Genomic DNA, 115,343 nt, shown 5'->3' with positions numbered 1-115,343 from the left:
CTTTTGCGATGCGAACCAGTCCGGTTCCAACACACGATGACGGTCCAAGCGGCGCAGCGATTCCGGACGGTGGATCCAGGCATCCGCCGTGGTCAACAGGATTTGCTCAAGGTGATAGAAGAAGTCGTAGCGCGTGCCGTACAAATCGAACAACAACTCGAACAAGTCCGCCCAGTGTTCGTTCAAACGGACTTCGAACTCGTGACGCAGCGTTTCATCAACTTGGGCATCTTCCCAATGTTGCTGCAAACGCGGCATCAAGCGTTTCAGGGATAATTCCGCCTCAAATCTGACCCCGTCCGACGCGCCGGCTCGTCCATTAGTCGTTGCTCGGTGCTGGATCGATCCGATCATTAGGAATCACGATGTTGTCTAGAAACTGATAGTACCGAATGCCTTCCAAGATGCCCGCCGCGTGGCATGCCTCGGCAAAGTAGACCCGCGGTCGCTTGCGCAGCCGTTCCAGCTCGCTACTGTAGTTACCTACGACGACGCCTAAAGTACGGCCCAACAGCATTCCCGCGTCGTTGCCGGAATCTCCCGCAACCAGCACGTTATCGGGTGAAAAACCCCACTTCCAAAGCAAGTGCCGCATGGACAGATCGCTGCCGCCCCGCACGGGGATGATGTCCAGGTACATCCCCAGCGACAAAACAACCTTAGCACGCACCCCGGATTCGCGAAGCAGCTTTTTGATTTCCGTGGTGCTCGGAGCGACTTTGGCGTCGATTTCGTAACTGATTTTGAACTGCGACTGGTGGCAATCTTCCTGCAGAAAGAATCCCGGCTGGTCATCCAGAACCCGATGAACCTCGTCCGGCTTCCACGCATAGCCGATCTGTTTTTGCCAACTGCGGTCCGGCGTCAACGACGTACCGTAGTGCAACTGTGTTCCGGAATCGGTGTCCAAAACGTCCGGTCGCGGCAATCCCAGTTGGTCAATCAGTTCCAACGCCGTGTCCAACCGGCGGCCGGTCGCGATCCCGAAACCGATATGGTCGTTGTCTCGGATCAGTTGCGCAAACTCCGCCAATGCCTCGTCGTCGCCGGTCAAAGTGTTATCCAGGTCCGTCACGATCAGCCGATCGAATTCCGGCAGTCGTTTCAACCGTGGTGCGGTCACCAACGTCGGGGCAGGGGAATCCTGCAGAATGTCATCCAGGTCACGAAGATAACGGTCCGCATGATTGGACCAGGAATAATGTTTGCGCGTCCCGTGAATGCCCGCTTTGGACCACGTTTCCCACTGGTCCGGTTCGGTCAATGCACGCAGCAACGCATGCTCGATCGCCTCATCGTCCATCGGATCGATCAACAAACCGTTGTCACAGTTGGCGATGATGTCGCGAGGCCCACCGTCGTTGGTCGCAACGATTGGAAGCCCCGTCGCACCGGCTTCCAACAAAGTCAAACCGAACGGTTCGGTCAGCGCGGGGTTGATGAAGACGCCTTTGGATCGTGTCGCCATCCGGTACAGATCGGGAACATCGTCCGGTTGATGCTGCTTCGGGTACGCCACACTGCCGTACAAGTCGTACTTGTCGATCAAGTACATGACGTCTTCCAACACGTGACGCTGGCCCTTGGGCAACGTCCGCATGTCATCGCGGGTGCCCATCACCATCACCAAGTTGGCCGCTTCGCGCAGCTGTTCGCTGTTGCCGTAAACCTCCACCAGCTTGGTCAAATTCTTACGTTCGTCCGGACGCGCCATCGCCAAAATCATGGGCTTCGACGGATCGGTCAGGAATCGATCAATCGACTTCAAGCCTTCGGGAACCGCGTAGTCAGAACCCGGCGGCGAAAACGAATCCAGATCCACCCCCGGCGGAATCACCTCCATCCGCGACGGCTGATAATGGTCATACAGCTCGTACTGATCTTGAACCTCTTGGTTCGTACTGGTCACCACCATCGCAGCGGTTTCCAGCGCAATCTCTTCCGCCTCGGTACGCAACACGAACTTGTACTTGCGTTCCAAAGTTTCTGGCGATGATTTGCCAAGCGATAGTCGTTGCTTCTTAACCCGTCCCAGCGAGTGCCCGGTGAAGATGTAGGGGACGTGAACCAGTCGAGCCAGTTGAGCACCGGCCAGGCCGGCATCGGCATAGTGCCCGTGAATGATGTCGGGCAAACCCGAACGTCGAAAGTGCGACAGCGTCTGATCGACGAACATTTCGATGTAAGGCCATAACGCCTCCTTTCGCAGATACCGCTTAGGACCAAACGGTATACGCACGATTTTGGCGTTCTCGCTGATCGGTTCCTCCAATTGGGCGTATTCGTCGTCGATGTTTGGATCGATGATTTGACGCGTCAGCAACTCGACTTCGCGAACACGCTCGTGGCGAGACAACTCTCGAGCCAGTTCCAGGACGTACTTGATTTGCCCGCCCGTATCGGCGTCTCGCCCCAACTCCGGATTCTTCGCACGAATCAGCCCGTGAAGGCTGATCAGGGTAATTTTCAGTGAACGTTCGGGATCCAAAAGGCTCATCGCCTGCATTCCTGCATGAGTTATTCCTGGCATCGGAACCGCGACCGGGGCATTCACCACGGATCGGCCGGCTCGATGCATCCATCGTCGACGTTCCGCTCCCGCCACCGCGATTCTGCTCACGGTTCGTCGTCAACGGCCTGTGGACTTGTTCTAGGCCAAGTGACCACGCATTCAAGGCGGGGAGTTGACAAACGCACAGGCATCGATCGTATCACAATGCTGCCGCGTCGTCGTTTGGTACGGTGTCTGCTGCGGAGTCGAATGCAAGCAACGTGCCATAACCGTCCGAAGATCCGGCAGAGCGGTGCACTGATCGAACTTCGACCAGAATGCGCGTAAAAAAACCGCCAAGCGGGGTGGGCTTGGCGGCTGAACAGTCAAACGGCCAGGCGAGCGACCGCGATGAAAATGCCGCTGCACGTGCACCGCGGCCTATGGCAAAGGTGTGCCCGTCATTGCTGCGGACACGTCCCATCCACGGCCCGCCACCGCAGCGACGGGCCTGGTGTCAACCATCGATCTATTCTTGGTCGGATTCGCCGCTGTCCTCCGCGGAATCGTTGCCTGAATCCTGGTCGGCATCGCCTTCGCCGTCCTCCGGTGCATCCATTCGTACCAGCATCCAAGGTTCGGACTTCTCCGTTCCATAGTGGACCAAGATCGGCACATCATCTTTGGTCAAGTTGTACAGCCCCGTTTCGACCACGATGTCTTCGCTCTCGCCGACACGGAAAGCCACACGCTGGGTTTCCTTGTCGACTTGGCCCTGAATCGTATCGGCCTGGTCGGTTTGGCTGTTGTACAACGTGCCGCTGATCACACCGTCCTTATTGACCGCCAATTGGACCACGCGACTGGGATCCACGTCATCGTCATCACTGCTGACGGCGAACGTCCCCAGCGGCATCCATTCGGCCTCTTCCGCCTGTTCTTCATCCTTGGGCGGTTCGACGGTGGCCAGCACGGCGGCGCTTTGAGCGTACTCGTCCGCGGTCGCCACTTGTTCGCCGTCGATGTAGACGTTGTTGTTCTGGTACGTGACGTTTCCGCCTTGACCATAGTCATAGTAAACCGGCTGGCTCCAGACCTGCGTCGGCGCGGACCAAGTGAACCAACTTGTGCACGCGGTAAAGGTCGGAACCGTCCACCAGTAATAGGTCGGGAAATATCGGAACCGATAGTGATAGTGCCATCCGCAGAAACCATGCGGGTGACGACGCCACCACGTCGGGCCAAAACAGTTCCGGAACCGGTGATAGTGCCAGTGACCACGCACGCCCACGCCCCATCGATTCCAGTAGGCAACACGATTGGGATGCCGACCATAGTAACCGTGCAGCCCACCGATCTGATTGCCCCAGCGGTTGTTGATCCGGTTGATCTGGTTGCGATCAATGTTGGCCCATGTCGGGCGGTTGTTGATCACGCTGTTACCGATATTGATGTCGCCAAAGTTGACGTCACCAAAGTTCGGTCGGTTGCCGATACCCGCACCGATTCCAGCGCCTATACCGGCGCCGATTCCTGCACCAACACCCGGCCGATTACCAATCCCGGGTCGGTCGCCAATGTTGGGTCTGTCACCGACATTGGGTCGATCAGCAAAGCCAGGCCGGTCGCCGATGTTCGGGCGGTCGCCGCCACCCGGTCGATCGGGCAAATTCGGACGTTCCGGGCGGTCACCGCCACCCGGACGATTCGGCAAATTGGGACGCTCCGGACGATCACCACCACCGGGTCGGTTCGGCAGACTGGGCAACGGTGCCGGCCGAATCGGCTTGTTGATCCCCAGAAAATCGCCAAGGTCCCCCGACGATGGACGGTCACCGACGCCAGGTCGACTGCCGCCGCCAGGTCGGCCGGGCAAATCAATGTTCGGCCGATCTCCGCCACCGGGCCGAGTCGATCCGCCGGGGCGATTCGGCAACGTGGGCCGGTCGGGTCGATTGCCCGATCCCGATCCGGGACGATTGGGCAGATCGATGTTGGGCCGATTGCCCGATCCAGGTCGGTTGCCGCTTCCACCGCCCAGGCTAGGCATGCTGGGCCGAGTCGACGGGCGCGATCCGGTCGACGGACGCGACGGCAAAGTCGTCGGGCGATCGATGGACGGTCGACTGGAAGGCAAATTCACGCCAGGGCGTGTCGACGGCCGGCTGACCGATGGACGACTGACCGACGGCATCCCGGTGGACGGACGATTGAACGACGGACGCGATCCCCCACCGCCCAAGCTGGGCATGCTGGGCCGCGAACTGGGCATGCTGGGGCGTGAGCTGGGCATGCTGGGACGCGACATTGGTCGTGACGCCGGCATGCTGGGCCGTGACATACCGCCACCGGCTCGCATTCCTCCGCCGCCCCGCATTCCTCCTCCTCCGCCGCCACCGCGGAATCCGCCACGTGCCATCACGTCATCGGCCTGCAACAACAAGGTCGCAGCAATCGCCAGTGCCACACGGGTCCAAGTCTGTTTTCGATTCATGTTCATTCTCCGGACATTACGTGGGGCGGGCGTCACTGATCCGATCCGTCATCAGCCGCGGAGGCTTCACCCGACTCGGCTTCCTCCGGTGCAGATCGGCGCAACGTCACCGAGACTCCGGCGGGCTGAGGTTCGCCCTCAATCTCGTGTCCGACCAACTCCATGGTCATCTCGTCGTCCGAAACAGCTTTCAAGACGAACGTGCCCGACGCCGCACGGCCATCGGCCAAGGTCTGTGTGGACTTGATCAACCACTTGCCATCAGCTTTCTGCCAGACGCTGTCACCGAAACTGCCGTCGGTGTTGAACGTCCATCCGCGAATCTCGCCGCTGCGAGGATCCCAGCCGATGACTTGCGTGCCACGACGAACCACGTTGCCTTCGCGAACAAAGTGGAACGTGCGGGTCACAAAATTGCCGCCGTCGGTGAATCGAAACTCGTTGATGATTTGACCACTATCGGATTCATCAACCCAACGTCCGATCAACTCGTTCAAATCGGCCAACGCTTCACCGGGCGACGCGGGAACCGCCGGTTGCGATTCTTCGATCGTGTCGATGACCCAATGCGTTTGTTGCTGGATCACCAAGGCGGAGAAATCCGTGACCTCTTCGGTCGGGTTGCCCGGGGCGCTGACACGCACCGATCCACTGACCCGAGCGATGTCGGGTTTGATGAAGCGGACACGATCAATCGATCCAAAGATCCGCGTGTTCGGATGCGTGCGAAACACTTGCCGCAGATCTTGAACGATCGCATCACGCCCGGTGATTCGTTCTCCCGTTGTTCGATCCACCAAAATGCCGTCGGCGGACCACAGTTCGGAAATTCGATCAATGTGATGATCGTTAAAGGCGGCCGCATAGTCGGCAATGACTTGCCGTACGGCCTGCTCGTCGGCGACCGAGAACGAAACGCACCCCAAATTCAGCACGACAAAGCTGGCAACTTTCAATAAGTTTCGCACGACGAAGCACTCCCAAGCGGCGAAGACGTGTTCCTCCGTCGGACGTGTGAAAACAACCAGCGTCGAATCGTGTCGCTGGATCGTTTTACGGCGCCCGCAAGCGGAACGACTGGCAATAGAACAGGGTTCAGTGGAAAAGCAGGTTAGGATTGGACGGCACCGTGAATCGTTCGATTCCCACGGCCCCCAGACGGCCGAGGCATCGCCCTGGTTGCCCCTGGCAGCCATGCGAAACACCCGTGGCATCCTTGCGGCAAGCTGACGGCATTGATCCGGTTCGTTTGGGTCCTACCCAGAATACGACTTGGCCGAAAACACACCCACGGGCGGAAGTGCCACGTCGCATCAGGATCGACTTTAGCAGGGCGACAAACGGTCGTCAGCGGATTCCGCCGACATCGAACGATTCTTCATCGGATTCTCCCCGGCGATTGTCGCACGATTCGACGTCGTCCGCGCGTCGGGGGATACCCCGAAAACGGTGCACGCCTGCTCACGGCGTCTCGTCCCGCACTCGGACGAACCGCAAAGACGGATCGATCCGCATCGGCCCCAAAAAAGCGGTCTCCGCCGGCCTGACAATGGGATGGTGGCCGATTGCCGCAGCGTGTATTATTCCCGCTCACACGCCACATCGGGGCGTAGCTCAGCCTGGCAGAGCGTCTGGTTTGGGACCAGAAGGTCGCACGTTCAAATCGTGTCGCCCCGACTTTCGCCACTTCGCGGAAAACATCGTAATTTCCCGGTCGGAACGCTCCTGTAAGCGTTACCAGCCTGACGGCTGAGCGACCCATTCCCGTGTCATTCTTGATATTTCGATATCAAGAACGTATTGGAAGGGTGACTCATGCCACGTCCAAAGGCCGACCAGCCCGGCTATCGGTATCACATCAGCGGGCAAGCCGTCGTTACGTTCTGCGGCAAGAACTTCTATCTGGGTGATCCGTTCTTGACGACCAACCGCCATCCTTGTTGGTCGGTGCGATGGGCATGATGGGCGATGAAGTCGCCGACTTCGGCATTGCTGGCTGACTGGAGCATGCGTCTGGCCCCCCTCACGAACGATTTCGTCCAGTGCACTTTCTGGTCGAACTGAGCCAGGAATGAGATAACCTCCGGATCAATCTGCTGGTCCACTAGAACGTTGACCTGCAACCGAAAAACTGAGCCACTGGAAGCGAGAAAATCGGGTCTAAATTTGGCCGTCATTTTGAAAGAGATGATGACCATGAAGAAATCCCGTTCTACGAACGAGCAGATCGCATTTGCGCTCAAACAGGCCGAGACTGGGACGCCGGTCGAAGAAGTGTGCCGCAAGCTGGGCGTGAGCCAACCGACGTTCTATCGATGGAAGAAGAAGTTCGATGGTTAGGTAGTGGAAGAACTCCGTCTCTTGAAGTCCTTGGAAGAGGAAAACAAGCGATTGAAGTCGTTGGTTGCTGACTTGAGTTTAGACAAGCAGATTTTGCAGGATGTCTTGTCAAAAAAGCTTTGAGTCCTGCTTGCCTTCGTGAATGCGTGGAAGGAGCCAAAGAGTGCTACCGAATCAGCGAGCGTCGCCCTTGCAGTTTGGTTGGCCTGGCTCGTTCGACTTGCCGCTACGAATCCACGAAGGACGATCAGGCCGCACTACGAATGCGCTTAAGGGAGCTGGCAGCGACTCGAGTTCATTACGGTTACCGTCGGTTGCATATCTTGCTTCGTCGTGAAGGTTGGAACTTCAATGCAAAACGCGTTTATCGCCTCTATCGCGAAGAGCAGCTGGGTTTGCGACGGAAGACACCGAAGCGTCGGGTCAGTTGCCGCACACGCGTCGATCGCCCCGAGACGACTTGCGTCAACGCTTGCTGGGCGATGGATTTCATGTCCGACGAGTTGTCTGACGGCCGCAAGATCCGTCGGTTGACGACAGTCGATCTTTTTACTCGTGAGAGTATCGCGATAGAGATGGGCCAGCGATTTCGTGGAAGCAATGTCGTGGCGGTTTTGAATCGCCTTGCGGCTGATCGCCCGCTTCCAAAAACGATTCGGGTCGACAACGGTCCCGAGTTTACTTCAAAGGCTCTGGACCATTGGGCGTACGACAACAAGGTGCCACTCGACTTCAGTCGTCCAGGAAAACCGACGGACAACGCTTTCATCGAGTCCTTCAATGGAAGCTTCCGAACTGAATGCCTCAACGAAAACTAGTTCTTGTCCTTTGAGGACGCACGGTAGAAAATCGAAGCTTGGCGAGTTGACTACAACGAACACCGACCACACAGCGCTCTGGGCAACCTGGCCCCCAGAGAATTCGCTTTATCTTGCCAGGCTAGCCTGGCAAGATGAAGACTCTGGTTTTCTCACCAAGGTTGGTACAGGTTTTGGTAGCAGGTCAGCGCCGATAACAGATCATCGCGCAACGGCCTAAAATCACGGCGCACGCAAATCATGGCAGCTTACTTGCTCGGTTTGCAACTGTGAGGAGTAACTATTCTTGCGCAATGAAGCTGCTTTTCCCTAAACGAATCTACCGACTCGAAAACGGAAAAAGTCGAGATTAGACGCTACGCTCGGCCTCTGCGGCCAACACTTTCCTGAGGAAATCATCACCGGTGTAAGTGTCGTATTCGTCGCAGAGCTTCTCGATTTGGCATCCGGAAAACTTAAAGTGCAGATTCACCCAGATCGGTGGGCTTTTCAGTCCTGCAGCGGTGACCACTTCTTCGTACCTGACGACGACGGAATCTTCTCCCGGAAATAGCTCGGGGTTTAGTTGATGGTCAGTGGCTCGAGTAAAAATTTGGAAAAAGCCGTTAAGCCACACTTGAAATCCATCGACGCCGTAGAACTCTCCCGCGACAGGGCTGCCCTTCGGCCCGTGGCAAATGAAAACAAAATCATTAGTAAAAAGGTCGCCACAGTGCTCGAGTACCCGATGGTGATGTTGCTCAAAAAGAAGCATGAAACGCTGAGTCACCATCAAGGGATTTTGAATGAATGCCTCTACACCGACGCTTGCCCCGTGTTCACTGAGGGTCTCGGCAAGCGTCTCGATCGTAGCCCCCGAGGCTCTTCCTTCCCGTTCGGCCTTTCGGATGACTCGTTCGCTATATCCTGCTTTGATCGCCAACTCGTACTGAGTCAAACCACAAATCAGTCGCGTTTCTCGTAAAAGATGGCGATTGATCGAGTAAGACTTTCCGGAGATCAGTTTCACTTTCATCACCAATTTGCATGGGTCAAGCAGCAGTTGCAGAGTATTCCGGTGGCCAAAGGCAATCGTGCCGGTGGTGTTCCTGTTGGAGCAAACGGCTAGATACTACGCTTACCGAATCCCCCATTGTAGCCATTGGCTGTCTCAGTGCGAACAGGACATTCAAAATTCCCGTGCTTGTGCTGGTTGTCGCAGCTTAATTCCTTGAAAAAGCATTCCCCCACAACGTTCACACCACCAAGATCTGAAAACCAAGCAATGGTCTCACTGGAGCAATGAAATTTCGACTCCAACAATTTTTTTGCCTCACGCATGCAATAATGCTGCTTTCTATCGGCTCGGCTTTTGCCGACCTCATCACGGTGATCGAGAACTCGAGCGACCTGAATTGCGCGGCCAAAACACTGCTCAGTCAAGCAGAACACGAAGCCTTCTTGGGAAATTGTCGTTTCAGCCGAGACTTCATTCAGTCCGTTCAAATTCAGCAGCGGAACCTTTATTCTTCAGTAGTCCTGATCTACCCGTGTTTGGTGGATCCACAGCCTGTCCCAGAATCGTTAACTCTTCTGGAATTGCTTGCGGTTGAGAACGAATGCTACTTAGATCGGAGGCTTGCTTTCGCACGATTTGCAGCGTGTCACAACCGAGGGCATGAGGCTTGGCTGCATGTTTCTGCATCCGAGTTGTTGTCGCCGCCTAATAAGTTGCATGAAGAGTTTGGCCAGCAAACACGTGCGAGAGTCATGAGTTTCAATGCGGCGATCGGGACACGTCGTTCAGATCGGGAGGCCGCGAAGCCGTTTTACGCCGAGTTATGGGCCAAAAAGCAAGAACTCGTTGATGAGCTAGCGCTAGCCAGATCTCTGTTTCATGCGGGCGACATGGAAGCGGTGGAGGAATGTGTGCGTAAAGCTTACCAGTCAGACGAAATCGTAGCGATCGGTGAATTGTTCCTTGCATCGCTTTGTGAGCAACCGGAAGACCTCGCTATGCGCGAAGAAAGGCTCCGCATCGGAATAGAGAAGAAAAGGGACAACAGCGTCAAAGTTTGTTTGGGGCTTGAACACTGGCCGATTCGCCATAACCACGCGGAGGAAGCATTATCCGTCATCGAGTTGGTCGAAGCTCCCGTCGACATAAACCCCGATCTCGACTTCGTCACGGGGCCGGCCTATCGAATAGCCAAACGCTTTGAAAAGGCCGAACCACTCCTAAAGCCGCATCAGAACACACCATCTACTTTGCGATCAGACGTCAGTTCGCACCAGTGCCGGTGGAAAGGTCCGATGAAGGACGGCTCGGTCGAGCTTTGCAGATCGCGACGTCGAACGCCCGGCGTTTTCCAAACATCGAAGACGCCCAGTCAACGTTGGGCTGGGTGCAGTACCTCATGGGTGATGTACGGGCCGCCGAATCAATCCTTAACGGCACGATGTCCAACGTTAGCAGTTCGCGTGACACGAAATGTTACCTTTCAAAATTCAGACAGGACCTCGGCGATATTGCTGAAGCCACTCCCCATTAGTAGCCAACTGCCGCAATCTACATATATCCAAACCATTCATCCACTTTCATTAATTACAAATACAACGGCCCGATGAGAACAAAACGAAGATCATCTCAAACGCTTGTCAATTGCGACGATCGAAGGAGACGCGACAGGACACTTCGCGTTGAATCTCTTGAGCAAAGGCAACTGTTAGCCGCTGAGATTCAAAACCCTGGCAATCCGTTGGATGTAAGCAATGACCTTAAGATCTCCGCTCTCGATGCATTGCAAATCATCAATCATCTCAATTCAGAGTCGAGTTCTAACGGCAGTGGAGCGGGTACCAGCGACCGATACCTCGATGTCTCCGGTGATCAAAAGGCTTCTGCATTGGATGCTTTGTTGGTCATCAATGCTTTAAACGCTCCTGTTCCGCAAGCCACGTTTCGCTTGCTCAATGACACTCAAACGGACGGTGATACGGATCGAGACCAACGCACGTTCGACCTCGGTTTCGAGGGACGGCTCAACTTCGCGACCGAAAGATCGCTGTATCTCGGCGTGCAAGGTCCCGCCGAGATGCAGTGGTTTGACGTATCGATTCACATAGACGAAACAGGGTACTTTCACCTGACAGATCGACAAATAAGAGAAATTCTCGGCGATGCTCTAAACCGAGGTGCTTTCCAAATTTTCTTCGGGGTCGATCAGGCAATGGCTCCGGGCGTTCGGGACATGGACCTCGAAGTGCTTCCTGCCCCCCCGGTGACGACCGTTCATGTTCGACAGTCGGCCGAAGATGAGCAGGTGGCAATCAACTTTTTGGACCTTGTGTACGACGGAGATAACGATCCGGATGATTTGATTGTCACGGTATTGGAAGATCCGGTCCATGGTTCATTAGACTTCATCCAAGGTGAGTACTTCTATACACCGGCACCCAATTTCTTCGGAACGGAGATCATTGCCTACGAGGTGCATGATGGCGAACAGTCCAGTGGTCGCAAAGAGTTGACGCTGAACTTGGCCCCGGTGAACGACGCACCGCAGATTGAAATCGAATCGGTTATTTCCGCATCAATTCTTGACGAGACCATTGTTCTTCCGTTCGAAGCGTTCGACGTTGAGGGCGACTCTGTCGAGCTTTTGGGCTTTGCCACGATGGCCAATCCGCTCAAAGCGATCGACGATGAGTACCGACTAAACTACGCCGGTTCTGATTATTTCAACATGATCGGACTGGACGAGAAATGGCTCTTTAGCGATTCCGGGAACGCATTTTTTGTCATGCCCAACGGGGACTTGGTGCAATGGCGTGATGACTACAAGACCACTGGTGAAATTCGCTCGCAGGTGGCAAGGTTGGACGAGACAATTTATGAGAACCCATACCTTCTCGCGTATGCCGAGGCGGAAATTCCCGCTCCAGTAACAGTCAATGTCGAGAGCGACCAAGTCGAGGTCGTTTTGGACGAGCCACTTCATGGAGAAATCTTTGTTTACCTGAGCGCATTTGATGAGTCTGACGATTCGCTGGCCAGAATTGCAATTGACATCGTGGACGACCGCGCTCCCGATGACGGGCGATTGGCTCTTGTTCAGCGATGGAAGCAGATGGCGTCTGATCTGCGCCATGATCAAATCCCAGGCTTGATCGACACAATGACGGCGCATCTTTCGTCGTTCGATGAAGCAACCCAGGCTGATCTGATCGATACCATCGGCCAGTTGCGACAGTCTTACAAACAAACCAACGACGAAATTGAATCGGCTTACAACTGGGAAAAAGAGACGCTTCGTGAGGCGTTCCATGACCGAGCTAAGTTTGAGTGGGTCCAGCGAGAACTAGCGCGACTGCGAAGCGAGTTCGAGCAGTACTGGGATGCATCCAAGAACGATTTCGCCAGTGATCAAGCGGACAGCAACCTTAGAAAGTTACCGCCAATCTGGGTGCATCAAACCGACTTTGATCAGCCCATTCAAGTGGTTCAGGGCGATACGTTACGCATTCCATTTCGTGCGATCCATCCGATCGGAGATAAAATTCCCCTTTATCATTTCCCAGACGATCTGTTTCCGGGAGATCAAGCGCCGGCTTTTCAGGGGAGAAGCATATCAGAATACCCTACTCTGAAGGTAAATCCCCAGACAGGATGGTTCGAATGGCGAACGACCGAATCCGACTCGGGTCAACACCAATTCGCGGTGGTTGCCGCCTCACCTGCAGATCCACCTGATCCCGGAGATAATGAGTATCCGCTCCCCGGCGAGGACACATATACCCTCACATCACGCATTGATTTCACAGTCGAGGTTATCCAAGTCAAACCGACGCTCGAACGCATCGAGATCAATGTCCCAGCGATTTCAGATAGCGGTGCGGATCCGATTCGCTTGCGGTCAGTCGGTGCGAGCCATCCCAGCGTTGTCGTCGAACAAATCGATTTCTTTCAAGACGCAAACGGGGACGGAGTTTTTGATGAGTCGGTCGATTACTCGCTTGGCCGCTCTACGAAAAACTCATTGACCTTTGGTTCGTTCTCAGGCGTGCCCCACGCCGTTCCGGGCGACTCGGAAGCGACGTTCTTTGCACGACCTGTCTATTTCGCTGACAACGCGATCTTGTATGGCGATGCCGTCGGCGTCACCGTTCCAGTCATCGCCACCGCCAAACTTCAGACTCAACTATTGAAATCGGCCGATCAAGAGACGTCACTTGGCTCCACGACTGATCTGTCGCTTCCGTTTGATGCCGAGAATTATGCTTATTATGGTGATCAGGCAGCGGTGGTTGAGGTTGAATTCGACAGTGGTCTGTACCTGAGTCGAATCTCCCAGGTCGACGCGAGTGGTCAAGGGAAGACGGTGGGAGAACGTGTTCATCTTGGTGATTACAGACCCTCGCGAGTTCACGCGGCGGCCGATGCTGACGGTAACGTGCTCATCTTGATGGCGTTTGACGGATCACACGAGAACCCGCCGGGCGGCGAGGAAGCTAACAGTCTCTACCTATTGCGTATCGGTCCGGATAATACCCCGTTGGATGAACATCCGACACGACTTGTCATTAGCGACACCGATGCTCTGGTGGCGACCCTTGCCCTCAACAATTCCGGAAAAGGTGTGATCGCTTGGCGACATGCGTTTGTGCCTAGCGAAGGTGTTCGGGTGCAGAGCATCTCCGATACCGGAGAGAGTCTGGGGACAGCCGTTCATCTTGACTTTCCATCGGGTTATCCCGGGCCGAATGCTTGGCACAGCATTGGTATCAATGAAGCCGGCGACTATCGAGTTGCTTGGTATCATGAAGAGCGAACCTACTTGGCGATGGGCAAAGTTGATGATGACGCTTCGGTATTTGTCAGACCGCTTGATGCCGTCATCGATGATGTGGCTCATATGGACATTAACGAAGCCGGATGGACCGTTGCTGGGTCCGTACGAAGTTTAGTCGTCATCGATCCGCTGGGGCGGGTGATGGGGACACCGGTTGAGTTGTCGCAAAGCAACGATCTGAGCTACGACACTCGTTCCGTCAAGTTCGTTGGCGAAACCGAAGTGCAAACTGTTGGATGGCGTCAACGTGATTCGGTCCGAACAGCCGTTGGCAATGGTGCGACGCTACAATTGCAACCCGGTCTGAAGATTGACGATTTTGAAATTGAGTCGGGTTTGGCGCTGGAGGCTGGCGGAGCCATCGACATTAAAGTGTCGGTCAGCAATGAAGGTGATCTACAAAGCGAACCGTTCACGACCGCGTTCTTCCTCAGCCACGAAGATGATATCTCGCTTGCCAGTCGGTTGCTGGGGACGGTCGATTTTGGCGAAGCATTGCAACCCGGTGAAGCAGCCGAACTCGGCATTCAGTTGTCGCTACCGACCGAGAATGACCCTTTTTGGAATCGAGGTACAACGCAACTGCGTCTGATCGCACAGGTAACGGCCGCAGGACAACAAGAACAAATCACCCTGCCGTTCGTCAAAACACCGGTTCCCAAATTGACGAACTTGCTTGGCGTACACGAATGGAAAGGTTCGACTGACGCTGATGGTCAGGGACAAGTCCATGACCTTCGCCTGGCCGAACCGGGATTGGTTATTTTCGAGCCGATGGGTATTGCCGAATCGATTCATGACGACCTTCGAGTTGAAATTCGCGATCACAATGGCCGTGCGATTCGGGAAGTCGAGATTTCGGAGTACGATCTTTACATGCAATCGGCCTATTTGCCTGCCGGTGAGTACACGATCACCGTCATCGCCGACAGCAATCAATCGGGTGACTACGGGATTCAGGTCATTGAAGCTTCGCAGGTTCCCACGATTGAACTTGATCGTCCGATCCAGGGTTTTCTACCCGATGACACTCAGTCCCGGATCTATCGCTTTGTCGCTCCCGATGACGGTTTGGTCCGTGGCGAAATCTTGCCTGACAGCGAAGAGGACGCTGTCGAAGAAATCCATCTCTTTGACGCTTACGGCAACTTTGCAGCGGACTTCAGTCATCCGAATGCTATACATACACTTGAGCCAGGTGCCGAATACTTGTTACGCATTCGCAGCGAACCCAAACCCGAACCGACTCGCGACAACGTCTACTTCAATGTTCAGCTTCATGCGGCCGTTCGTCACGATCCTGTCGCCATCTCAATTGGCGAAATAGTCGATGTTCCACTGGATCGCCAAACCGCAAGTCGTCACTTTGACTTTACCGTGGCTGACGGGCAACGGATCGTCGTCGATTTGCTCGACAACGTCGAACCCGTCGACAATTATCTACGCTTGGTCGGGCCTGATGGAATCATATTCGAAGGCCAAGCCTGGTATCTGCTTGACAACCACGCCAAATACTTGAGCCAGCCAGGCGACTATCAGATAATAGCGTACCGAGAATATAACAATGAAGGCCGGCTCTCATTTCGCGTAACTGACTTGGCAAACGCACCGTCTGTGGTCGTTGGCCAACCGGAACGCATTACTCTGCAACGCAGCAACGAACTACAGGCGTTTCAGTTCACTCCGAAGAGCGACTACCGCTATTCGGTGACGCATTTCGATGAAGAGGGCGATACCGTATCACTGCAGATCCGTGATCCACATGGTGACATCATCCATGAAGGAGACGGAGAATTTATCGCTCGAAGCAATCAAGGCCATTGGGTATGGATGGATGGGACCTCTGGGGAGGACACGATTCAATTCAGTCGCGTAACCATTGAATTGAACGAACTTGGTGCGGTCGATCCGATCGTCGGTGACCGCACTCTGTCTTTGAATACGCCGACGAATATCGAACTGGCACCGTTGTCATCGCCTCTTCGCTACGTGCTGGAACTTACAGAGCCGAAGCAGGTCATTTTTGCTATCAGTTCCGACTTTCATAATAGCATCTCGTCGCAACTAATTGATAGTTTCGGAAATCAACGCGGGAGCGTGAAGTCGGATGAGTTCGTGTGGCTCCCAGCGGGAAGGAACGTTATCGAGGTTTCTACCGATAACACCGACGCCTCACTTCTGCCGACACTTGAGATACGCGACATCGCGACAGCCTTCGAGGTGTCTCTTGGCGTGCCTGTTTTGACTGAATTTGACGACGCAGACTCACCAGAGAAGCTTTATAAAATTCGTCTTCAGCAGGGAGATCGTTTTGTCATCGACGGTGCTGGCACCAGTTCCGATTTGTATCGTTCGGATGGCTTCCGCTTCGACGACGATGAGGACGGCAGTTATGTTGATGAAGCCGTCACGGCAAGCAGTGACGGATACTTCTATGTCCGAATCCACAACTTCGGTGGCGATTCTGTGCATTGGACGCCAGGAATCATCGATCAGGACGCCCAAGAATTGCCACTGAATCAGTTCGTTCAAGGGCGGATCGAATTGGAATCGGATGTGCAGCGATATCAATTTACGATTGACGAACCATCACTGATATATTTCGACAAAGCTACCGAAGAATCATTCGGATACAGACTGTTTTACGAGTCAGGGGTGAGTTTTTCTGATGGGATCGTTACTGACTTTAACTGGTTGGGAGACAATGACCTACCCATTCGCTTGATGGCACCGGGAACATATACGTTAGAGCTTAGCGAATTCGGGCGACCTATTGATTTCGAGTTTGCGATTCGCCCGCTATCCGCAGCGAGCCACCTTCCCTACGGCGAGCCAGCCACGATCAATCTACCGAATGCGGGACAATCGGAGATTCGCCAATTTCACGTTAACGCAGGTGTGCCCATTCGCATCGACGGTTTGCGAAATTCCGAAACATCCCTCCATATCGTTGATCGGCTCGGAAGGGTTCTCGCCGATACGCGAGAAGTGCGCGAGTCCACTTCGATTGAACTAACGCCAGGAAATAACGAGGTGCTTTATGCCATCTTTGATACGCCAAGAAATGCCACGCCGATGAGCGATGCCGTCGAGCTAAAGCTAACGGTTGTCAACAACGCCAACGGCCCACGGTACATCCAGCCACATATTGTCACTCAACAGGTTGGCCGAGACCTGTTCGCCGGCGGGGCACTTGACTTTATTGGTGTGGTCGGTTGGCAATATCTCGACGCCCTGGAAACGATCGCTGCAGAAGCACCCACCGCTGACTTGGCCGACCAGATACTGGACTCGGGCGACAAGGTGCGCATTCAGATGGAACTTTACCTTTCGACCCTTGTCAAACAGGCCGAAGCCCAAGACCGCATCGATGAGGAAAAGGATAGGATTGCGCAGGAGGAGAAAGCGAAACTTGCTGCGGCGGAAATCGACCGCACCGAAATGAAGGAGGATGCAGATAGAGAAGAGAAGAATGTAACCGATCCACTGAAAGCTCACAAAGTCTATCTTGACGAGGTTTGGCGTCCTCGCCGACTTGAGCTTCGCAAAAAATTCCTAAGCGACCGAATCGAACAGTTTGAAGAGAAGGTCGCTTGGTGGGACGATTGGCGGAGCAAACAGGAAGCGAAGATCCTCAAAGAATTTAACAATGATATTCGAGAGCTTGATAATTGGGTCAGCGAGCAGTTGTTGCGGCCACTCGCTAAGGTTTCTGGTTTAGAGGAAGCGTACCAAAGCTACACCGACTGGAAGGATCGCCAGTTCGACATCATCGAAGAACGCTTTACAGAGTGGCATGGTTATTGGAATGAAAAGCTACAGGAAGCAAAGGAGCAATTGCAAACGGCTGACGATTACGTCGATGATTTGGTGACCAAAGCAAAAGAGCCCCTTGACAGAAAAATCGAGCAAGCCGAACAGGCCGCGATCAGGGTCAAGACTTGGGTTGATACCTATATCGACGAAAAGAAAAAAGCAATCACACAGACGGCCATCGACAAAGTGAATGCACTGCCGAAACCGGCGGGTTTCGATCCGAAGGTCAAGGAGAATCTCATCCCGGTCTTCAACGACATTGCTAGCGATATTGCGGCCGTGGAAACTTTAATCCAAGATCCCGGCCAGGCGGGGGCTGTCATTGAAGATCGCATCGATTCGGTGAAGGAGCGTAATCCTTATGGGACCGTCAAACAGATCCAGCAAGACGCCAAAGACGCTGGCCAGACCGCCAATGGAGTCTTGGATGTCGTTGAAGAAAAGACAAAGCCCTTCGTCGCCAAAGCCAAAGAGACTGGTGGTAAGTTCTCCGACGCTTCAAAAGACGCCGGTGGTAAGGTTTCCAATTGGGTAAAGGATGCTGGAAAGAAGATACGTGAGAAACGCGATGACGCGTTGGACCAGGAAATCATTGCTTACAAGATCGAAACTGGTTTTAAAACATCGCTTAATCTAAGCAACGGATCGCTGTATCTTGACGCTCAGCTTGGGCCGGGGCTCGGTTACGATTCTCGCAAACTTAATGACGCACTCGAAGACGACGCGTCGATTCCCGATCTGCAGCCTGTTGAATTCATCAAAGGCGTGTTTGGGGCCGATCTGGTGGTTACCGACGAGTACGACCAGACACGTAACGCTCTCTATCAAGAATTCGGTGCTCAGAATGTCTTCTTTGCGACACGAAGATTCGTTGAATATTTCGGTGGTGAAACCGCGGCTGAGGTTGCCGTCGAGATCTACTTGACCGGAGGCGAGGGAGTCGAGGACGCAATTCGCGACTTCGGCGAACACATGCGATTGGAAATGAACGATCTACTCGCCTGGATCGAACGCAAAGCGGAGGATCAAGTCGAGGCTCTCGGTCCGATGCTTTTGAAATCCTTGATCCTTCAGCAACCCGTCCAATCACCGCACATCGAGCTGCGTTGGATGCCGATCAATTACAACTACGAAATTAAGGAGAAGCCGCTGACTGGCGAGTTGATCAAAGGCATCACCGGTGGCAGCAAGGGGAGCTTGGCGGAGTTGGTCGGTCGTGACGGATTGGACCTGGATTCGCCTCACCTTGGTTTCGCCTTGATTTGGCAAATCCCCGACGGCGTCGAACCCGAAGAATTGGGCGAAGCGATTGATACGGATGTTGCCGAGTTTGATTTTGACTTCTCCGGCGACCCAGATAGTGAAGATATCTTCAGCGGAGCGTCTATCGAAGGCGCCGTGGTCGATGTCGTTTTGAAACAGCTCGAAGAAGAAGGCGCATCGGAGGAGGTCATCGACGGCTTGGATGCGCTAGCCGGAGTCATTTTTGGTTCGGGAACTTTCGAACAAGCGTTTGCTCAGGTGATGACCAAACTGATGGACGAAGCGATCCGCGAGATGCTTCCCGGTGAGGCGGATCCTTACGTCACATTCATTCAGAATGAACTGAAGAAGTCAGATGGAGACGAATTCGTACTGGACCTCACTAATACCCCAATCGGTCAAAAAGTTGTCACATTTTTAGACAAGATTTCGTTCGGAAACCAAGGCAAAGCGACGCTCACTAAGCTAACGCTGAACCTCTCCACATTTGTCCTTCAGATGGACGGCGAGTTGTGCCACAAGCATTCTTGGGGGTCGATCGGAGATCTGGCAGAAAACGTTTCGGATCTTTTCAATGGTTAGGTACACTCGGGAGTTCAGTGAGTCGGTCAATATTGTTCCAGGGTAGAGCATAGATGTAAGATGCCGAATTCTTCGAGCACATATTCGGACCCAAGCTGTGACGGGGAGATCAAAAGGGACCAGTGATGGGCGTTTGAAAGTCCCCCACCTTGTGAGGGGGTTAGTCGAACTACGGTTGCCCGTTTTGCATCGTGCGAAGCGGAGCACCGTAGGCCGTGGCCAATCATTTGAGCGTGACCAAGTCCAATGCCATCAAAAATTTACATCGTTATGATCTGTCCCAACGTGAGATCGCCGAGACGCTGAGTGTCGACCGCAAGACCGTCCGCAGGCATTTGGCCGGCGAATCCCAAAACCCGTTAGACCCGCAAACGAGTGGCCGGTTTTGCCCGAAAAATGACGTAAATGCTGGTCAATACGGCAGCGTGGATTCAGGCGGAAGCGGAACCTTGTTGGCTTTACGCCACTGTGACAGTTCCATTCGCATCGACTCAGCCAGTTCCCTATTCGATTCCGCAAGATTGTTTTGCTCTGCGGGATCTTCTTTCAGGTTGTAAAGTTCCAGACGCCCGTCCTTGAGAAACTGAATCAGCTTGTGGTCATTTTTGCGAATGACTGAACATGTGCCATGTTTGTATTGGCTCGCGATGTGCCAAAACAATGGCCGATCGGCGAGTGAGTCGTCCGTTCCCTGCAGCAAGGGTGCGAGCGAATTTCCGTCGAGTGTTCCTTCGTGGTTCGTGACGTGGGCGACGTCCAAGAACGTGGGAAACCAATCAAGCCCACAGATCGGAGTGTCCGTTCGCCCCGGCCGCACTTTCCCCGGGTGACTGACCAGAGTGGGAACTCGAATGCCGCCTTCGTAAATCTCACCCTTGGCGCCTCGCAATTGGTTGTTGGTGCTGTACATCGGATGCTGGCCATTGTCGGACGTAAAAACGATCATCGTGTTGTCGCGAATCCCGGCGTCATCGAGAAACTGGACCAGCCGCCCCACGTTTTGATCCATCGACTCGACCACCGTGGCATACTTCGCCATCGCTTCGCGCTTCTTTCTAAGTCCCTGGCCGGTGTTTGGATCACCGTCCTTATTCATGTACTTGGCGAACAGCGCTTCGCTGCGGATTCGGATGGGACGGTGAACTGCGTAGAAGTGCAGATTGACGAAGAACGGTCCATCCTGGTGTCGCTTCATGAACGCGATGGCGTCATCAGTCAGCCGATCGGTCAGCCAGCGATCGTCCTTCCGATGTTCGATAAACGGATTACTGAACGGTGCCCAATAGCCGCCGGCCTCGCTCTTGTATCCGCCCTCCTCAAATGCCGGATCACCACGAAACGTGCCGCCGACGTTCTTCAGAAAGCCGCGGCCTTCTGGATAGAACTTCTTGATCGCAGGCTGTTTGTGATCCTCGACCCAACTGAAGTCACCTGGATTGGGCTGCGTCAGTTTGCGGTCCAGCGGAAACTTCATGGCCAGTTCTCGCCTGGGGTACGGGCCAACGATGTGCCATTTGCCAAGATGGATGGACTTGTACCCCGCCTTCGCAAGAGGCTCGGCGTAAACCGGATGGTCATGAGTGACCGTCCAACGGGAGAAGATATTTTCGTCGGCCGTGCCCTTCTCCAGAACGGGAACGGTGTAGACACCTGTGCGGAATGACTGTCTGCCAGTGAACAGTGCTGTTCGCGACGGAGAACACGTCGGATACATGTACGCGTATTCAAAAACCAGACTGTCCTTCGACAGTGCATCCAGGGCGGGAGTTTCAAACCATCTGCAACCGTTAAACCCGACGTCTGCATACCCCAGATCGTCCGCCATAATGAACACAATGTTCGGCGGTGTGGCAATGTCGTTCGCTGCCGCGAAAGGCGCAGAGAACGGTACAGACAGCATGACGACCAGCAACTGTATGAATTCGATGTTGGACGGTCGGTGGAAAGGCATGTGCAAACCTGATTCGGGATATCCTGAAAAACGGGTGGATGCGCTCTGAACGTCGGACGACAACGGCGAGTCTCAAAACCATGTGATCGCTTCATTCAAGCCGGCCGCCTGAGGTGTCTCCATCGCCAGGCGACTCGTGCAAATTCTTACACAAAATGATTCAGAATGCCGTGACAAACAGCAGAAATGTGAGGCCTGCCCCCGGGAAGCCCTCCCCAACAAACTGGCGTCGTTGGTTTCTGCGGCCTTCAAGCCGGCGACCGGCACGACGTTAATCGCCATTATGGAAAGGCACCATGGGCACCATTTGCGCAAACGATTTTTTAGGAAATCGCCAACATAGATTAGATACTCGAACGGCAAGTCATCAGCGTCAATCTCACGAAGCGCATCACCGACGGTGCTGTAGATGACGTTTTGTTCGTTCTGTACCCCCGCTTGCTCGACAACGGCCAAGGGCGTGTCCGGTGCGTAGTTGATCGCAAGCCTTTCGACAAAATCCCTAAACTCCGCACGCATCGTAAACAGCACCATCGTGTTGCGATGAACGGATAGTTTTTCGATCGTGTCGTCGGTCTTGATCCAGTCACCGGCGGTCAAAGTGACACTCTTGGTACGCCCACCGGACGTGATCCCGGCACCAATCGCAGCGTTGGCGGCATTGAACGAACTCAGGCCAGGGATCACTTGCGGCTTCAAGTCTTCAAACTCTTTGAGCATCCATGTGCGTGGGCCATAGATCATGGGCTCCCCGCTATCGAGCACTGCGACAGTTTTTCCCGCCGCAACGGCATCCCGCACCAAGCGGACAAGCTTCACCCGTTTGGCTTGGTAGGCTTCTGCCCGTTGACGATCTTCTCCTTCATACAGAAACGGATCTCGACTGAAAAACGGTATCATGTCGGAAAACTCACTATGAACTTCTTTGCCTTTTAGAGACTCACGGAGCATTTCAGCGTGATGCTTTCGACAAAGGATCAGGTCGGATTTTTTGATGGTGTCGACGGCGCGCAACGTCATCAAATCTGCGTCACCCGGGCCCAGTCCAACGAGATAAAACTGGGTTGGCTGAGCTTCGTTCCCATGGCACTGAGACCCATCCAAAGTTTGGACCATTGCAATGGCTAGCAGTGTGAGCAGCACGCTCACCGAAACAGTCGTTCTAGACTTTTTCCGGAATAACCCTTTCGAATCTCAAAGTAACTCGAGCGGCCCCCATGGGGCAGCCCGAACGGCACGGACTCACGAAGGACCATGAGTACCGCCCACTTGCACCAAGTCTTTATCATTCAAGAGCGCAAAAAAACTTCACCGATTAACAACAGGCACTGTACACACGCATTCACCGGTGCGGTGGCCGAGGTGGGCAACAGCAAAGCTCAAACCATCAAACGCCGAATCAGCGGCGTTGGCAATTTCGACAACGACAAGAATGTAATCGATTTGTCCACTGTGTCGGACTCGATCTTTACCCCCACCGGACTGTGTTTGAATCTATCCCGCCCGGTTAACTTTCGACAATAACACATTGTCTTCACCACTGCGGAAGGGTAAGGGCGGATCCGACAAAGGGTCGTGCTGGGCAAGCAAGCCAACGCGATCGAGCTACGCTATGGAAACAATCGAACCGGATCAGCAATTTGACTTCGATTGGTGATTGCCAACATTCTTGACGAAGCGGAAGTGCCAAAGTGACCGGCTTCCGATCCTTTTCCTGCCCGGCGTTCGCCGTCAGGGCCCCTGGGCGGCGAGGTTTTGACTTCGAGCCAAGATGATCACGGCGCTGTGAAGACTTGCGATTGCCGGTTCGGCGAATGAACTATCGCGCCGACTCGTGCAATTTTGCCGCTTGATGGTTGACCTGCTGAAGAACCTCCGTCCATTGTTTGTGCGGCTGTTCAAAGGGGTCGAGGAAACCATTTTCATTGCGTGGAGAGTCGCCGCGTTCGGCGGCATCCCACTGTTCCAGATAGCCACAGTGATGCCAGCCGACGTAGTACGGGGTGGACATCATGCCACGCAGCATGTCTTCGTAGAGCGAGGCAACTTCTTCCACAGATGTCGCCCCCGTGCGGAAACCTTTCACACCCCACAGTTGCTGGTTCGAACCCGCGTAGCCGAAACAACCGTCGCCGTTGAAGATTGGCTTTCCCGTAGCCTGGTAAATCATGTCCGTCAGCTGTTTGTCCCTTTCCCAAGGCCCATAAGCTTGCACACAGACGACGTCGACGTGCTCTCTGATCGCCGGCAAAACAAAGTCGTGGTGCCACATCACCATGTTTTTGTCGCCAAGAATCAGATGATTCGGGTCGTGCCTGCGAATGATCTCTTCGTGCATGGCGTACCACTGCTTGGCGATGATCGGCATGAATGACGCCATATCCTTCTTGGCGGATGCCACATCGTTCGGATGGGTCCAGTCCACCTGACGAGCCAGTTCGTCCCATGAGATCCCGTACGTGGGACTGATCGGCATCCCCCATGCTTTCGCAGCCGCTTCTGCGTCCGGGTAACGGGAAGCCAGGTGTTCCAGCCACTTTCGTTTCCCCGGCGACGATTCGCCGAGCGGAAGGATCGCATTGATCCACGGATAGATCATGGTCGTATCGTTCTTTTCCGCCTGCTCGGCACGCCCCATGACCCAACTGGGCACGTCGGTGTACAGATAGCCGATCAAGTTGCGTTGGTCCTGATGGAGCGTGGTGACCTGCTCGACGCGTCTTTCGACGAACGCGCGGAAGTCGGCCGAGAACACATCAGGTCGCGGGCCACGTCCGAGACGTTGTTGCCAACCGGCCAGCGGGGCCGTATCGAGCGACGCGATGTAGTAAATCTGCTGTTGGTACAGCCGAGGATCGATGGCCGGATGCGTATGTTTACCAAAGGTATTGAAGCCAAGACTTTGCGACACTTCGACCTGAGCGTTGATCCACTTTTTGGCCGCGTCACCATGGGTGTTGAAATGGCCATCGGCATCGACCATATCGGCCCCATACTTTCTCAGGGTGGCTGACTTGTTATAGGGAGCCAGCCACAGGTGCGGTTCAATGTGATTGACGCCGATACTGACAAACTTCTCCCCCTCGGCGTTCACAAACCACCAAACACCATCGATCTGTTCAACATGGATGTAGCCCGTTGCTCGCTGAGCGAAACACGGAACGCACAGAAAAGTGGCAAGCAAAAAGGGCAGAACGTTCTTCATGAATTTGATTCCCAAATGGCCTGGCGGATGGGGGTCAAAGCAATACGTTGCTTTCTCGATCCCAAAGATGGGACGGTCAGTCACGGACCAACGCTTCACTACCGCCCCTTTCTGACACTGTGTTCCTTCCACTTGTCGAACAAGAATTCATGAAGTTGATTCAGTTCATCCGGCGAGGCGGGGTTCCTGACGTGCTCGTAGACTGAATGATTCATCTTCGTGACGGTCTCAATCAACGTCTGTCTGGGCTCGCCACGGAGTGAGTAAAATCCGTTCTGATTGTTCTTGGCCAACGTGTTTCCGCCCTGGTCGTACATGCAAGCACAATAGGTCACGCCCAAGACCTGCGGATCTTTGAAGTGCCGCATCAGGTTCGCGGCATACACTTCGGCACGTGCATCGTGTGACACCAATCCGGCGTGCAAACTGCCCTTTCCACCTGGATAGTGGAAGCCAAAATACTCATCGGAAAAGATGATCGGCAAACCGGTCGCTTTGCCAATTTCGTTGACCGAAATGAACTCGTTGACGTGTTGCGGGGCGATCATGTCCACGTACGGTGCGGCCCTTTTCCAAGAATCCATCGACAAAGCCCATTCTTTGATGAACGAGCCAAGGATCAAGTGATTGGTATCGAATCGCCGAATCGCAGAGTGCCCCAGTTTGTATAGTGAAACGCACATGTGAGAGACGATTGCTTCAAAATCCGCCAGCTTTCGTTCATCCAAGGACTTGCCGACAATCGGGAAATTGCGGCGTTCGTACTGTTTATCGTACGTCAGACAATAAGTCGACTTCAGCTCCGCCATGTCTTTCAGTGACGTGCCGTAGACCTCGTTGAACTTCTCGGCATCGCCCTGGTATCGCTGGATCAACAGATCGCAAAGCACCTCGCGGCCAGGGCTTCCCGGCGGCAGCGAGAAGTGATGATTGACCCATTCGTCGGATTTGTTAAACGCCCCGAAACCGTAGTAATACCCCATGCACAATGGATCGTCTTTGTAACGTGTACACACTTGTGCTGCGCGAGAGCGAATCAGTTGCTCGTAGTCTGGATCAAAGATGTCCGGAAGCGTTTCGCCGTCAACAAACTCCCAGGGGTGCTTCAACAAGATCACACCCACGGAAAAGGGAAAGTTGGCTTCCCGGAAAAGCGTCTCTGCTTTCTCGACGTCGACGAACCCGTTCAAATTCCGTTCCGGGCTGGTCGCACTTCCCAAAGCACAGTTGAATCCCATCTCGCGCGCCTTTGCAAACGAACCTTTCAGCCAAGCATCAGCGTCGCCATCGTAGATATTCCGGCAGGCGAGATCGCTTTCCCCGGATAGCATGTGGCTGAGTGCGACCGCAAAAAACCCGTTGCCATCAGGGGTGATGAACCAATTGCGTCCGTCAATCTGTTCGATATGAAAGAATCCTGTGGCCTTCCCTTTGATGGCAGTCGTGCCGCCGTACTGGTCCAGCCCGCTCGTGACAGGTTCCGTGGCAGCGGCATGATTCGCAAACGCCACAGCTATCAATAACAACAAAACTCGGGGCATTGGAATTCCTCGGCAGAGGTCGTCGTGGTCGAAAGGGAGAGACAATCAGCGGTGTGTTGCGAGCCAAACACGGACCGCCACTATTGGCCGGAATCAAACTTGATTCGAGTGATTGAATAGGGTGGCAACACGATGGACTGATTTGGCGGTGCGATCCAAGTAGTGGATTCACAACGCTCAAGGTTCTGTGCGGATACTGCCAGTGGTTGGCCATCGACATGGCTCAACTGCAAAACGTCTTTCAATCGCACGGCATTGTTGCCGGCCATGACGACGGGCTGCTCAATCTTGTAGGCGTTGTCAAGGCGATTGGCGATGATCAAGTATCCGGCGGAATCTTTCATCATCACCGTGGCATCGACGTCATCTTCTGCCCCGTCAACAGTTACGGCGTGGACGGAATCGGATTGGCGAATCGCATCCTTGAACAAGCTAAAATGCGTATAGGGCAGGTGTGGGTGCTCACCGATCCCCTGTATGCCACCTGTAAAATCAAAGAAGTGCTGGAACGAGTGCCAATGTGCGACCGTCACCGACGGATGGTTGATGAACCGCATCAGCATGACGTCAGCATGAAGTGCTCCCAGATGCGAGTCACGCAGCTTGTACTGCTTGAGTGTGCCGCCGAAACCTCCGACGCCATATTCGGTCATCCAAAGTTTCTTTTTCGGAAACAGCCGATTCAGATGTGCCAGCGTCTTATTAAATCGCAGCGTCAGGTATTCGTCGCACTGATGGTAACCTTCCAGATAGGGAATAAAATCCTCCGGTTCTGTTTGACCGCTCATTTCGGTCAGCGAATACATATGCATAACAACGGCGTCAAAAAACTCTTTTCCCTTTAGTTCTTTGATCCAGCCGTAGGGGTGATCGGCTCTGGCAGATCGCTTTTCCGTCAGAAAATCAAGATCCTGGTACAAGTGAGTTGGAACCAGAACTCCGATTTCTGTATCCGGCAGTTCTTTGCGAATCACGGCGGTGATTCTTTGAGCGCGCTGCACGTACTGAGTCGCAGATGGGAACGCCCAGTTGTAACTGTCGTAGAAGACTTCGTTTCCGATTTCGATTCGAGCGACTTGGTGGCCTTCGCGTCCAAGACTTTCGATCCAAGCTCGGTTCTGTTCAAACGTTTGGGTGCACACATTCAATACAAGACTGTATGCCACGTCGTTCTGTTTCACCCACTTCAGGTACTGATCGGGAACGCGGCCCGCACCATCGGTGAACTTGTGAATTCGCGCATTGTGGCCGGAGTAATCACGCGTGGACGGGGAATCGTCGTCAAAATAGCCCGTGGACGGGTTATAGAAATTTGATCCGGTCCCGCCTGGGAACCGAAAAAACGGTTTGCCCGCTTCGTTGTATCGAGCGGCATAGGCGGGATGGTCGAACCAAACGGGACGAAAGATGCACTCGTTATTCGCGCCGTAGAGATCCTGCGACAACGCGTGTTGGCGATTGGGATTGATCGAGAGCTGAATCGTCGCGGGGTCGACTTGGTCTGCGTAAACTCCGTAAATGAACTGGGTGAACGAGGCCAGAACCACAAGACTGTTAACAAAGTGATTTCGTTGCATTGATAAACACGAGGGTAGATCGATCGGGATTGCGTCGGCATGGGGCCCAGAATTTTTCCGGTGGTGCCAGCTTCGGACCAACGACAAACGGATGCATGAACGAATGAGTGGTCCCGCTACTCAAATTTCATGAGATGCTTTTCCAACTTTTCTTGTTTCAGACGCATCTTCTGTTTTTCGCGGCCAGTCAATCGTCGTGATGGATCTTCGTGAAACGAATGCGGACCGCCGACGTCGGTGCGGGCAAATCGTTTCAAGACCTCATCGATCATCGCTTTTTCCGCTTGCTGCGGTGGTGAGAGAGCGTCGAGGTTTTCGATGGGCGGAAAGGAATCCAGGTCGTGTGGAAGGTCACTGCAGTCCCACCAGTCGCCTTTTCCATCGCGTAGCAAGAGGTGGCCGCGGACCATCTGGCGGTTTCCCTTGTAGGCGTAGATCCAATCGCGATGATCGGGTGTTTGTTTCGTCAGATACGGCCACAGGCTGGTGCCGTTCAACTCATATTCATCGAATGACGGCAAGTCCGCCCCCATGATTTCGGCCAGTGTTGGCAGCAGGTCGGACAGATCGGAAAGAATGTCCTGCTTGCCTTGAACGAACTGCGGCTGTCCGGGAGCGTAAATGATGAGAGGGACGTGCAGACTACGTTGCTTTTCGACCGAGGCCTTCCAGCCTTTGGTACCGTTGTCTGAAGTAAAAATGACGACGGTGTTTTCCAACTCGCCAATCTGCTTGAGCTTCTCAAGGTACTGCCACAATTGGAAATCCAGATATTCGATCTGAAACTTCAGCTCGTCCGGTGTGATGTTCTCTTTTTCATAGGTCGTACTTAGCTTGTCAGTCGGGCCATTGGCCGTGATCTTCGGTCGGTGACGCGTATACGTTCTCGTATCGGCGTTCCAGGTCAATCGGGGTGTCCCGGGCCAAGTCATGTTGTGTCGTGGGCTGGCCATATCGACGGCCTGATGGCCCAAGTGTGAGGTGTGGTAGACGAAAAACGGTTTGCCCTGCTGTTTGGATCGCTCCATGAATTCCAGGATGTGATCCATTTCAATGTCAGGTCCGTAATCGCTGATTGCGGTTTCCTGCCACGTGAACGACGTGCCGGGATGGTCGGGGTGATTCGCGACTTGCACCTCCGGCCACCACAGAAATGAATCTGAATTCCAGAATTCTTTGTTCTTCAGGTTTCGAAAGTGATCGAACGGGCTCGTGCCGCGAACCTCAGGTTCACCCGGCGTGAAAACTCCTTCATCAAAACCGAATCGCGTGTAACTTGAACCGGTCGTGACGTGCGTTTTGCCGACCCAAATCGATCGGTAACCGGCTTTCTTGGCCAATTGCCCGATCGTCAACGGCGAGCTATCAGCGATCGGATAGATCCCACCGCGTTTGGATTTCCCAAATTCGCCATTGTCCCACCATTTCGTCAAATGTGCGTATCGACCGCTCATCACCATTGCACGGGTGGGCATGCAAACGGTCGATGACCAAGCAGTGTTGATGTAGCAGCCTTCGGTTGCCAAGCGATCGATGACCGGAGTGACAGCAGGCTGGCCATAGCATGTGGTCGAACCGTAGATCGGAAAGTCGCGAGCACTGATGTCGTCCGCCATCACCACGATGACGTTAGGGCGCTGGTCCGCCGCGTCCAGCGCGGTCATCGCAGCAAGAATGCAGAAGAATTGGATCATGGCAGTCTGAACGTTCCTGGTCGTCGCGAGTCGTGTCGTCGATGGATAATGTCGTGAAGCGGAACTTTGTTAACCTGCAAAGCGATCGAAAAAACCAACAACGGACGTCAACAGTACAGGACCAGCACGAAATTGGGTTCCGGCGACTGACTGACGAATCGTCGCATGGCCGGTGCCAAGATTCGGGCGAACGAACCAGGCAATCGCAATTGTGGTGCCGTAGCGAAGCGATCGTTTGCCGATCGGAGGTGGGAATTCGAAACCTCTTTCTGAACTTGCCGGCCCAGCAGATCCGGAACGGGCCAGTCAGGATTCCGATGGGCGGCGGATGCGAACATCATGGGACGTTTCCAAAGGCTCCAAGATTGGCTTGGACACGCGATAGGACCGATCACCTGGTTTACAAATCGCAGGTTGACGACATTTCCAGCTTGAAACCAGAACTTTACCCGACGCTCCTTGCCCATCATGAATCGACGCCCATCATGAATCGACGTTGCCTCGCGACTTTTGTGGCCTTTGCTGCCCACTTTCTTGCAGTGACCTGCCAGGCGCATGTGCCGCATGACATCATCTATTCGCTAGACGTCAGCCCCACGTTCCAAAACGACGGGTTGGTTTTCGCCTCATCGACGCAATTCGGTGAAGCACATTTGATGTCGTCCAATTTTGGCGAAACGTTTTCAGAATCCCACGCGGGGATGCAGCAGACGCTGGTCACTGGCCACACGTTCTCGCCAAATTTCTCGACGGATGGCATCGTCTACATGGTGACTCACCAAGGCTACTACAAGTCCGTCGATCGCGGTCGAAACTGGGAAAAACAGAAAGACTTCGCTGACGAACAAGTCTTGTCGATCTGCTTTGCAAACGACGAAACCAGCATCTACGTGCTGACACGAAACGGGTTGCACCGAATCGGGCCGGACGGCTTGCAGTCGGTGGACGGTTATCCGCACCAAAACGACGTTTCCCCATCAGACGTCACCTTTGGAAAACTGCAGCGTGTCGGAGATCGATTGTTCGTCCACCAGGTGTTCTACGAGACACCCAAACGAAAGAACGGGATGGATCTGGTCGACTACCGGACGGGAACGGTCCACGTGTTGGACACGGATCGAGGCGAATGGGATTCAGTGGGGGATCTTTTCGCGTCGAAAGTGATCACCGATTTTGATGTGTCCGCAGACGGTCATACCGCGCTGATTGCGTTGAAGGACGGAACGGTCCACAGCTCGGTCGACCAATGCCAGACGTGGACCCAAGTCTTTTCGCGCAAAGACGATTTCGTCTGCAAGCTGAAAATGTCGCCTGATTTTTCCGACGACCAAACCATCGCGTGTGGAACGGCGAAAGGATTCGTCTTCCTTTCACAGAACGGTGGCGACGAATGGACGGTGCGTTCCAACGGGCTGAGTCGTTGGGTTCATCATGTGAACATCCTGATCAATCAGATCGCTTTTTCGCCAAACTACCGAAATGACAAGACGATCTTTCTGGGCAAGACGACTGGGGTGTACAAGACGACGGACAGCGGAAAGTTTTGGCGGCACATCAACGTTTGGAACCCGAAGTGGGGATACTTCGTCTATCCCGCACCGGGGGAACCGTCACGTGACGTCTTTGCTGCGACGTACAACGGCGGGATCTATCGCTCGCACGACAACGGAATGACATGGAGCAGCGCCAATATCGGCATCACATCCGCTTTCGCCAACGGCATGGAACTGTCGCCGAACTACGAAGTCGACAAGACGATCTTTGTCCTGGACATCGCCACCGGGCTCTATCGGTCCGCGGATGCTGGCCGGTCATGGTCGCACGTCGTGCAGGCCGATACGGCCAAAGTGATTGGCAAGCCGGTGCTGTATCGCAAAATGGGCGTTTCACCCGATTTTGCCGACGATGGGCTGATCTTTCTTTTCTCAGTACCGCGACGGATTCTAGGTGTACCGGAAAAGCACGTTTGGAGATTCAACGACAAGACCAAAAAACTTTCGCAGCTTTCGATCGGGAAAAGCAATAATTACATCAATCGATTTGCGTTCACACCGCGGGGATCAAAACAAAAGCTGGTTTTCGCTGCCACGGCACAGGGCATCTTTCGATCCCAAGACGCCGGCGAATCGTGGACACAGGTTTCACCAATCGGATCACAGAAACTGTTCGTCTCGCCCGACTTTGATGAAGACGGATTGGTCTATTCCATGGACGCCGGCGGACGGTTACACCGATCGGTCGACGAGGGGCAAACGTTCGAGCCGACCAAACTGGGACTTGACGGCAAGTACATCGACAACCTGACCTTCTCGCCGCGCTATGCCGACGACCAAACTCTGTTCGCATCCACCTTTGGCGAAGGCGTATTCCGATCCCAAGACGCCGGCAGAACGTGGAGCCACTTTGGTCTGAGAGGGAAATGGCTGTATAGCGGTCCGGCGTTCTCGAGCGGTGACGGCGACGATTCTGTGTTCTTCGCCCCGACTGTCGATGGCATCTATCGTTCGACCGATGATGGTCGATCCTGGAGCAATGTCTTGCGAACGATTCAGCGACTGCCGAAAGTGCCGTTGCTGATGCTGCGCGATCCGAACGGGAAAGAGATCCCGCTGACGTTTGGTACGCCGGAAGAGATGAAACGCTACGACGCGTACGACGCGGAAGTGGGCGACGTGATCTTTGCAAGAACGCCAAACCTTTTCCAGAAGATCAAGAGTCCGCATGCATATCTGGCGTCGTACTACAAGTTCCGCGCCACCCCCGGTTACGCCATCGAGATCCATTTTTACGGCACGGGGGTCGAGTACAAATGCGTGCAGAGTGCTGACTTGGGAATCGTTGACATCGAACTGGATGGCAAACCGCAGGGACAGTTTGACCTTTACAGCGAACGTGATCGGTTCGACGTTACAGGTTACGAACGACAAGACCTGAAGCAGGACTATCACGTGCTTCGGATCGTCGCGACCGGAGAAAAGAACCAGGAATCAAGCGGAACGGCGATGACGTTTAACGCGGCCAACATCACAAACGATTAAGTACGTCTACTCACTCGGACGCATTTGACACGCAACCGCAGGCATTGTGGTCTTACGCCGGCCAGAGCCAGGGAATCACAGCACTACCAGCGTCTGACGTCGATCGTTACCGAAAGTCTGGCACTGCCCTATCAGGATCCCTGGCACACCACGGAATGCTTCGGACAGTGAAATCGGAAGAATCGAAAAGTCCAAAGAACGATGAACTCAGAAAGCGATGACGAAACGGTCCAAGTGTTCTCTCGCCTGTTGGTTGCCAACCAGCGGCGCATCTATGGATTCATTCTTACGCTGGTCCACGACCGTGCTGCTGCCGAAGACATTCTTCAGGATGTCAGCGCATTGCTGTGGCAAAAGTTTGACAAATTTGAACGCGGCACCGATTTCGCCGCGTGGGGAATGGCCGTTTCTCGATTGACAATATTGAACTGGAGACGAAAACAAAAGTCTGTGCCACTTCCGCTGGACGATCAGCAATTCTCGTTGCTGGCCGACGAAGCGGTCGCGGTCAGCTGTGAGGCCGATGCAAGACACGATGCGATGCAGCGTTGCCTGCAAAAGGTCGATCCGTCGGGACGCGAGTTGCTGACCGCGAGATTTGAGATGGCGCAAAGCGTTACATCCATTGCCGATCAACTTGGACGTAGCCGAGTCGCGATCTACAAGAGGCTGAATCGAATTCAATCGATGCTACTTGATTGCATCAATGAAACACTTCGAACCGAGGGCGTGCAATGAGTCAGTCCACTGGTGATTGGAATCGATTCGATGAACTTGTCGGATCGCTCCGCGAAGACGATCTATCGAATGATCAGTCCGCTGAATTGCAGCACTTGTTGGATTCCAAACCCGGGGCGCGTCGACGATTCGCGGAGCTGATGCAATTGACCGCGATGCTTAGCGATGACGCTCCGTCCGGCAGTTCGGCTGCAATACCTTTCGCTTCGCCTAAACTTGCCCAGAAACCAACCAATCCATGGAATCGGCCAGCTGTTGCGATGGCGCTGGCGGTTTGTGCCACAATTCTGTTGATCGTGTTTTGGCCCGGCGATCCGGACAGGCCAGCCGAGTCGCTTGCCACTGAACTGCTGGACGAAGGCGTTGCCGTCGTCACGCAAAGTTACGACGCGCGTTGGTCCGGTCAAATCCAACTGGCCATGGGATCCAGTGTTTCGCCCGGCAGGGTCACGTTGGAATCAGGGCTCATTCAACTTGAATTCTATCGCGGAGCGGTGCTGGTGGTGGAAGGCCCGGCGGAGTTGGAATTTATCAGTGCCGACCGTCTAATTTGTCATCGTGGACGACTGCGGGCTCGTGTTCCACCGCAAGCGGAGGGATTCACCGTGCTTTCGCCCAAAGTGGAGCTTGTGGATCTGGGCACGGAGTTTGGAATGGATGTGGCCAGCGATGGCAGTGCATCGGTTCATGTATTCGACGGCAAGGTTGAACTGTACAAGTCGGGCACGCATCGTGCTTTGGCAACGCGATTGGAATTTGGCGAAAACGAGAGCGCTGTCATTGAGGCCGACGGCGAGATTGTTCAGTCGCAGGATGCTGCGGTCGACTTTGTTTCCACCTCAAAGCTTTCCGAACTATCAGGCATGCGAGACGCCGCTCGACTGAGGCAATGGCAGGTTGGCCAATCGCAGAAGTCGAATGACCCAAGAGTGATCCTGCATTATGGCTTTGCCAAAGAAGAGCCATCGGGGCGCATGTTGCAAAGCCATCTTGCCCAACGTGGAAAGCGTGATGGTGCAATCATCGGTTGCCGCTGGACCGAAGGTCGCTGGCCCGGCAAGGACGCATTGGAATTCAAGCACCCCGGTGACCGAATTCGTTTGCAGATTCCTGGCCAATACGATTCCCTGACTTACTCGGCATGGGTCCGAATCGACGGCCTCGACCGTCCTTTCATCGCCTTGATGCTGACCAACGGCTATGAAGTTGGTGAAGCGCACTGGCAAATGCGTAACGATGGACGGCTGCTGTTGGGTGTCAAAACTCCCGATGGCCACGTCGCCTACGACTCGAAACCGATTCTTAACATCAAGCACCTGGGACGCTGGACGCACTTGGCCACGGTGTACGACAGTCGGGCTCGGAAGGTGAGCCACTTTATCAACGGAAGCCGTGTCGGATCATCGCCGATCCAAACGGAGAACTTCAAGCTGCGTTTCGGGGAAACCGAGATCGGAAACTGGGGTACGCCGATGGAGTACAGCCCTCAAAAGATCCGCAACTTCAACGGCAAAATCGACGAGTTGACCCTGTTCGACGCTGCGTTATCGCAGGCAGAAATTCAATCGCTTTACCAGAGCGGACGTCCCTGACGTAGCGATTGAGCCGTTTCGAATACTGCGTTGTGTCGGCGTGCTGCGTTGCGTCCGTCTTTGCATTCGAGCTTCGAGGGCCAATCGGTCCTGATCATTGGCAAGCGATCTTGAAACGCCCCGCCTGTGCTGGCACCCTCAGTCAGCGTTTCTTTCGGACGCTTTTCGGGGGAGAGTGGATGTACCGCTACCGGAATTGGGTGCTGTTCTGCTTAGGTAGAAGAAGTTGAAAGAAACTTCGAAACGATAGACACGACAATGATCCGACCGGACGATACCGATCTTTCCCAGCGAAACGCCGCGACCGATTCAAAATGCCCGGCGACTCCCGCGACGTACCCCGACGATCTTCACGCATCACCGAGTGGCTGCTGCGGGTCAGATGCAAACAAACCCGAACAGCCAAAACCACTCTCCGTCTTGCCGACGACATCATGTTGTAGTGATTCGACCAGCCGCGGCGTCGCAAGTCCCAGTGTTTGCAAACCCGAAGTTCACAAACCCGACCCCGAGTTGTCGAAACCACTTTGCAATGTCAATCAATCACTTCCGATCGTTGTGATCGGTGCCGGGCCGGTGGGACTTGCCGCGGCCGCCAATTTGGTGCAGTACCAGCAAGATTTTCTTGTGCTGGAAGCCGGCCCACGAGTGGCAGCCAGCATGTCAGGTTGGCGGCATGTCCGACTGTTCACTCCCTGGTCCTATTTGATTGCCCCCGCAGGCCGCCGACTGTTGGAACGACAAGGCGATTGGTCCGAGCCGGATGCCGACCGCGTCCCCTTTGCCGGGGAATTGATTGACGGCTATTTGGATCCGCTTTCCAAGGTCCCGGACATCGCGGCGAAGATCAAGCTGAATCACAAAGTCATCTCGGTCTCACGTGAAGGCCACGATCTGATGAAAGACGGCCGACGCGACGAGGCACCGTTCTTGATCGTGGTCGACAGTCCCGACGGTCCCAAACGTTTTCGTGCTCGAGCGGTGGTCGATGCGTCGGGGACATGGACGAACCCGAATCCGCTGGGTTCCGGCGGCATTCCGGCCGACGGCGAACAGCAGGCACAAGACCGCATTCAATATGGAATGCCCGATATCTTGGGTGGAGATCGCGATCGGTATGCCGGCAAACGGGTGCTTGTCGTCGGTTCCGGACACTCCGCGACCGGCAATGTTTTGCATCTGTTGAAACTGGCTGATGATTTCCCGGCGACACAGATTGCTTGGGGCATTCGTCGTCGAAATCCGGCCAAGTTGTGGGGCGGCGGATCGGACGACGAAATCGCTGCACGTGGTCAGTTGGGAACGCTTGCCAAAGAAGCCGTGGACCAAGGAAATGTGACTTTGTTGACCGGCCTGTCCGTCGTGGCATTGCATCGCCGCGAAAGTGGCCTGGAAATCATCGACGTCGATGGTCGATCGCGAATCGAAGTGGATGAGATCATCGTGGCGTCCGGTGCGCGCCCCGACTTGGCGATGCTTCGCGAACTGCGTCTGGAATTCGATCCGGCCACCGAAGCCACCAAAACGCTGGGCCCCCTGATCGATCCCAATCACCATCACTGTGGATCGGTGCCGCCGCACGGTGCCGCCGAACTGCGACATCCCGAGTCGGGTTTTTATTTGGCGGGAATGAAAAGTTATGGGCGGGCGCCGACTTTCTTGCTGGTGACCGGCTATGAACAGGTCCGATCGATCGTCGCCGAACTTTCCGGTGACCGCGAAGCGGCCCGAAACGTCGAACTGGTTCTGCCGGCCACCGGTGTCTGTTCTCTCGATTTATGCGAGCAAGAAGACGACTGTGGGCCGGCGGAATCATGCAGGCAACGCTAAGCATTCACATCGACCACGACCCGTCCTTTGACTTGTCCGTCAAGAATGTCTTCGCCCAACTGGGGAACATCCGCCAAAGTTGCCAGCCGGATAGTCGTTTCCACCTTGTCCATGGGTAGGTCTGTTGCGATCCGTTGCCAAGCACGAACGCGAGCATCAAATGGTTGCATCACACTGTCGATTCCCAACAAGTTGACACCGCGAAGCAAGAACGGAATCACGCTGGCAGGCAGCTTCGCGCCACCGGCTAGCCCGACCGCGGCGACTGACGCGCCGTATTTCATCTGCCCCAAGATGCGGGCCAACATTTCACCACCGACCGCGTCGACACAACCGGCCCAAGTTTCGGATTCCAACGGTCGCTTGGTCACGTGGTCCAATTCGCTGCGTTCGACGATACGTTTTGCCCCCAGTGACTTCAGATAGTCGGCGGTTTCCGGTCGGCCCGTCACCGCGGCAACTCCGTATCCCAGATGGCCCAAAATCGTTGTCGCAATGGACCCAACGCCGCCGGCGGCACCGGTGACCAAGACATCGCCCTGATCCGGCTTCAGACCGTGGTCTTCCAAGGCGATCACGGCCAGCATGGCCGCCATGCCGGCGGTGCCCACGGCCATGGCTTGCTTGGTCGACAAACCATCGGGCAAGGGCACCAGCCAATCCGCATTGACGCGAGCCTTTTGCGAAAATCCCCCCCAGTGGATTTCACCGACGCGCCACCCCGTTAGGACCACTTGATCGCCGGGTTTGTATCGCGAATCGCTGGACGCCTCGACGGTTCCGGCAAAGTCCACACCCGGCACGTGCGGGTATTGACGCACCAAGCCGTTTTTCGGTCGCAAACAGAGTCCGTCTTTATAGTTCACCGTCGTGTATTGGACCGCGACCGTCACGTCGCCTTCGGGTAACTGATCTTCGGTCAGATCTTGCACGGACACGTCGACGCTTTCGTCACCTGATTTTTCAACGACCACTGCTTTGAATGTCATACGTTTGGCTCAAGTGCTGGGATAAGAGGCGATGGGTTGGGATAGGACGGTGAAGGATGGTTTGTCGTCGGATTCGGTTTTGGGGACGGCAATCACTGGTTTGCAAGCGTTGTTGTTTTGCAAGCGCTGTGCCAGAATCCCCCCATGCCAATCCATGCGTTGATCCGGGCCGGATCGTGCTGGCGCTGGGCGTCGCGGGCGAACCGATTGCCCAGCGGCGAACAGGTGGCGAAACAGGAATGTCAGTATGTGCACAGAAGACGTCCACCGCGCGCGGCACTCGATCGGGCACGATTCGCCCGGGCGTGCCCACCATGCCGCCTCCACCCAACGGTCCCTCTGGATCCTGGGATCGTCTCGAGGCGCCGTATGTTTTCAAGTATGCTGCGCCGCCGCTTGGCGAATCGGGTTGTTCCGCGATTGTTAACGGCGGTGGATGAATCGCCGATTTGCCCCCCGGCGTTCAGGCCTTTTCCCTTTCGCGACAAGTTCGTTTCGGAATGGGGCGGAGCGACAAGCGAATCCGAAGACGTGACCCCGAATTAAACTTAGGATGGACTTTCGGTGCCACAGCACTTTGACATCATCGGTGACATCCATGGGCACGCCGATGCGTTGCGGATGTTGTTGCTGGATCTCGGGTATCATCCTCACGGTCATGGTTTTCGTCATCCGGATCGGCAAGCGTTGTTCGTCGGCGATTTGATTGATCGTGGACCCGAAATTGCCAATGCGATTCGAATCGTTCGCACGATGGTCGATGCCGGTGATGCGGTCGTGGTGATGGGCAATCACGAATTCAATGCCGTCGCATTTCACACGGCCGTTCCTGGCACCAAGGATCGGTGGTTCCGTGAACATTCGAGAAAGAATCAGAAGCAACACCAAGCCACATTGGACCAATTGTCCAACAGTGAATTGGCCGACGCGGTCGCATGGTTCCGGACGCTGCCCGTCGCCATCGAACAGAACGGGGTCCGAGTGGTGCATGCAGCTTGGCAAGATGACCAGATCGACGAAATTCGGCGGTCGTTGCAAACACGCGGAAGATTCACCGCGGAATTTTTCTTCGATGCCATGCAAACCGGCAGTGATCGACACGCCGCTATCGAAGACGTGTTGAAGGGACCAGAAATCAGAATGCCACCTGGACAACAGATCCGGGACAAGTCCGGGCATCCGCGAGACACGGTCCGAGTGAAATGGTACGAAGCCGCCAACGGCCGAACCTATCGTGGCTATCATCTAGGATCGGACGACGTTCCAGACATCGCCATCGCCCCGGGCGTCCTCAAAAATCAAGATGGATACCGGCCCGATGCACCGCCTGTCTTCGTGGGGCATTACTGGTTGACCGGCACGCCGACGCCGTTGGCGTCAAACGTGGTTTGCACAGATTACAGCGTGGCCAAAGGTGGAAAACTCGTGGCCTATCGATGGGACGGTGAATCCGTCTTGTCGGCAAAGAAGTTTCACTGGGTCCATTGATCCTCGGGCGTCAATGCCCGGGCGTCTGCGGCCGCTGAGTGACCTATTACGATCGAATGCTTTTCCAAACTACGATTCCCAACGCGATGCGGAAGACCCGCGGAAAATTCCCGGAAAGGAAAGTGATGCTTGATTGGATCAAGGTGGCCGGAAAACTGGCCTACGACCGCCCGACACGTGAGCGGTTGTTGGGTTATCGCCCCGTGGTCATCTGCCTGATCCAGTCGCTTCAGCGGGATGTTTTTCTTATGGTCAAGCCCGCGGCCGGACGAGGCGCATGGATGCCACCGCAAGAGGGTATTCCGCCAAACGTGTCCGTCGAGCAGGCAACAGCGCAGTGCATGGACGTGGAACTAGGCATTGGCAAACGACAGTTGCATTTCCGCCGATCGGTCTGGCTGGGTCGCAAGGCCATTCCCGAACGTGAAGGCAGTCGCGATGTCGAATTTTCCGTCCGTCCAATGCAAGGCAAAGCCTATTACGGGGCGCTAATCAAGGTGTCCGAAGATACGCCAATCGTTTGCAATCCGGCGGAGGTTGCCGATCATCGTTGGATGACCGTTGACGAAGTCCGGCAACAGTTGCCGAGCAACTCGATACGAAAACAACAGTTGCTTCATGTGCTGTTTGCAAAGCTGCTGCAGACGGAATTGTAGTTGCGACAGCCCAAGTGCTGCGGTGATTTGTCGGTTTTCGTGCGATGGTCAGCGTGAAGGTCCCATCACGACATACGGCCAGCTAGAATCGTCGCCGACGATCAAATCATCATCCATCGGTCGCGTCCTGGGTGATCTATCACGACTTGATCATTCGTACATCCAGCCGGGCGGATTGCTTTCGCAGAAGCCAACCGCAGACTTTTGACGCCTGTTCAGACGCCAGATCAATGACTCGTTGCCTACCCATCTTTTTCGCAATCACTTGCTTCACTTTGACAGCGAGTCCCTGGTCACATGCGGAATTCCAACACCCTGGAATCAGCCACACGGCTGATGACATTGCTTTCGTCAAAGCAAAACTGGCTTCCGGCCATCAGCCTTGGGCAGACGCGTGGAAAGACGTGCGGTCGTCGCGGTATGCCGATTTGAATTGGAACCCCACACCACATGCCCATGTCGAACGTGGGCCGTATAACCGACCGAACATCGGTTCATCCGATTTCAGTAATGACGCAAGTGCCGCCTATCGCCACGCCGTCCTGTGGGTATTGACCGACAATCGGGGCCATGCCGAAAAGTCCGCGGAAATTTTGAATGCGTGGTCCAGCACGCTGCGATCCGTGTCCAACCATGACGCGCGTTTGCTGATCGGGATGGAGGGCTATGAGTTTTGCAATGCGGCGGAATTGCTGAAGCACACCTGGGACGATTGGTCACCATCCGACCAAGATCGCTTTGCCCGCATGCTGCGTGAAGTGTTTTACCCAATCATCAAAGACTTCTATCCCTCAGCCAACGGCAATTGGGACGCATCCATGATGCAAACCATGTTGGCGATGGGCGTGTATCTGGATGATCAAGCCATGTTTGATCGTGGGGTAAACTATTTTCTGTCCGGCGACGGCAACGGCGCGATTGGAAACTACTTCAAACCCTCGGGCCAGTGCCAGGAAAGCGGGCGTGACCAAGCGCACACCCAGATGGGCTTGGACTTCCTTGCCTGCACCGCAGAAATCGCTTGGAATCAAGACATCGACTTGTATGCGGCGTTAGACCATCGATTGTTGGCCGGATTTGAATACACGGCAAAGTACAACCTGGGTTTTGATGTCCCGTACGAACCCTACCGAAGCTTCGAGGGTCGTTATCACTACAAGTCCATCTCCGATGACAGTCGTGGACGATTGAGACCGATGTACGAAAAGGTCCTGAATCACTACGAGGGCCGTTTGGGTCTGAATGCACCGTACACGCGGATGGCCGCAATCAAGCTTCGACAAGACTTCCTGACACAGTCCCGTCCGGATAGCCGCGCGGGCGTCGACCGTGATCGCGAAGAATCGCCGCAACGACGCGAACGTAGGCGTCGACGTCATCAGTCGTCCGCCATGGAGACGTTGATGTTTTCCGGGCAAGCGGCGAACCCAGGGGATGATTCGATCGTTGTGATGTCGCCATCGCAAAACCACGCGATCCACTTTTCTTTGATTTCGGGAACGCCACAGTACCAAGTCACCTACAAAGGCCAAACCGTCTTGTCGAACTCACAGCTGGGGCTTGAGATCGGCGGCGGACATCTCCGACCACCCTACATCGTTGAAGGTACCGAAACCAAAAGCCAACAATCCAGTTGGGAACCTGTGGTTGGATCCAAGAGTCATTACCCCGATGCCTTCAATGAGTGCATCGTTCACTTGCGATCATCCCAGTCAGATGACTCAGACCAGGACTATAACAGCCAAATTCCACGGCGTTTGACACTTCTCTTTCGTGCTTATGACGAAGGCGTCGCGTTTCGTTATGTGATTCCGGATCATGATGGCAAGACGGAACTGAAGATCGAATCGGAAAACACAGAGTTTCAGTTCACTGAAGATCACTTTGTCTATTGGGACGATTATCCCCAAGCGGAATACAGCAAAGTCCGTCTATCGGAAATGGGCGACCATGGCATCCGTCCTTTGTTGGTCGAAACCGACGCGCACTTTGTGGCCATCGCTGAAGCAGGCGATCTGGAAAACTACGCCCCGCTGTCGTTGGATCGAAATGGGCCGAACCGTCTGATCAGCCGTTTCCGCCACGGAACGGTTTCCGCATCATTGCCTTTGTCGACACCATGGCGGGTCGTGATGGTTTCCGAACAACCGGGGACGTTGGTCGAAAATCACTACCTGCTGCAAAATCTGTCGCCGCCGTGCGCGTTGGAGGATACTTCATGGATCAAGCCCGGCAAGGTCTGGCGCAGCAGCCTGACGACTGCCGGCGCCAAAGCAATTGTCGATTACGCCGCCGCGAACAATTACCAGTACGTTCACTTTGACGCCGGATGGTACGGTCCGGAACGTGACGCCAAATCGAATCCCGTGACGGTCATTGATGAAATCGATATGCCGGAAGCGATCCGATACGCCGACGAGCACGGAATCGGCGTTATCTGTTACATCAACAAGATCGCGATGGCCAGATATGACTTGGACAATACGTTCCGGACTTACCGGCAATGGGGTCTATCCGGAGTCAAAATGGGATTCGTCGATTGGCGCAGCCAATCAGACATGCGTTTTCTGTTTGCCTGTATTAGAAAGGCGGCGGAATATGAATTGGTCGTGGACATTCACGACAATTTTCGTCTGACGGGCATCGAACGCACCTACCCGCATTTGCTGACCGTCGAAGGCATTTTGGGAAACGAAGAACGAGCGAGTCGTCGCAATCCGCCACAAAACGTCTTGACCACATCCTTTGCTCGGATGATCGCCGGTGCCGGCGATTACACGCCGTGCTACTTGGACAATCGCGTGGTCAGCCGTTCGTTCCAACTGGCGCTGGGCGTGGTCTTTTACAGTCCGCTTCAATACCTGCACTGGTACGACCAGGCCGATCGTTATGCGGGTCGGTCGTTTCCGGAGCTGGAATTTTGGAAAGCGATGCCGACCACTTGGGATGATTCCAAAGTCATCCATGGCGTGGTGGGCGAATCCATGACGGTCGCCCGCCGCAGTGGTGATCAATGGTTCGTGGGAACGATCGTGGACGAAGCGACACAACAGGAAATTCCTTTGGACTTTTTGGATACCGGCGACTACACCGCGAAGATTTTCGCCGAAGATCCACGCGACAAGCTGAAGGTGTCGATTCATACACGAAATGTCACCGCCGACGACGTGATCAACGCGACCATCAGCCAGGGCAGCGGTCATGCGGTCTGGATTTTCCCGACCAACCGGCCGTAGGAGGCCGACAACAGTCGAGGGATTGGCTACCGCGTCAGAGTCTGTGAGGCCATCGATCCACTGCCTCACTCCACGATGCTGCCTGCATCAAGTTGACGCATCGCTGAACGAGCAGGACCGGAGGTACGATGCCTGGTGACCGAAGTGCATGGGTTCACACACCACTGCGGTGCCATCGTCCAGCATCAAAGGAATCCCCAACATGCGTCCCAGATTCGTTTCGTGTTTTGCATTGTTGTCGTTGGTGGCTTTCATTCGATTTGGCGCAGTGGCTCAGGCTGAATCGGGCCCGGGCGAAGTCATCCTGCGCGAGACCTTCGAAGATCCGACGTTGCCCGCATGGCAGGGCGTACGCAATGACAAAGCACATGTCACCAGCGTGACGGGTCCCAACGGCAATCCGGCGATCAGCATGACGATCGATGCCGGAGTCACCCGCACTTTTACGCGTCGGTTGCCAATCGATCGGGTCGCCGGAAAGGCTGTTCTGATCGACGTTTGGCGAAAAGCTGACAAAGTGGTCACCGGGCGAGAACACTACTACAACGCCAAAGCCATGCTGAGTTGGAAGGCCAAGGGTGCCAACAAACCGGAATACTCCGGAACCGAGTTCAGCGACTTCTTCGGCACCTTCGATTGGCAACGGCATCGCTACGTCGTCAACATGCCAGAGGATTTGGAATGGGCCGCGGTATCCATTGGAATGCAAGCCTGTTCCGGCAAAGCATCGTGGGCGGATCTTACAATTCGTGTGGATCCGCGTTTTCGCGATCAAGCATCACTGGAGCGGTTTTTGGCCGAGCAGCAACGCCGCGCCTTCGAATCGCTGACGGCAGATTCATTGACAGTGAAACGTCTGCCCGGTGGAACCGTTCAACTGATGAAGGACGATCTTTATGTCCCCAAACAGTATTGGAACGCGGACGCAAGACAGGTTCTGTTGGCAGGAGCATCCGAGTCGTCTGGGCCGAGTCCCCCCGGTCTCGATGACTTCGCTTCCAATTTGGCCACCGCGTTTGACACCCGTGCCGATCAATTGCACACCGGCCTGTCCCGCCTTTCGGACCAAGCGTTGAACGACCGTGTGTTGGAGATCGCTTGTTTGCGGGAACGGACATCGCAGATCATCAACGGCGCCGATGTTTCATCCCAGGTGACGTTGACTGCAGATGCGTCAAAGACATTCGCGGTCGCACCCTTGGTATTCGGCAACAACGTCAACACACAGAACTTCAACGAGATTTACGATTCGCGACAGGGGAACTTTCGCCAGCCTTTCCTGGATCTTTTTCGGCCGATGGGAATCACGTTTCTGCGGTATCCAGGCGGATGCAACGCCGACATTTTCAATTGGAAAGACACGGTCGGCCCGTTGGAAACACGCGGGGAAATTCTGAACTATCACGACGGCACCGGGCGAGGAATCGCACGATTTGGTGTCGACGAGTTCCTGCAATTTTGTCAGCGGGAATCCATCACGCCGATCATCACCACGGCCTTCTGCAAAGATCATCCGCAACGGATTGACCCGAACGAACATCCCAAAGGTGTCCGCCATCCTTACGTGTTTTCCTACCTGAAGACAGCGCCGGATCGTGTCCAATTGGCGGCGGATTGGGTTGAGTACTGCAACGGGTCCGTGGACACATCGTTTGGCCGCCTGAGAGCCCAGAACGGGCATCCCGAGCCGTACGGCGTGAAGTACTGGGAGGTCGGGAACGAATCGTATGGTCCCGATCCGACGGGGTCCTGCACGGCCGATGAATATGCCAAAGCCTTTCCGAAGTACGTTCGAGCGATGAAGGAACGCGATCCGTCCATCACGGTTGTGATGAATGGATACAGCCAACCTGAGTGGAACGCCACCGTTTTGGCACAGGCCGGACGTTACGCCGACGCCTTTCAATTTCACATTTATCATTCTCCGCGATTTCAGCTTGCCAAGAGCGCGATGGAGGCTCGACCGGACCAGTTCAGTCCAGCCACTCGAAGCGCCGATAGGATCCCCGCGCTGCTGTACGATGTCGAACGCATCATGCAGGAGCAGTTGGGACACACGTTGCCGACGATCATCAGCGAATTCGGAATGGGCAACACAAAGGACCGAGAATTCATGACCTCGGTGACGTCACCCGTTTTGGTTGCCGACATGTGGCGTACGCTGATCGAATCACCTTTGGTGGTGGGTGCCAACAAATGGTGTCTGTACAACGGATACTGGTTCTCCCAGATCGTGGGACCGACCACAGCCGATCCTGATGCTGCGTTTTACGGTCGGCCGGAACATGCGATGCATTGCATTTACGCATGGTGCCGGGGCGAGTCACGTTTGGCCGTGAACAACGAGCAAAGTGACGGCGTGAAGGCGGTTGTCTTTCAGCGTCCAGACAGTTATGGCGTGGTTTTGATCAGCCGCGAATCGGCATCATGGCAGTCGCTTCAATTGGGCTTGCCGGGCATCGCGAATCGCCGAGCGGAATGCCTGATGATGACCGCGGGCCATCCGCTGATCGGCAACGAGCATGACCCGACCTTGATCCAGCCGTATCGTTTCGACTTTCACTACGCCCCGGATCAACCGATCCTGGTGCCGGCCAACTCGGTAATCGGACTCGTCATTCCAAGATGACCAAGCGTGTCTTCACGGTAAATTGGCCTCGTCGCCAAGAACAATATTTTCATTGCCTGAACGAACCCATGGCCTTTCCGTTTTCGTCGACTATCGCGGCAAATTTTTCCAGTCGATGTCGGGTTGAAGGTGGGCCGTGGACTGCCGCTGGAACCTTTGATCTAGTTCGACGGCATCCGAAAAGAAGCCACCGTTTTTTAGATAGAAGACTTCGCCGTCACTGCCGCCGGCGAAATCTAATCGGTGTCGTCCACGTGCCGTGTTGTCTCCGGTGAACTTCGCGGCGGTGACTTCGTGCCAGTTGCCTTGGGTATCACAGACCCATTGATTGCCGTATTGGGCTGATCGCTGAACATGGCCGAGCGCCGGCGAGAAGTTTTCTAGGAACGAATGGAATCCCGAAAGGTGCTTGTCGGTCTTCGGCCGTTGGAAACTTGCGATCAGTTTCCATTCCTTCGTGTCCTTGTCGCCGAACCACGACGTGTATCGCGTATTGCCGGAACCGTCGGGCATCACTTCGGTCAAGAATTGATACGTTCGACCGGCTTTCCATTCGTAGCGTAGAAAGCTTTGGCCACCCGATCCTTCGTTCCCGAAGTCCCTCGCAATCACACCGGTTCCCTTGGAAAGCGTCACCACGCGATCTTCCTTCGGGATTTCGCTGGGATCATCGGTACGAAAGGGACTCCAGACCGAAAACAAGACTCGTCGTTCAGATTCGCTGTTCACCTGGATGCCGAAGTAGCCTTCGCCGAATCCATTGGTCATGAAATACGAGCCGATGGGATCTTGGCCAACCGGAACCGTGATTTCGCTGTAGGCGTACTTCAGGTCAACGTTTCGCGGAATCCGATACGCAAGGTGAACCGACGGACCACGGCGTCCCCAGTAAAACATGTTGCCGTCGTTGTTCTTGACAAAGTCCAATTGCAAATCATCGCTGGCGGCTTCGACAATCAATTGCTCGATCTGGGCCGGATCCGAACCATCGGTCAATTGCAAATCGACACGCAGGTAACCCGACGGTGCCCGAACCGTTCCAATGGCCGCCGACGATTTGGGACTTGCCACCAAATCACAGTCCAGCATACGGTCACCGATCGTCACCCCAATCGTGCTGTTGTCGCCAAGCGTACGCCCATCGATCGACAGCTTCAGTTGGACTTCGGAACTGACGTGAAAAAATACCGAATAGGTTTCGCCGGGATCACGCATGATCAAACGCCCATCACGTCGCAATGACCGGTCATGAGTGTTCGGATTGGCGAGAAACGCGTTCCCCGCCACGGGAACCTGCCACTGTTTTGCATGAACGATCGATACTCCGATCGCGTTGGTGGCAATCATCGGCAGAAGCAAGGAAGCGATGAATCGAAAATGCATAGCAGTCTTTTTCGTTTGATCGGAAGGACAGGACAGCCGTTCAAAATCGACGAAAATCCGGCGTTTGAACAGACAACGGGCCGTCGCCCCCCAAGAAAAAGTCGATGGGACACAACCGGCCGCCGCACGTCAGTTCGCTGGCCGCGCCGCCGATGGGGTTTTCTTCGGCCACATATCCGGACACGATGGGCAACCAATTGGACCGACAAAATCATTGTTGTGTTGTCCATTGACGCCCCAAACCCCCATCAAAGCGAGACCACCATGGCAACCGCCAGCGCACGTCACATCCTGGTTGAAACCGAAGACGCATGTCAGGACTTGAAGGAACAGATCGAAGGCGGGAAAGACTTCGGCGCCATCGCCGCAGAATTCTCGGCTTGCCCGTCCGGAAAGTCCGGCGGCGAACTGGGGACCTTCAGCCGCGGTCAAATGGTGAAGGAATTTGACGACGTCGTGTTCACCGGCGAGCTGAACAAGATTCACGGCCCCGTGAAGACACAGTTCGGGTACCACCTGATCGAAATCACCAAGCGAGTCGATTGATTCGACATCGATCAATCGCCCGCGGCGTGCTCTGATCGCCGCCACGTGACGGGGTAGGGCACCGACCGGCAAGCCGATACCGTCAAGTTTAGGTCGATCGGACTTATTTCAAATCGCCCCGCAATTCCGCAGCGACCGTCAGGTAATAATTCCGGGCTGTCGCATTGACCATGTCTTGGGCTAATTGCGTCAACGCTTGGGCTTTGATTTGCTTGGCTTCCCGATCGTTGGGTTCGATCGCTAACAAATGATCGGCCAACTGCGCGGCCCACTGGGCATCGCCTGACGCAACGGCCTCGTGCGCCTTGGCGGTCAATTGGTCCGGTCCGCCGGCCAGATCGGCGACCCGCTGAGCTTCCGACTTCGGTGACAACGGAAACAAATGGGTCGCATTACCGTCAAACCACCCCACATATCCGTTGAACACACTGCGGATTCCCCATTCGGGATGTCCATAAAACGGTTGCAGGTAGTCTTTTCCGGCCAAGTCCTCGGGCAGCTGAACGTATTCGACCAGCTGATCCGGTGTCATTCCCCGGTTCATCCCTTCGACGGTCTTGTCATGAATGAACCGCAACGCGTTGTGATAGTCCGACAGCACCTCTTAAACCTTTTGTGCACCAAGCACCGGGTTGGTATGACCACCGACAAGAGCTTGGGCCTGATGATCCGCCAACTTTTGTAAGCTGTCGGCCCATAGACGCACACTGCGATTGGGAGCCCCACGAATGGCATACAGGTTGGGGAACGAGCGATAGAAATTGTCACCAGCGAACAGTGCTTTTGCGGCCGGATACCAGACGAATAACTGGTCATTCGTTTCACCGGGCGACGAGACCAATTCAAGTTGGATCCCAGCGATGTTCAATGATTGTTGATCCCCTCGCAGAAAATGCGTCGGGCTGGTCTTGTCATCGGACGAGAACACCGCACCGCCACGCTTGGGGTATCGCACCGGTGCCACGCCGTTATTGATTCGTTGATCCGGTGGCAGCCGAAAGCCGGCCTGCCGAGCACCTCGCATCTTTTGCACCGTCAAGTCGCCACTGAGCCAACCGCGTGCCTCACTGCCGAAATTCTCGTGAGCCCAAATCTGAGGTCGCGATTCCCCAAGAAATGCGGCTGCACCGCCGGTATGATCGCCGTGCGCGTAGGTGAAGATGATCGCTTTGACGGGCAGGTCCGTGATCTTTCGGAATTCCTCGGCGATACGACCGGCATCATCCAGAGTCATGCCCGTATCAATGATCACCACCCCGTCGTCACCGACAATCATCGACACGTTCGAAACGCTGTAGCCGACTGCCGTGTAAGCGTTATCGGCGATCTTGAAAATACGCTCTTCGAATTGCTTGCCTTGCGCAGTCAATCGCGCTGCGGCATCACCGGCGCCAAGAACGATGATCGGCTGCAATGCTGCCAGGAAGACGATGGTTGCCAATAACAGAGGTTGTCCTGGTGAGTAATAGGGGAAAGCGAAGGTGAAAGGAGTCGTGCGACGGTCGGTCAAGTACGGCTTTTCTTTGAAACCATCGAACAGCCGGACTTCGTGCAAAGTAGGGGCGGTTGATTTCCCCCATTGATTCGATGCACCTTTCGGTCATCGTCGCTCTCCTGCGCAGCCATCGCGAGATCAAGCTTGGGATACTTTCCCGGATTGTGTTGGCGGGATCAGGTGACCGCGTGGGTTTTCAGTTGGTCAAAGTAGGTCTGCCAAGTCTGGTGTTCGCGACCGGCAGCCGCCAGGAAATCGCTGGGATTGTCGACCGCTCCATTGCGGATGCCTTCATAGATCCCCGCGATGATGTTCCCTAAGAATTCCCCCAGTTCGTCGACACGGTCCTTGCGATACTCATCCACGGACATCGCTCGGTAGCTCAGGTTCGTTCCAAAGGCAGCGTTCAGATAGTCGGCCAACTGTTGCTGGGTGATCGCTTGGCCGTGCAGGTTATAAGTTTGGCCGTCGTGTTTGGATTCCGTAAGCATCCGAGCATCGATTTAGAACGACACGACCATGTGCCACAGGAAGGCGTAAGCCCAAGCGTCGATCCCTTGCCAAGACGACCGGACAACGGATTCGTCACCGGTCATTTCCGGCCAATCTTGTCGAACGGCTGCCCATGGTTGGACAACGCCGGCGGGACGATCGGACTCGTCACCCACGTATCGCCCGTTGGCAGGCTTTGCGATGCTCGATTCGACCGGCATGCTGCCCGAGGACTGTGAATAGGTCCCGAAATCACGGAAGGTCTCGGTCATGACCCTCAGATTCTCGATACTCGTGTCGTTCTGCATGATCGCACCCGCGTCGGCAATGTAGCCACCATCGACGGCGACCTCGGCGATCACTTTTTTACAAAACCGGCGGACGTCGTCGGCGTCCGCAAAGCTGAGCAACCGATTGGGGATCCCGCCGCTAATGGCGAACTTATGTCCCAGTTTTTTCTTGGCTTCAAACACATCGTCTTGATCACAGTGGACGATGATGCTGCCGGCGGGCAATTCTAAAAACGCATCCCAATGGTGATGCCATTTGCCTTCGGCATAGAACAGGGTTTGATGCCCATCGGCCCACAGTTCTTCAATGATCGGCTTCAGTGTCGGCCAATAGAATCGATCAAACTGGTCTTGGTTGATCAGTGGCACGCAACCGCGGTGCATCCAGATCGTGACGGGCAACACACGATCGGGGTCCGCCGACGCCTTCGCCACTTCCAGCATATGCGGCATCAACGCTTCAACAGCCGCCATGACTTCGGCCGGGCGTTCGAACAAATCGTATGTCATCCCCAGATAACCACGAAACTTGTCGGCAATGATGTCAAAGGGACTCTTCAAGATCCCGCAAATCGCAGCAGGTGTTTGACACTCGACGCGCAGTTGCTGAACCGCTTGTCCCAGCGCGTTGAAGTATTGCATGACCGCCATTCCGCCCTTCAACCAAGCCAGATTATTCTCCGTGGTATTGGACTGACCCGGCCCGCAGACGCGAGACTGTGTCCGAGGCATCCACGTTTCCAGCAGAAAGCCGGTCGGGTCGGCAGCTAATGCCTGGTATTCGTCGCTCCGCATCCACGCCTGATCTTCCGGCGGTTCTTTGTACTGAAAACAGTTGTTCGCATCCAAACCGACACCCGGAATGGCCAAGTATCGTGTTCCCATCAACTGGGGAATCAGCCCCCAGACGTAGACCATGTTTGGAACGACCGCGTCCCACCCAAATTTCTTTGCCGCGACACGAACCGCTTCGAAAGCCTTTTCATAATCTTGCGTCACGTCTTGGCACGTCATGCCGGCAATCGTTGCCGTCGCCTCGGCGACGAACGGCCGGATCGGGATGCGGTCCGGCGTGCCGTTGGCCATCGCGACGCGATAACGCTGCAGTCTTTCTGCATAAGTGTCATCGTTCATGGTGCTACCAGTGCGCCCCCATGCGAATCTCGGTCCCCGTCTCCCAACGATCAGCGATCAAGCCCCCGACGATCAGCGATCGAGTGGGTAGGTCAACCAACCGTTGCGTCTATTGTCGCGGCGCATGATTGCTTCGGTGGCCGCCCAAGACAGATTCGCGAGAGTTTTGACCGGATCAGGACGACATGTCGCACCAAGCCATCCACCGATGAATCGCCCCGGCCAAATTCCTCTTTCGGCAACGCCCCCCAAGTCTTTGTCCAGTGTATTGAACACCAGATGGTTTGCCGGTCGCCTTGTGGATCGTGAAGTTGGCTCGATGGTGAAGCGAGACCGAGCCTCGGCGGTTCTCGGTCGCATTCTTGTGAATAGGATTCGGCGACAGCGACGTATGGATATTGTGTTGCTGGACTCTGCAATCCGATTTCCTGCCCGCCGAAGCTTTCGACCGACGAATTTTCAATGAACCCCGCAAAGCTGTTGTTGCCAGTTTTGGCCACCGCACTGTTGTTGCATCCCGTTTGCGTTGCACAGCAGGGAAATACCAAACCCGACAATTCAATCCGCAAGAGATCAGCGAACAAGAAACGGCAGCGGCCAACAGAAGAAATCCTGAAAGAATTTCCGCCGGTCGATGGTCGCTGGACCGTCGGGCGGGCCAACGCATGGTATGCGAAACAACCTTGGTTGGTCGGATGCAACTATTATCCCGCGACGGCGATCAATCAAATCGACATGTGGCAGTCGTCGACGTTTGATCCGGAACAGATCGACAAAGAACTCGGTTGGGCCGAAGACATCGGCATGAATACCCTGCGGGTCTACCTACATGACTTGGTCTGGGCCGATGACGAAGATGGCTTCTACGGACGCATGGACCAGTTCTTGGACATCTGCGCAAAGCACCAAATTCGGCCATTCTTCGTCTTCTTTGACGACTGTCACTTTCCGAATCCCGAACTGGGACCGCAGCCGTTGCCAGTTAGGCGTTACCACAATTCGGGTTGGCGAAACTGTCCGGCGCGTGATCTGGCGGTCAGGTTTGCTGAGGGCAATGCAACCGTCGATGAAGACGCACGTCTGCGTGGTTACGTCCAAGGCACAATGCGACGCTTTGCCAATGACGACCGCGTGTTGTTCTGGGAACTGTACAACGAACCGGGTCGCGGCAAAGGCGAATCGGGAGACATGGCCAAACAAAAGGGCTCGAAAACCAGCATGGGAGATCGATCCAAACGCTTGGTCCACCAGTCTTGGGTGTGGGCACGCGAAGTCAATCCATCGCAACCGATCACCAGCAATTCGGCCGGCAGCGTCGGAGCGGGGAATATCGCAATCAATCGTGCCAATGCTGACATCCATTCCATCCACAGTTACAGCCCTCCGGTGGAACTGGAGGAATTGATTCTGGACTACAAGCAAGACGGGCGTCCTGTGATCATCACCGAGTGGCTAGCACGGACTCGTGGAAGCACGGTCCAAGACTGCTTGCCGGTTCTGAAGAAGCACCATGTCGGCGCGGTCAATTGGGGATTCGTCTCCGGCAAATCAGGAACGATTTGGCCTTGGGAAAGCCGCAAAGGCAAAGACTTGGTTGCCGAACGACGCAGCGGCAACGTGGTGGCCCCCGGCGAAGCCTTTCCGGAACCGGAGTTGTGGTTCCACGATTTGTTGCGTGCTGATGGAACGCCGTTTGACGCCCAAGAGATTCAGATTTTCAAGAAACTGACCGGCCCGAGATTGCAAACCGATTGATCGGCGTGCGTTTGCCCCATTGTATCAACGAAAACGCCAAATCCTTATTGCGTCGGCGGGTCATTCATTCCCGATCAAAACCGTCGCCCGAATTGTATGGCCCGTGGGTGCCGGTTTTCGGCGACACGCATCACAAGGATTGGGACAAGTATCGTTTGCCCGAAGGATCACGACACGGATGCATGTTGCCGATTTCCATGTCGCAGCATCGGGCACTTCGCCAGGTCTTTCCCGTCGACCGGGACGAACCGAATTGATGCGGTTCGCCGGATCGATCTTGGTCAACCGATTTCGGGCAATTCCCAACCGTTTCGACGAGGACGATCCAGCAACGCGTTGGCTTCGTCATCGTTGGGAAATGTTTCCGTTTCGGGGTCCCATTGCAAACGCCGTCCCAGCATGCGAGTGATGACGATCAGGTGGCTGATCGAGGCCGTGCGGTGTCCGATTTCCACATCCGCATTGGGCTTTTCACGTGAACGGATACAATCAAACCAGTTGTCGACATGGCCGCGTGCGATCAAGTCGTCGCCTTCCCATTTCGCCGCTAGTTCCGGATCCGGCGGATCGGACACGAAATCTGGTGGGTTGGTGGTGTACTTGTTGCGATTGATTTCCATCTTGCATTTCGAACCGGTGAACACGGCACCCAACTGAGGCCCACGTCGTGGTTCTTTGTCTGGAAAGCTCAGTCGCACATGAACTCCGTTGGCATAACGAAAATCCACGCGTGCTTGCGGGCCTTCATCCACCGGCCAGAATTCGACAGGACCGGTTTGATCGGTTCCCAAAGCGTACTGCACCATGTCATAGGCATGGGCGCCCATGCCGGTGACCTGCGAATTGGCATAGTCACGCCAGTTGCCCCACCAGCGTCCATTCTTGACGGTCCAGTGCTGAAACAATTCGTGATGAAATGGATGCACCGGAGCTTGTCCCTGCCATAGATCCCAGTTGACGCCTTGGGGAATCGGTTCGGCGGGCAACCCTTTGGCGGGATAAGGATTGGGGCCTCGAAAGTTGACGCATTCAACGGCTCGGATGTCACCGATCCCACCGTCACGGACAAACTCGCACGCGAACTGGTTCATTTCCATCGTTCGCTGTTGGGTACCCGTCTGAACAACTCGATCGTATTGACGTGCCGCATCAACCAAGGCACGGCCTTCGCGCAGATACAACGACAGGGGCTTTTCGCAATAGACGTCTTTTCCGGCTTGGCATGCAAGGATGCTGGCCAACACGTGATGGTGATCGACGGTCGCCACCATCACCGCGTCGATGTCTTTCTGGTCAATCAGTTTGCGATAGTCTTGATAGACCCGCCAATCGGCTTGATTCCTCTTTGTCACTTCCTCGGTTTTGCGAAGATCCGCGTCACAAATCGCCACGACACGTCCGGAATTCGGAATGTTGCGGGTCAATTGATCGCCCCGCATGCCCATGCCAATGATGCCCACATTGATTCGATCATTGGCACCGGGTGATGAATCCGATGCCAACACGTGCCGCGGAATGATGGTGGGAACGGCGAAAGCCGCTGATGCCGTCGTGGCCGCCCGCTTGATGAAACTTCGTCGGCTACGACCGTGGTTGCATTTGGCGGTCATCCGAAAACCTTTTCTTAAATGCGGATGGGCCAAAACTTGCGGGCGGCACGACCGGCAGGCAAGAGTCAGCCCCAGTGTTGTTGGGTCGTCAGGCCACCTGTACCGCCGCGGCGCGCCGGTCAGCTTTCGTCACCTGACAATAGGTAGGCGATCAAATCACGGATCTCGTGGGCGGTCATTGTGTCCAAAAGGCCGCTGGGCATGATGGACGACATCAATTCACGACGTTCTTCAATGTCATTTTTGTCGACGTAGAAGATGACGCCATCGTTTCCAACATAGGCTTGTTTCTGGCCTTCGCGGCCGACGACCAACCCGGTCAATATTTCACCGTCCAGCGTCAACAATTGTTGCGGGCGATAATACGGTGCCATTTCCGCGTTGGGATTGACGATGTGTTTCAACAGCCAATCCCGATCAATATCGCTTTGACGATGAATGGTTGAAAGGTCCGGACCGATTTGATTGCCGCGGCCATTCATCGCATGGCACTTGTAGCACCCGCCCAAAGACGGGTGGAAAAACAAACGGCGTCCTACGGCGATGTTCCCTTGACCAGCAGCGGTATCGACCAAGGCTTGCCACCCGGACAAGTCGTCAACGCTCGGCTTGGGATCAAGTTTGCGCTCTGCCAGACCTTTGGCGACCAATGTCCGTTTCGCTTCGGCCGATACCGCGGCATCCGCATCCTTGGTCAATCGTTGCAACAGTTTGTCGAAGCCCGCCGCATCCACCAGCCCGGCAATCGCATCAGCTCGGGTGACCGAATCGATGGAATCGTCTGCGGCAACGTCCGCAAGCACTTTCGCGCGATCCGGTTTCGGATGCAGTGCCAGCGAACGAACTGCTTCACGTTGGACTGCGGTCACATCCGATTGAACAAGCGTTGCCAAGACCTTCACAGTCATCCCGGGATGATCCGCGCGGATGTTTCGCAGGGCTAGGGATCGTAGCGAAGCTGGCTTTTGCGGATCGACGGCTAAATCCAACAACGTTTGATCCGGTGAAAACTCTTTCCCGTCGCCTTCGCTAATCGCGGCCAACGCCGCCACGATCGATCGCAGATCACGAGGCCGCAGATCGCCGCGTTGAAGCGTGCGTTGCAAATCCGACCGGTACTGGTCCAGGCCTTCGTCGGCGATCCATTTGATGCCGATAAATCGGACCTCCGAATCCGGGTCGTTCAAAAGTGATGGTATCGCTTCGATGAAGCGTCCCTGACGTCCCCGGCCGTTGTCGATCCGCTTCAGGGCCACCGCATAGTTCGCCTTGGCGGTTGCACTTTCGAAATGCTGCCACCCCATCGGATCAAGCAAATCGGGCGTCGACACCAACGATGCAATCGCTCGGGTTTGAGCATACGGATCGTCGCTGCCCAGCCGTCCCATCGCTTCATCGAACGAAAGTCTGGAACCGTCGTCGCGTGGGCGTGCATCCAAATCCACGGGTTGCTTCAACTTCACACGCCAAATTCGACCATGTCCGTGAACGGGATACGAGATCTTGACCCAGTCGGTGAAATACAACTCCGTCCGGTCCGGCGAATAGGCAAAATGCACCGGCCGAAAATCATCTGGACCGCTTAGAAATGGTTCGCGTGAGGCGACGAAAGATTCCCCCTTGGTCGTCAAACCATGCAGATCGACGCGATTATCGGTCCACGAGGCACTGAGCAATTGTCCCGGACCAAAAGAAATCAGTCCACAAGCAGCTTCCCCCAATGCCCCGATCATGCCCAGCGTTCCGGGGTTCTCGCCGTACCAACAAACCAGTGGATGTCGCCCGGAACGACCATACCGGTATTCGTAACCAAAGTCGGCACCGGGAATGACATGCAACAAGCGATTGGGCGGAGTCGCATTGGGATCGTTGTCGGTTGAAAACAGATTGCCTTTCAAGTCGTACGCCATGCCAAAGGCGTTCCAATGCCCGGTCGACAAGCGTGTCAGTTGGCTGCCATCGGTCCGACATCGGTAAGTCGATCCGCCCTCGGCACCCCCGGAAAGCTCCGTCCCATCCGAACCGACGAATCGGTAATCGGCGCCCAAGTTTTCGCCGAATCCGAACGCCAACCAATCGGGCTTGGCCGGATCGATCGCCAGCCCGCCGACGCCGTTGTGCGGGTAATTGCCATCAGTTTCGCAGACGACCAACTTCTCCGGTTCCCCGTCGGCTGTTGCTTTGCTGGCTGCGTTGGGGAAGCGGCCGATGAACCATCGCGTGCTGACATACAAGTGGCCGTCGGGACCGAACAGCAAATCGGTGCTGAAAGTGTGGCCTTCATAGAAAACCGAACGCTTATCGGCGATACCGTCCGAATCGGTGTCTTCGAACACCAAAATCCGATCCTTGTCGGGCCCCTTGTACTTTGTTTCGCGTTTGTGCGTATGGTTCTCTTGAACAAAAACACGACCGTCGGGCGCAACAGCGATTCCCACCGGTGTGACAATCTGTGGATGCGAAGCGAACAGAGTCACTTCATCAATGCTGGGGTGATGAATCTTCAGATCAAAACGGGTCGGTTCGTCCGAACCCCAGATCGCGTTTTCTTCCGCCGCCAGGTCGCTGACCAGAAACGTGACCGTCAATACGACGACGCTGCCACGCACGGCGGCACCAAAGAATCGGTTCCAATTCATCAAGCAAACCGTGGGGTGAAAGGATGAAAAGCGGATCGGTGGCCACGGACGAAGGAGGGTCACACAGCGATACGTGGATGCCTTGGGCAACGGCGATGGACCGCTATTTCAATTCTTTGCGAAGCGGTTCGTCGACAATCATCGCTTCGGGAAAATCAGCTGACTTGACGCCACCGCGTTTACGAAGCCGCTTGTTTTGCTGGCGACCACGCGGCGGGTTCAGCGGAATTTCCATGCCACCCAGATCGTCCATCATGTCGTACAAGCGTGTTTGCATCTGCTGCTTGACGTCCGCGTACTGGGGATCATAGATCAAGTTGTTTTGCTCCATCGGATCCGCTTGGATGTCAAACAATTCATCGGTGTCCCAAAGACCGTAGTAGGTCGTGTACTTGTATTGGTCGCCGCGCAACGAAAAGTGGGTCGGCGTTTGCGGATAGTTTTGTTCCCAGTAGTAGACGTACAGAAAGTAGTCTCGCCAGGGAACGTCCTGGCCCAACGCCAAAGGCAGAAAGCTCTGGCCGTCCATGTAGGAAGGTTTCTCCAGGCCCATCGCCTGCATCACCGTCGGCGCGATGTCGATGTTGGCGACCACTTCGTCGACCACCGTGCCGGCGGGCAGAATTTCCGGACACTGCATCAGCATGGGAACGCGGCTGGACGTTTCATAGGCGACGCGTTTGTCGATCAACCCGTGTTCGCCAAACATGTAACCGTTGTCGCCCATGTAAATGACCAGGGTTTCGTCATGGATGCCCAGGTCTTTCAGCTGCTGCATCACCGCACCGATGCTGTCGTCGACCGACCGCAGTGCTTCACAATAACTTTTGTAAAACGCCTCCACCGGACTGCCGGTGTGCAGTGGAAAATCCATCCCGTGCCAGCTGTTGCGTTGGTCCAATAACCAACGTGGGCGGTTTCGCAAGTTGTCCGACAGCAACGCGGACGACGATGGCAAAGTGAACGGCAATTCCGCCAAGCTGCTCTTGTATTTCGGTTCGGGCGTGAATGGACCGTGCACCGCCTTATGCGACAAGTACAGAAAGAACGGCTGATCTGCGTCGGCGTTGTCTTTAATAAAGTTCACCGCCTTGTCGGTCAGAACGGTGGTGATGTAACCGTCCTGGGGAACACGTTTGCCGTTTTCGTTGATCGTATAGTTCGGTCCTGGTGGATAGTACTGACCCTGTCCTTTGAAGCTGAACCAATAATCGAAACCGGGGCGTGGGTCATCGTTGGCACTTCCCATGTGCCACTTGCCGATGAAACCGGTTTGATATCCGGCTTTCTGTAGATACTGCGGAAAGAACACGGTGCCATCGGGAACGGCACGCTGGTTGTCGATCACGCGGTGCCGAAACGTGTACAACCCGGTCAGAATCGACGCACGGCTTGGCGAACACAGCGAAGTGGTCACGAACGCGTTCTTCAGATGCACGCCGTTCTTTGCCATCGCATCCATGTGTGGGGTTTTCGCCAACGGATGCCCCATAAAGCTCATCGCATCGTATCGATGATCATCGGAAAGGATGAACACGACGTTACGCGGCGTTACGTCTTCCATCCGCTTGGGAACGATCGTCTTGGGAACCGGCGCCACGTCGGCAGCCACCCGATTCGGTGCCACGGAAGACGACGCAACGGCAACACCGATGAAAAGCAACGAAAAACAAAGTCGGTTCATATCGTTTCCGAAGGGGTCCGGAATGAGGGATCGCGGGAAAGAAGGGATGCAGCACCCAGAATGTTAATCGCTGCATTGGACGTCGTGTTCGCGGAGGCACGACGCGACGAGGCATGTCGGATCGCAGAAATCCGGTCGGGAATGAACGATAAAGCCACGAGTCCTTCGAATTCGCATGCCAACGGGCGAATGAACCCAACCTTTGGACATTCCATGAACTTGAGAACGTCCGGAATGCCATCCGGTCCGGCTCGCGACGGTGGGCACCCTTGCTTGAAAAATCTTCAATCCGGTTTGAGCTGCGATATGAAAACGAATTTGACTCGGTGGAGGTCTTTGATCGCCGCGGTCGCTTTGATTCCCTGCCTGTACGCTTGGTCCACCTGGGCTGAATCGCCAAAGCAGACGGAAATTCCGGAGCATTCCATGCCGCAGGGTCCGTTGGGCGACGTCATCCGGTTGGGGCAAAAAATCGTCAACGAAACAGACACGCACCCGTTGTCCAAACCTTTCGTCGGAAACGCTTTGGCGTGCCGATCGTGTCACTTGGACGGCGGAACACATCCCAAGGCGGCCTCATTTTTGAACGTCGCGACGGCCTATCCGGCGTGGTCTCCGCGAGAACAGCGTGTGATCACTTTGGAAGATCGTGCATTGAACTGCTTCATGCGCAGCATGAATGGGACTCGGCCGCCCAACGGCAGCGAGGTGTCGGTCGCCATCACGACCTACATCACTTGGCTGTCAAAAGGTGAAACGATGGCGATGAATCCATCGCGACCGCTGGGGCCGAATCATGTCCAGCCACTAACGATTGATCCGTCGGCCGCGGATCGGGAACGTGGTGAAACACTGTACGCCGATCATTGCGCGTACTGTCACGGCGAGGCGGGCGAAGGCGGCGACGACGGTCCGCCGGTTTGGGGCGACGAATCGTACAACGACGGCGCGGGTCTGGCACGGAACGCGAAACTGGCATCGTGGTTGAAGGTGGCGATGCCTTTGGATGATCCCTATTTAACCGAACAGCAATCGCTGGACGTCGCGGCGTATATCAATTCGCATTCGCGACCGAAGTTCATCTTAGAAGAACACTTGCCCAGCCCCGATCGCATGGGCGAATACAACGGGCAAGAACCGCCGAAATGACCCAAACTGTTTCGGCGCTGTGATTCGCTAGCCAAGTGCCTTCTTGGAAACCGCGATGCGTTTGCGATCCAAATCCACCTCCAACACTTTGACTCTGACAACATCGCCGACCGAAACCACGTCGGATGGATCATCGACGAACTGATTGGCCAATTGAGAAATGTGAATCAAGCCGTCCTGATGCACACCAAGATCGATGAAAGCGCCGAAGTGGGTGACATTCGTGATGACGCCTTCCAGCACCATGCCTTCGCGCAGGTCATCCATCGATTGCACCGCATCATCGAATCGTGCAACCTTGAACTCACTACGCGGATCGCGTCCGGGTTTGCCCAACTCCGCGATGATGTCACGAATGGTGGGAATACCAAAGCGATCATCGACAAATGACTCGGGTTGCAATTTTTGGCTCAGCGTCGCGTTGCCGACCAGACTGTTCAGATCAGCCTTCAACTCACGCGCCATACGTCCGACGACCGGATAGCTTTCCGGGTGCACGGCAGAATTATCCAGCGGTTCATCGCCACCACGGATGCGCAGGAACCCGGCGGCTTGCTGGAACGCCTTTTTGCCCAACTTCGGGACCTGAACCAGTTCTTTGCGGTTAGAAAATCGCCCGTTGTCGTTTCGATACTGAACGATGTTCTCGGCCAACTTGGGACCGATGCCCGCGACACGTGACAACAACGGAACACTGGCCATGTTCAAGTCCACGCCGACGCGATTCACACAGCTTTCGACCGTACGGTCCAAACACTTTCGCAATTGCGTTTGGTTGACATCGTGTTGGTACTGGCCGACCCCGATCGATTTGGGATCCGTCTTGACCAGTTCAGCCAGCGGGTCTTGCAGACGTCGGGCAATGCTGATCGCACCGCGGACGGTGACATCCAAATCGGGAAACTCTTTGCCCGCCAATTCGCTGGCCGAATAGATCGACGCGCCCGATTCACTGACCATGACTTTGGTCACCGACAGTTTGTGATCGCGAATCAGTTGTCCGACGAACGCATCGGTTTCGCGTGAGGCGGTGCCGTTGCCGATCGCGATCAGTTCGACACTGTGTTTCCGGATCAATCCCAGAAGTTTCGCTTCCGCGCCCGCGGTGTCCGACTTCGGCGGTGTCGGATAGATCGTCGTGTTTTCCAGGAACTTTCCGGTCCCATCGACCACCGCAACTTTACAACCGGTGCGGAACCCCGGATCGATACCGATGGTCACACGCGGGCCGGCGGGTGGCGCCATCAGCAGTTCGTTCAGGTTTTTGCCGAAGACTTCGATCGCTTCCTGGTCGGCTTTTTCCTTCAGCATTTGCAAGACAGTGGACTGAGTCGCAGGCTGCAACAACCGCACAAAACAATCTTCGGCGGCATCGGCCAACTCGGCCGCAAACTCGAACGAACGGTTCCGCAGGAATGTCGACCGGAGGTGCGCAATCGCACGATCGTCCTCCATCTGCAAACCGATCCGCAGCACGCCTTCGGCTTCGCCACGCAACATCGCCAGCAATCGGTGCCCCGGGATTCGGGCAGCTGATTCCGATCGATCCAAATACGCTTCGTACTTTTCGGCCTCGTCCTTCTTGCCGCGTTTCACTGCCGAAGTGATCTGTCCGTACTTGGTCCCCTTTTCCACCATCCATTGGCGGACCGACGCATCTTCGCTCCACTGTTCGGCGACGATGTCCAGCGCGCCTGCCAACGCTGCATCGGCATCGGGCACATCGCGTTGGGCGTCAACGAAGTCTTGCAGGACTTGCGATTTCGACTTGGGCAACCGCGTTTGCTTCAACAGCAAATCGGCCAGCGGTTGCAGACCTTTTTCCCGAGCAATCGTCGCGCGTGTACGCCGTTTGGGTTTGTAAGGCAGATACAACGCTTCGAGCGCACGCATGTCGGTGCACTGTTCGATTTGTTTTCTGAGTTCAGCGGTCAGTGCGCCCTGTTCATCGATCGTCTTCAGCACCGTCGCCTTGCGAGCCTGCAGGGCGTTGTGTCGTTCCAAGGCGTCTTCGATCGCACGCAAAGCGATTTCGTCCAGACCGCCGGTGGCTTCTTTGCGATACCTGGCGATAAAAGGAATCGTGTTGCCTTCTTCCAACAACTCGATCACCGCAACGACCTGGTGTTCGGGAAGATTCAATTCACGGGCAATCGATTGCATGGGGCGACCGGTGATACAAGTGGACGACGAACATCACAGTGAAATCCAGCCAATGGGATAGCGACCGAACCGATGCGGTGCCAATCGCAAATTCCGGTTTCAAAGCAGCGGGCTGGCCAGGCGAAGCGAATTTTCCAAGAAACGTTCTTTGAAACTACGTTGTGCAAATTGTTCCGGATCCAAACGATCGGAATCATCCAGATAGGTTTGCTGTAGCTGACGGATTTCCGCCGCGAAATTCGAATCGTAAATGTACAACGCGACTTCGTAATTCAACCAGAAACTGCGCATGTCCAGATTCACCGTTCCGAACATCGCGTGTTGGCCATCCACGGTGATCGCTTTGGTGTGCAGCAAGCCATCACGATACAGATAGACTTCGATGTCGTGGTCCAACAAGTCTTGGAAATAAGACCGGCTGGCGTAACGCGTCAAAAACGAGTCGACTTTTTCCGGCACGATCAATCGCACCGTCACACCGCGGGCCGAAGCCCCGTTCATCGCCCGCAACAGCGATTCGTCGGGAACCAAGTACGGCGTCGTCAGCACGATTTCTTCTCGTGCGGTATTCAACAGCGTCAAGATCATTTGCAACTGGGCATCGCCCGATTGGCCGGGCCCCGACGGGATCACTTGCAGATCCGAAGGCCCGTCCGGTTCGATCAATCGCAATTTGGCACGTTCGACAAGTTCGGCCAATGGCGTCCCGGATTCCAAATTCCAATCGCCGATGAACACCGCGGCCAACAGGGCGACGGCGGAACCTTCCAAGCGGGCCATCGAATCCACCCACTGACCGACGCCGGCGTCTTGCTTGAAGAAACGCGGGTCGACAAGGTTCATGCTGCCGGTCCAGGCGATATGACCGTCAACCACCACAATTTTGCGATGCAGTCGCAAATCGGTACGGCCGACGAAGGTTCGAAACAGTCCGACGGGCAGGGCGGCATGCAACTGAACGCCGGCGTCACGCAAACGCTGGGGCTGGTCCGTTTTCCACCAAGGCCGAGCCCCCAAGGCGTCGATCAACACGCAACAGTGGACGCCACGACCGGCCGCGCGGATCAGAGCTTCCAGGACTTCGTCGGCCAAACCGCCAGGATGCCAGATGTAGAACTCCATCAGCACGCTGAATTCCGCTTGATCGACATCGCGAGCGATCGCTAGCAGGATTTCATCCGTCTTGCTGAACAGGCGATGACGGCTGCCCCGCACGGTCGGGAATCCGACCAGCCGACGACCGATCTGGTCCATCCCACGCAGCCCCGGCGTGTGATCGTCCCAACGGATGTTCGTCAGGCCTTCCACGGCAGCGGTTTCCGCGACGCGACGATAGTTTTCCCGCAAGCCTTGAAATCCGGCACGACGCCGACGTCCGATGCGTCGTTCACCGACCATGAGGTACAACGCCGAACCGAACACGGGCGTGGCCAAGATCAACAGAATCCAAGACAACGCCACGCCGGTCGCGGGCCGATTCATGATCACGCGAACCGACAAAGCGGCCACCACGGTCACGTGTGTGACGACGGCCCACGTCGAAGCATGCAAAAGAAAGTCGCTCAACCGAGTGTTCCTTTACCGAGATCGGCATCAATGGTGAACGAAGATCGCCAGATCGATGGAAGCGAACCGTGTCAGCGCGGCGCGAAACGAATGGCGGCGACCACCGGCAAGTGGTCCGATGGGAAACGGCCACCGACTTGGTCGCCAAACGTGACGTGACGACGGACTTGAACATCGGACGTGACGAAAACGAAATCGATTCGTCGTCCATCTTCCACCTTACGAAAACCCGACCATGTCGAATCGGGCCCTTGGTGCGGCGTTTGAGTGATGGTCCGTGCATCGGCCAATCGTGTTGCGTCATCTTCATCGGTGATGATCTTGTACGGCTGACTGTCGGGCTGACAGTTGAAATCGCCGGTGACGACGACCGGGTAATCTGCGGCGAACTGCTGTGCGGTCGTGCGAATGATTTTCGCGCTTTGGATACGCGACTGCGGTCCACGATGATCAAAGTGGGTGTTGATCATCCAAAACACGCCGCCCGATTTTTGATCGCGAAACTTGACCATGGTCATCAGTCGCGTGATCGCCGCATCCCAACTTTTGCTGCCGGGGACATCCGGGGTATCCGACAACCAAGCGACTTTCGTTTCCAACAATTTCAACCGATCGGCACGATAAAAGATCGGACAAAACTCGCCACCCTGCTTACCGTCGTCGCGGCCGACACCGAACCATTGGTATTCGTCCAGACGCCCGGCAAGGTCTTGAATCTGTTCCTGGCGAGCTTCCTGCAGACCGACCACATCGGAGGACTGGCGAATTCGATCGGCCACCATGTCGATACGCTTGGGCCACGCATCGGCGCCGTCTTTGGGGTTGTTGTAGCGAATGTTGAACGTCATCACCCGCAGATCGCTCGGGTCGTCGCCGGTGGCGGACTGCCGGGTTTCTTCGGCGATGGCGGCACAGGAAAATAGTGCAAGCGCCAACGAGAAAAAGACCAAACACAACGCGGGGAATCGAAGAGATTTCGTCATGGGATCAATCGGTAAGGTGGGGCTGTATCGGGGAATCCTTCGACGGACCCACCAATCATAAGTGATCCGTTCCCGTCGACACGACCAGGACAGATGAACACGCGGACACGCAGCGCCGCCTGATCCGCATACATATTCTTGCACCGGAGATCCAGCGACTGACACCTAAGGTTTGCGGAAACCTAGGCGTAGACGACTTTGCCGGTACCGTCTTGGATACGGCCGATCGTGTGGGTTTCGAATCCCGTTTCGTTCAAGCGGTTGGCGATGCTGGACGCATAGAAATCGCTGACCACCAATGCCATTCCGATGCCCATGTTAAAGACGCGACGCATTTCGGACGTGTCCACTTTGCCGGTTTGCTGCAGCCATTGGAACACCGGTGGTACCGGCCAGGCTTTGGCATCGATCACGGCGTCGACGTTGGACGGCAAGACGCGGTCCAAGTTTTCTTCGATCCCGCCGCCGGTGATGTGGGCGATCGCATGCAGAACTTGCTTGACCCGATACTGGGACTGGATCGCACGAATGGCGGGCGTATAGATACGTGTCGGCGTCAAACAGGCATCGGCCAGCGTCTGGCCATCCAAGCCGCCGGGGCTGGCGTCCCAATCCAGGCCCGCGTCTTTGATGACTTTGCGGACCAGCGAAAAACCGTTGCTGTGCAGCCCGGACGATGCGACCCCCAAGACCACGTCGCCCGCAGTGACGGTGTGGCCATCGATCAATCGTTTCCGTTCGACCACGCCAACCGCAAAACCGGCCAAGTCGTAGTCGTCGTCGCCGTACATGTCGGGCATGATCGCGGTTTCACCGCCCAGCAGTGCCATGTCGCCGGCGACACATCCGTCGCTGATGCCTTGGACGATCTGTTCCAGCCGTGCGGGGTCGTCGCGTCCCATCGCGACGTAGTCCAGAAAGAACAGAGGTTCCGCACCAGTGCACAACAGATCATTGACGCACATGCCGACCAGATCGATGCCGACGGTATCGTGGCGGCCGGTCGTTTGAGCGATTTTCAGCTTGGTGCCCACGCCATCGGTGCCGCTGACCAAAACGGGATCCGAATAATTGCGTGCGAACAATCGTCCGGCAAAGTCCAGACGGAACAGACCGGCGAATCCGCCGTCGCTGGGGATGACTCGGGGCGAAAACGTGCGGTGCATCAGCCGCGGTAATCGGCTCATCGATTCGGCGTAGACATCCAGGTCGACGCCGGCGTCTTTATAGGTGGCGGCCATGGGACGGATTCGGATTCTTTGACGTGACTGACACAAAGGGGGCCCTGACGGCGGCCACAAAACTGGGGCAACAGCGATCGGGTGGATTGGGCGGCGGCCGCAGCAATCATGACGGAACGCGGCATCGCGCCGGAGCGACATCGGTTTGGACCGGAAAAATTCGGCCGGAGGACCGAAAATTTGGTGGATCCAAAATTTCTGATTGCGCCGCATCTTTCCGCTGGCGGCCGCATACTTTGCACCGAAGGCCTGGCCGCTGGCAACAGCATGGCGTGTGCAGGGCGGCAATAACAGGTGGTGCACGTCAGTTGGGGCGGATCCAGCGACCTTGCCCCTGGATCGGGCAGTACCGCTGGCGTGGGCCGGGGACTTTTGACGATTCTGACCATGGTGAGGGACCCGTGACGGAGCGGAACGGCCGGGTCTTCGGGGGTGAATCCACGGTTGCTATGCTGCGATGCAGGGCATCGACCTGTCACCGCGTGCCATCCAGGCGTGCAGTATCCAATGTTCCGCTTTGCGTCAGCCGCTGATGGCTCTGTCGCCGGTGGGCTTGGAATGGTCTGTGCTTCCCGGGCCGGCGCCTGGCGACACCGCAATGCCCGACCGCTTTGTCTTTCCGTCCAATCTCGAGGGAGGTTTCTTCGCTCACCCGCACCAACCATCGATTGACCGAAACCACCGTTGACCACTGAAGTTCATGATGCGAAAGCGACACCGTCGCATCGATCGGCAAAGTCGACCTGTTCGAAGATCTTTTGCCGACCGACGACGTTTTCGCATTCGATTTGCGCTTCATGGGCCACCGACAAAAAGCCTGCGGCCGGCCGCCCATTTTCGCCCGGTCCATTAGGCAGTGGTAGGTTTCGATTGACCACTGAAACAGCACGTCGCCGTCGGCCCGGGGAATGATTCCCGATGCGTCGGGGCGTGCGGATTGCGATATGTATCGGAGAAACCGCAACATGCTCATGCGACAGCCTTGTCCCGACCTGCAGTTCACCTACCAAGCACCTTATGGGGCTCACCTGACGGAAAAGGGAGTCAAGTTTTCGGTGTTCAGCCGATCGGCGACCGAGATGCGGTTGCTGCTGTACAACAAGGTCAACGACCGCGAACCGGCTGAAATCATCGACTTCGACCGCGATACCGATCGTTGGGGTGACATTTGGAGTCTGAACGTTCCGGGTCTGGAAGCTGGACAGCTTTACCACCTTCAAGCCAGCGGCCCGTTTGATCCGGCCAACGGTCAACGATTCGACGCTTCGGCACGTTTGATCGACCCGTTTGCCGGTGCGTTGGCGGGGACCTTTCAAAAGTCCAAGGACGGCGTGATCCGTCCGCCCAAGTGTGTCGTCGTCGACGAACGCTTTGACTGGGAAGGCGACCGGCACTTGCGTCACGAGATGTCCGAAACGGTCATCTATGAAATGCACGTCCGCGGATTCACCCGCAGCCGCACCGCCAAGGTCAAATGCCCCGGCACTTACTTGGGCGTGATTGAAAAGATCCCGTACCTGAAATCACTGGGCATCACGGCCGTCGAACTGATGCCGGTCCATGAGTTCCCGATTCGTGACATTTGGGGCAACAAGCTGAAGCGGCCCAACTACTGGGGCTATGACCCGATGGCCTTCTTCGCACCGCACCGTGGTTACGCCCACGATGGAACCCCGGGTGCCCAAGTCAATGAATTCAAGCAGATGGTCAAAGCCCTGCACGAAGCCGGGATCGAAGTCATCTTGGACGTGGTGTTCAACCACACCTGCGAAGGCAACGAAAACGGCCCCGTGTTGTCGTTCAAGGGCTTGGAAAACCAAGTCTATTACATCCTGAGCGAAGGCCAGCATTACTGTAACTACAGCGGATGCGGCAACACGGTCAACGGAAACCACCCGGTCGTTCGCGAGATGATCTTTCACTGCTTGCGTCACTGGGTGCACAACTACCACGTCGACGGATTCCGTTTCGACTTGGCCAGCATCTTGTCGCGTGACCGGCACGGCAACTTGATCCCCAATCCGCCGATGGTCGAACTGATCGCCGAAGATCCGATGCTGGCGGACACGAAGATCATTGCCGAAGCTTGGGATGCCGCCGGGGCTTATCAGGTCGGCAGTTTCGGCAACCACCGCTGGGCCGAATGGAATGGTCGTTTCCGTGACGACGTTCGTGGTTTCTGGCGTGGCGATGGTGGTACGCTGGGCGCCTTGGCGACGCGATTGGCCGGCAGCAGCGACTTGTACCAACATGCCGGTCGGCCGCCGTTCTGCAGCATCAACTTGGTGACCAGTCACGACGGGTTCACCATGAATGACTTGGTGACCTACAAGGACAAGCACAACGACGCCAACGGCGAAGACAACCGGGACGGTGACAACCACAACATCAGCGACAACTATGGCATCGAAGGCCCGACGCGTCGCAAAGGTGTCGTGACGATTCGTGCACGCCAGATTCGCAACATGCTGACCACGCTGTTGTTAAGCCAGGGCGTGCCGATGTTGGTCAGCGGCGACGAAATCCGACGGACTCAAAAGGGCAACAACAATGCGTATTGCCAAGACAATGATGTCAGTTGGTTCGATTGGCGGTTGGTCGAACGAAATGACGACTTGTTGCGTTTCGTCAGCGGTCTGATTCAGTTCCGCCGCGAACAACCGACCGTGCGTCGTCGCGATTTCTTGACCGGACATCCGGTCGACGGCCGCAGCATCCCGGACGTGTCTTGGTACAACGGCAAGGGCAACCCGTTGGATTGGGGGCAACATGAACTAGCGATGATGGCGTACGTCAGTGCTCCGTCTCGAATCGCGGACCCCGAGGGGATCGGTCGCGACCTGATCATGATGTTCAACAGCACCGGTGACGATCGCGAATTCCACTTGCCGGAGATCAGCCGCGGCGTGCAGTGGAACCTGTTCGTCGACACCGCAGCGGATTCGCCTGGCGATATCTTCCCGAACGTTGACGGACCGATCGCGCCGACCAATCGCATGATCCCGATGCCCTGTCACTCGCTGAAGGTCTACGTCAGCCATACGGCACAGCTGTCATAAAGGCGGACGCGGCCGGACGGGCCGGCTTCTTTTCACCCTCCCTCCGGGAGGGTCGAGCCCAAGTGTGGGGAGAACCCAACGCTACTCTCGCAGAGCGAAAGGCGACGTTTTGCGACTCGCAGCCCGCAAGTCCGGCACCGGCTGCAAACGCCGGCAACTCTTCACCCTCCCTCCGGGAGGGTCGAGCCTAGGCGAGGGGAGGGCGCGGCAACACATTGGTGTCTGCCGCTGACGCCTGCGGCTATCGCTCTTGCCCAGGTTTTTGACCGGTCGCTGCCCAACGATGGCCCACCGCCGGCCACCTCGTCGCCGTTGTCTCGGCCGCTGCCATGCTGACATGGCAGAAAGGCCGCCGCTTCGCCGCCGGCCGAACCATTTTTTTTAAGATGTTTCTCGGCAACGACTTACGGCCACAAAAAAGTTCTCGGCACGGGGTTTGCTTTCCGGGAAGCGAAACTGTGTACGCTGCCACCGGCGGCGTGACCGGTCCGATCGAACCATCCTTTCACACGTCGGCCCACCACATTCCGGGTCGGGCGTGTCCCATCACAGACGATACTTCGACAGGAGAAACACGTCGTGGCAAAGCAAATCGTTTTCGACGACGACGCACGCGGGCCGTTGCTGGCCGGCGTCAGTAAATTGGCACGAGCCGTCCGCAGCACCCTCGGCCCGCGGGGACGCAACGCGGTGTTGGACAAAGGTTGGGGATCGCCCAAGGTCACCAAAGACGGTGTGACCGTAGCGGAGGACATCGAACTGGATGACCCCTACGAAAACCTGGGCGCGCAACTGGTCAAAGAGGCTGCCAGCAAGACCAACGATGTTGCCGGCGACGGCACCACCACGGCGACCGTGCTGAGCGAAGAGATCTTTCGCGAAGGCCTGAAAATGGTCGCCACCGGCGCCGACCCCATGGCGCTGACTCGCGGCATCAACCAAGCCGTCGCCACGGTCGCCGACGCGATCAAGGACTTGGCCAAGCCGATCAAGGAAGACAGCAAGAGCGACATCAAACAAGTCGCCACCATTGCCGGCAACAACGATCCGGAAATCGGTGCCGTCTTGGCCGACGCCTTCACCAAGGTCGGCAAGAACGGTGTGATCACCGTGGAAGAAGGCCGCAGCAACGAGACCTACGTCGACGTTGTCGAAGGCATGCAATTCGACCGCGGATTCTTGTCGCCCCACTTCGTGACCAATCAAGACGACGTCGCCGTTGAATTGGACGACTGTCACATCTTGCTGTTCGAAGAAAAGATCAGCAACAACAAGAAGATGATTCCGTTGTTGGAAGCGATCAGCAAGGCGAAGAAGCCGCTGTTGATCATCGCCGAAGACGTCGAAGGCGAAGCCTTGGCCACGCTGGTCGTCAACAAGATGCGTGGCATTCTGTCGGCTTGTGCCGTCAAAGCCCCGGGCTACGGCGATCGCCGCAAAGCCATCTTGGGTGACATCGCCGTGCTGACCGGCGGCAAGGCCGTCTTCAAAGATCTGGGCATCGACCTGGAAAGCGTGAAGATGTCTGACCTGGGTCGTGCCAAGAAGGTTCGCATCACCAGCGACGCGACGACGATCGTCGGCGGTGCCGGAACCAAGGCCGACATCGAAGGCCGTGTCGCTCAAATTCGTCGTGAAATGGAAGCGACCGACAGCGATTACGATCGCGAAAAGCTGCAAGAACGCTTGGCCAAACTGGCCGGTGGCGTCGCCCAAATCAACGTCGGTGCGGCGACCGAAACGGAAATGAAGGAACGCAAAGCGTTGATCGATGACGCACGTGCGGCCACCCAAGCGGCTTTGGAAGAAGGCATCGTTCCCGGCGGCGGTGTCGCGCTGCTTCGTTGCCGACCGGCCGTCGAAAAGCTTGAAAAGTCCAGCGAAGGCGACATCCAGTTGGGCGTCCGCATCATCCGCAACATCTTGGACATCCCGTTGCGTTCGATCGCCAACAACGCCGGCGTCCGCGGTGCCGTCGTCGTTAACCGCGTGTCGCAAATGAGCGGTAACGAAGGCTACGACGCCAATAGCGACAGTTACACCGACTTGGTCAAAGCCGGCATTGTTGATCCGGCCAAGGTCGTTCGTACTTCGCTGACCAACGCCGCCAGCGTCGCGGCTTTGCTGCTGACCACCGAATCGCTGGTTTGTGACATCCCGGAAGAAGAACCCGAGGGTGCCGGCGATCACCATGACCACGGCATGGGCGGCATGGACCCGATGGGTGGCATGGGCGGAATGGGAGGCATGGGCGGAATGGGTGGCATGGGCGGCATGATGTAAGCCGTCGGTGATCACTTCGGTGATCCGCCCTGAACCCACCTTTGATCCCGCGGCGAAATCGATCGCCGCGGGCCCCACGGAAAACCAGACAACCAATCAATCCAAACTTACAAATCAATCGATAGGAATTTCCCGATGGCAACCAGCACCAAAATCAACCTGCGTCCCTTGGATGACCGCGTCGTTGTCGAGCCCAGCGAAGCGGAAGAAACCACCGCCGGCGGCATCGTTCTGCCCGATTCGGCCAAAGAAAAGCCGCAACGTGGCACCGTCGTCGCGGTCGGCCCCGGCAAGTTGTTGGACAGCGGCGCCCGTGGCGAAGTCAGCGTGGCCGTTGGCGACACCGTGATTTACGGCAAGTACGGCGGCAGTGACATCGAAGTCGACGGTCGCGAAATGAAGATCCTTCGCGAAAACGACATCTTGGCCAAGGTTCTGTGATCCGGCCGGATCGGCCTCGCAATCGTCATTAGGCCGCCGGGCATCGGCGGCCGTCGACCGGGCGATCCAACCTTTCAATTTCCATCGCAATCCAAACACTTCACCAAGGAACCTCAATCGTGGCAAAACAACTTTTGTTCGACGATCACGCACGGGCCCGAATGCTGGCCGGCGTCGACAAACTTGCCAAAGCCGTCGCGACGACCATGGGCCCGACCGGCCGTAACGTGATCGTTGACAAATCGTTCGGCGGTCCGACCGTCACCAAGGACGGCGTCACCGTGGCCAAGGAAATCGAACTGGAAGACCGGTTCGAAAACATGGGTGCCAAACTGGTCATCGAAGTCGCGCAAAAGACCAGCGACTTGGCCGGCGACGGCACGACGACCGCAACCGTGTTGGCTCGCGCGATCTTCAAGGAAGGTCTGCGAAACATCGTGGCCGGCAGCAACCCGACCGCCATCCGTCGCGGTATCGATCGTGGCGTCCAAGCCGCTTGCGATCAACTGCACGAGTTGGGTCGACCGGTCAGCGGCAAAGAAGAAGTCGCTCACGTCGGTGCGATTTCCGCCAACAACGATCCGGAAATCGGCAACCTGCTGGCCGATGCCCTGGAACGCGTCGGCAAGGACGGCGTGATCACCGTCGAAGAAGGCAAGTCGCGCACCACCGAAGTCGATTACGTCGACGGGATGCAGTTCGACAAGGGCTACATTTCGCCCTACTTCATCACCGACCCGGGCACGATGGAAGCCGGTTTGGAAAATGCGTTGGTGCTGCTGTACGAAAAGAAGATCAGCAACATCCGCGACTTGGTACCGCTGTTGGAAAAGACCGCACAGTCGGGCCAACCGCTGTTGATCATCGCCGAAGACGTCGACGCCGAAGCACTGACGTTGTTGGTCGTCAACAAGCTGCGTGGAACTTTGAACGTCTGTGCCGTCAAGGCACCAGGATTCGGCGACCGTCGCAAGGCCATGCTGGGCGACATCGCGACGTTGACCGGTGGAACGCTGATCAGCGAAGACCTGGGCATCCAACTGGAAAACGTCACGTTGGATCAACTGGGTCGCGCCAAGAAAGTCACCGTCGACAAGGGTCACACGACCATCGTCGAAGGTGCCGGCAAGCGTGAAGACATCGACAAGCGTGTCGCACAGATCCGCGCACAGATCGAACAGACCGACAGCGATTACGACAAGGAAAAGTTCCAAGAGCGTTTGGCCAAGCTTTCCGGTGGCGTTGCTGTGATCAGCGTCGGTGCGGAAACCGAAGCCGAAATGAAGCAAACCAAGGCTCGCTTGGAAGACGCACTGCACGCAACCCGTGCGGCGATCGAAGAAGGCATTCTGCCCGGTGGCGGTGTCGCCCTGGTGCGTTGCCGCGAAGCGGTCGAAGCGGCCAAGAAGAAGGCTCGCGGCGACGAAAAAATCGGCGTCGACATTGTCTTGAACGCGTTGGACGCGCCGATGCGTCAAATCGCCGACAACGGCGGAATCGACGGCAGCGTCGTGGTCGACGAAGTCAGCCAAAAGGACGTCAACACCGGCTTCAACGCTTACACCGGTGAGTACACCGACATGGTCAAGGCCGGCGTGATCGACCCGGTCAAGGTTGTGCGGACCGCGTTGACCAACGCCGGCAGCATCGCCGGATTGTTGCTGACGACCGAAGCTTTGGTCACCGATTACGACCAAGAAGACAAGGACAAGGTCCCGGTCGAAGGCGTTGTGTCCTAAGTCAGGTCACGCCAATCGCCCCTTGTTGGGACCGTAACACCGCGCGGTCGACACGTCGACCGCCGGTGAACAACGGATGAACCATCTTTCATGGGCCGTGAACCCGCACCGGTTCGCGGCCCTGTTTGCGAAATAAGCAGCAGTATCTCATGGCCGAAAAGACCTGCTATTACGAAGTGCTTCGGGTCGAGCGGACCGCGACCAAGCAGGAGATTGATCGCGCGTACCGAAAACTTGCGATCAAATACCACCCTGACAGCAACCGTGACAGCGAAGACGCGGTCGAGAAATTCAAAGAAGCGACCGAGGCCTATGAGGTCTTGAGCGACGCGGACAAACGCGCCCGCTACGACCAGTATGGTCACGCGGGCGTTGAGGGTGCCGCCCATCAGTTCACCGACGTCGAAGACATCTTCGAAGCCTTTGGCGACATGTTCGGTGGCGGCATGTTCGGCGATTTGTTTGGCAACCGCGGGCGCGGCGGCGGACGACGACGCCGACGCGGCGCCGACATCCGCTGTGACGTCACGCTGACGTTGGAAGAAGCCGCCCGCGGCGTCAAGAAGAATGTCTCCTTTCGCCGCCGAGTGCCCTGCAAAACATGCGGCGGCGACGGCGCCGCTCCCGGCAGCCAACCGGTCACCTGCAACACCTGTGGCGGTCGCGGACAAGTCATCCAGTCCGCGGGCATCCTGCGGGTCCAAACGACCTGCCCGACCTGTCAGGGCCGCGGTCAACAAATCAGCGAACCGTGCAAAGATTGCCGGGGCAGCGGCCAGCAAAACGAACGCGCCGAATTGGCCGTGGAGATTCCGCCCGGTGTCGACGACGGCATGCGGGTGCGATTGTCCAACGAAGGCGAAGCCAGCCCGGACGGCGGCCCCAACGGTGATTGCTATTGTTTCATCACCGTCCAGCCACACGATTTGTTTCAACGCGAAGGCAACCACCTGGTCCTGCAGATGCCGATCAGCTACAGCCAAGCGGCGCTGGGGGCAAACATCGAGGTCCCGACGTTGGACGGACCGCACCAGTTGACCGTGCCGGCGGGCACCCAAAACGGCGAAGTCTTTACCGTCAAAGGCGAAGGCGTCGCCGATCCACGGGGCGGACGCCCCGGCGACCTGTTGGTCCAAGTCTTTGTGGAAGTCCCCAAGAAACTTTCATCCGAACAACAAACGCTGCTTCGCCAACTTGCCGATCTGGATCACGAATCGGTGCTGCCCCAGCGGACCAGTTTTCTGGACAAGCTGAAGCAGTTTTTTGATCCTGATGCTGAAACAGCCGCGAGCAAATCCGGCTAAGCGAACCAACCACGCCGGCTCCGGTGCAAATGCCTGTCACAAACCGGCGGCAATCCACCGTGGCCGATCGACCAGTGTATCGTCGATACCAAAACCGTTCCTGTTGAACCATCCTTTGTCCATCCGACCTTGATGCCGGATCGAACCATGACCAGTGATATCGAATCCAGTGACACCGCCGATCGCCAACCCGTCGAAGACGAATTGGATTTGAACGCCGAAACCGACGCCGCACACGCATCTGACGACGCCACCAGCGCCCCCCAGCCCGAAACACGGGACGAGGAAATGGAACGCTTGCGCGGCGAGGTGGAAGAAGCCAATCGCAAGGCGTTGCAGGCACAGGCCGAAGCGGAAAACTTTCGCAAACGGATGCGCAAGTCGTTCGAAGACGATTTGAAGTACGCCGGTGTTCCAATGGTGACCGACTTGTTGCAAGTCCGCGACAACTTGATGCGTGCCATCGAAGCGGCCGAGGGTACCGAGTCGGTCCAGGGCCTGCGCGATGGCGTTCAAATGGTTGCCAAGCAACTGGACGACACGTTTGCCAAGTACGCGATCAAAGAAATCCCGGCCGACGGCGAAGCGTTTGATCCAAACTATCACGAAGCCATTTCGCAAATGCCCAGCGACGACGTTGAAAGCGGCATGGTCATGCACGTGGCGGTCAGCGGATGGCAAATGCACGACCGTGTGCTGCGTCCGGCACAGGTGATCGTCAGCAGCGGATCAGCTCAGTAGCACGTCAAAATCCAATCCACTTTCATTTGTCAAAACATTCTTTGAGGTTACGGCCATGCCCACCTATGACTATGAGTGCGATGCCTGTGGTCACGAAATGGAGTTGTTCCAGGGCATCAATGATCCGGTGAAGAAGAAGTGCCCCGAATGTGGCAAGTCAAAGCTGCGTCGACTGTTCGGCAGCGGTGCGGCAATCATGTTCAAGGGCAGCGGGTTCTACGAAACCGACTATCGAAGCGACAGCTATAAAAAAGGTGCCGCAGCGGACAAGAAGTCGTCGGACAGCAAGTCTGATTCGAAGTCGAAAACCAAGTCGAAGACTTCGGCCAAGTCCAAAAAGTCGGACTGAGGCTTCGCAGCCGGTGCCGTGCGAGGCTAGCCGCGGGTCGACGTATTTCGCCACAACACTGGTTAACGAAGACTGAATCGTCTTCCGTTCTTCACCCTCCCGCCGGGAGGGTCGAGGCAAAGCGAAGGGAGCGGCAGTTGCGCTACTTTCGCGGAGCGAAAGGCGACGTTGTGGCGGCGGGCATCTGTCTATCTGTTGGCCTTCGAACGAGACGTCCATCTTCATGCTGGCCGACGAAGTCTGAATCGCCGTCTTCCTTTCACCCTCCCGCCGGGAGGGTCGAGCCTTAGCGAGGGGAGGGCAGTTGCGCTACTTTCGCGGAGCGAAAGGCGACGTTGTGGCGGCGGGCATCTGTCGATCTATTGGCCTTCGAACGAGACGTCCATCTTCACGCTGGTCAACGAAGTTTGGATCGCCGTCTTCCTTTCACCCTCCCGCCGGGAGGGTCGAGCCTTAGCGAGGGGAGGGCAGTCGCGCCTCTTTCGCGGAGCGAAAGGCGACGTTGTGGCGGCGGGCATCTGTCTATCTGTTGGCCTTCGAACGAGACGTCCATCTTCACGCTGGTCAACGAAGTTTGGATCGCCGTCTTCCTTTCACCCTCCCGCCGGGAGGGTCGAGCCTTAGCGAGGGGAGGGCAGTTGCGCCTCTTTCGCGGAGCGAAAGGCGACGTTGATTCACCAGCCATCTCCGGTGCCATGACCTGTTTTGTGTTTGTTGAGCAACATGCTGGAAAGTGGATCGCCACACAGGTACCAAAGGCTTCTGCGTCCGGCGCGGGCAACTGACATGGCGGGAACTGCTTCGAAGCAGTCATTGAGTGTTTGTCACTGAAGCAAGCACCCGTTTTCCACTGTTCGGTTCGACCATCGATGACTCTTCGCGTTTCGCTTTGCGCTGTTTTATTTTCAACCGTTATAGGATCTTCCGCCATGGTTTCTCACGTTTCTGCCGACGATCCCACCGCGTTGTCCGTGCAGTTGCAAAAAACGGCAGACGACGCATCGAAACGATTTCCGGCCGAAGTCCTTGAATCCTTTCAAGCGGGAATTGAAAGCGTTCGCGCGACTGGCATCGAACAGTCGGCAAAACAGGTAGGTGACAGCGCAGCCGATGCGACGTTGAAAGGCTGGGACGATCAGTCGGTCACGCTAAGCGAGGTTTGGCAAAACCATCCGGTCATTTTGATGTGGTATCGCGGCGGATGGTGCCCCTATTGCAACCTGCAATTGCGAGCGATGCAGAAGCAACTGAGTGCCATCGAAGGTGCTGGTGCGAAGCTTGTGGTGCTAACGCCGGAGTTGCCAGAGAAAGCCAAAGAAACCGCGGAAGCCAACGATCTGGACATGCTCGTCTTGCACGATGCCAACAACGAATTAGCCAAAAAGTTCGGGATCCTTTTTCAGCTGCCCGACGTGATCGTACCGATTTATCGGGACAAGCTGGAACTTGCGAAGTACAACGGCAACGACGCGATGGAATTGCCATTGTCCGCCACCTACGTCATCGATACCGACGGCAAGATCACCTACGCGTTTCTGGATGCTGATTACAAGAAGCGAGCGGAACCTGCCGAAGTGGTCGCCGCGGTGAAGCAGTTGCAGTAAACGCCGTAGGTTTTTGGCGGTTGCTTCCTGTTGAAAAGGTCTGTGCTTTGATGGCCTGTCTGGACAAGTCTTACGGTTGATCTGATTGGCGTGAGACTTGTCATCCGTTCAGACAAAATCCGGCTGCACACGGTGGTTTGCCCCGCTTTCTCGTCGCGAAATGCGGCTCTGTGGCGGCAGGCATCTGGCGCCAAAACACGGATTAACGAAGCAATAGGATTGCCGTCTTCTTTTCACCCTCCCGCCGGGAGGGCAGTTGCGCTACTTTCGGCGGAGCGAAAGGCGACTTTGTGGCGGCAGGCAACTGGCGCCAGAACACGGATCAACGAAGCAATAGGATTGCCGTCTTCTTTTCACCCTCCCGCCGGGAGGGTCGAGCCTTAGCGAGGGGAGGGCGCGCGCCGGTGACCGAGGCTGCGCTAATTTCGCGGAGCGAAAGGCGACGATGTGGCGGCTTTGGGGGCCGGCAGGGCTTCTGGCCGCCCCGCAGTGACCGTGATCACACTAATTCTTCCACTGGCCTAGCGAATTCTCTTCACATTCGGTGCAATACGCATCATTGGTGATGTGTCGGGGGCGACCTGACACCTCTCAGCCGCTGCGAATCCTGTCGGTTGCCGTCGGGATCGGATTTCGGTTGAGAGATTGTTTGATCGTTCAGGTACCTGCGGACGGCCCAGATTGCGTCCGCTTCAACGACTGATGCCGGATCCAAAGCCCGTGGACGCTGCCCCTGTCACTCTGCACAACGTGAATGGTTCCGACGTTGCCCATGCGGGAGCCGCCGGTAACGGTGACGCTCGCTTGAAACAACTGTTGGGTCAGGTTTACCGCCCGATTCGCCAGCCGATGCAGCAAGTCGAAGACCTGCTGACGCGTCAGTTGCAAAGCCCCTACGAATCAATGAACCCGCTGTTGTGCCACGGTACGCAGTTGGGTGGCAAACGATTGCGGCCGGCGATGTTGCTGTTGTCGGGTCTGAATTTCGGCCCGCTGACCGACGCCCATCTGCGGATGGCGGTCGTGATCGAGATGATTCATACGGCGACGCTGATCCACGACGACGTGTTGGATGAGGCCACTGTCCGGCGGCGTGTTCCCACCGTGAACGCCCGCTGGAACGACCACGTCAGCATCCTGTTCGGTGATTATCTGTTTTCGCAAAGTTTCCGATTGGCCGCGGAAATCGGATCGATCGAAGCCTGTCAGTGGATCGGCGAGGCGTCACGGTTGGTGTGCGAAGGCGAATTGCGTCAAGTTTTGGGCCGCGACTGGCTGCAGATTGATGAAGATGCCTATTTTGACATGATCCAGGGCAAGACCGCGGAGCTTTGCCGGGTCGCGACACAACTGGGCGCTCGCCTTTCGGGTGCCGATGACGATGCGGTCGACGCGATGGCCCGGTACGGCGAAGCGGTCGGGATGGCGTTTCAGATCGCCGACGACTATTTGGACCTGTGGGGCGATGATGCGACGGTCGGCAAGACCTTGGGGACGGATCTGCAGCAAGGCAAACTGACGCTGCCGGTCATCCGCATGCTGCAACAAGCCGAACCGGTGGATCGAGAACGATTGCAGGCCGTACTTTCCGGTCCGCCAGAGCAACGATTCGACGGGATTCGCGACGATCTCATGTCCGGTGATGCCGCCGAATACACGCGTCAGGTCGCCAGTCGATTCCGTGACCAGGCGATCGAAGCGGTTCACAGTGTGCAGGCGTCCTCCGTTTCGGATTCGCTGGTGCAGATCGCCCGATTTGCGGTCCAACGCCGGTTCTGAGTCGGCCGGTTCTGAGTCGGCTGGGCGACGCGGGCGGGTGCTGCGCAAGCTGGTGCGGCGAAACCTTCGCCGGGCGAAAGGCGACACTGGGCCCCGTTTTCGGCACGCGGGTCGCATCTTCTATCACGCCGCCGGCCGAATCGGCGGATCGGCGGCTGGTTGCTGCAGCGAAATGCGGCAAGTGTTGCATCTTGCAACACCTACAACCGGCCCCACCCACTCGATCTCGACCGGATTGGCCCGGATTTCCTTGGAGAAAGAATCGGGCCGCAAATAAAATCGACGGTGAAACCCTGAATTGTCAGCCCCAGTGCGGAAGATCCGATGGCTTCGGCGATCGTTTTTTCGCCCGCTCGGGTTCGCAATTCCACCTGGCTACTCCCCACCCCTCAACGTTCGTGACGCGGCGGCGTCTCTTTTCAACACGCGGAGCAATTGAAGATGGCATTCACGTTGAAATCACTCTTGGGCGGATCGTTCGCCGGGGCACTGGCCCTGACGATTCTCCTGGGCGTGTCCCGACCGGCGGCGGCCGGCGACGACGTTTCCTTTGTCGGTGACGCGGAATTCCGGATCGTCCGGTACGCCGATGACGCGGGCGAAGGCTACTTTGCCGCTTCGATCCTGCCCGACGCCAGCGACGAACTGTTGGCCGCGGCGACCAAATCGGCTGCCGACGTGGTCGTGTTGGTCGACACATCGGCCAGCCAAGTCGGCGGATTCCGCTCCGACACGATGCAAGCGGTCGACCAAATTCTGGCCAAGCTTCGCGGCAGCGATCAAGTCAAGGTTTACGCGACCGACGTCAACACCGTGGATCTCAGCGATCACTTCGCCACCGCGGCCGATGACGATACCCAAGCGGCGTTGGATCGGTTGAACGAACGATTGCCGATGGGCAACACCAACCTGGTCGCCGCGTTGGACAAGGCACGTGCCGCGTTGGCGGGCCGTGACGCGTCGTCCACCCGCAGCATCATCTATGTCGGTGACGGAGCTTCGATGGATTCGACCTACAACGCACAACGGTTCGGCCGGCTGGTCGACGCGCTGCGTGGCGATCACATCAGCGTTCACAGCGTGGTCATCGGCCCCACGGTCAATGTCGAAACACTGGCCATCCTGGCCAACCACACCGGTGGCGTTTTGGGCGTCGTTTCCGAACAACACCCCGCCGATTCGATCGGTGCCGCCGTCGCATCGTCGGCCATCCAATCGCCGATTTGGATCAGCGACGCGGAATTGCTTTCCGGTATGAGCACGATTCACGGTGACCGCTTGCCGCCGCTGCGGTTGGACCGTGATGCGATCCTGTTGGGCCGTTCGCAAACCGCAGCCGCCGACGGCCGCGTGCAATTGACCGGCGAAACGACCAACGCCAAAGTGCGAATCGAATTTGACGCCACCACCGAATCGGACCACCCCGATTTCGCGTTCTTGCCCGGATTGGTTCAGATGGCCGAAAAGGACGGCGGTCTGCTGTTGCCAACGTCGGGATCGATGATGTTGCGTCAGGCGGCCAAGTCCATGAGCGCTCGCGCCGAAGCATTGGCCAAAGCCGGATCGATGGCTCTGCAAAAGGGCGATCAACGTGGCGCCCGCGTGGTTGCCGAAAAGGCTCTGCAGGTCGACCCGAACAACAGCAAAGCCAAAGCGATCGAGAAGGTCACCGCGACGGGCAACCGGCTGATTGTCCAGAACGAAGGTTCCGGTTTCGATGACCTATTCGGATCCCCCGAAGGCGGCGACGATCTGTTCGGCGCTCCCGATGCGGGTGCCGAAGACCTTTTCGGCGAACCCACCGACGCACCGGCACAACCCGAACCCGCCGCTGCACCGGTCCAGCCCGAACCAGCGGCTGCCGCCCCGGCCCCCGCTCCTGCGGCCCCCGCACCGGCACCACCGGTCGCCGCTCCTGCTCCTGCGGCACCGGCACCGGCACCGGCACCACCTGCTGCCTCACCCGCGCCGGTCATCGGTGACCAATTCTTTGACAACCCGGTCGGCGACGACGAAATCGTCGAATCCGGCGGCGATCTGCTCAGCCGATTTGACGCGATGCAAACGGCCAACGAAGGCCGTCTGCGTGCAGAGGTCAACGCGCAACTTGCCGAGGCCCGTCGTCGTTTGATCGAAAACCCGATCGGCGTCGCGGGTTCGCTGAAGAGTCTGCTGGCTCGCGTGGAATCCACACCGGACGTTGCACCGGAGCTGCGTCAGGAATTGGTGGGCAAGGTTCGTACGGCGATTCGTTTGGCCAGCGGACGCGAAGCCGAGTACGCCGAACAACAGGCATCGATCGAAGCCCGTTTGGCCGCATCGGCCGCCACGACGTCGATGTTGCAACAAACCTATCGCGAAGAAGCGAAGCTGAAGGCGTTGGCACGTCAACTGAACGACTTGATCGACGAAGGTCGGTACCAAGAAGCCGACGGCGAAGTCAGCTTGGCGTTCGCCGAACTGGCCGGCGACACGATCACGCGTGACAGCGTGGCCGGGCGTCATTTCACCGACCTGCCGTTGATGTTGCAGGTGTATGACCGCGACCGCCGGATCAACGAACTGCGTCAACGAAACTACGTCGACGTGTTCTCCGCCGTGTTGGAAGCCAACATTCCGTTCACCGGCGAACCGCCCGTCTTGTACCCCGATGCGGAAACTTGGAAACGCATGTCGCGTCGACGTCTGGACCGTTACAGCAGCGTTGAACTGGTCAGCGACAGCGATGCGGAACGTCGCATCGAACAGAAATTGGACGAACAGTCCAGCTTCGATTTCATCGAAACCCCGCTGGACCAAGTCCGCGAAGAAATTTCTCGTCAACACGACATTCCCGTCGTGATCGACCGACGTGCGTTGGAGGAACTGGGGCTGTCCAGCGACACCCCGATCAGCTTCCAAATCGACAACGTCAGCCTGCGTTCGGCATTGCGTTTGATGCTTTCCGAAGAAGACCTGGCATACACCATCAAGGACGAAGTCCTGAAGATCACCACCGTCGACGCCGACGAAGACATCCAAAAGGTCTATCCGATGGGTGACCTTGTCGTGCCGATCATGAACATGGGCGGCGGCATGATGGGCGGCGGCATGATGGGCGGCGGCATGGGTGGCGGCATGATGGGCGGCGGCATGGGCGGCGGCATGATGGGTGGCGGCATGGGCGGCGGCATGATGGGCGGCGGCATGATGGGCGGCGGCATGGGCGGCATGATGGCCGTTCCAGACAACGCCGGCCTGGGCCAAAAGTCCACCACCGCGGCGCCCAAATCCGAGACTAAGACTCGCAAGATCGATCTGGGCCCGATCCGATTGAAAGTCGCCGAAGGCCAAAGCCGATCCGACGCGTGGAACGCTTTGTTCGCACGATTCGAAGAAGCTTCGCCCGAGTTGATTCGCCAACTGGACGCTCGCGTTCAAGCCAGCGTGGGCGAACTGAGTGTCAAAGCCGGTTCGGCCGTCAAGCGAGGCGACGATTCGTTGGCCATGCAGCACTTCGGCGAAGTCCGCGTGATCATTTCCGCGGCGATCCGATCCGGTCACGTCCAACCATGGATGTACCAGGCCTACGCGATCGCCTTGGAAGCCACCGGGGCCGCCAAGTCGGACATTGAACGTGCTTATTTGTCGGCGGTCGACTTCGCCGAATCTCCCGAAGACGTCTTGCACGTCGCGGCCCGATTGGAAGCCGCCGATTGTCACGAAGCCGCGTTGCAACTTTGCCAAAAGGTTTCCGACGTCGACCGCTATCGTCGCGAGCCGTACGTGATGGGGCTGCGATTGGCCAAACACCTGAATTCGCAAGACGGTATCGCTTGGGCGTGCGAAGGTATCCTGTCCCAGGCTTGGCCGAAGAAGTACGAATCGATCGTCGAAGAAGCCCGACTGCTGGCTCGTGCGACGTACAACGAACTGATCGAGAATGGCCAGAAGGACGACGCCGACAAGTTCAACGAATCGTTGCAACTGGCATCGTCCCACGACGTCATCGTCCGCGTTTCGTGGACGGGTGACGCCGATGTCGACATCGCCGTGGAAGAACCCGCCGGAACGATCTGCTCGCTGGAAACGCCCGCGACTGCCGCCGGCGGAACCTTGCTGGGTGATTCGTTCGCCGGACATGGCGAAGATTCCGAAGGCTCCGTTTCGGAAACTTACATTTGTCCGGAAGGCTTCAGCGGTAAGTATCGCTTGTTACTGCGTCGGGTCTGGGGCAACGTTTCCACCGGTCACGTGAACGTGGAAGTCCTGACCGATGTCGGACGTCCGGAACAAAACCTGATTCAGAAAGCGATTCCGCTGACCGAAAAGGATGCCCTGATCACGTTTGAACTGAAGAATGGCAAACGTCAGGAAGAAATCGCCGATGCCCAATTGGCCCACCTGAACGATGTCCAACGCGATATCCGCAACGACGTCCTGGGGCAGTTTGCCGGCGGCATCGACCAGAACGCTTTGCAACAGTTCCTCAGCGATGCCGCACTGTTGGGCGGCACGGGTGGCAACTTTGTCGACCCGCGTTTGGGCTTTGGTAATCGTGGCGCCGTCGGTTTCCGTCCGGAAATCACGACGCTACCCACCGGTGCGATGATGTTTGCAACCGCGGTGGTTTCGGCCGATCGACGTTACGTTCGTGTCACCCCGTCACCGTTCTTCACGCAGATCGGCGAAGTCAACACGTTCAACTTCGTCACCGGCGAAGACGGGGCCACCGGTGGTGGCAACACGGGCGGCGGCGCAGCCGGCGGCTTTGGTGGTGCGGGCGGTGCCGGCGGCGGTTTGCTGTAACGTTCACCGCTGAAACATCCAGCCGACTCTTATTCAACGCCGATCAGCACAACGCTGGTCGGCGTTTTTTCGTGCGCCGGTGGGTCGCAATGACCGCCACCATGGACATCACGTGTGGGCATAGAATGCGCTGACGCGGATGCCAACCGATCAAACGTTGGCACCGTCCCCGCCCCAATCCCCCTCCCCTTCGACTCCCAACGCTCCCATCATGCGACGACTTGATGACCGGCGCCGACAATCCATTTCGGTATGCATCGGCTGGCTTCTGTTTTACTTCCCGGCTCTCGCATTAGCGGATCAACCCGATTTGTCGAAGCTTCCCGTCGAAGCGTTGCAGCAAACGGAAAACCTGATTGCGAATCCCAGCTTTGAAAACGGCTGGGACCAGTGGACGCCACCCAAAGTTTCCCACCAAGTGGCAAAAAACCAATGGGAATTCGAACCGTACGAAGACTATCAATGGATCCGACAAGATTCGTTGGACGGCCAGCAACACGTGCAGATCCGAAGCGATCAGTCGCAAACGATTTCCTTCAGCCCACGCCGCAGCATCAAGGTCTATCGCGGTTGCACTTACCGTTTCCAAATCAGCTATCGCCGCCAATTGGTTGCGATGGAACCCAGCCGTACGACGCCCTCACTGCGTGTCATCTTTCACGACGTCGACGGCAACGCGACGGTGAATGATCCGGACGGAAAGTACTACGTCTATCACGACACGCGTGACAAATCGACCAACACGGACGCTTGGACATCGGCGACCTACACCTTCACGGTGAACCCCAACAGCAACGTGGATCGCGTCAATCTGTCGGTCTTTTTGTACGACCAGGGAACGATCGCTTTTGATGGCGCCGCGTTTTACAACGACACCGCACGGGGTCAAAGCGAACCCACCGAACCGACCACCCAATGGGTCGCCCTGTCATCACCGACGGTCGACAAAGCACGACCACAAATCGGCATCCGCCCGAAAAGCGGTCCACTGACGATCGACGGCCGATCCGATGACGCCGGTTGGCAGTCCGTCCGTCCCCTGTCGCTGGTTCGAAGCATCGACGGCGGCAAATCATCTCCGACGACGACTTTCCAAGTCACCCGCGATGCCGATGCGATCTACTTCTTTGCCCGCGCGGTCGAAACGGGTCAAGAATCGCACCGTCATGGATCGGACCGGCGAAACGATCTGTCGATCCACAACCATGATTGCATCGACCTGTTCCTGCAGCCTGATCCCGCATCCGGCACGTACTTTCAGATCACCATGAATCCCAAGGGTGGGCTGGTCACACGGAAATGGAACGGGCGTGACAACGAAGTCCCGTGGGTTCCCAGCGACGTCGAAATCGCCGGACACATCGACTTTGATTACTGGACCGTCGAAGCGGCAATCCCATTGGATGCTTTGGGCGCGGCAAAGCCACTGCAAAGTTCGACTTGGGCCGCCAACGTGTGCCGCGCCGAAGTCCCCGGAACCCGCAACTGGAACGCTTGGTCGTACACCGGTGGTGATTTCCATCACCCCGATCGATTCGGTTGGTTTCGCTTCGTCGATCCGTCATCAGCCGCCGCTGACATGCTATCGACGGTCAAAGGAACGGTTCTGGACACGACCGGAAAACCGCTGGCGGGCATTCCGATCAATGCCATGGGACGGATCGAACGCACCAACGCCGACGGCGTTTTTCGTTTCGAAGACGTGGCGATCGGGACGCACCGGTTCGCCGTCCTATCGCCGTTGCACGAACCATTGCAGGGCGACGTTTCGGTGAAACGTGATTTTGAAAACATCGCGCCGATTCAAATCGAGCGCCGCGATCCGTTCCGCGTTGCGTTCGACATGCCGCAGCCGCATCAAGCCCGGGCTGCACAATGGTTGTCGGCAAGCCTGACCGAACCGCCCGCCATGGATCAGCCTTCGCCGCAGATCACTTCGATGGAATTGATCGCGGCCAGGGGCGAAACCAAAGCGTTCGCGGTATCCGCGCTTGTTCATCAAGAGTTGGCATCGCCGTCGGTCCAGCTTTCCGAATTGAAATCCAACGATTCGGTGATCGGTCCAGCCGACGTCTCCGTGCGGTGGGTCCAGCGGATGCTTCAGCCCGTGCATTACCAGGGTCCCAAAGACGACGCCGTGTTTGTGTGGCGTTTCCTGTGGGACGAACCACCGGCGACGCTGTCGTCTGGACAACTTCGTTTGTTGGTGGGCACGATCGATCTTCCTGCCGACGCACCGGCGGGAACATACACCGGCCAATTGACGCTTCGTTCCGCCGATCAATCGGTCGCGACGTTGCCCGTTTCGCTGCGTGTCGGTGATTTTGAACTGCGATCGCCTGATAAACGCGCCGGCGCTTTTCTGAACATCTCCAAGGGATCGCTTTTCCAAGCGGGGCCGCAATGGGAATCGGTCGTCATGCAGGACATGGCCGATCACCAAGCGACCACCATGCACTACTGGGCCGGGATTTCATTTGGTTCCGATGGCAATCCGGTAACCAGGGCGGCCGAACAGTCGCTGCGACTGCAGCAGCAATACGGAATGAAGCCGCCTTATTCGATCAAGTTCTCGGTGGAACAATTGGCTCAGGTTCTGGGCGTGGAATTCCTGGACCGTCACGCCATCGATATCGAATCGTTGAAAGCCAAAGAAACGGAGTTTCGCGAAGCGGTTCAGCGGGGCGTCGCCGCGGTTGCGGACTTGGAAAAGCAATTCGGTTTGCCCGCAAACAGTTTGGTGCTGTTCTGGAGCGACGAAGTCTTCATCGGCCAGCGTCTGGAACCTTGGATTTACACGGCCAAGATCGTGCGGCAATACACGGACAATCCGATCGGCCTGACCTTTGATCCGCGAGACGTTGAAAAGTGGGATCGCGTCGAACCGTTGGTTGATGTCCCGTTTTTTCATGGACGCAATTTGGATCTGTGGTCATCCGAAGAAAACCATTCCTACGATCAGCTTCACCAACGCATCGACGCAAGCGGGGATGTGCCGTTCGCTTATTACAACATCATCCGCACCAGCATCACGCCGGAATACGCGCGGCTGGTCAACGGATACTGGCTGTGGCAAACCCCGGTGCACTCGCAAATGCACTGGACGTATTACTGGGGTGACCAGGATGCGATGGTCGGCGTCCGCGAAGGCGATCGCATCGCTCCATTTTTTGCCCTGGCGGCCCCGCATCCCAGTCGCCCTCAGATGCTGAGCACTCTGGACTGGGAAAACCTTCGTGAAGGCGTTACCGACCATCGCTATGTCGTCACGCTGGAACATGCCATCGAACGAGCCGGACCGGACAAGAAGGCCACGGTCGATCGGGCCAAACGATTTCTGAAATCGCTTCGTCAAACCGGACCGGTGGTCGACGACGCCGCCCGGCAACTGGACGCCGCCGACTACACCAAACGCCGAACAGAAATGCACCGACTGATCAGCGAATTGATGTCCCAGTAGGTCACGCTGTCCGCGAATCCCCCGTGATACGTGGAACGTCGACGGGCGATCGAACGATCCGGCGTGTGGCTTGCGAATCCGCTGCGTCCGACGTCCAATGAAACGCGAGATTCTTGATGGTGGGCCGCCGGATCCATTCGGGTTCGGTGTCGCCCCGCACCGTCCGTGCCCAATGACCGATCGTGTTGACCGTGCCCATGCGTTTGATTGCTTGTCTGCTGTTCGTTTGCACCTCGTTTCTGACGGCTCCGGCGACGGAGGTAACGCTCGGCACCAGTGACGGCGGCACGCGCACGGGAACCTTGCTGTCGATCGGCGTGGTGGAAGTGAACTTGGATCCGGGTGGTGCCGTCGCGGTGGATGACGTGGAATCGCTGGTCCCGGTGCAAACCGAATCGCGAACCGGGCCGACCATCCGAGTCACGCTTCGCAACGGGTCGGAGATCGCAGCACAACAGGTCAGCACCGACGACGATCAGTTGGTGATTCAGCCGCGACGCCAGGATGACGTTCGGATCCCGCTGACCGATGTCCGATCCATCCGCTTTCGCCGTGCATCGCCGGGAACGGATCCGAAATGGTTGGGGCTGTTTGAAAGCGAAGGTCGCGGTGACCTTATCGCCGTACGTCGTGAAGGCGACCAGATCGATTCGATCCGCGGCATCGTTTTGTCGATCAGTCCGGCGGCGGTGAAAATTGATCTGGACGGATCCGAAGTCGACGCGCCGGTCGAAAAGCTGGAAGGCATCATTCTGGGCGGATCCGCCGAACCGGAACCGACGTCGGCACCGATTCGCGTTGTCGACGCCTATGGTTCAACTTGGCTGGTTCGTTCGGTTCGACTGGACGACGGCGACGATCAACTATCGTTGGATTTAGGGTCCGGCACCAGCCATCGTTTTCCCATCGACCAACTGAAACGCATCGATTGGGCCGGCGGCAGCACGTTATTGGCGACTTTGGAACCGGCCCAGCGTCGTTTCGGTTCCAGCTTGCCAGAATCGTCATCAGCGGACGTGACCGCAGCGTTGGACGCTTGGTTGGGTCCGGCGGTTGACCAGGACCAAGACCTGTTGATCCCTGCCCAGTCGTCGCTGGAATACCGCGTCGATCCGGATGTCAGCCGATTGGTGGGAACCGTGCGACGTCACCAGCAAGTTCTTCGCGGCGGACGTGTGAAAGCAAAGATCCTGTGTGACGGCCAGCCCGTCTGGGAACAAGAGCTGACCGATTCATCGGCGGTCGGATTCGACGTGCCGACCGCCGACGTGTCTCGGGTGCAGTTACTTGTCGACGACATGGGAGACGGCGACGCGGGCGATCTGCTGCGTTGGGTTCGCCCGCGTTTGGTGAAATAGACACTGCCGCGACGCATGCTAGCGATCGGCGTACACCATCGTGCTTTCTTCCTTGGTGACCGGCACGCTGGATTGGTCGCTAACCACGATCGCTTTGATCAAGTGACGCCCGGCTTGCAGCCCACGCACTTTGACGCGGTAAACCTGTTCCTGACCGGCGTCCAGACGCGGGATTTTGTTGAAGAAAACGTTCCCGTTGTTGTCGCTTTGCGCGTCGCCCTCGGCGGCGATCAACTGCATGCCGCGTGGGATTTGTAACTGGACTTGAACGTTGGCGTCGTCGCGTGATCCCGTGTTGGTGACGCGGATTTCATAGGTGGTTTCACCCGCCTGTTCGATCGGATCGGCGGTATCGGCGATTTGGAAGGTCAGTTCGGCCAGCGACTGGACCGACACGACCGACTGTTCCACGACGGCTTCGGAAAGGTCACTGGCGGCTTCCAACCGTAACGCTTGTTCGCCTTCTTCGATCGGCAACAGCGTCAATTCGATTTCGCCTTCTTCGCCGGCGGGCAACTGGGCCAATGACCAGATCACCGCGTGGCGGTTGGGGTCGTATTGTCCCTGGTTGATCGTGCTGACGAACTGGAACCCGCGATCCAACTGGGCGACCAGTTGGACGTTATGCGCGTCGGCGGTTCCCGCGTTGGCCAAACGAATGTTGTAGGTCGCTTGGCGTTCCAGGAACCGCAATTTTGGACCGTTCAACGCGACTTGCAATTGCGGGGCAATGACTTGCAGATCGACCGCATGCTGGGCCTCCAACCCGTTGTCCCCCCGGACACGAACCAGGTTGCGAACCATGCCGGGTTTGACGGCGGTCATTCGCAACAATTCGCGACGAGTTTCGCCGGGCTGCAGCACGCCAATTCGGTTGTCCAACTGGCGACCGTTTCGGTGCTGAAGTTGTTCGGGAACGTCTTCTTGGATGATGATGTTCTCGGCGGCACCGGATCCCGGGTTGCTGACCTCCAGTTCGATTTCGACTTGTTGGCCGATCAAGACCTGTTGGGGCGCCCGTTGGACGATTTCCAATTGCGGACGTGTGCTGCGAGTGCGTACCGATGCGGCGGCTTCGAAAGTGACGCGGGCCACGCTGCCCAGTTCGCCTTCTTGTCGCGGCATCAATTGCAGGGTGATCGTTTGCTCGCCGCCCGGTTCCAGGCTGCCCAATTGCCACAACAGCCGACCGTCGCCGGACATCGTGGGGCCGGGCATCGCGTCGACCAGTTCCATCCCTTGTGGGACTTGATCGTGAACGCGAACGTCCAAGGCTTCGACCGAACCGACGTTTCGCACGGTGATGGAAAACGATGCCGGCTGGCCGACGCGGACTTCGGCGGGTGCCCGTTTATGGATCACAACGCTGGGCGTCTGCACGCCATCAAAGCGGCGGTCGCCCGGTGTGCCGGCGGCAACTTGCGCGGAATCGGTCGGCAGCGACGACGCGTTGAATCCGCCAGCGGTCGGCGGGTTTTGGTTCCGCATTTGTGCCGATGCGGGCATGCCGTAACCGTTTCCGGGATTCTGCGTCGGCGGTGCCGACATGTTCGGTGATTGGGTCGGCAAGTCATAGGATGTCGGCGCCGCATTGTTGGCACCAAATCCCACGGCCGCGCCACCGGCGTTTGCCGCGTAGGAATCGGACTGGCTTGCCGCAGTCGCCGCGTCATAGGCGGCGGCAGCCGACGAAGGTTGGGCAGGCGTTTGCTGGGCAGGCGTTTGCTGGGCAAAGGTCGGTGGTTCAGACTGCATCAGCCCATTGCCCGCTGGCGACGGAGCCGACGGTTCCGGTGAAGCCGTCGCCGAAGCATCCGCAAACGATCCCGCCGCGGCGTCGGCGAATGCTTGGGGTTGTGCGGCGAAAGCCTGCGGCCCGGGTGCGGCTTCTTGAGGAGCGGCATCCGGGGATGTGGCGGCCATGGCGGGCGGAGGTTGCAGCTGGCTGGCGTCGGCGGCGGCTTCGCGAAGACCGTTGGACGGAGGCACTGATTGCGGGTCAGCAAAATCACCGGCGGGTGCGAACGAACCGTACGCGGACGCATCGGCCGCGATGTCGCCTGCCGGGGCCGGATCGGCCGTCGGGGGTGCCGCCATTTCTAAGGGTTCGGGAACGGGCGTGGCATCGCCAGCGGCCATCGACGCGGCGGCAGGTTCGGGCATCAAATCGCCCGGTGATTCGGCGACCTCGGCCGGCTGGAAATCACCAAGGGTCGGCATTTGCAAACCGCTGCCGGCGGCAGGTTCGGGAAATCCGCCGGCCGGTGGCTCGGGGAAATCTTCAGCCGCGGGCTGGCTGAATGCTTCGGCGGCCGATGGCGTCGCTTCGGCGGCCAAGTCGGACGCGGCAGATGCCTGGGGATCGGTATCGGCATCGGCAAAGGTCGGCGGGCTGACCGAGAACATCGACGCGGCACCTTGGGCCAGCGACCGAGCGGCGTCCTGGACATCCGCCGCCGGGGTTTCGGCAATTTCCGCACCCGCGGGATCAAACGAAACGTCGAAGCCCGCCGGAGATGCGTTACCGCCGTCTTGCGGCGCGGGGTCGACCGGTTCGTTATGCGCGACTTGCATGACGTTGCCACCGGACCATGGTGACGGTCCCGCGGCACCGGTATCCGACGCGGCATCCGTCTTGGCCGGTCCATCGATCGGCTGCAAATCGGCCATCGCGATCGCGGTGGTCGGCGCCCGCATTTCCGTTTGTTCGGGAACATCCCAATCGGATTCGTTGGTTCCGCTGGAATCTTTCTGGGCCTGAGCAGCGGCGAGCGCCCCCAGAAGAATCGTGGTGGCACCGGCAGCAATCTGAACGCCAAAGCGTTTCATCGTTCGCATTCCTTTGCGAGGGTTCGTGGTCCTGCGGAGTTTCCCGTACCAAATTCAGGACTTGAGCGAAAAGGTCAAAAGATCGACAAGTTTCTTGTCGCCCGCCGCCGTTCGCTCGGCTCGCTTCAGATTGGCCAGGGTTTTCCAGGCCGGATGGTTGCTGGTCGGACGGTGCTCGTGCGCCAAATCCAAGATTTGGGCGATCGGAATTTTTTCCGCCGGCTTGGCCAACGTCAGCGCCATGTCTTCGCCCGCGCCGCCGCTGACGTGTCGCAGCATGCCGCCTTCGACCAGCCACTGTTCCATCTCGCGGACCACACGACTGGACAAGCCCAGCCGATCCGCCAGCTCCTGCCGCCCGACGACACGCCCGTCCTGAAACGCCGCGGCGACCTCGGTCATGATCGGCAGCATCCAATCCGGATCACCGGCGGGCAGTTCGTCTCGCTCGCGATCATCACGACTGAGAGGACGACCGTTCAGCATCTGTAGCGTGTAAGTCAGGATCAGCCCGAACAAGACGATCAACCACGTGACATAGATCCAAAACAGGAACAATGGAATCAGCCCCAACGATCCGTACAGGGCCGAATAGGGAACCGCTTTGGCGACATAGACACGAAAGCCGAACTTGGCCGCTTCCCACATCAACGCGCTGACCGCCGCCCCGGCCGCTGCCGCCCGGACCGATACGTGCGTATTGGGCATCAGTGCGTACAGCAAGAACATCAACACCCAACTGGCCAGCATCGACAACAGGTGATTCAACACCACCGCGGCCAGCCCCGCACTGCCGCCGACCCAATCGACGTTGCCCACCCACGCGATCAATTGGCCTGATAGATACAGGCTCATCGCCAACAGCCCGCTGCCCAAAGTGATGATCGACCAATGGATCGCAACGCGGATATGGATCGGGCGTTTGCTGGGTGCGTCATAGATGCGATTGAACAAGTGTTCGACCGAGTCAGCCAACGCGATGGCCGCATAAACAAACAACAACAAACCGAACACGCCGACCGAAGCGAAATCAACCGTCGCAATCTTGCTGGTCACCTCGTGAAGCGTCTTGCGAATGCTGGCACGTGTCCGCAACGCTGTTTCACGCTCGGCGGTTTCGTCCGCCGGATCCGCGTTGCCGTCCACCGATTCGTCGTCTGCGGTGGAATCGTTGGTCAGATCCGATTCGGTTACCACGCGGTCCGTGGAATCCGCAATCCGGGCGCCATCACCCGACTTTGGCCTGGCTTCATCATCGGACTGGGCCACCGGCGGATCGTCGGGGTCATCCTTTTCGCCAAGTGTCTTTTCCGAATCTGATTCGTCGACATCGCCATTGGCGGCGGAATCGCCATCGATCAGGTCGGTCTTGGGAGGCAACTGGACGTCATCGGCAACCGTGGCCGCTGGATCGATCGGATCGTCCGTCGGATCGACGTCGACCAATTCCTCGCCGGGCAGCAACGTGGCGTCAACGGTTTCCTGATCGGCGGCTTCCTGATTGTCGACTTTGGTGCGATCCGATTCTTGGTCGCCAATGTCGGGATCCGTGTCGCCGACCGGTCGCTGGATATAGTCTTCCGGAATTTCGGGGACGCCGAAAAACGAGTACAGCTGATTCTCGACGCGGTTCTGCACGTCTTCCAATCCGCCAAAGACGCGGAACATGACCAGCCCCAGCACGACGACCGGGATCAACGAAAAGATCGTGCGGTACGTCAACTCCGCCGCCATGCCCTCGGCGCGGTGCCGGTTCAATTGCCGGCCGCAATGGACCGCCAGATCCCACGCATAGCGGACCTGGTGCTGGCCACGAGTCAGCTGTTCGCGGGGCCGTCGCACCGCATCAAGCAGATAGTTCCAGTATTCAGACAATTCGCTGGGCCAGGATCGGGAAGGGTACGGGCCGATACCGAAACACACACGACGGATCAGTCGCTGGGAAGTTTCGGGTGCATCGATGGCACGTTTGCGGCGCCGTAAAGATAGATTACCCCGCCCGTTTCGTCGCCGAGTCGTTTCGTGCGAACCCCGACTGAAAACCCGTTCAGGCAGCGCGACGTTCCGAATGATCGTCCTGGACCGACTGGTCGGATTGATCCGGCGTCTTGGCCTGGCCGGCATCCGCCGAATCAGTCTGGACCGATTCTGTCGACGGCATCGACAGCACCTTCAGTCGCGTGGACTGGTCGGGCGTCGCTTCGAACTGCGCGGCCCAGTGATCGACATCTTCCGGCGTCCAGGTTTCCAAATGCATTGCCGTATCGGCCGAGGTGATTTTCACCTGGTCTTCTTCCATGAACCAGATCGCGACCCAATCAGCAAAAGCCAAGCGTCGCCCACAAAAGAATCCTTCACGAATCACCATCGATTCGGCGAACCGAATCATGTCGCCTCTCGGCCCGTTCGCGGGTGGGTCACCCGATGTTGAGCTTTCATCAGGCAGAGGATCCGATCCTGGCGCGTCAGGCTGTTGACGGATCCACGCCGAAAGCGCGTTGCGGATCATTGCCAGTCGTTGTGAATTGGTCATGCGATTGATCGCGAAAGTTGGCCAAAATGGTTCGTCGGCGAACGGACGACGGCACGAACGGCGGTGGCCGGCCGTTGGAAGGCGGCGGGCCGTATCGAGTTTCGGCGGGCCGTGCCGAGATCGGGCGTGCGATGCCAATTCCCGGGAGGTGCCGAACTCCTTCGCCAAGTGCTAAATTCGGATCCCGGCGGGCCGCATGTCCGGTTCATCTGGCAGGACAGTCACGTTGTCTCCAGATTGCCCAAAATGCCAATCGGACGGCGATGCGATGCTCACGGTGTTTTCCCTGCGAAACCGAGTCGCGGTCACCGACGCCAATTCACTCATTCGACGAAGCTCTCTTTTCCCCACCGAAGGCCTTTGGCAATGCGCATCTTGTTGGACGAAGACCAGCTGAAGCAGGGCGTGGAAGACTTGGCATCACGGATCGACCGTGACTATGGCCGTTCGGCGTTGACGGTCGTCGCGGTGATGACCGGATCCCTGGTCTTGTTCGCTGATCTGATTCGGCGACTGTCGATGCCCCAGCGGGTCGGCGTGATCCAGGCGTCCAGTTATCGCGGCGGCACCCAGTCGGGCGACTTGCACGTCGATTCGGGCATGCTGATTGATGTGGCCGACCGCGACGTGTTGTTGGTCGATGACATTTTCGATACCGGCAAAACGTTGGACCGCCTGTGCGGCGTGATGCGAGAAATGGGGGCCCGCTCGGTCCGCACGGCGGTTCTGCTGCACAAGCAGCGCGAACACATCACGTCGCTGCGTCCAGATTATGTGGCGTTTCAAATCCCCGACGAATTCGTCGTCGGGTACGGGCTGGATTATTTGGACATGTACCGCAACCTTCCGTACCTGGCGGTCTTGGAACCGGAGGAGATTGAAGCGACTGCGGCGGAAGCGAAATCGTGAACCGACCGCTCCGGATCCTATTGATGGGCCGGCATTTTTGGCCCCATGGGTCACACGACAGCGCGATGGCGCTGTTGCGTTTGGCGTCAGGCCTGGCGCGACAAGGGATCCACGTGGAAGTCGTCACGCCCAAGCACTCGACGTCTTGGACTCCGCGATGCCGCTGGGATCGTTTTTCGGTTCATCGCCCCGTGACCTTACCGCGTCGCGACTGGGGATACGCCCGATACGCCCGCCAATTGTCATCGTGGATCATCCAGCACGGCAGCCACTTTGACGCCATCCTGGTCGATTCGATGCGTGAAGAAGCCAGCGCCGGTGTGGACGCAGCATCCGCACTGCAAATCCCCTGCATCGTCACCGATGCGGGATCCGATTGGAACGCCGACCATCAGTGGGCCACCCGTTCGCGATGGAATCAAAAAGTCTATCGCTCGGCGATGCAAGCCGATCGCATCCTGGCCCCCACGGCCGATTCGCATCGTCGGCTGATCGTCGACGGTTGCCCCGCCGATGCCATCGTCCGTCGTGCCGCCGGCTTCACATCGTTGTGTCCGGCCAACGCGGTTCGCCGCCGCGAAGCCCGCGCATCGCTGGGATTGGCCAACCTGGACATGGCCGCCGATTCCGACGTACCGGTCGCTTTGTGCATCGGATCGATGACCCATCACAGCGGAATGCTGTTGGCCGTGGAAAACGCATTCTGGATGATCGGTCGCTATCCCCGTATGCGTTTATGGCTGATCGGCGATGGTCCGGCTCGTGACTTGATGCACCAAGACTTGAAAGCCAACGGTGTCCGGCATGCGGTCGCCATGCCCGGATCGTTCGCCTGTTTGGATGACGTGTTCGCGGCCGCTGATTTGTACCTGCAACTGGACTCACAAGGCTGCGAGTACTTTTTGCCAACGGCCGTTTCTCATGCGATGCCGATGGTCGTCTGCGATTCGCCCGACAATCGCCAGCGACTGGGCGTTGCACCGGAGACTCATGCGATGACCGCGGCGGGGATTCCCGACGATGCGAATCAAGAATCGATTGCCTGGTTTGCACGTACCGAGTCGCAAAAGCCGTTTCGCCAAGCCTTCAAACAACAGATGAATCGAATCGTCGCATCGCTTTCACCCGACAACGACTCGGCCGTCTCAGATCGCCGAAACAATACGATCGGCCATATTTCCGATGGTCGCGATTGGTATCGACAAGTCATCCGCCGGTACCCTTACCAAGCGGTCGTTGATCAGATCGCTAATTTGGCTCGTCAATTGTCTGCCGATCGCACCGGCAGGTCGCTGGCGTCCGCGCCGACGCCGCAACCACGTTCGTCAGACGCCGACGCGGATTCACGTCGCGACGGGCCCAACGGCAACTCCGGCGGCACGGTCACATCGGGATCGGGAGACTTCACCCGATGAACGCCAGCAAAAACGAAGACCGTCGAATACGCGTCGCCCTGATCATTCCCACGATGGACCGCGGCGGCGCTGAAAAGCAACTGTGCTTACTGGCATCCGGTCTGGATCGTGATGCTTTTGATGTGCATGTGTTTTTGCTGACACGCGGTGGTCCACGATTGGCCGATCTGCAGTACGCGGGGATCCCCGTGACACTGATCGGCAAACGATTCAAAGCGGACCCGACGGCTCTTTGGCGACTGAAAAAGACGCTGCAAGAATTTCGGCCCGACGTGGCCCACACATGGATCTTTGCCGCCAACAGCTTCGGTCGCGCCGCGGCCATCCTGGCCGGCGTCCCGTCGGTGGTGGCCAGCGAACGTTGCGTCGATCCGTGGAAAGGTTGGCGTCACTTGGCGATCGATCGCGCGCTTGCCAAGCGATCGGATGCGATCACCACCAACAGCCAAGGCGTCGTGGATTTTTACGCTGGCCACGGCATCGATGCGAACAAGTTTGTCGTCATTCCCAACGGCATCCCGCCTCGCCACGTCGACGACATCGACCGCGACGAAGCATTGAATCGACTGGGCATCGATCCCAACCGCCGCATCATTTTGGCCGTCGGACGTCTGTGGCCGCAAAAGCGTTACCGTGATTTGATCTGGGCCGCCGAACTGGTCGCCACCGTCCGCGAAGACACCACGCTGGTGATCATCGGTGACGGTCCGCAACGTGGGGAATTGTTACGGCATCGCGACGCCGTCACGCGCCCCGATCGCGTCTGGTTTGCCGGTCAACGCGACGACGTCGCCCAGTTGCTGCCGCACGCCGATGTGTTTTGGATTGCCAGCGAATACGAAGGCCAAAGCAACGCGGTGATCGAAGCGATGCAAGCGGGCGTACCCGTGGTGGCATCCAACATCCCGGGCAACGTCGACTTGGTGGTGCACGGTGAAACCGGTTGGCTGGTCAAGCTGGGCGACACCGCCGACTTTGCACGACAAACACTGGCCTTGCTGGACGATTCCCAGGAAGCCGAACGTTTGGGCGCCGCCGGCCGGCAACGGATTGAACAGGAATTTACGGTTGAATCGATGGTCCGGCGTCACGCTGATTTGTACCGCCGACTGTGCGTCGGGAAAGCCGGTCCGCCGGAACACACCTAGCCATGGCAAGGCGATCGCGAAAAAGCGTCGTCCGCAAAGTTTCACTCAATCGCCCAAAGCCCAGACGACACTGATAAACAGTTCGGCTTGTAACAATCGGGGCAGGATCGGGCCCCTGATTTTTCGTCTCCGTGCCCACTTTGGCTCAAAAGACGATTGAGAAAGGCCGGCGAACGGATAGCTTGGTTAGCGGTCGCCAGGGGGTCAAAGGACGCGGCGGCCGGGCGTAATACCAGTGACCAGACCGGTCAACGCCCCGACGAGTATTCCGTCCCGATGCTGCCAAGAAAGCCGAATCGGGATCCAGACCTGGGCCATTGCACTGATGGATATGAGCGAAACCAGCCGATCGAGCCTCGACGAAGTCGATCTGCTTATGGACAACGCCCGATTGCGTGACGAGCTTGAGCCGTACCGCGACGATTCGATCGACGACCCGACGACTCGGCGGATGCCGCTGGTCAAGGAAAACGAGTACTTGGCGTCGATGCTGGCATGGGAACGAGCCCCCGCAATGCCGATCGCCCAGTGGTTTCACCCGCCATTGGAATTGCCACCGGCCGAATCGCTGGACGATGACCGCCTGTCGCAAAAATTGACCGAAACGATCCGACGTCTTTATTCACAACACATCGTTCTTCGATACACCGACCACCTTAGTGACCGTGATCTTTATCGCGTTATTCGCCACGACATTCTTCCGTGCTGCGAGAAGAAGGTCGACCTGCCCGGCAAATATCTAGAGTGGCGGTGTATCGAAGACAACGAAACATGGCTGCGGTTCTATGCGACCGCGGTCGAACGTCGCCGGTTCCAAGAAGAACACGATTCAGACCTGCCCAGCGCCGAAACCCCGCGTTATCGCCGCGATCTGCCCGGCACCTGACGCCCGGCACCTGACGCCCGGCACCTGACGCCCGGCACCTGACGCCTCGGCCCTGACGCCTGGGCCCTGAACCCGAACCTGAGAACGAGATCTCCAGGTCAACCTTCCGCCAGACGTGTCGCGCCGACACACGCCGGCGAAACGGATCGCCCCGCAACCACCGCCGATTGCGGCTCCGAATTTCCTTCGCCCTCCCTCCGAAAGGGTCGAGCCACAGCGAGGAGGAAGCGCGTCGTTTCACCTTCGGGGACCTCACGAAAACCGAAAAAAAGCGGCCCAAGACGATCTGGCGTTGATGTTTCGCCCCATCCCGGTATACTCTGCCGCTTCAATTTAGAACCTTTCTAAAAGACGCCCGAGGCCACACGATGAAAGTTGTCAGCAGCATCGGCGCCCTGAAATACCGCCACCCGGATTGCCAGGTGGTCAAGCGACGCGGGCGCATCTACGTGATTTGCAAAAGCAATCCGAAATTCAAAGTCCGCCAAGGCGGCGCAAAGATCAAGAAGGCTCGCCGCTAACACGGCTTGACCTGACGCAAAAAGAACACAACGTGGCCGCGCGACTGGATCGCTGCGGCCCGTTTTTTATGCGCCCCACGCGACGGCATCTTGCCGCCGCGACGCGTCGCCTAGCGGCTCGCGGCCTCGGTCGCCGTCAACGTCTTCGCTTCACCGGACGACACAAAGTCTCGGCCCAGGTCATAGATGACGACCTTCTCCGCCGCCCGGTTTGCCGCCGGATACTGGCGACGTGCGACGGGAATCGCCACCTCCGCCGCGTTGTCGTCCGGCTTGTAACGCTCGTGCAGAATGCGATGCCGGTCGGCCAGTTCGGTCTGTCCCGTCGCCGCATAGATCTCCGCCAAGTTGGCATGGGCGGTGACGTTTTCCGCGTCGATGTCGATTACCTGATGGAAATGCCCTTCGGCCTGGGCGTACCACTTCTGGGCCTGATCTTCGTCGCCCATGATTTCCGATCGCTGAGCCAAATCGATCAGCGCCAGTCCCAATTCATTGCGAACCACGTAGTCTTTGGAAAAATCGAATCCGCGGCTGGGCACCCGAGTGTTCAAGACGCTTTCCAGACTTTCCGCCGCCTGTTCCAGGTTGCCTTGTTGCCGATTCACCATCCCGCTTAACCAAGCGTGCGTCCAAGCCGGCGGCGGCGGATCCATCGTCGCCGCAACCGCCAGGGATTCGGTCGCCCCGGTCAAATCGCCTTCGGTGAATTGCACGCGTGCCAAATTCAGTGGACCGTCGTACCGGCCCATTCGCTGCACGGCCGCGAAAGCTTCAGCCGCCTGTTTCAATTCGGCTTTGCCCTTCAGCAACAATCCGATGCCGTAATCGTTGAACCGCTGCCACGTGGGAATGAACTGCTTCGACGCGACCGCCGTTCCGTCGCCGCCGGCGATCGCCAACGTGATTTCATCACGAGCGATTTCGATGATGGGCAAATCATTCGGATCACCCACCTGGCCCAAATCCAGAGGATCGCGATCCGGGTCACGGTCGGCACGGATGTAATCCAGATACTCCGTATCAAACTTGCGGTACAGCAACCGCGCCGAGATCCGAAGGGTATCGCCGACGTCTTCCGGTACATCCAACCGATAATGAATCGTTTGACCGGCACCGGGCGGAATTTGATGGTTGTACAGCGGTGTGAAGATGTCTTGCGCGTTGCGGCGATTGATCCGGTTTCCGTGGCGGTCCAAGATGAAGTTGTTGACGAAATGCGACCACGGGTCGACGACTTCACGTTCATCACGCTGACCGCTGGCCCCGATCAGTTTGTCGCCGTCATGGACCAGAAATTCCACCCAGACTTGGTTGCTGTCGGTCGTTCCTTGGGTGAAGTGATGCCCCAACGTCAGCGTCCGCAAAACGGTTTCGATCAAGTATGTCTGACCGGGCTCCAATTCGGGCAACTCGGGTCCCAAAGGCGCGACCAATTCGGCGTCGATCGATTCGCCACGTCGGATGCCGAACAAGTCGACACGCAGTGATCCCTTCAAAATCTTTTCGTGCGCTGCGATTCCATCCGCATCACCGAACCAGTGGCTAAGCGCACTGTTGGCGCTGGGAAAATGGTGATTATGAACGGCCAACGTTTCCAATTCTTCGGAATACCTTGCCCCAAAACCATCACTGGCCATCGGCGGCATGTGGCATCCGTTGCAATTCGTTTGGGCGACCTCCGGGTAGTAAAAACTGCGCGCCCCGTGGCCCGAAACACCGCTTAACAGATAGCTGTCATAGTGATTTTGGCCCCGCAAAAATTCCTTGTACTGTGTCAGTTCACCCGGCAGGAACACCTTGTGGCAGGTTCCACAGAACTGATCGGTCTTGTGAAAGGGCTTCAGCATTTCGCGTTTATGGAACGCCGGCTTGGCCTGCACCATCAACTCGTTCAACGATTGCAGCCATTCGTTGTCGCTGTACGTGAACGGGTAATGCTTGGGCTCGTCGATCGTGTAATCTGCGTTGCCCCGATCACTGTCGATCGATTGGATCGCATGGCATGACACACACGTGATCCCCGCATGCGCGGTCGGGTTAGCGACGTCGTCGTAATCCGGGTTATCAAATTCGCCGGCGAAGAACGGGACCGGATCATGACAACCGGCACAGAAACGGGCCGCTTTGACAGTCCCGCTGTGGTCGCTGGCGACTTGACGGGTTTCGCGAACGCTGGCGCGATAGGCCGGATTGTTGAAACTGCTCAACTTGTGAGCGCTGTGCAGCCAACTGTCATAGATGTCTTCGTGGCACCGCAAACAGTAGTCATCGTTCATCAATGTCTGTGCCGCGATGAAATTTCCCGTCGCGGTCTTGGCCAACGAGGGCAAGAAATACGCGCGGCCCTCTTCCGGTCCCGAATCATCACTGATCGTTGCGTCGGACGCTTGAAAGCCGACCATCACGGCAACGAATCCGGCGATCACCAGCGCGACCCGTCGGCCGACATGCCACTTGATCCGCGGACCAACCAGACGGTGCAGCCAATACAGCCAAATCGCCACCAGCGGCGCGACCAAGTGCATCCAATACACCAACCGCCGGGCCGATGGATCAACGATCCGGAATCCTCCCAGTCGCGTCAACAAAACGCCGCTGATCAAGATCACGATCGCCACGACCAACAACCCGTAACCGATCCGCACCGCACGCCGGTTGCGCCGATTTCGGGCACGCCACATGTGCGCGAATCCAAAGACCAACGTGGGAACGATCAACAACAATCCCAAACCGATGTGTCCCAAGAACATCAGTTGATAAAAGTGATCCTCCAACACGCGACCGGTGAAATGCTGAATCCATGTCACGCTGGTCAGGTACAGACCGTTGGCGGCCAAAATGCCGAACAACGCCAGAACGATCACCAACATCACCCGCAACCGCGGTGTGATCACTCGTTTTGCCACCGGTTTGCGGGCGACCGGTTGCTGGGTTCCCGAAATGTCAGTCGGCGGCTTTGGCGCGTTGGTCTCGCTCACGGATTTCGATTTTCGTTGGCGGGAATCAAAAAGGGGAAAAGTCGCCGATCAGCTTAAGGACGATGCCAAAATCGCCGGAACGATTGTCGGCGACTGCGTGAGGCGGTATGAGATCGCATCACCTGCGCGGCGGCATCTTGGTCGGCCACCGTCGGGGGATAGGATTTCATATGACGAAACGGCAACGGGTCGGCGGATTGACCGGCCAGCGTGTTCAGGTCGGCGTCCTTATCCCAACCGACACAGTGCAAGACAAAATCACGCACATATCCGTCGGGCACCGGCGTCTCGGGAACCTTAAACGTTAATCGAATTTCATCGCCACCGCTGATCACCACCATCTTATCGTCCCATCGGGCCAGCATGTCCGACACGTCACCGTACCCCGTCAAAGATCCACGCAGCGGCGGCCAACGGGGATCGGCGTCCGCAGTGTGATAGTCATAGGTTTCGGGTTGTTGCAGTGACGCACGGATGCGACGTGAAAAACCGCGATAGCCGACCTCCGCGGTCTCCATCGTCAATTTGTGAACGACCAAAGCATCATCGCCACGACGGCTCGTGAACTTTGCGGCGTCCCAGTAAATCTGGGCCGATGTTCGAATCCGCAATCGAGGATCTTCGGGCACCAACGCGTCGGTCACGTCCACCACAATCGTTTTCGTTTTTCCGCCCGGAAATCCCATTGATGCGATCGCTGGTCGCCAGCCCGGCATTTTGGTTTCCCCCGCATCGCCGTCGGGAACCCAAACTCCGGGGAACTCGATCGGCGGCATTTCATCGTTCTGGTCGATCTGAATGTTCAGCGACGTGTCGGTCGGCAAAATCCACCCGGTCAAAACCATGTACACCGCTTCACCGGCGTCGCGACGCTGCAACGCCGCATCCGGTACCGTCAACTCGATCCAGTGCGGCGGGCACAAACCCTGAACAATGCGACGATCAAAGCCTTGGACGTATCGCCCATCGACATCGGCCAACCGATCCGCGACATCGTTCCCACCGGTGTCCCGGGCCGCAGCAGCCGGTTGCATGTCGGTCTGATCAAACGCATAGATGGTCGGCTGGGCGATCGATGGCGGCCCGACCTTTTCGTTGGTCTCGATCTGGACGCCGGACGGATGATCCACGGCGGTCAAGGCGACGTGATCAAAGTACGCGATTTCCCAAAGCTCTTCGGTCAGACGCAGGTGATACCGACCGTCTTTTTCCGCCACGAAACGTCCGTCCACCTTCAAGTATTCCCAAGGCCGATCCTTGGCGACGACACCGGCGGCCACCTGCAATCCCAACGGTGCCGCCCATAAACAGTCGGTCACGAAAGCAAATGTTTCACCGTCCCACGCATACAGATAGGGACAAGAACCCTTTAGCGTCTGTTCTTCTTCCACCAGCGTATCGACGGCCGGTGAACGGGTCGTCTGGGTCAACCCGTTGGGAAAGATGATCCGAAGCGAATCGGCCTGGTCGATTCCGTCCAAACCGAAGTGCGTCATCGGGCTGGTGATGACTTTGGAACGATAATGCGGCCCGAAACGCAGCTCCAACGTCGACCCGATCGCATAGTGATTGACTCGGCCGCTGGCCGCATTGTTGTCATCAATCCCTTTCATCCGTACTTGCAAGTAGTGGGCATCGTTTTCGGTGGTGTTCATGCCCAACACAATGCCGCGCCGGTCAACGCCGCAACGATCAATCCGTCCGTTGTTGTCAAAGTCGGCGGCATGCCAGACATCGACGACCATGTCATCACCTTGCACCGCCCTGGTCGCCCCAAAACCATCGGACGTCAAATGCGTGCATTTCAGCGAACCGTCCTCGGTCGCGTGCATCAATTCGCCGAAGGAATCATTGTCAAAATCGACCAGCAGGCCCTTGATCATCGGGCCATCGTTCTTGGAAACCGAATCGACGGTCCACATCCCCGCGTCAGCGGTTTGCGACCAAACGATTTGGCCACCCGTTTTGCCGGAAACCACCAAGTCCCACGAAACATTTCCGTCGACGTCATCGACGAAGACGCGCTGGGCATCGGGCATCGCGGGAGCCCCCGACAATACGCGGTACCGAAACTGTAGATGCAGTAAGTTTTCCAGTAAGCCAATGGTACCCGAGCCTTCTTCCACCGCGACGATGTCCAAGTCCAAGTCGCGATCGATGTCGACGATGGCCAAGTCGACCATCGTGCCGGTCGCCGGTGCTTCGACCTCAAAGAAACGCCGTGTCCCACGGTTGATAAACAAACGCAAGCCTTCGTTTCGTGTCGCGACGACCAAATCCAAATCCCCGTCGCCTTCCAGATCACCGGCGACGACTTTGACGACATTTCGAACGTCCTCCAGACCCGTCGCCGCATCCACGGCAAACAACCGCCGATCGTCCGCCGTCGTGTCACGACCGTCCATCCCGAACAATCGAATCCCTTCGTCGCCGTACACAACCAGGGTGGGAACCACGTTGTGACGCAGCCCGACCGAAAAATCGGGCGTCGCCGTGGCGTCCGGATCCGCCGGCGGCAACACCTTGACCTTGTCCGGTGCGGCACGATCCACCATGAACAGGTCCGTCGCAATCATCCCCGTGACTTTGATTCCGGCTGGACCATCGGCGATCCTTTCAAAGTCGCCGCCGTTGCTTTGTCGCCACAGCGTGATTTCGTTCTGATCGGATACGGAAACCAAATCGGGTCGCAGGTCGACGTTCAAATCGACGGGAATCACCAACCGCGTGTCAGTCGAATCATCGATGACGACATGTCGAAACGAAAGAGTCGCATCCAACGCTTGCACCGGAGATTCATTTTCAGCTTCGATGCTCAACTGACGGATCGTTTCAAAGCTGATCCGGTCCAACGGGTGCGGTGATGCTCGTCGCCGGTCAGCCTTCATCAATTCGGACGCGTTGACCAAGTTGAACCAGATGCCAAAGCCGCGATTGGCGGCCTGCCAATCCTGCTGAGCGATGTCATCCAGCATTTGCGCGACCAGTCCATCGATCGACTCGATCGCGCCGCCGGCCCGAGCTTTCATTTCCGGCTGGATGGCTTTCGCCAAGCGTGCCGCATTCTCAATCGCCGGTGCCGCGGCGGGTCGCTGGGCGGCAAGGTTCAACTGGGCCGCTTGAACGGCAACAAACAGGTTGTCCGGATTGGATTCGGCAAGCTGGGTTAACACATCCGCGGCTTTATCCCGCAAATCCGCCGGCAAATCTTCGATGATGCCCATGCGATTGACCAAGTCCCAAATCGTACCGGCCAAAATCACGGTGTCTTTGTCGGGATGTTCCAGAACGAAATCGGCAAGATCATCGAAAACGCGTCGCGTCGCCCCGCGAGCGATCGCCGCGGGAAGCAACGCGGCTTGGCGGACATCCACACGAGCCTTCATCCATCGTGTCAGCACGTTGGCGTCGGGCTGCACCGATCCAAAAGCTTCCACCGCCGCGTTGGCTTCGGCGATACGATCGGGCAGGGCGGTCCGCGCGGCTTGACGCTGGTCGGCCGACAGCGATCGGTTTTCGGTCTGCTCCGCCAGGCGGTCGACAATTAACAGTCGGTTCAATGCCCAGTTCCGCGTGACCGCCACATCATCAGGTCGCATCTTTCGCAAACGCGACCAAGCTTCATCCGCCGCGTCACCGTCCAGATCCTCTGTGGCGGCCAAGGCGACTCGGACCGTTTGCAACGCACTCTTGTCGTCCGCCGCCGGTGTTGATGAATCTTCGCCCGTGCGATTGGCGGCCCACCGAAGCCCCGCGACAATGGCCAAGACGACGACCGCTAAAAATGTGAAGGGCACGAACCGACGCTGCGATTGGTTGGACTTCATTCCACCTGACTTCCCGACGCAAACCCTCCCGAGACGGTGCGATCTGCGATATGTTTTCTGCCATGAACGAACGACAATTTACCGTAGCAAAGTTTATCGACGACACCGGGTCCGTTCGAATCGGCCGGATCGATGGGAACCAGTTGTTCCCGTTGACGCCCACCGATTCGGTGAAGCGTTTGATCGACATCATCGCGGCAGACGATCCGCTCGGCACGGCTTCGTCTTTGGCAACCGAATCGCCCGTCGCGATCGAATCAGTGGATCAGTGGTTGCCACCGATCGACGACCAAGAAGTTTGGGCGGCCGGCGTGACTTACAAACGCAGCCAGACGGCGCGAATGGAAGAATCCGCAGCCGCCGCATCGTGCTATGACCGTGTGTATGAAGCCGATCGTCCGGAACTATTTTTCAAAGCGACCCCGCGACGTGTCAGTGGTCACGGCCAAGCGGTTCGCATCCGAAAAGACGCCACCTGGAACGTTCCCGAACCGGAAGTCACCCTGGTCATCAGTCCGGCGATGAAGATCGTCGGTCTGACGGTGGGTAACGACATGAGTTCACGAGACATCGAGGGTGAAAACCCGCTGTATCTGCCTCAGGCAAAGTGTTACGACCAGTCCGCGTCGCTGGGGCCTTGGATCACTTTGTACGACCGATTGCCGCCGCCGGCACAGATTCAAGTCGACTTAAAGATCCACCGTGACGGCCAGATCGTTTTCGACCAACAAACCGCCGCCGACCAAATGGCACGCGGATTCGAAGACCTGGTCGGCTGGCTCGGCCGCGACAACTCCTTTGACGATGGTGCGTTCCTAATGACCGGGACCGGCATCGTCCCGACCAGCGACTTTACGCTTCATCCCGGTGACCGAATCGACATTTCGATTTCCGGCATCGGCACGCTTTCCAACACGGTCGTCCAGGGCTAGCCCACACGAGCGACGATCGTCCTTTCTTTGCCCACCCGCATACGAATATCCCCATCCACCGCTATGTCCACCGCTGCACCTGCCGTCGCACAAATTTTGATCAACGGAACTTGGAAAGACGCCGACACCCAATCGACCTTCCAAGCAACCGATCCGAACCAAAATCAACCACTCGATGCAACGTTTCCCGTCAGCAGTTGGTCCGATTGTGATGCGGCCCTGGACGCGGCGGCCGATGCGGCGAGTCAAATGCGTCAACTGCCGGCGTCGAAGATCGCCGAGTTTCTTCGCGCGTACGCCGACGAAATCGAATCAGCAAAAGATGATTTGGTGAACGCCGCCTTTGCCGAAACCGGACTGGCGAAATCGCCTCGCTTGGCCGACGTCGAACTGCCTCGCACCACCAACCAACTACGGCTTGCCGCCGACGCTTGTGAAAGTGGTGACTGGGCCATGGCGACGATCGATACGGCCACGGGCATCCGCAGTTGCTTTGAACCAATCGGTCCGGTCGCGGTGTTCGGTCCGAACAATTTCCCGTTTGCTTTCGGCAGCGTTTCCGGTGGCGATTTTGCCGCCGCCATCGCCGCAGGTAATCCGGTTATCGGCAAAGCCAACAGTTCGCATCCCGAAACCACGCGTCTGTTCGCCGTCGCTGCCGCCAAAGCGATCCAGAAAACGGGCATGCCCGCCGCCACGGTGCAATTGATCTATCGCACCAGCCACGCCGACGGCGAACGCTTGGTCGCCGACCCACGTTTGGCCGCCACCGGCTACACCGGCAGCCGTTCGGCCGGATTGAAATTGAAAGCGGCCGCCGACGCCGCGGGCAAACCAATCTATTTGGAACTGTCCAGCGTCAATCCGGTGGTCATCACCCCCAATGCGTTGGCCGAACGCGGGGATGCGATCGTTGATGAATTTGTCACCAGCGTGTTGATGGGAACCGGCCAGTTTTGCACCAATCCCGGCATGGTGATGCTGGTCCGCGGCGAACCCAGCGACCAGTTCATCGATGCGGTACGACAAAAGTTTGAATCCACCGCCGCGGGAACATTGTTGTCACCCGCGGTCGCCAAAAGCCTGTCGTCCAGCGTCCAGACTTTGGTCGACTATGGCGCCAAATTGATCACCGGTGGCGGCGACGTCGAATCGGATCGTTGCGCGATGGCCAACACATTGATGACGGTCGACGGCAAATCATTCCTGGGAAATCCCGATGGCTTTCAAACCGAAGCGTTCGGCAACGCTTCGCTGATGGTCGTTTGCGACGACTTGGAACAACTGTGCCAAGCCATTGGTCATTTGGAAGGCAACCTGACCGGCTGCGTTTATTCGGCGACCGACGGCGGCGATGAAGACGTGTACCAGAAAATCGAATTCGAATTGAAACCCAAAGTCGGCCGCTTGCTGAACGACAAAATGCCCACCGGTGTTGCCGTCAGCCCCGCAATGAACCACGGGGGCCCCTATCCGTCGACCGGTCACCCTGGATTCACCGCCGTCGGAATCCCGGCGTCGATGATCCGTTTCGGTAAACTGACTTCGTTCGACAACATTCGCGCCGAACGATTGCCCGCATTGCTGGCGAACGCCAACCCGACCGGCAAGACATGGCGCCGCATCGATGGCACTTGGTCCACCGGCGACGTCGGCTGATCCGGTGAATCGCCGCGGGCCTGGTCATCGTCCCGCCGGCAAGTCATTGGGGCGAGCCGTTTTCGCGGCCACATCGGCAATGCGATTGGGCTAAACTGCGTTTCCTTCGATCGCTTTTCCAGCCACGCCTGCCTAAACGCCCCGCCAATCCGGATGATGACCTTTGCTTCCCGCGCACCGATGTGCGCCGCCGCTGCGCTATTGTCGACCCTTTGCTTCGCGTCGGTTCACGCCGCTGATGCCCAAGACGACGGCAAACCCGACATCTTGATGATCGCCGGATCGCGCAGCCACGGCTATGGTGCCCACGAGCACTATGCGGGGCTAAAGATTCTGGAAGAAGCCATCGTCGCGTCGACCGATCGTGTCAACGTTCGTGTCGTTCGGGGTTGGCCAGAAGACAAAGCGTTGGTGGACGACGCCGAATCGATCGTCATCTACTGCGACGGAGGTGGCCGCCATTTGGCCCTTGCGCACCGCGATGCATTGGCCGAAAAGATGGCGGCGGGATGCGGTTTCGTGTGTCTGCATTACGCCGTGGAAGTTCCGCCGTCGGCCCAAGACGATTGGCTGGCGTGGCTGGGCGGTAATTTCGAATTGAATTACAGCGTCAATCCACACTGGCACGCCGATTTCGCGGACCTGCCCGATCACCCCGTCACCGCCGGCGTGAAACCATTCGGCAATGAAGACGAATGGTATTTCCACCTACGTTTCACCGATCACCCTGGGCTGCAACCGATCCTGTCGGCGGTGGCGCCGCCGGAAACGATGCGTCGCAAAGATGGTGCCCACAGCGGAAATCCGCACGTTCGCAAGAGCGTCGCCCGTGGCGATTCACAAACGGTCGCTTGGGCATTCGATCGTCCCGACGGCGGACGTTCATTTGGTTTCACCGGTGGACATTTCCATTGGAACTGGGGACATGCTCCGGTGCGTCGCTTGGTTACCAACGCGATCCGCTGGACGGCCGGTGAATCCCTGAACGCTGATGGATCACAATTGCAATCGGTCAAGTTTGACGACTTGCTGGAGAACCAGGACTACGATCCGCCAAAGAACTTCAACAAGGATGACGTGTTCGAAAAATTCGAACTTCAAAACATCTCATCGGTCACCCCGAAGCACGCCGTCACTGGTGCCAGCACGCTGGTCCGAACCGAAGACCCGCGTCACCCCGAAAACGCCATCGCGGGGATCGATGTCGCACCGGGGCTCCAGGCAACCCTGGTCGCGTCCGAACCCGCCCTACGCAGCCTGACCAATCTGGACATCGACGACCGTGGTCGCATCTGGGTTTGCGACGTCATGAATTATCGCCGACGCCAGGGTGCACGCCCCGAGGGCGACCGCATCCTGATTTTGGAAGACACCGACGGGGATGGCGTCGCCGATGATGTCAAAACGTTTTACCAGGGTCGTGATATTGATTCGGCGATGGGCATTTGCGTGCTGGGGAATGAAATCATCGTCTCGGCTTCGCCGTCGATTCTGAAATTCACCGACACCGATGGCGACGACGTGCCGGACAAGAAAGAAGTCATCTATACCGACGTCGGCCAGCCTCAACACGACCATTCGGCGCACTCGTTTCTATTCGGTGACGATGGCAAGCTGTACTGGAACTTTGGCAACACCGGCATGCAGGTGAAAGACGCCAAGGGGCAAACGGTCGTCGACATTCATGGGCGTCCCGTGGTGGACAACGGCCAGCCGTTTTATGGCGGAATGCCGTTTCGCACCGATTTAAACGGGTCAAACTTCGAAGTCTTGGCACACAACTTTCGCAACAACTGGGAAACGACCGTTGACTCGTTCGGCACGCTTTGGCAAAGCGACAACGATGACGACGGCAACCGTGGGACGCGCATCAATTTTGTGATGCAACACGGCAACTATGGCTATCGCGACGAATTGACTGGTGCCTCTTGGAAAGCCCAGCGGATCACGATGGACGATGAAATCCCGCTTCGGCATTGGCACTTGAACGATCCGGGCGTGGTTCCCAACGTTTTGCAAACCGGTGCGGGTTCGCCCAGCGGAATTTGTATGTACGAAGGCCAGTTGTTGCCCAAACGGTTTTGGAATCAAGTCATTCACTGTGATCCCGGCCCCAACGTCGTTCGCGCGTATCCGATGAAATCCGATGGGGCTGGGTACACCGCCGATATCGATCCGATCCTGACGGGAACTCGCGATCAATGGTTCCGTCCGGCGGATGTTTGCGTGGCGCCCGACGGATCGTTGTTTGTCACCGACTGGTACGACCCCGGTGTTGGTGGACATCGCCAAGAAGACAGCGATCGCGGCCGCTTGTTCCGCGTCGCACCACCGGGATCGAAGTACCAGATACCGACGTTTGACTATTCCACGGTGGACGGTGCCATCGCCGCGATGAAGAATCCGGCCCGTTCGGTCCGCTTCAAGGCTTGGCAAGCGTTGCACGCGATGGGGACCGATGCCGAAGCCGCTTTGCTGGATGTGTATCGTCACGATCCCAATCCGCGGTACCGTGCTCGCGCACTTTGGTTGTTGGGAAAAACCCATGGTCGTGGCCCACACTATGTGGACGAAGCATCCAAGGATGCCGACCCCAACATCCGCATCGTTGCAATCCGACTGGCCCAGCAACTGGGGATGTCGACCGCCCAAACACTCGGTCGGCTTGCAGAAGACCCCGATCCGCAAGTCCGACGTGAACTTGCGGTATCGTTGCGTTTCGATGACACCGATGCGATGCCCGGCGTTTTTGCAACCTTGGCCGCAGGGTATGACGGTCAAGATCGCTGGATGCTGGAAGCCTTGGGCATCGCCAGCGATTTGCGAGCCCCCGATTGTTTCGCCGCGTGGATGCAACACGTCGATGGACACTGGGATTCCCCCTCGGGGCGCGAACTGGTCTGGCGCCTGCGGGCCCCCGAATCGGCCGATCTGATTGTCGACCTTTTGTCAAAGGCGGATCTGTCTGAATCGGACGAGCGACGGTACTTTCGCGCGTTGGAATATCACGCCGATGATGTCCGCGCCGCGTCGCTGTCACGTCTGGTCAACCATCTGATCGACAGTGATTTGGACAGCACTATCGCGGACCGTCGTATCGTTCGTTCGGTACAGCGCATCAGCGACTACGACACGGCACACGCATCACCGAACATCGCCGCGGCCATCGATCGACATGTCCAATCCCAACGTGGCACGGCCAACTACCTGACGCTGATCAAGCGTTTCCAACCTCAGAAACTGGAATCCGCCTTTGAATCGTTGATGCTTTCCGATGGCAACTCTTCTGCCGCCGTTGAAGCCCTTTCGACCGTGTTGCAAGAACAATCCGGCGTCGACCGCATCAATCGTTGGATGCGTGACGCGGATACCGAGAAGGCGAAACGAACAATTCAGCTGGTCGGCATGCTGGGAAATCCGCGTGCGATGGCGATGCTGTCGTCATTGGTCGCCAACGCCAACCAACCCTTCGCGACTCGCTCGGCTGCGATCGCATCCATGGCGGGCAACAACATCGGCCAAAAGAAACTGTTGGAATTGGCGACAGGTGGAAAACTGCCCGCCGACACTCGCTTGCTGGTCGGTGGACGCTTGGCATCCGTTTCCAATGCAGACATTCGCAGCCAAGCGGCCAAGATCTTGCCGCTGCCCCAACAGGCCGATCATGAACCGCTGGCTCCGCTGGACCAACTGGCCAAGATGAACGGCGACGTCGAACAGGGACGCAAACTATTTCGGGGCGTAGCGACGTGCAGCAATTGTCACCTGGTTGACGGTTTCGGCAAAACCGTGGGCCCGGACCTTTCGGAAATCGGCAGCAAGCTGTCCCGCGAAGCCATGTTTACATCCATCTTGGATCCCAGCGCGGGCATCAGCCACAACTATGAAAACTATGTCGCGCTTCTGGATTCCGGCCAAATCATCACCGGCGTGATGGTCAGCGAAACCGACGATTCGGTCACGCTGCGAACCGCCGAAGCAATCGATCGCGAAATTGATAAGGACGAACTGGAAGAAATCGTCAAAAGCGAAAAATCCATCATGCCGGAAAATCTGCACCACACGACCGACCAACAGGGATTGGTCGACTTGGTGGAATATCTGATGACGCTGACCAAAAAAGAATAGCCACGGTGTCCTCCGCCCCGGATAGGTTCGGCGATTTTGAATCCTTATCGATGATGTCGACTTTGCCGTCTGCGCCGGACCTTGCCGGCGTCTTCGGTTGACAACACCTGTTCAAGGTGAGCACCTCCCCCACTCGACGCCGATGGGAACGTCACCCCACGACGTGCCCACGGTTCCTTCCCCCATGGAGAGTCGAGTTCTATGCCCACCCTATTGATGATCAACTTGAAAGGCGGCGTCGGCAAGACTGCGTCGACCGTCGCAATCGCCGAAACGTTCGCAGAAGTCGGTTATAAGACGCTGGTGATTGACGCCGACCACCAAAGCATGGCCGGCGAATTGTTGCTGGGTCAAAGCCGGATGCTCAGCTGCGAAAAGGCTCACCGGACGTTGCATGATGTTTTTCTTGCGATGTCGGATGTTGATTTTGACGTGCATTCGGTCGCGAACTACATCATCCCCAGCTCGTCCAGTGTTGCAGCGTCACGCCCCAATCTATTTGTACTGCCGTGTTCGTTTCGCATTGATGATTTTTACAGCAACGTGTTTCGATCCAAGCGGTGCTGCCGCACGTTCGTGACCGAGCGTGAATTGGGTCATCATTTGAAGAAGCAGATGCCCAAGGTCAAAAAGATTTTGGAAAGCATTTTTGATCTGATCATTGTCGATTGCCCGCCCAGCATCGCGATGCAAGTCAAGATGTTCCTGCGCATCGCCGACGGTTGCATCATCCCCAGCATTCCTGACCAGCTTTCGGTTCGTGGTTCCTTCAACTTGGTCCAGCGCCTGAAACGTCACAAGACGAATTGCCTGGGCACCCTTTGGACGCTGTATCGTCAACAAACCGTCCTGCATCGCGAAATGGTCTTGGAACCATTCGAAGGATTGCCTGAACCCTTTGGAAGCATCATCCCGAATGCCAGCCAGCTTGCCGGTGCGGTTGATCCACGGTTGGTCGACCAACCAGTGGCAAGCTGTGAAACCAAGTACGGAAAAGAATTCTCGCTGCGTTACGCACAGCTGTGCAACGAGATTCTGCAGCGGATGAAGAAGGCCAACATTCCGGTCCCGCAATTGGCCCAAGCAGCCTGACCAGCAGCTTGCAAAACCGGAACGTCGCTGGGCCAATCATTCCCACGAAAAATTGCAGACGTGCCATGCGTGATGAATCCATTCACAATGCGACCCAGCCAGACTGTTAGAATGTCGCATTTCCGAATTCTCACCATGGCACCGTCTTATGTCCCAAAATCGAATTCGTTCCAGGATCGTCTGCATTGTGTTGGGCATTGCAATGCAGGTGATCCTGGATGGCCCCACACCGTCGACCGCCGCTGACAAAACCACGGACATCGACCCCACGTCGGATCGACCGAATTTGATTTTTGTTTTGGCCGATGATTTGGGCTACGGCGATCTTGGATGCTATGGTCGCAAAGACATCCGAACCCCTCGGCTTGACCAGATGGCCGCCGATGGGGTTCGATTCACCGCCCACTACGCCAACGGTGCGGAATGCTCGCCAACCCGCGCGGCATTCTTGACCGGTCGCTATCAACAATGGATCGGCGGACTGGAATGCGCCATCGGCACGGGAAATGTCGGCCGCTATGACGACGCCATTCGTCTGCGCGAAACCCATGATCTGGGACTTCCCGTTTCAGTCCCCACCTTGCCGGCCCAATTGAAATCCGCCGGATACGAAACGGCGATTTTCGGAAAATGGCATCTGGGTTATGAACCAAAGTTCGCGCCCCACCTGCACGGCTTTGACCACACGTATTATTGCATCGGTGGTGAAATGGACTATTTCCATTACACCGACAACGTGGCCGGATACAACCTTTTTCGTGATGGCAAACCGATCCGTGACGAGGGATATTTCACAGACTTAATCACCGACGAAGCGGTCAAGTTCATCAATGGCAAACACGAACGTCCCTATTTTTTGTATCTGCCGTACACCTGCCCGCATTCACCATTCCAAGGTCCGGATGACCGACGAACGCACCCTCTGCCCTTGGATTCGCCGCTATGGAAACAGGGCAGCGCACCGCCCGATGTTTATCGTGCGATGATCCAGCGGATGGACCAACAAATCGGTCGTGTCCTCGATACCGTCAACGCAAATACGCTGGTCATCTTTGCCAGCGACAATGGCGGCACCAAGAGCGCCAGAAACGATCCGTATCGGGGGATTAAGGGCAGCACGTTTGAAGGCGGCATCCGCGTTCCGGCGATCGCGTATTGGCCCGGCAAGATTGCTGCGGGCACGGTTTGCGACGTTCCGACGCTGACGTTTGATTGGACACGCACGCTTGCCGATCTCGCGAACGCCAGCTTTCCCGGACCTCACCGACTCGAAGGCGTCAATGTCTTGGACATCCTCGACGGCGAACATCCCGATCGCGTTTTGTACTGGCGGAAACCACGCGGCGAATCGATTTGGAAAGGCGTTCGTGATGGCGACTGGAAATACGTCGTTGATCGCCGTGGCGAACGCGAAAAGGTCTATTTGTTTAACTTGGCCGTCGACGAATCGGAAAGCCACAACTTGATCGAACAGTATCCCGACACGGCAAAACGACTGCGTGCGATGTACGATTCCTGGGAATCCACCACGCGTCGCGATCGCCGTGGGCGCCCCCAATGGACCAGTCCGTCCGACTGAAACCGACCCGCGGGGAATTCTTGTGCGGGTGTTCGCTCGCGTGGGATTGCTAGCGCAGGATATCAGTGCA

66 protein-coding genes, 1 tRNA gene and 2 pseudogenes (2 of these 69 only partly in view) are annotated in these 115,343 nt (G+C 57.0%); 39 read left to right on the top strand and 30 right to left on the bottom strand.

The window, feature by feature from the left end:
- From HFP54_RS15555 to HFP54_RS15540, 4 genes are all read right to left on the bottom strand, one after another.
- Positions 1-258, bottom strand: the 5' end (the start) of a protein-coding gene (locus HFP54_RS15555; RefSeq protein ID WP_235951865.1) for an alpha-amylase family glycosyl hydrolase. It extends 1,653 nt beyond the left edge of the window; the window shows 258 of its 1,911 coding nt (coding positions 1-258); the start codon lies at positions 256-258; its stop codon lies beyond the left edge, outside the window.
- A 61-nt stretch (positions 259-319) separates the two neighbouring features.
- A complete protein-coding gene (locus tag HFP54_RS15550; protein WP_168565822.1) occupies positions 320-2,497 on the bottom strand; it encodes an HAD-IIB family hydrolase in 2,178 nt (725 codons plus the stop codon).
- A 523-nt stretch (positions 2,498-3,020) separates the two neighbouring features.
- Positions 3,021-4,985 (bottom strand): hypothetical protein, encoded by a 1,965-nt coding sequence (locus HFP54_RS15545; RefSeq protein WP_235951863.1) that lies wholly within the window; start codon positions 4,983-4,985, stop codon positions 3,021-3,023.
- Between the two features lie 32 nt (positions 4,986-5,017).
- A complete protein-coding gene (locus HFP54_RS15540) occupies positions 5,018-5,953 on the bottom strand; it encodes an SgcJ/EcaC family oxidoreductase (protein WP_168565820.1) in 936 nt (311 codons plus the stop codon).
- Between the two features lie 635 nt (positions 5,954-6,588).
- Here HFP54_RS15540 and HFP54_RS15535 point away from each other — a divergent pair.
- The 3 genes and pseudogenes from HFP54_RS15535 (at position 6,589) to HFP54_RS15525 (ending at position 8,281) form a co-directional block, all read left to right on the top strand.
- A tRNA-Pro gene (locus HFP54_RS15535) sits at positions 6,589-6,662 on the top strand.
- Positions 6,663-6,800: 138 nt separating this feature from the next.
- Complete coding sequence (locus tag HFP54_RS15530) at positions 6,801-6,947, top strand: hypothetical protein (protein ID WP_168565653.1); 147 nt, start codon at positions 6,801-6,803, stop codon at positions 6,945-6,947.
- Between the two features lie 234 nt (positions 6,948-7,181).
- Positions 7,182-8,281 (top strand): annotated as a pseudogene (locus HFP54_RS15525) (IS3 family transposase).
- 211 nt (positions 8,282-8,492) lie between these two features.
- Here HFP54_RS15525 and HFP54_RS15515 read toward each other — a convergent pair.
- Positions 8,493-9,158 carry a helix-turn-helix domain-containing protein gene (locus HFP54_RS15515; protein ID WP_168565819.1) on the bottom strand — a complete coding sequence of 222 codons (666 nt, stop codon included), beginning with the start codon at positions 9,156-9,158 and terminating at the stop codon, positions 8,493-8,495.
- 311 nt (positions 9,159-9,469) lie between these two features.
- Here HFP54_RS15515 and HFP54_RS15510 point away from each other — a divergent pair, with 311 nt between their 5' ends.
- Both HFP54_RS15510 and HFP54_RS15505 read left to right on the top strand, forming a co-directional pair.
- Positions 9,470-10,750 (top strand): hypothetical protein, encoded by a 1,281-nt coding sequence (locus HFP54_RS15510; protein WP_168565818.1) that lies wholly within the window; start codon positions 9,470-9,472, stop codon positions 10,748-10,750.
- Between the two features lie 131 nt (positions 10,751-10,881).
- Complete coding sequence (locus HFP54_RS15505) at positions 10,882-19,635, top strand: dockerin type I domain-containing protein (RefSeq protein WP_168565817.1); 8,754 nt, start codon at positions 10,882-10,884, stop codon at positions 19,633-19,635.
- A gap of 412 nt (positions 19,636-20,047) precedes the next feature.
- Here the strand turns inward: HFP54_RS15505 and HFP54_RS15500 are convergent, their stop codons facing one another.
- Together HFP54_RS15500 and HFP54_RS15495 are read right to left on the bottom strand one after the other, a co-directional pair.
- Positions 20,048-21,586 carry a sulfatase gene (locus HFP54_RS15500; RefSeq protein WP_168565816.1) on the bottom strand — a complete coding sequence of 513 codons (1,539 nt, stop codon included), beginning with the start codon at positions 21,584-21,586 and terminating at the stop codon, positions 20,048-20,050.
- Positions 21,587-21,658: 72 nt separating this feature from the next.
- Positions 21,659-22,735: an SAM-dependent methyltransferase gene (locus tag HFP54_RS15495; RefSeq protein WP_168565815.1), complete on the bottom strand. Its 1,077-nt coding sequence runs from the start codon at positions 22,733-22,735 to the stop codon at positions 21,659-21,661.
- Between the two features lie 105 nt (positions 22,736-22,840).
- On the opposite strand from HFP54_RS15495, the gene HFP54_RS15490 reads away from it, so the two are divergent.
- Positions 22,841-23,110, top strand: coding sequence for a hypothetical protein (locus HFP54_RS15490; RefSeq protein ID WP_168565814.1), 270 nt, complete (start codon positions 22,841-22,843; stop codon positions 23,108-23,110).
- A gap of 295 nt (positions 23,111-23,405) precedes the next feature.
- Here the strand turns inward: HFP54_RS15490 and HFP54_RS15485 are convergent, their stop codons facing one another.
- The 4 genes from HFP54_RS15485 to HFP54_RS15470 form a co-directional block, all read right to left on the bottom strand.
- Entirely contained in the window at positions 23,406-24,791 is a 1,386-nt protein-coding gene (locus tag HFP54_RS15485; protein ID WP_168565813.1) for a glycoside hydrolase 5 family protein, read from the bottom strand.
- A gap of 98 nt (positions 24,792-24,889) precedes the next feature.
- A complete protein-coding gene (locus HFP54_RS15480) occupies positions 24,890-26,332 on the bottom strand; it encodes a hypothetical protein (protein ID WP_168565812.1) in 1,443 nt (480 codons plus the stop codon).
- Positions 26,333-26,412: 80 nt separating this feature from the next.
- Entirely contained in the window at positions 26,413-27,909 is a 1,497-nt protein-coding gene (locus tag HFP54_RS15475) for a hypothetical protein (protein WP_168565811.1), read from the bottom strand.
- Positions 27,910-28,025: 116 nt separating this feature from the next.
- Positions 28,026-29,603: a sulfatase-like hydrolase/transferase gene (locus HFP54_RS15470; protein WP_168565810.1), complete on the bottom strand. Its 1,578-nt coding sequence runs from the start codon at positions 29,601-29,603 to the stop codon at positions 28,026-28,028.
- Positions 29,604-30,088: 485 nt separating this feature from the next.
- On the opposite strand from HFP54_RS15470, the gene HFP54_RS15465 reads away from it, so the two are divergent.
- The 4 genes from HFP54_RS15465 to HFP54_RS15450 all read left to right on the top strand — a co-directional run bounded on the left by HFP54_RS15465 (position 30,089) and on the right by HFP54_RS15450 (position 36,801).
- Entirely contained in the window at positions 30,089-32,641 is a 2,553-nt protein-coding gene (locus HFP54_RS15465; protein ID WP_168565809.1) for a sialidase family protein, read from the top strand.
- A 201-nt stretch (positions 32,642-32,842) separates the two neighbouring features.
- Entirely contained in the window at positions 32,843-33,379 is a 537-nt protein-coding gene (locus tag HFP54_RS15460; protein ID WP_146413257.1) for a sigma-70 family RNA polymerase sigma factor, read from the top strand.
- Entirely contained in the window at positions 33,376-34,971 is a 1,596-nt protein-coding gene (locus HFP54_RS15455; RefSeq protein WP_168565808.1) for a LamG-like jellyroll fold domain-containing protein, read from the top strand. The genes HFP54_RS15460 and HFP54_RS15455 overlap by 4 nt, the downstream gene beginning before the upstream one ends.
- A 513-nt stretch (positions 34,972-35,484) precedes the next feature.
- Entirely contained in the window at positions 35,485-36,801 is a 1,317-nt protein-coding gene (locus HFP54_RS15450) for an FAD-dependent oxidoreductase (RefSeq protein ID WP_235951860.1), read from the top strand.
- On the opposite strand, the gene HFP54_RS15445 is transcribed toward HFP54_RS15450, so the two are convergent.
- Positions 36,798-37,790, bottom strand: coding sequence for an MDR family oxidoreductase (locus HFP54_RS15445; protein WP_168565806.1), 993 nt, complete (start codon positions 37,788-37,790; stop codon positions 36,798-36,800). The genes HFP54_RS15450 and HFP54_RS15445 overlap by 4 nt on opposite strands.
- Positions 37,791-38,354: 564 nt before the next feature.
- On the opposite strand from HFP54_RS15445, the gene HFP54_RS15440 reads away from it, so the two are divergent.
- The 4 genes from HFP54_RS15440 (at position 38,355) to HFP54_RS15420 (ending at position 45,799) form a co-directional block, all read left to right on the top strand.
- Positions 38,355-39,278: a metallophosphoesterase gene (locus HFP54_RS15440; RefSeq protein ID WP_146413253.1), complete on the top strand. Its 924-nt coding sequence runs from the start codon at positions 38,355-38,357 to the stop codon at positions 39,276-39,278.
- A 125-nt stretch (positions 39,279-39,403) separates the two neighbouring features.
- Positions 39,404-39,934, top strand: coding sequence for an NUDIX domain-containing protein (locus tag HFP54_RS15435; RefSeq protein WP_168565805.1), 531 nt, complete (start codon positions 39,404-39,406; stop codon positions 39,932-39,934).
- A 230-nt stretch (positions 39,935-40,164) separates the two neighbouring features.
- Positions 40,165-43,170, top strand: a complete 3,006-nt coding sequence (locus HFP54_RS25675) for a glycoside hydrolase family 97 N-terminal domain-containing protein (protein ID WP_235951858.1) — start codon at positions 40,165-40,167, stop codon at positions 43,168-43,170.
- A gap of 202 nt (positions 43,171-43,372) precedes the next feature.
- A complete protein-coding gene (locus tag HFP54_RS15420; RefSeq protein WP_168565804.1) occupies positions 43,373-45,799 on the top strand; it encodes an alpha-L-arabinofuranosidase family protein in 2,427 nt (808 codons plus the stop codon).
- Between the two features lie 90 nt (positions 45,800-45,889).
- On the opposite strand, the gene HFP54_RS15415 is transcribed toward HFP54_RS15420, so the two are convergent.
- Positions 45,890-47,182 (bottom strand): DUF3472 domain-containing protein, encoded by a 1,293-nt coding sequence (locus HFP54_RS15415; protein ID WP_206036238.1) that lies wholly within the window; start codon positions 47,180-47,182, stop codon positions 45,890-45,892.
- 264 nt (positions 47,183-47,446) lie between these two features.
- Between HFP54_RS15415 and HFP54_RS15410 the strand changes: the two genes are divergently transcribed.
- Entirely contained in the window at positions 47,447-47,728 is a 282-nt protein-coding gene (locus tag HFP54_RS15410) for a peptidylprolyl isomerase (protein WP_146413250.1), read from the top strand.
- A gap of 103 nt (positions 47,729-47,831) precedes the next feature.
- Here the strand turns inward: HFP54_RS15410 and HFP54_RS25670 are convergent, their stop codons facing one another.
- From HFP54_RS25670 to HFP54_RS15395, 4 genes and pseudogenes are all read right to left on the bottom strand, one after another.
- Complete coding sequence (locus tag HFP54_RS25670) at positions 47,832-48,329, bottom strand: alkyl sulfatase dimerization domain-containing protein (protein ID WP_315853907.1); 498 nt, start codon at positions 48,327-48,329, stop codon at positions 47,832-47,834.
- A 3-nt stretch (positions 48,330-48,332) separates the two neighbouring features.
- Positions 48,333-49,283 (bottom strand): alkyl/aryl-sulfatase, encoded by a 951-nt coding sequence (locus HFP54_RS25665; protein ID WP_235951856.1) that lies wholly within the window; start codon positions 49,281-49,283, stop codon positions 48,333-48,335.
- 116 nt (positions 49,284-49,399) lie between these two features.
- Positions 49,400-49,720 (bottom strand): annotated as a pseudogene (locus HFP54_RS15400) (SDR family NAD(P)-dependent oxidoreductase); the annotation flags it as partial.
- A gap of 6 nt (positions 49,721-49,726) precedes the next feature.
- Positions 49,727-51,139: a uroporphyrinogen decarboxylase family protein gene (locus HFP54_RS15395; RefSeq protein ID WP_168565803.1), complete on the bottom strand. Its 1,413-nt coding sequence runs from the start codon at positions 51,137-51,139 to the stop codon at positions 49,727-49,729.
- A gap of 462 nt (positions 51,140-51,601) precedes the next feature.
- Between HFP54_RS15395 and HFP54_RS15390 the strand changes: the two genes are divergently transcribed.
- Positions 51,602-52,894 carry a glycoside hydrolase 5 family protein gene (locus HFP54_RS15390; RefSeq protein WP_168565802.1) on the top strand — a complete coding sequence of 431 codons (1,293 nt, stop codon included), beginning with the start codon at positions 51,602-51,604 and terminating at the stop codon, positions 52,892-52,894.
- A 281-nt stretch (positions 52,895-53,175) separates the two neighbouring features.
- On the opposite strand, the gene HFP54_RS15385 is transcribed toward HFP54_RS15390, so the two are convergent.
- The 3 genes from HFP54_RS15385 to HFP54_RS15375 form a co-directional block, all read right to left on the bottom strand.
- Positions 53,176-54,504 (bottom strand): Gfo/Idh/MocA family protein, encoded by a 1,329-nt coding sequence (locus HFP54_RS15385; protein WP_168565801.1) that lies wholly within the window; start codon positions 54,502-54,504, stop codon positions 53,176-53,178.
- A gap of 119 nt (positions 54,505-54,623) precedes the next feature.
- On the bottom strand, positions 54,624-57,143 hold the full coding sequence (locus HFP54_RS15380; protein WP_168565800.1) for a PVC-type heme-binding CxxCH protein: 2,520 nt from the start codon (positions 57,141-57,143) through the stop codon (positions 54,624-54,626).
- Positions 57,144-57,246: 103 nt separating this feature from the next.
- Complete coding sequence (locus HFP54_RS15375; RefSeq protein ID WP_168565799.1) at positions 57,247-58,827, bottom strand: sulfatase family protein; 1,581 nt, start codon at positions 58,825-58,827, stop codon at positions 57,247-57,249.
- 306 nt (positions 58,828-59,133) lie between these two features.
- Here HFP54_RS15375 and HFP54_RS15370 point away from each other — a divergent pair, with 306 nt between their 5' ends.
- The gene (locus HFP54_RS15370) at positions 59,134-59,976 is read left to right on the top strand and encodes a c-type cytochrome (RefSeq protein WP_168565798.1); all 843 of its coding nucleotides are present in this window, start codon (positions 59,134-59,136) and stop codon (positions 59,974-59,976) included.
- Between the two features lie 27 nt (positions 59,977-60,003).
- Here HFP54_RS15370 and HFP54_RS15365 read toward each other — a convergent pair whose 3' ends face one another.
- The 4 genes from HFP54_RS15365 to purM all read right to left on the bottom strand — a co-directional run bounded on the left by HFP54_RS15365 (position 60,004) and on the right by purM (position 65,929).
- Entirely contained in the window at positions 60,004-62,139 is a 2,136-nt protein-coding gene (locus HFP54_RS15365) for a Tex family protein (RefSeq protein WP_168565797.1), read from the bottom strand.
- 99 nt (positions 62,140-62,238) lie between these two features.
- Complete coding sequence (gene cls / locus HFP54_RS15360; protein ID WP_168565796.1) at positions 62,239-63,705, bottom strand: cardiolipin synthase; 1,467 nt, start codon at positions 63,703-63,705, stop codon at positions 62,239-62,241.
- A 71-nt stretch (positions 63,706-63,776) separates the two neighbouring features.
- Positions 63,777-64,688 carry an endonuclease/exonuclease/phosphatase family protein gene (locus HFP54_RS15355; protein ID WP_168565795.1) on the bottom strand — a complete coding sequence of 304 codons (912 nt, stop codon included), beginning with the start codon at positions 64,686-64,688 and terminating at the stop codon, positions 63,777-63,779.
- 182 nt (positions 64,689-64,870) lie between these two features.
- A complete protein-coding gene (purM, locus tag HFP54_RS15350; RefSeq protein ID WP_168565794.1) occupies positions 64,871-65,929 on the bottom strand; it encodes a phosphoribosylformylglycinamidine cyclo-ligase in 1,059 nt (352 codons plus the stop codon).
- Between the two features lie 965 nt (positions 65,930-66,894).
- Here purM and glgX point away from each other — a divergent pair.
- The 12 genes from glgX to HFP54_RS15290 all read left to right on the top strand — a co-directional run bounded on the left by glgX (position 66,895) and on the right by HFP54_RS15290 (position 88,834).
- Positions 66,895-68,988, top strand: a complete 2,094-nt coding sequence (gene glgX, locus HFP54_RS15345) for a glycogen debranching protein GlgX (RefSeq protein WP_168565793.1) — start codon at positions 66,895-66,897, stop codon at positions 68,986-68,988.
- 579 nt (positions 68,989-69,567) lie between these two features.
- Complete coding sequence (gene groL, locus HFP54_RS15340) at positions 69,568-71,271, top strand: chaperonin GroEL (protein WP_168565792.1); 1,704 nt, start codon at positions 69,568-69,570, stop codon at positions 71,269-71,271.
- A 135-nt stretch (positions 71,272-71,406) separates the two neighbouring features.
- Positions 71,407-71,712 (top strand): co-chaperone GroES, encoded by a 306-nt coding sequence (gene groES / locus HFP54_RS15335; protein ID WP_145299199.1) that lies wholly within the window; start codon positions 71,407-71,409, stop codon positions 71,710-71,712.
- A gap of 119 nt (positions 71,713-71,831) precedes the next feature.
- Entirely contained in the window at positions 71,832-73,451 is a 1,620-nt protein-coding gene (groL, locus tag HFP54_RS15330; protein WP_168565791.1) for a chaperonin GroEL, read from the top strand.
- Between the two features lie 149 nt (positions 73,452-73,600).
- Positions 73,601-74,755, top strand: coding sequence for a molecular chaperone DnaJ (gene dnaJ / locus HFP54_RS15325; protein ID WP_146413237.1), 1,155 nt, complete (start codon positions 73,601-73,603; stop codon positions 74,753-74,755).
- 147 nt (positions 74,756-74,902) lie between these two features.
- Positions 74,903-75,496, top strand: coding sequence for a nucleotide exchange factor GrpE (grpE, locus tag HFP54_RS15320; protein WP_168565790.1), 594 nt, complete (start codon positions 74,903-74,905; stop codon positions 75,494-75,496).
- Positions 75,497-75,551: 55 nt separating this feature from the next.
- On the top strand, positions 75,552-75,845 hold the full coding sequence (locus tag HFP54_RS15315) for an FmdB family zinc ribbon protein (protein WP_146413235.1): 294 nt from the start codon (positions 75,552-75,554) through the stop codon (positions 75,843-75,845).
- Positions 75,846-76,774: 929 nt separating this feature from the next.
- Positions 76,775-77,449, top strand: a complete 675-nt coding sequence (locus tag HFP54_RS15310; RefSeq protein WP_146413234.1) for a peroxiredoxin-like family protein — start codon at positions 76,775-76,777, stop codon at positions 77,447-77,449.
- Positions 77,450-78,169: 720 nt separating this feature from the next.
- Entirely contained in the window at positions 78,170-79,228 is a 1,059-nt protein-coding gene (locus HFP54_RS15305; protein WP_315853906.1) for a polyprenyl synthetase family protein, read from the top strand.
- Positions 79,229-79,669: 441 nt separating this feature from the next.
- Positions 79,670-84,016: a vWA domain-containing protein gene (locus HFP54_RS15300; protein ID WP_168565789.1), complete on the top strand. Its 4,347-nt coding sequence runs from the start codon at positions 79,670-79,672 to the stop codon at positions 84,014-84,016.
- A gap of 211 nt (positions 84,017-84,227) precedes the next feature.
- A complete protein-coding gene (locus HFP54_RS15295) occupies positions 84,228-87,476 on the top strand; it encodes a sugar-binding protein (protein WP_168565788.1) in 3,249 nt (1,082 codons plus the stop codon).
- A 182-nt stretch (positions 87,477-87,658) separates the two neighbouring features.
- Positions 87,659-88,834: an NPCBM/NEW2 domain-containing protein gene (locus HFP54_RS15290; RefSeq protein WP_168565787.1), complete on the top strand. Its 1,176-nt coding sequence runs from the start codon at positions 87,659-87,661 to the stop codon at positions 88,832-88,834.
- An 18-nt stretch (positions 88,835-88,852) separates the two neighbouring features.
- On the opposite strand, the gene HFP54_RS15285 is transcribed toward HFP54_RS15290, so the two are convergent.
- The 3 genes from HFP54_RS15285 to HFP54_RS15275 all read right to left on the bottom strand — a co-directional run bounded on the left by HFP54_RS15285 (position 88,853) and on the right by HFP54_RS15275 (position 94,052).
- Positions 88,853-91,663: a COG1361 family protein gene (locus HFP54_RS15285; RefSeq protein WP_168565786.1), complete on the bottom strand. Its 2,811-nt coding sequence runs from the start codon at positions 91,661-91,663 to the stop codon at positions 88,853-88,855.
- A 54-nt stretch (positions 91,664-91,717) separates the two neighbouring features.
- Positions 91,718-93,538: a YhjD/YihY/BrkB family envelope integrity protein gene (locus HFP54_RS15280; protein WP_168565785.1), complete on the bottom strand. Its 1,821-nt coding sequence runs from the start codon at positions 93,536-93,538 to the stop codon at positions 91,718-91,720.
- Between the two features lie 172 nt (positions 93,539-93,710).
- On the bottom strand, positions 93,711-94,052 hold the full coding sequence (locus HFP54_RS15275; RefSeq protein WP_168565784.1) for a hypothetical protein: 342 nt from the start codon (positions 94,050-94,052) through the stop codon (positions 93,711-93,713).
- Positions 94,053-94,562: 510 nt separating this feature from the next.
- Between HFP54_RS15275 and hpt the strand changes: the two genes are divergently transcribed.
- From hpt to ykgO, 5 genes are all read left to right on the top strand, one after another.
- Positions 94,563-95,105 (top strand): hypoxanthine phosphoribosyltransferase, encoded by a 543-nt coding sequence (gene hpt / locus HFP54_RS15270; protein ID WP_168565783.1) that lies wholly within the window; start codon positions 94,563-94,565, stop codon positions 95,103-95,105.
- Positions 95,102-96,520: a glycosyltransferase gene (locus HFP54_RS15265; protein ID WP_168565782.1), complete on the top strand. Its 1,419-nt coding sequence runs from the start codon at positions 95,102-95,104 to the stop codon at positions 96,518-96,520. The genes hpt and HFP54_RS15265 overlap by 4 nt, the downstream gene beginning before the upstream one ends.
- Positions 96,521-96,546: 26 nt before the next feature.
- Positions 96,547-97,668, top strand: coding sequence for a glycosyltransferase family 4 protein (locus tag HFP54_RS15260; protein WP_168565973.1), 1,122 nt, complete (start codon positions 96,547-96,549; stop codon positions 97,666-97,668).
- A 376-nt stretch (positions 97,669-98,044) separates the two neighbouring features.
- On the top strand, positions 98,045-98,554 hold the full coding sequence (locus tag HFP54_RS15255; RefSeq protein ID WP_235951850.1) for a hypothetical protein: 510 nt from the start codon (positions 98,045-98,047) through the stop codon (positions 98,552-98,554).
- Between the two features lie 368 nt (positions 98,555-98,922).
- Positions 98,923-99,075 (top strand): type B 50S ribosomal protein L36, encoded by a 153-nt coding sequence (gene ykgO, locus HFP54_RS15250; protein WP_145299243.1) that lies wholly within the window; start codon positions 98,923-98,925, stop codon positions 99,073-99,075.
- A 110-nt stretch (positions 99,076-99,185) separates the two neighbouring features.
- Here the strand turns inward: ykgO and HFP54_RS15245 are convergent, their stop codons facing one another.
- Complete coding sequence (locus HFP54_RS15245; protein ID WP_315853905.1) at positions 99,186-102,056, bottom strand: multiheme c-type cytochrome; 2,871 nt, start codon at positions 102,054-102,056, stop codon at positions 99,186-99,188.
- A gap of 53 nt (positions 102,057-102,109) precedes the next feature.
- Positions 102,110-105,883, bottom strand: coding sequence for an FG-GAP-like repeat-containing protein (locus tag HFP54_RS15240; protein ID WP_168565781.1), 3,774 nt, complete (start codon positions 105,881-105,883; stop codon positions 102,110-102,112).
- Between the two features lie 62 nt (positions 105,884-105,945).
- On the opposite strand from HFP54_RS15240, the gene HFP54_RS15235 reads away from it, so the two are divergent.
- The 5 genes from HFP54_RS15235 (at position 105,946) to HFP54_RS15215 (ending at position 115,273) form a co-directional block, all read left to right on the top strand.
- The gene (locus HFP54_RS15235) at positions 105,946-106,815 is read left to right on the top strand and encodes a fumarylacetoacetate hydrolase family protein (RefSeq protein ID WP_168565780.1); all 870 of its coding nucleotides are present in this window, start codon (positions 105,946-105,948) and stop codon (positions 106,813-106,815) included.
- Between the two features lie 63 nt (positions 106,816-106,878).
- Entirely contained in the window at positions 106,879-108,474 is a 1,596-nt protein-coding gene (locus HFP54_RS15230; protein ID WP_168565779.1) for an aldehyde dehydrogenase (NADP(+)), read from the top strand.
- Positions 108,475-108,627: 153 nt separating this feature from the next.
- Positions 108,628-112,602: a PVC-type heme-binding CxxCH protein gene (locus tag HFP54_RS15225; RefSeq protein ID WP_168565778.1), complete on the top strand. Its 3,975-nt coding sequence runs from the start codon at positions 108,628-108,630 to the stop codon at positions 112,600-112,602.
- Between the two features lie 201 nt (positions 112,603-112,803).
- Positions 112,804-113,694 (top strand): ParA family protein, encoded by an 891-nt coding sequence (locus HFP54_RS15220; RefSeq protein WP_168565777.1) that lies wholly within the window; start codon positions 112,804-112,806, stop codon positions 113,692-113,694.
- Between the two features lie 148 nt (positions 113,695-113,842).
- Positions 113,843-115,273 (top strand): sulfatase-like hydrolase/transferase, encoded by a 1,431-nt coding sequence (locus HFP54_RS15215; protein ID WP_235951849.1) that lies wholly within the window; start codon positions 113,843-113,845, stop codon positions 115,271-115,273.
- A 62-nt stretch (positions 115,274-115,335) separates the two neighbouring features.
- Here HFP54_RS15215 and HFP54_RS15210 read toward each other — a convergent pair whose 3' ends face one another.
- On the bottom strand, positions 115,336-115,343 hold the end of the coding sequence (locus HFP54_RS15210; protein ID WP_168565970.1) for a sigma-54-dependent transcriptional regulator. The gene runs 1,351 nt beyond the window's last position; the window shows 8 of its 1,359 coding nt (coding positions 1,352-1,359); its start codon lies off the right edge, out of view; it ends in the stop codon at positions 115,336-115,338.

Source organism: Crateriforma spongiae, from assembly GCF_012290005.1.
GTDB classification, from domain to species: domain Bacteria; phylum Planctomycetota; class Planctomycetia; order Pirellulales; family Pirellulaceae; genus Crateriforma; species Crateriforma spongiae.
The sequence above is the reverse complement of the archived record's forward strand: the minus strand, read 5'-3'. Positions and strand labels throughout refer to the sequence as shown.

What these genes read in the sequence shown, in the direction of transcription:
- HFP54_RS15310 (WP_146413234.1), top strand. Translation starts at nt 76,775, where the DNA reads ATGGTTTCTCACGTTTCTGCCGACGATCCCACCGCGTTGTCCGTGCAG.
- HFP54_RS15365 (WP_168565797.1), bottom strand. Translation starts at nt 62,139, where the DNA reads ATGCAATCGATTGCCCGTGAATTGAATCTTCCCGAACACCAGGTCGTT.
- HFP54_RS15420 (WP_168565804.1), top strand. Translation starts at nt 43,373, where the DNA reads ATGCGTCCCAGATTCGTTTCGTGTTTTGCATTGTTGTCGTTGGTGGCT.
- HFP54_RS15490 (WP_168565814.1), top strand. Translation starts at nt 22,841, where the DNA reads ATGAGTACCGCCCACTTGCACCAAGTCTTTATCATTCAAGAGCGCAAA.
- HFP54_RS15465 (WP_168565809.1), top strand. Translation starts at nt 30,089, where the DNA reads ATGAATCGACGTTGCCTCGCGACTTTTGTGGCCTTTGCTGCCCACTTT.
- ykgO (WP_145299243.1), top strand. Translation starts at nt 98,923, where the DNA reads ATGAAAGTTGTCAGCAGCATCGGCGCCCTGAAATACCGCCACCCGGAT.
- HFP54_RS15300 (WP_168565789.1), top strand. Translation starts at nt 79,670, where the DNA reads ATGGCATTCACGTTGAAATCACTCTTGGGCGGATCGTTCGCCGGGGCA.
- HFP54_RS15460 (WP_146413257.1), top strand. Translation starts at nt 32,843, where the DNA reads ATGAACTCAGAAAGCGATGACGAAACGGTCCAAGTGTTCTCTCGCCTG.
- HFP54_RS15545 (WP_235951863.1), bottom strand. Translation starts at nt 4,985, where the DNA reads ATGAATCGAAAACAGACTTGGACCCGTGTGGCACTGGCGATTGCTGCG.
- HFP54_RS15445 (WP_168565806.1), bottom strand. Translation starts at nt 37,790, where the DNA reads ATGACATTCAAAGCAGTGGTCGTTGAAAAATCAGGTGACGAAAGCGTC.
- HFP54_RS15475 (WP_168565811.1), bottom strand. Translation starts at nt 27,909, where the DNA reads ATGCAACGAAATCACTTTGTTAACAGTCTTGTGGTTCTGGCCTCGTTC.
- HFP54_RS15215 (WP_235951849.1), top strand. Translation starts at nt 113,843, where the DNA reads ATGTCCCAAAATCGAATTCGTTCCAGGATCGTCTGCATTGTGTTGGGC.
- HFP54_RS15240 (WP_168565781.1), bottom strand. Translation starts at nt 105,883, where the DNA reads ATGAAGTCCAACCAATCGCAGCGTCGGTTCGTGCCCTTCACATTTTTA.
- purM (WP_168565794.1), bottom strand. Translation starts at nt 65,929, where the DNA reads ATGGCCGCCACCTATAAAGACGCCGGCGTCGACCTGGATGTCTACGCC.
- hpt (WP_168565783.1), top strand. Translation starts at nt 94,563, where the DNA reads ATGCGCATCTTGTTGGACGAAGACCAGCTGAAGCAGGGCGTGGAAGAC.
- HFP54_RS15230 (WP_168565779.1), top strand. Translation starts at nt 106,879, where the DNA reads ATGTCCACCGCTGCACCTGCCGTCGCACAAATTTTGATCAACGGAACT.
- HFP54_RS15455 (WP_168565808.1), top strand. Translation starts at nt 33,376, where the DNA reads ATGAGTCAGTCCACTGGTGATTGGAATCGATTCGATGAACTTGTCGGA.
- HFP54_RS15220 (WP_168565777.1), top strand. Translation starts at nt 112,804, where the DNA reads ATGCCCACCCTATTGATGATCAACTTGAAAGGCGGCGTCGGCAAGACT.
- HFP54_RS15530 (WP_168565653.1), top strand. Translation starts at nt 6,801, where the DNA reads ATGCCACGTCCAAAGGCCGACCAGCCCGGCTATCGGTATCACATCAGC.
- HFP54_RS15515 (WP_168565819.1), bottom strand. Translation starts at nt 9,158, where the DNA reads ATGAAAGTGAAACTGATCTCCGGAAAGTCTTACTCGATCAATCGCCAT.
- HFP54_RS25675 (WP_235951858.1), top strand. Translation starts at nt 40,165, where the DNA reads ATGACTCGTTGCCTACCCATCTTTTTCGCAATCACTTGCTTCACTTTG.
- glgX (WP_168565793.1), top strand. Translation starts at nt 66,895, where the DNA reads ATGCTCATGCGACAGCCTTGTCCCGACCTGCAGTTCACCTACCAAGCA.
- HFP54_RS15415 (WP_206036238.1), bottom strand. Translation starts at nt 47,182, where the DNA reads ATGCATTTTCGATTCATCGCTTCCTTGCTTCTGCCGATGATTGCCACC.
- HFP54_RS15315 (WP_146413235.1), top strand. Translation starts at nt 75,552, where the DNA reads ATGCCCACCTATGACTATGAGTGCGATGCCTGTGGTCACGAAATGGAG.
- HFP54_RS15480 (WP_168565812.1), bottom strand. Translation starts at nt 26,332, where the DNA reads ATGCCCCGAGTTTTGTTGTTATTGATAGCTGTGGCGTTTGCGAATCAT.
- HFP54_RS15410 (WP_146413250.1), top strand. Translation starts at nt 47,447, where the DNA reads ATGGCAACCGCCAGCGCACGTCACATCCTGGTTGAAACCGAAGACGCA.
- HFP54_RS15470 (WP_168565810.1), bottom strand. Translation starts at nt 29,603, where the DNA reads ATGATCCAATTCTTCTGCATTCTTGCTGCGATGACCGCGCTGGACGCG.
- HFP54_RS15285 (WP_168565786.1), bottom strand. Translation starts at nt 91,663, where the DNA reads ATGAAACGCTTTGGCGTTCAGATTGCTGCCGGTGCCACCACGATTCTT.
- groES (WP_145299199.1), top strand. Translation starts at nt 71,407, where the DNA reads ATGGCAACCAGCACCAAAATCAACCTGCGTCCCTTGGATGACCGCGTC.
- HFP54_RS15390 (WP_168565802.1), top strand. Translation starts at nt 51,602, where the DNA reads ATGAACCCCGCAAAGCTGTTGTTGCCAGTTTTGGCCACCGCACTGTTG.
- HFP54_RS15375 (WP_168565799.1), bottom strand. Translation starts at nt 58,827, where the DNA reads ATGAACCGACTTTGTTTTTCGTTGCTTTTCATCGGTGTTGCCGTTGCG.
- HFP54_RS15485 (WP_168565813.1), bottom strand. Translation starts at nt 24,791, where the DNA reads ATGAAGAACGTTCTGCCCTTTTTGCTTGCCACTTTTCTGTGCGTTCCG.
- HFP54_RS15295 (WP_168565788.1), top strand. Translation starts at nt 84,228, where the DNA reads ATGCGACGACTTGATGACCGGCGCCGACAATCCATTTCGGTATGCATC.
- HFP54_RS15395 (WP_168565803.1), bottom strand. Translation starts at nt 51,139, where the DNA reads ATGAACGATGACACTTATGCAGAAAGACTGCAGCGTTATCGCGTCGCG.
- HFP54_RS15380 (WP_168565800.1), bottom strand. Translation starts at nt 57,143, where the DNA reads ATGAATTGGAACCGATTCTTTGGTGCCGCCGTGCGTGGCAGCGTCGTC.
- HFP54_RS15355 (WP_168565795.1), bottom strand. Translation starts at nt 64,688, where the DNA reads ATGACGAAATCTCTTCGATTCCCCGCGTTGTGTTTGGTCTTTTTCTCG.
- HFP54_RS15385 (WP_168565801.1), bottom strand. Translation starts at nt 54,504, where the DNA reads ATGACCGCCAAATGCAACCACGGTCGTAGCCGACGAAGTTTCATCAAG.
- HFP54_RS15500 (WP_168565816.1), bottom strand. Translation starts at nt 21,586, where the DNA reads ATGCCTTTCCACCGACCGTCCAACATCGAATTCATACAGTTGCTGGTC.
- dnaJ (WP_146413237.1), top strand. Translation starts at nt 73,601, where the DNA reads ATGGCCGAAAAGACCTGCTATTACGAAGTGCTTCGGGTCGAGCGGACC.
- grpE (WP_168565790.1), top strand. Translation starts at nt 74,903, where the DNA reads ATGACCAGTGATATCGAATCCAGTGACACCGCCGATCGCCAACCCGTC.
- HFP54_RS15550 (WP_168565822.1), bottom strand. Translation starts at nt 2,497, where the DNA reads ATGAGCCTTTTGGATCCCGAACGTTCACTGAAAATTACCCTGATCAGC.
- HFP54_RS15275 (WP_168565784.1), bottom strand. Translation starts at nt 94,052, where the DNA reads ATGATTCGGTTCGCCGAATCGATGGTGATTCGTGAAGGATTCTTTTGT.
- HFP54_RS15370 (WP_168565798.1), top strand. Translation starts at nt 59,134, where the DNA reads ATGAAAACGAATTTGACTCGGTGGAGGTCTTTGATCGCCGCGGTCGCT.
- HFP54_RS15235 (WP_168565780.1), top strand. Translation starts at nt 105,946, where the DNA reads ATGAACGAACGACAATTTACCGTAGCAAAGTTTATCGACGACACCGGG.
- HFP54_RS15225 (WP_168565778.1), top strand. Translation starts at nt 108,628, where the DNA reads ATGATGACCTTTGCTTCCCGCGCACCGATGTGCGCCGCCGCTGCGCTA.
- HFP54_RS15435 (WP_168565805.1), top strand. Translation starts at nt 39,404, where the DNA reads ATGCTTGATTGGATCAAGGTGGCCGGAAAACTGGCCTACGACCGCCCG.
- HFP54_RS15510 (WP_168565818.1), top strand. Translation starts at nt 9,470, where the DNA reads ATGCTGCTTTCTATCGGCTCGGCTTTTGCCGACCTCATCACGGTGATC.
- HFP54_RS15255 (WP_235951850.1), top strand. Translation starts at nt 98,045, where the DNA reads ATGGACAACGCCCGATTGCGTGACGAGCTTGAGCCGTACCGCGACGAT.